Annotated in this window: 81 protein-coding genes, 2 rRNA genes and 4 pseudogenes; 64 read left to right on the top strand and 23 right to left on the bottom strand. The window is 70.9% G+C overall.

Annotation, left to right across the window (positions count from 1 at the left end; all coding sequences use genetic code 11):
- From IH68_RS0143155 to IH68_RS57435, 4 genes and pseudogenes are all read left to right on the top strand, one after another.
- Window positions 1-77, top strand: a 23S ribosomal RNA gene (locus IH68_RS0143155); the annotation flags it as partial.
- A 40-nt stretch (window positions 78-117) separates the two neighbouring features.
- Window positions 118-236: ribosomal RNA gene (rrf, locus tag IH68_RS0143150) — 5S ribosomal RNA — on the top strand.
- A 280-nt stretch (window positions 237-516) separates the two neighbouring features.
- Window positions 517-1,287: pseudogene (locus tag IH68_RS57440) on the top strand (tetratricopeptide repeat protein); the annotation flags it as partial.
- A gap of 156 nt (window positions 1,288-1,443) precedes the next feature.
- Complete coding sequence (locus tag IH68_RS57435; RefSeq protein ID WP_199931987.1) at window positions 1,444-2,202, top strand: tetratricopeptide repeat protein; 759 nt, start codon at window positions 1,444-1,446, stop codon at window positions 2,200-2,202.
- 53 nt (window positions 2,203-2,255) lie between these two features.
- Here the strand turns inward: IH68_RS57435 and IH68_RS0143135 are convergent, their stop codons facing one another.
- Window positions 2,256-3,548 carry a DUF1015 domain-containing protein gene (locus tag IH68_RS0143135; RefSeq protein ID WP_030947581.1) on the bottom strand — a complete coding sequence of 431 codons (1,293 nt, stop codon included), beginning with the start codon at window positions 3,546-3,548 and terminating at the stop codon, window positions 2,256-2,258.
- 72 nt (window positions 3,549-3,620) lie between these two features.
- Here IH68_RS0143135 and IH68_RS0143130 point away from each other — a divergent pair, with 72 nt between their 5' ends.
- The 4 genes from IH68_RS0143130 to IH68_RS0143115 all read left to right on the top strand — a co-directional run bounded on the left by IH68_RS0143130 (window position 3,621) and on the right by IH68_RS0143115 (window position 7,715).
- Window positions 3,621-4,649: an HAD hydrolase-like protein gene (locus tag IH68_RS0143130; protein WP_030947578.1), complete on the top strand. Its 1,029-nt coding sequence runs from the start codon at window positions 3,621-3,623 to the stop codon at window positions 4,647-4,649.
- Window positions 4,650-4,762: 113 nt separating this feature from the next.
- Window positions 4,763-5,806, top strand: coding sequence for a FecCD family ABC transporter permease (locus tag IH68_RS0143125; RefSeq protein ID WP_030947576.1), 1,044 nt, complete (start codon window positions 4,763-4,765; stop codon window positions 5,804-5,806).
- Window positions 5,803-6,840 (top strand): FecCD family ABC transporter permease, encoded by a 1,038-nt coding sequence (locus IH68_RS0143120; RefSeq protein ID WP_030947574.1) that lies wholly within the window; start codon window positions 5,803-5,805, stop codon window positions 6,838-6,840. Before IH68_RS0143125 ends, IH68_RS0143120 begins: the two co-directional genes overlap by 4 nt.
- Entirely contained in the window at window positions 6,837-7,715 is an 879-nt protein-coding gene (locus IH68_RS0143115; RefSeq protein ID WP_030947572.1) for an ABC transporter ATP-binding protein, read from the top strand. Before IH68_RS0143120 ends, IH68_RS0143115 begins: the two co-directional genes overlap by 4 nt.
- On the opposite strand, the gene IH68_RS0143110 is transcribed toward IH68_RS0143115, so the two are convergent.
- Window positions 7,699-8,046, bottom strand: coding sequence for an SCP2 sterol-binding domain-containing protein (locus IH68_RS0143110; protein ID WP_030947570.1), 348 nt, complete (start codon window positions 8,044-8,046; stop codon window positions 7,699-7,701). The genes IH68_RS0143115 and IH68_RS0143110 overlap by 17 nt on opposite strands.
- Before the next feature lie 42 nt (window positions 8,047-8,088).
- On the opposite strand from IH68_RS0143110, the gene IH68_RS0143105 reads away from it, so the two are divergent.
- From IH68_RS0143105 to IH68_RS0143080, 6 genes are all read left to right on the top strand, one after another.
- Window positions 8,089-8,385 (top strand): hypothetical protein, encoded by a 297-nt coding sequence (locus IH68_RS0143105; protein ID WP_030947568.1) that lies wholly within the window; start codon window positions 8,089-8,091, stop codon window positions 8,383-8,385.
- A gap of 7 nt (window positions 8,386-8,392) precedes the next feature.
- Window positions 8,393-9,208, top strand: a complete 816-nt coding sequence (locus IH68_RS0143100) for a TlyA family RNA methyltransferase (protein ID WP_030947566.1) — start codon at window positions 8,393-8,395, stop codon at window positions 9,206-9,208.
- The gene (locus tag IH68_RS0143095; RefSeq protein ID WP_030947564.1) at window positions 9,205-10,110 is read left to right on the top strand and encodes an NAD kinase; all 906 of its coding nucleotides are present in this window, start codon (window positions 9,205-9,207) and stop codon (window positions 10,108-10,110) included. Before IH68_RS0143100 ends, IH68_RS0143095 begins: the two co-directional genes overlap by 4 nt.
- Before the next feature lie 237 nt (window positions 10,111-10,347).
- Entirely contained in the window at window positions 10,348-12,066 is a 1,719-nt protein-coding gene (recN, locus tag IH68_RS0143090) for a DNA repair protein RecN (protein WP_030947560.1), read from the top strand.
- Window positions 12,067-12,133: 67 nt separating this feature from the next.
- Window positions 12,134-12,946: a hypothetical protein gene (locus IH68_RS0143085; protein WP_051834005.1), complete on the top strand. Its 813-nt coding sequence runs from the start codon at window positions 12,134-12,136 to the stop codon at window positions 12,944-12,946.
- Between the two features lie 186 nt (window positions 12,947-13,132).
- Entirely contained in the window at window positions 13,133-14,269 is a 1,137-nt protein-coding gene (locus IH68_RS0143080; RefSeq protein ID WP_030947556.1) for a glycosyltransferase family 4 protein, read from the top strand.
- A 10-nt stretch (window positions 14,270-14,279) separates the two neighbouring features.
- Here IH68_RS0143080 and IH68_RS0143075 read toward each other — a convergent pair whose 3' ends face one another.
- Window positions 14,280-15,935: a PucR family transcriptional regulator gene (locus IH68_RS0143075; RefSeq protein ID WP_030947553.1), complete on the bottom strand. Its 1,656-nt coding sequence runs from the start codon at window positions 15,933-15,935 to the stop codon at window positions 14,280-14,282.
- A gap of 206 nt (window positions 15,936-16,141) precedes the next feature.
- Between IH68_RS0143075 and IH68_RS59280 the strand changes: the two genes are divergently transcribed.
- On the top strand, window positions 16,142-16,264 hold the full coding sequence (locus IH68_RS59280) for a hypothetical protein (protein ID WP_267883785.1): 123 nt from the start codon (window positions 16,142-16,144) through the stop codon (window positions 16,262-16,264).
- A 215-nt stretch (window positions 16,265-16,479) separates the two neighbouring features.
- On the opposite strand, the gene IH68_RS0143065 is transcribed toward IH68_RS59280, so the two are convergent.
- A complete protein-coding gene (locus IH68_RS0143065) occupies window positions 16,480-17,862 on the bottom strand; it encodes an FAD-binding oxidoreductase (RefSeq protein WP_030947550.1) in 1,383 nt (460 codons plus the stop codon).
- Window positions 17,863-17,928: 66 nt separating this feature from the next.
- Window positions 17,929-19,731, bottom strand: coding sequence for a glycoside hydrolase family 15 protein (locus IH68_RS0143060; protein ID WP_030947548.1), 1,803 nt, complete (start codon window positions 19,729-19,731; stop codon window positions 17,929-17,931).
- 508 nt (window positions 19,732-20,239) lie between these two features.
- On the opposite strand from IH68_RS0143060, the gene IH68_RS0143055 reads away from it, so the two are divergent.
- The 15 genes from IH68_RS0143055 (at window position 20,240) to IH68_RS0142985 (ending at window position 37,256) form a co-directional block, all read left to right on the top strand.
- Window positions 20,240-21,907 carry a CTP synthase gene (locus tag IH68_RS0143055; RefSeq protein ID WP_030947545.1) on the top strand — a complete coding sequence of 556 codons (1,668 nt, stop codon included), beginning with the start codon at window positions 20,240-20,242 and terminating at the stop codon, window positions 21,905-21,907.
- 95 nt (window positions 21,908-22,002) lie between these two features.
- Entirely contained in the window at window positions 22,003-22,629 is a 627-nt protein-coding gene (locus tag IH68_RS0143050; protein ID WP_030947543.1) for an NUDIX domain-containing protein, read from the top strand.
- 162 nt (window positions 22,630-22,791) lie between these two features.
- Complete coding sequence (locus IH68_RS0143045) at window positions 22,792-24,864, top strand: tetratricopeptide repeat protein (RefSeq protein WP_030947541.1); 2,073 nt, start codon at window positions 22,792-22,794, stop codon at window positions 24,862-24,864.
- A gap of 135 nt (window positions 24,865-24,999) precedes the next feature.
- On the top strand, window positions 25,000-26,124 hold the full coding sequence (gene ald, locus IH68_RS0143040; RefSeq protein WP_030947540.1) for an alanine dehydrogenase: 1,125 nt from the start codon (window positions 25,000-25,002) through the stop codon (window positions 26,122-26,124).
- Window positions 26,125-26,504: 380 nt separating this feature from the next.
- Window positions 26,505-27,680, top strand: a complete 1,176-nt coding sequence (locus tag IH68_RS0143035; protein WP_078912869.1) for a ParA family protein — start codon at window positions 26,505-26,507, stop codon at window positions 27,678-27,680.
- Window positions 27,665-28,246, top strand: coding sequence for a hypothetical protein (locus IH68_RS0143030; protein WP_078912868.1), 582 nt, complete (start codon window positions 27,665-27,667; stop codon window positions 28,244-28,246). The genes IH68_RS0143035 and IH68_RS0143030 overlap by 16 nt, the downstream gene beginning before the upstream one ends.
- A 591-nt stretch (window positions 28,247-28,837) precedes the next feature.
- On the top strand, window positions 28,838-29,803 hold the full coding sequence (locus tag IH68_RS0143025) for a segregation and condensation protein A (RefSeq protein ID WP_420719035.1): 966 nt from the start codon (window positions 28,838-28,840) through the stop codon (window positions 29,801-29,803).
- Complete coding sequence (gene scpB, locus IH68_RS0143020) at window positions 29,800-30,453, top strand: SMC-Scp complex subunit ScpB (protein ID WP_030947529.1); 654 nt, start codon at window positions 29,800-29,802, stop codon at window positions 30,451-30,453. Before IH68_RS0143025 ends, scpB begins: the two co-directional genes overlap by 4 nt.
- The gene (locus IH68_RS0143015) at window positions 30,453-31,574 is read left to right on the top strand and encodes a pseudouridine synthase (protein WP_030947521.1); all 1,122 of its coding nucleotides are present in this window, start codon (window positions 30,453-30,455) and stop codon (window positions 31,572-31,574) included. Before scpB ends, IH68_RS0143015 begins: the two co-directional genes overlap by 1 nt.
- A 106-nt stretch (window positions 31,575-31,680) precedes the next feature.
- A complete protein-coding gene (locus IH68_RS0143010) occupies window positions 31,681-32,643 on the top strand; it encodes a sigma-70 family RNA polymerase sigma factor (RefSeq protein ID WP_030947518.1) in 963 nt (320 codons plus the stop codon).
- Window positions 32,640-33,194 carry a TIGR03086 family metal-binding protein gene (locus IH68_RS0143005; RefSeq protein ID WP_030947515.1) on the top strand — a complete coding sequence of 185 codons (555 nt, stop codon included), beginning with the start codon at window positions 32,640-32,642 and terminating at the stop codon, window positions 33,192-33,194. Before IH68_RS0143010 ends, IH68_RS0143005 begins: the two co-directional genes overlap by 4 nt.
- Before the next feature lie 54 nt (window positions 33,195-33,248).
- Window positions 33,249-34,685 (top strand): MFS transporter, encoded by a 1,437-nt coding sequence (locus tag IH68_RS0143000; protein ID WP_030947513.1) that lies wholly within the window; start codon window positions 33,249-33,251, stop codon window positions 34,683-34,685.
- A 67-nt stretch (window positions 34,686-34,752) separates the two neighbouring features.
- Window positions 34,753-35,484 carry an NUDIX hydrolase gene (locus tag IH68_RS0142995; protein ID WP_030947512.1) on the top strand — a complete coding sequence of 244 codons (732 nt, stop codon included), beginning with the start codon at window positions 34,753-34,755 and terminating at the stop codon, window positions 35,482-35,484.
- Window positions 35,481-36,503: an ADP-ribosylglycohydrolase family protein gene (locus IH68_RS0142990; protein ID WP_030947511.1), complete on the top strand. Its 1,023-nt coding sequence runs from the start codon at window positions 35,481-35,483 to the stop codon at window positions 36,501-36,503. The genes IH68_RS0142995 and IH68_RS0142990 overlap by 4 nt, the downstream gene beginning before the upstream one ends.
- 3 nt (window positions 36,504-36,506) lie before the next feature.
- Complete coding sequence (locus IH68_RS0142985) at window positions 36,507-37,256, top strand: DNA polymerase beta superfamily protein (protein ID WP_030947508.1); 750 nt, start codon at window positions 36,507-36,509, stop codon at window positions 37,254-37,256.
- On the opposite strand, the gene IH68_RS0142980 is transcribed toward IH68_RS0142985, so the two are convergent.
- From IH68_RS0142980 to IH68_RS0142965, 4 genes are read right to left on the bottom strand one after another with little or no spacing between them, the layout of a single operon-like run.
- Window positions 37,188-37,925, bottom strand: coding sequence for a DNA polymerase beta superfamily protein (locus IH68_RS0142980; RefSeq protein WP_030947506.1), 738 nt, complete (start codon window positions 37,923-37,925; stop codon window positions 37,188-37,190). The genes IH68_RS0142985 and IH68_RS0142980 overlap by 69 nt on opposite strands.
- Window positions 37,926-37,947: 22 nt before the next feature.
- Window positions 37,948-38,355, bottom strand: coding sequence for a Rieske (2Fe-2S) protein (locus IH68_RS0142975; RefSeq protein ID WP_030947503.1), 408 nt, complete (start codon window positions 38,353-38,355; stop codon window positions 37,948-37,950).
- The gene (locus tag IH68_RS0142970; RefSeq protein WP_030947501.1) at window positions 38,352-38,936 is read right to left on the bottom strand and encodes a DUF6529 family protein; all 585 of its coding nucleotides are present in this window, start codon (window positions 38,934-38,936) and stop codon (window positions 38,352-38,354) included. The genes IH68_RS0142975 and IH68_RS0142970 overlap by 4 nt, the downstream gene beginning before the upstream one ends.
- 25 nt (window positions 38,937-38,961) lie before the next feature.
- Window positions 38,962-39,618 carry a hypothetical protein gene (locus tag IH68_RS0142965; protein ID WP_030947498.1) on the bottom strand — a complete coding sequence of 219 codons (657 nt, stop codon included), beginning with the start codon at window positions 39,616-39,618 and terminating at the stop codon, window positions 38,962-38,964.
- 232 nt (window positions 39,619-39,850) lie between these two features.
- On the opposite strand from IH68_RS0142965, the gene aroH reads away from it, so the two are divergent.
- From aroH to der, 5 genes are all read left to right on the top strand, one after another.
- A complete protein-coding gene (aroH, locus tag IH68_RS0142960; protein ID WP_030947495.1) occupies window positions 39,851-40,213 on the top strand; it encodes a chorismate mutase in 363 nt (120 codons plus the stop codon).
- Window positions 40,210-41,295 (top strand): prephenate dehydrogenase, encoded by a 1,086-nt coding sequence (locus tag IH68_RS0142955; protein ID WP_030947493.1) that lies wholly within the window; start codon window positions 40,210-40,212, stop codon window positions 41,293-41,295. Before aroH ends, IH68_RS0142955 begins: the two co-directional genes overlap by 4 nt.
- 133 nt (window positions 41,296-41,428) lie before the next feature.
- Window positions 41,429-42,115, top strand: coding sequence for a (d)CMP kinase (cmk, locus tag IH68_RS0142950; RefSeq protein WP_030947492.1), 687 nt, complete (start codon window positions 41,429-41,431; stop codon window positions 42,113-42,115).
- Entirely contained in the window at window positions 42,073-42,795 is a 723-nt protein-coding gene (locus tag IH68_RS0142945; protein ID WP_199931984.1) for a lysophospholipid acyltransferase family protein, read from the top strand. Before cmk ends, IH68_RS0142945 begins: the two co-directional genes overlap by 43 nt.
- 67 nt (window positions 42,796-42,862) lie before the next feature.
- A complete protein-coding gene (gene der / locus IH68_RS0142940; RefSeq protein ID WP_030947488.1) occupies window positions 42,863-44,344 on the top strand; it encodes a ribosome biogenesis GTPase Der in 1,482 nt (493 codons plus the stop codon).
- A 68-nt stretch (window positions 44,345-44,412) separates the two neighbouring features.
- On the opposite strand, the gene IH68_RS0142935 is transcribed toward der, so the two are convergent.
- Entirely contained in the window at window positions 44,413-44,763 is a 351-nt protein-coding gene (locus tag IH68_RS0142935) for a hypothetical protein (RefSeq protein ID WP_030947484.1), read from the bottom strand.
- Window positions 44,764-44,824: 61 nt separating this feature from the next.
- A complete protein-coding gene (locus tag IH68_RS0142930) occupies window positions 44,825-45,607 on the bottom strand; it encodes a hypothetical protein (protein ID WP_030947481.1) in 783 nt (260 codons plus the stop codon).
- 511 nt (window positions 45,608-46,118) lie between these two features.
- Between IH68_RS0142930 and IH68_RS0142925 the strand changes: the two genes are divergently transcribed.
- The gene (locus tag IH68_RS0142925) at window positions 46,119-46,757 is read left to right on the top strand and encodes a transglycosylase family protein (RefSeq protein ID WP_030947478.1); all 639 of its coding nucleotides are present in this window, start codon (window positions 46,119-46,121) and stop codon (window positions 46,755-46,757) included.
- A gap of 112 nt (window positions 46,758-46,869) precedes the next feature.
- A complete protein-coding gene (locus tag IH68_RS0142920) occupies window positions 46,870-47,511 on the top strand; it encodes a transglycosylase family protein (RefSeq protein ID WP_037886205.1) in 642 nt (213 codons plus the stop codon).
- On the opposite strand, the gene IH68_RS0142915 is transcribed toward IH68_RS0142920, so the two are convergent.
- From IH68_RS0142915 to IH68_RS0142905, 3 genes are read right to left on the bottom strand one after another with little or no spacing between them, the layout of a single operon-like run.
- Window positions 47,408-48,121 (bottom strand): ATP-binding cassette domain-containing protein, encoded by a 714-nt coding sequence (locus tag IH68_RS0142915; RefSeq protein WP_030947469.1) that lies wholly within the window; start codon window positions 48,119-48,121, stop codon window positions 47,408-47,410. The two genes, IH68_RS0142920 and IH68_RS0142915, sit on opposite strands and share 104 nt — an antisense overlap.
- Window positions 48,118-50,874 carry an ABC transporter permease subunit gene (locus tag IH68_RS0142910; protein WP_030947467.1) on the bottom strand — a complete coding sequence of 919 codons (2,757 nt, stop codon included), beginning with the start codon at window positions 50,872-50,874 and terminating at the stop codon, window positions 48,118-48,120. The genes IH68_RS0142915 and IH68_RS0142910 overlap by 4 nt, the downstream gene beginning before the upstream one ends.
- Window positions 50,875-50,884: 10 nt before the next feature.
- On the bottom strand, window positions 50,885-51,361 hold the full coding sequence (locus tag IH68_RS0142905) for a hypothetical protein (protein ID WP_030947465.1): 477 nt from the start codon (window positions 51,359-51,361) through the stop codon (window positions 50,885-50,887).
- A gap of 142 nt (window positions 51,362-51,503) precedes the next feature.
- Between IH68_RS0142905 and IH68_RS0142900 the strand changes: the two genes are divergently transcribed.
- From IH68_RS0142900 to IH68_RS54375, 4 genes are all read left to right on the top strand, one after another.
- Window positions 51,504-52,079: a hypothetical protein gene (locus tag IH68_RS0142900; protein ID WP_030947462.1), complete on the top strand. Its 576-nt coding sequence runs from the start codon at window positions 51,504-51,506 to the stop codon at window positions 52,077-52,079.
- Complete coding sequence (locus IH68_RS0142895) at window positions 52,048-53,346, top strand: ABC transporter substrate-binding protein (protein ID WP_030947461.1); 1,299 nt, start codon at window positions 52,048-52,050, stop codon at window positions 53,344-53,346. The genes IH68_RS0142900 and IH68_RS0142895 overlap by 32 nt, the downstream gene beginning before the upstream one ends.
- A 93-nt stretch (window positions 53,347-53,439) precedes the next feature.
- Window positions 53,440-54,249 carry a hypothetical protein gene (locus IH68_RS0142890; protein WP_030947459.1) on the top strand — a complete coding sequence of 270 codons (810 nt, stop codon included), beginning with the start codon at window positions 53,440-53,442 and terminating at the stop codon, window positions 54,247-54,249.
- 54 nt (window positions 54,250-54,303) lie between these two features.
- Window positions 54,304-55,347 (top strand): helix-turn-helix transcriptional regulator, encoded by a 1,044-nt coding sequence (locus IH68_RS54375; protein WP_078912867.1) that lies wholly within the window; start codon window positions 54,304-54,306, stop codon window positions 55,345-55,347.
- Here IH68_RS54375 and ctaD read toward each other — a convergent pair.
- Window positions 55,247-56,914, bottom strand: a pseudogene (ctaD, locus tag IH68_RS0142880) (cytochrome c oxidase subunit I); the annotation flags it as partial. The gene IH68_RS54375 and the pseudogene ctaD sit on opposite strands and share 101 nt — an antisense overlap.
- A gap of 462 nt (window positions 56,915-57,376) precedes the next feature.
- On the opposite strand from ctaD, the gene IH68_RS0142875 reads away from it, so the two are divergent.
- Window positions 57,377-57,592 (top strand): I78 family peptidase inhibitor, encoded by a 216-nt coding sequence (locus IH68_RS0142875; protein WP_030947448.1) that lies wholly within the window; start codon window positions 57,377-57,379, stop codon window positions 57,590-57,592.
- An 86-nt stretch (window positions 57,593-57,678) separates the two neighbouring features.
- Here IH68_RS0142875 and IH68_RS0142870 read toward each other — a convergent pair whose 3' ends face one another.
- The gene (locus IH68_RS0142870) at window positions 57,679-58,701 is read right to left on the bottom strand and encodes a phosphatase PAP2 family protein (RefSeq protein ID WP_030947444.1); all 1,023 of its coding nucleotides are present in this window, start codon (window positions 58,699-58,701) and stop codon (window positions 57,679-57,681) included.
- 238 nt (window positions 58,702-58,939) lie between these two features.
- Complete coding sequence (locus IH68_RS0142865) at window positions 58,940-60,190, bottom strand: mannosyltransferase family protein (protein ID WP_030947441.1); 1,251 nt, start codon at window positions 60,188-60,190, stop codon at window positions 58,940-58,942.
- Window positions 60,191-60,452: 262 nt separating this feature from the next.
- Between IH68_RS0142865 and IH68_RS0142860 the strand changes: the two genes are divergently transcribed.
- Together IH68_RS0142860 and IH68_RS0142855 are read left to right on the top strand one after the other, a co-directional pair.
- Window positions 60,453-62,054 carry an MFS transporter gene (locus IH68_RS0142860; RefSeq protein ID WP_030947439.1) on the top strand — a complete coding sequence of 534 codons (1,602 nt, stop codon included), beginning with the start codon at window positions 60,453-60,455 and terminating at the stop codon, window positions 62,052-62,054.
- Between the two features lie 175 nt (window positions 62,055-62,229).
- Complete coding sequence (locus tag IH68_RS0142855; RefSeq protein WP_030947437.1) at window positions 62,230-63,420, top strand: acyl-CoA dehydrogenase family protein; 1,191 nt, start codon at window positions 62,230-62,232, stop codon at window positions 63,418-63,420.
- Window positions 63,421-63,469: 49 nt separating this feature from the next.
- Here the strand turns inward: IH68_RS0142855 and IH68_RS0142850 are convergent, their stop codons facing one another.
- The gene (locus IH68_RS0142850; RefSeq protein WP_030947434.1) at window positions 63,470-63,910 is read right to left on the bottom strand and encodes a cell division protein SepF; all 441 of its coding nucleotides are present in this window, start codon (window positions 63,908-63,910) and stop codon (window positions 63,470-63,472) included.
- A gap of 321 nt (window positions 63,911-64,231) precedes the next feature.
- Between IH68_RS0142850 and IH68_RS0142845 the strand changes: the two genes are divergently transcribed.
- From IH68_RS0142845 to IH68_RS0142825, 5 genes are all read left to right on the top strand, one after another.
- A complete protein-coding gene (locus IH68_RS0142845; RefSeq protein ID WP_051834004.1) occupies window positions 64,232-65,404 on the top strand; it encodes a DUF5685 family protein in 1,173 nt (390 codons plus the stop codon).
- A 187-nt stretch (window positions 65,405-65,591) separates the two neighbouring features.
- Entirely contained in the window at window positions 65,592-67,922 is a 2,331-nt protein-coding gene (locus IH68_RS0142840; RefSeq protein ID WP_051834003.1) for a nitrate- and nitrite sensing domain-containing protein, read from the top strand.
- Window positions 67,919-68,347 carry a roadblock/LC7 domain-containing protein gene (locus IH68_RS0142835; protein WP_030947426.1) on the top strand — a complete coding sequence of 143 codons (429 nt, stop codon included), beginning with the start codon at window positions 67,919-67,921 and terminating at the stop codon, window positions 68,345-68,347. Before IH68_RS0142840 ends, IH68_RS0142835 begins: the two co-directional genes overlap by 4 nt.
- Window positions 68,344-68,700: a DUF742 domain-containing protein gene (locus IH68_RS0142830; protein WP_037886202.1), complete on the top strand. Its 357-nt coding sequence runs from the start codon at window positions 68,344-68,346 to the stop codon at window positions 68,698-68,700. Before IH68_RS0142835 ends, IH68_RS0142830 begins: the two co-directional genes overlap by 4 nt.
- The gene (locus IH68_RS0142825; protein ID WP_030947420.1) at window positions 68,684-69,283 is read left to right on the top strand and encodes a GTP-binding protein; all 600 of its coding nucleotides are present in this window, start codon (window positions 68,684-68,686) and stop codon (window positions 69,281-69,283) included. Before IH68_RS0142830 ends, IH68_RS0142825 begins: the two co-directional genes overlap by 17 nt.
- Window positions 69,284-69,377: 94 nt before the next feature.
- Here the strand turns inward: IH68_RS0142825 and IH68_RS0142820 are convergent, their stop codons facing one another.
- On the bottom strand, window positions 69,378-70,328 hold the full coding sequence (locus IH68_RS0142820; protein WP_030947418.1) for an ABC transporter substrate-binding protein: 951 nt from the start codon (window positions 70,326-70,328) through the stop codon (window positions 69,378-69,380).
- Window positions 70,329-70,740: 412 nt separating this feature from the next.
- On the opposite strand from IH68_RS0142820, the gene IH68_RS0142815 reads away from it, so the two are divergent.
- The 8 genes from IH68_RS0142815 to IH68_RS0142780 all read left to right on the top strand — a co-directional run bounded on the left by IH68_RS0142815 (window position 70,741) and on the right by IH68_RS0142780 (window position 80,184).
- Complete coding sequence (locus IH68_RS0142815) at window positions 70,741-71,598, top strand: amino acid ABC transporter permease (RefSeq protein ID WP_030947416.1); 858 nt, start codon at window positions 70,741-70,743, stop codon at window positions 71,596-71,598.
- Complete coding sequence (locus IH68_RS0142810) at window positions 71,595-73,352, top strand: FAD/NAD(P)-binding protein (protein ID WP_030947414.1); 1,758 nt, start codon at window positions 71,595-71,597, stop codon at window positions 73,350-73,352. Before IH68_RS0142815 ends, IH68_RS0142810 begins: the two co-directional genes overlap by 4 nt.
- Before the next feature lie 34 nt (window positions 73,353-73,386).
- Entirely contained in the window at window positions 73,387-74,148 is a 762-nt protein-coding gene (locus tag IH68_RS0142805; protein ID WP_030947412.1) for an amino acid ABC transporter ATP-binding protein, read from the top strand.
- 14 nt (window positions 74,149-74,162) lie between these two features.
- Window positions 74,163-75,242 (top strand): LLM class flavin-dependent oxidoreductase, encoded by a 1,080-nt coding sequence (locus IH68_RS0142800; protein WP_030947409.1) that lies wholly within the window; start codon window positions 74,163-74,165, stop codon window positions 75,240-75,242.
- On the top strand, window positions 75,239-76,576 hold the full coding sequence (locus IH68_RS0142795) for an NtaA/DmoA family FMN-dependent monooxygenase (protein ID WP_030947405.1): 1,338 nt from the start codon (window positions 75,239-75,241) through the stop codon (window positions 76,574-76,576). The genes IH68_RS0142800 and IH68_RS0142795 overlap by 4 nt, the downstream gene beginning before the upstream one ends.
- A gap of 396 nt (window positions 76,577-76,972) precedes the next feature.
- Complete coding sequence (locus tag IH68_RS0142790) at window positions 76,973-77,872, top strand: S1 family peptidase (protein ID WP_030947402.1); 900 nt, start codon at window positions 76,973-76,975, stop codon at window positions 77,870-77,872.
- Window positions 77,873-77,983: 111 nt separating this feature from the next.
- Complete coding sequence (locus IH68_RS0142785; protein WP_030947401.1) at window positions 77,984-78,874, top strand: slipin family protein; 891 nt, start codon at window positions 77,984-77,986, stop codon at window positions 78,872-78,874.
- 230 nt (window positions 78,875-79,104) lie between these two features.
- Window positions 79,105-80,184 carry a S1 family peptidase gene (locus IH68_RS0142780; protein ID WP_030947398.1) on the top strand — a complete coding sequence of 360 codons (1,080 nt, stop codon included), beginning with the start codon at window positions 79,105-79,107 and terminating at the stop codon, window positions 80,182-80,184.
- A gap of 199 nt (window positions 80,185-80,383) precedes the next feature.
- Here IH68_RS0142780 and IH68_RS0142775 read toward each other — a convergent pair whose 3' ends face one another.
- Window positions 80,384-81,406, bottom strand: a complete 1,023-nt coding sequence (locus IH68_RS0142775) for a membrane protein (protein WP_030947386.1) — start codon at window positions 81,404-81,406, stop codon at window positions 80,384-80,386.
- Window positions 81,407-81,558: 152 nt separating this feature from the next.
- Here IH68_RS0142775 and IH68_RS0142770 point away from each other — a divergent pair, with 152 nt between their 5' ends.
- Together IH68_RS0142770 and IH68_RS0142765 are read left to right on the top strand one after the other, a co-directional pair.
- Window positions 81,559-84,999, top strand: a complete 3,441-nt coding sequence (locus IH68_RS0142770; RefSeq protein ID WP_030947382.1) for a DNA polymerase III subunit alpha — start codon at window positions 81,559-81,561, stop codon at window positions 84,997-84,999.
- Window positions 84,996-85,970 carry a DNA polymerase Y family protein gene (locus IH68_RS0142765; RefSeq protein ID WP_030947379.1) on the top strand — a complete coding sequence of 325 codons (975 nt, stop codon included), beginning with the start codon at window positions 84,996-84,998 and terminating at the stop codon, window positions 85,968-85,970. The genes IH68_RS0142770 and IH68_RS0142765 overlap by 4 nt, the downstream gene beginning before the upstream one ends.
- A 17-nt stretch (window positions 85,971-85,987) precedes the next feature.
- Here the strand turns inward: IH68_RS0142765 and IH68_RS0142760 are convergent, their stop codons facing one another.
- Complete coding sequence (locus IH68_RS0142760; RefSeq protein WP_030947376.1) at window positions 85,988-86,362, bottom strand: cupin domain-containing protein; 375 nt, start codon at window positions 86,360-86,362, stop codon at window positions 85,988-85,990.
- Window positions 86,363-86,455: 93 nt separating this feature from the next.
- Between IH68_RS0142760 and IH68_RS0142755 the strand changes: the two genes are divergently transcribed.
- Both IH68_RS0142755 and IH68_RS0142750 read left to right on the top strand, forming a co-directional pair.
- Entirely contained in the window at window positions 86,456-86,902 is a 447-nt protein-coding gene (locus tag IH68_RS0142755; RefSeq protein WP_030947373.1) for a MarR family winged helix-turn-helix transcriptional regulator, read from the top strand.
- A 172-nt stretch (window positions 86,903-87,074) separates the two neighbouring features.
- Entirely contained in the window at window positions 87,075-87,944 is an 870-nt protein-coding gene (locus IH68_RS0142750; protein WP_030947370.1) for an esterase/lipase family protein, read from the top strand.
- Between the two features lie 61 nt (window positions 87,945-88,005).
- On the opposite strand, the gene IH68_RS0142745 is transcribed toward IH68_RS0142750, so the two are convergent.
- A complete protein-coding gene (locus IH68_RS0142745) occupies window positions 88,006-88,989 on the bottom strand; it encodes a lytic polysaccharide monooxygenase auxiliary activity family 9 protein (RefSeq protein ID WP_030947368.1) in 984 nt (327 codons plus the stop codon).
- A gap of 325 nt (window positions 88,990-89,314) precedes the next feature.
- Between IH68_RS0142745 and IH68_RS52130 the strand changes: the two genes are divergently transcribed.
- The 3 genes and pseudogenes from IH68_RS52130 (at window position 89,315) to IH68_RS58695 (ending at window position 90,536) form a co-directional block, all read left to right on the top strand.
- Window positions 89,315-89,803, top strand: a complete 489-nt coding sequence (locus IH68_RS52130) for a hypothetical protein (protein WP_030947366.1) — start codon at window positions 89,315-89,317, stop codon at window positions 89,801-89,803.
- 140 nt (window positions 89,804-89,943) lie between these two features.
- Window positions 89,944-89,994 (top strand): annotated as a pseudogene (locus IH68_RS59585) (HNH endonuclease); the annotation flags it as partial.
- 137 nt (window positions 89,995-90,131) lie between these two features.
- Window positions 90,132-90,536 carry a hypothetical protein gene (locus IH68_RS58695; RefSeq protein WP_030947363.1) on the top strand — a complete coding sequence of 135 codons (405 nt, stop codon included), beginning with the start codon at window positions 90,132-90,134 and terminating at the stop codon, window positions 90,534-90,536.
- Between the two features lie 259 nt (window positions 90,537-90,795).
- Here IH68_RS58695 and IH68_RS55840 read toward each other — a convergent pair.
- Window positions 90,796-90,880, bottom strand: a pseudogene (locus IH68_RS55840) (IS5/IS1182 family transposase); the annotation flags it as partial.

Raw genomic sequence — 90,880 nt, 5'->3', positions numbered from 1 at the left:
CTGGGTTGATAGGCCGGATCTGGAAGCACCGCAAGGTGTGGAGGTGACCGGTACTAATAGGCCGAGGGCTTGTCCTCAGTTGCTCGCGTCCACTGTGTTAGTTCTGAGGCAACGACCGTTGCCGGCTTTGAGCAGAACGCGAAACGCCCGGTTACATTCCGAACCCGGAAGCTAAGCCTTACAGCGCCGATGGTACTGCAGGGGGGACCCTGTGGGAGAGTAGGACGCCGCCGAACAATCTTTGGAAGGACCCCTGGTCCCAGCGTTCAGCTGGGACCAGGGGTCCTTTTGTTTTTACTATGCTTGCAGTACCGAAGACAGGAGTCACCGATGTCCACCAACTCTCCCGACGACCGACCGGAGCGCGACCAGCGGCGACGGGACAGTGGGGACCGCGGCGACCGTGGCGGTTACCGCGGTGGTTTCCGTCGGGACGACCGGCGCGATGACAACCGCGGTGGTTCCGACCGCGGTGGCTACGGCCGCCGCGACGACAACCGCGGCGGACAGGGCCGGCGTGACGACCGCCCGCGTGACGACCGTGGGGACCGCGGTGGCTTCCGTCGGGACGACAACCGCGGTGGCGGGTACGGCCGTCGGGACGACCGGCGCGAGGGTGACCGTGGCCCCCGTCCGGCATTCCAGCGCGACGACCGCGACCGCGGGCCGCGTCGGGACGACCGCGGAGACCGTGGGGACCGTCCCTCCTTCCGGCGTGACGACCGCGGCGGCGAGCGGCGCGACAACGACCGCGGCGGCTTCCGTCGGGACGACAACCGCGGCGGTGGGTACGGCCGTCGGGACGACCGCCGGAGCGATGACCGCGGCGACCGCGGTGACCGTGGCGGTTTCCGTAGGGACGATCGTCGGGACGACCGACGTGACGACAACCGCGGTGGTGCCGACCGCGGTGGCTACGGTCGCCGCGACGACCGCAGGGATGACCGCGACCGTGGCTTCCGTGGCGACGACCGTGATCGTGGCTTCCGGCGCGACGACCGTGGGGAGCGCGGGGAACGTCCGTCCTTCCGGCGTGACGACCGCGGAGACCGTGGAGATCGTCCCTCGTTCCGCCGTGACGAGCGTGGAGATCGCGGAGAGCGCGGGGATCGTCCCTCGTTCCGGCGTGACGACCGAGGAGACCGCGGAGAGCGTCCGCCCTTCCGCCGTGACGACCGAGGAGACCGCGGAGAGCGTCCGCCCTTCCGGCGTGACGACCGTGGCGAGCGGCGCGAAGGCGACCGCGGCGGCTTCCGGCGGGACGACAGCCGAGGCGAGCGCGGTGGGTTCCGGGGCCGTGATGACCGTGGTGGACGCGGAGGTCCCCGTCGGGACGACCGTGGTGGCCGTCCCGGAGGCTTCCGCGGGCGGGACGACCGGGGTGGCAGTGGCGGCGGTCGGTTCCGTGACGAGCGGGACCGTGACCGCGAGCCGATCAAGCGGCTGCCCATCCCCGAGGACGTCACCGGCGACGAGATCGACAAGGATGTACGGCAGGAGCTGTTGAGCCTGCCGAAGACGCTCGCGGAGGACGTCGCCAAGAACCTGGTGATGGTCGCCCGGCTCATCGACGAGGACCCCGAGCGCGCCTACGCCTACTCCAAGATCGCGCTGCGGCTGGCGTCGCGCGTCGCCGCCGTGCGCGAGGCGGGCGGGTTCGCCGCGTACGCGAACCAGAAGTACGCCGAGGCGCTTGCCGAGTTCCGGGCCGCGCGGCGGATGACCGGCAGCGCGGAGCTGTGGCCCGTCATGGCCGACTGCGAGCGTGGGCTCGGGCGTCCGGAGAAGGCGCTGGACATGGCCGGTGCACCGGAGGTCCAGAAGCTCGACAAGGCCGGGCAGGTCGAGATGCGGCTCGTCGCGGCCGGCGCACGGCGTGACATGGGGCAGCTCGACGCGGCCATCGTGACGCTGCAGAGCCCCGAGCTGGCCTCCAGCTCAGTGCAGCCGTGGACCGCGCGGCTGCGGTACGCATACGCCGACGCGCTGCTCGCCGCCGGTCGCGAGGGTGAGGCGCGGGAGTGGTTCGCGAAGGCCGTCGAGGCCGACAAGGACGGCAGCACGGACGCCTCTGACCGGCTTGCCGAGCTGGACGGTGTGGAGTTCGTCGACGCCTTCGACGAGAGCGACGAAGGTGACGAGGGAGACGGCACGGAGGCCGAGGCCGAGGCCAAGGCCGAGGTCGAGGACGACAAGGACTGATCTGTGAGAAGGGCGGGACCGTGAGGTCCCGCCCTTTCGCATGTCAGAGGTCCTCAGAGGTCCAGCGCGCGCAGCACCAGTCCCGACGCCGGCTTCGGGCCGAACGACGTCGACTTGCGGGGCATCGTCACGCCCTGGCGTGCCAGGTCGCGGACGACCTCCTCGCGGACCGGGTGCATCAGCACGGCGGTACCGCCGTCGCGTTCCGCCTTTTCGACCGTGGCCGCCGTGTCGTGGATGTAGGCGATACGGGAAGGGTCGTCCTCGGGGATGTGCCAGACGTGGTCGAGGAGCGTGGCGTGCAGGACCGTGGCGTCCAGGGTGCGCCAGGCGGCGGGGCGGTCGGCGGGGATCGTACGGGCCAGGAGGTCCGGGGCCGGGCGGTCGATCAGGTGGAAGGAGCCGTCGCCGGCGAGCAGGAATGCGTTGCCGGCGCAGGCGGCGTCCGCCAGTGCGTCCAGGGCCTCCGGCAGGGGGACGGGCAGGTGCCGTATGCGGAACAGGCCGTCCAGGGCGGAGAGGGCGTCGGCGACCGGCAGGCCGTGCAGGAGGCGGTGGATGGCGCGGACGCGCAGCGGGTAGCGGGCCGTGTCGACCAGGAGGACGAGGCCGTAGTCCCAGGGGCTCGGCGAGGTGTGCTCGGTGCGGAGCCGGCGATAGGTCGCCCAGCGGTGGTGGCCGTCGGCGATCAGGGCCTGGTGCTGGGCCAGGTCGGACTGGATGCGGGCGAGGTCGGCCGGGTCGGTGATCGACCACAGGCGGTGGCTGAAGCCGTCCTCCGTGGTGGTGGCCAGGAGCGGAGGATGCCCCGCGACGCGTTCCACGACCTCGATCGCCGAAGACGTCGAGCCGTTGCCGCGGTAGGTCAGGAGCAGGGGCTCGAGGTTCGCTGAGGTGGCGCGCATCAGGGCCGCGCGGTCGGCGACCACGTGCGGCATGACGTCCTCGTGCGGCAGGACCACGCCCTCCGACGGATCCGAGACACGCAGGGCGCCGATGATCCCGCGCTGCAGCATTCCGTCGCCGTCGCGCTGCTCGTAGACGTACAGGCCGGGTTCGGCGTCGGTGGTCAGGACGCCCTCGGAGAGCCAGCGGCGCAGGGTGTCGGCGGCCTGTTCGTTGCGGGCCGTGGGGGTGGTGGCCTGCGGCAGGATCAGGCGGACGATGTTGTGCGGGTCGGCGGACTGGAGGTGGTGCAGGCCGTCGGGGCGTACGACGACGTCGTACGGCGGGGACGTCACGGCGGCGAGGCTGCCGACCCGGTCGGGGTCGTAGCGAAGGCCTCGGAACGGGGTGAGTTCCAGGCCTCGGCGCGCCGTTGCTTCCGAGTGACCTGCTGAGTTCATCCCGGCATCGTACGTGTGTCAGTGGCGTGAGGGATGATCGGGGGAAAGCCGTCGAACGAGGAGCGATGTGGAATGAGCCAGAGCGTCAGGACGAGGCCCGAGGGCAGTGGCCAGGCCCTGAGCGAGGCGTACGACACCGCGCTGCTCGACCTCGACGGTGTGGTGTATGCGGGGGGCAATGCCATTGCGTACGCGGTCGAGTCGCTGGCCACGGCTCGGGCGGGCGGGATGCATCTCGCCTACGTCACCAACAACGCGCTGCGGACGCCGGACACGGTGGCGGACCATCTGACCGAGCTGGGGATACCGACCGGGGCCGATGACGTGATCACCTCCGCACAGGCGGTCGCACGGCTGATCAGCGAGCAGGTGCCGGCGGGGGCTCGGGTGCTGGTGATCGGCGGGGAGGGGCTGCGGGTCGCGCTGCGGGAGCGGGGGCTCGTGCCCGTCGAGTCGGCGGAGGACGATCCGGCGGCGGTCGTGCAGGGGTACGGCGGGCCCGAGTTGCCCTGGGGGCGGTTCGCCGAGGCCTGTTACGCCATCGCGCGCGGGGTGCCCTGGTACGCGTCCAACACCGACCTGACGATTCCGAGTGCGCGAGGCATCGCACCGGGCAACGGCGCCGCGGTGGAGGTCGTGCGGATAGCGACCGGTGCCGAACCGCAGGTTGCGGGCAAGCCGTTGCCTCCCATGCACCGGGAGACAATCCTGCGGACCGGCGCCGAGCGGCCGTTGGTGGTCGGGGACCGGCTGGACACGGACATCGAGGGCGCGTTCAACGGGGAGGTCGACTCGCTGCTCGTGCTGACCGGCGTCACCGACGGCGCGCAGCTGCTCGCTGCGCCGCCGCAGCACCGCCCGACGTACGTCGACGCGGATCTGCGCGGGCTGCTCACGGGACAGCCGGAGGTCGTCGAGGCGGACGGCGGCTTCCGGTGCGGCGGTTGGACGGCGACGGCGGGTGTGGACCGGCTCGAACTGGACGGTGACGGCGAGGCCTTGGACGGACTGCGGGCGTTGTGTGCGGCGGCCTGGACGGCGGCCGGCGAGGGTGTGTGCGCGCTGGATGCGGGGAAGGCGCTGGCGCGGCTGGAGTTGTGAGGCGACGGGCGCGGCGGGTGGCGGACGGGGGAACCTGTGAATGGCTCCGCGACCGTGACCGCGGCCACGACCGGGAATCGAGAGGGTGAGCGAGGGTAGGCTAACCTAACTACGTGTTGGTCGACAGTCCTCCAGAACAGCGCGCGGAGACCGCCCCCGCGCCCCCAACCCGCCGGGCGATACGTGCCCTTGGGCTCGTTGTATCCCTCGCCGTCCTGGTGCTCGTCGCGCTGGCGAGCATCGCCATCGGTGCGAAGGAGCTGTCCCCGGAGCAGGTCTGGCACGGGCTGTTCCAGGACACGGGGACGTACGGCGACGTCGTGGTCGACGAGCGGCTGTCGAGGACCGTGCTCGGGCTGCTCGCCGGCGCGGCACTCGGCCTGTCCGGGGCGGTGCTGCAGGCGCTCACCCGCAATCCGCTGGCCGACCCCGGACTGCTCGGCATCAACGCGGGCGCATCGGCCGCCGTCGTCACCGCCATGACGTACTTCGGTGTCACGAGCCTGGGCGGGTATGTCTGGTTCGCCTTTTCCGGGGCGGCTGTCGTCGGGGCGCTGGTCTGGTTCCTCGGTGGCAGCCGGGGCGCCACGCCGGTGCGGCTCGCGCTCGCCGGTACCGCCATCAGCGCCGCGCTGTACGGCTATCTGCAGGCCGTGATGATCACGGACGACGCGGCGCTGAACAAGATGCGCTTCTGGACGGTCGGTTCGCTCTCCTCGGCGACCGACTCGACCATCCTGCAGGTGCTGCCGTTCCTCGCGGTCGGCACGGTCCTCGCACTCGCGCTCGCCCGGCCGCTCAACGCCGTGGCCATGGGCGACGACACCGCCAAGGCCCTCGGCGCCAACCTGAACCGCACCCGGGCGCTGTCGATGCTCGCCGCCGTCGTGCTGTGCGGCGCGGCGACCGCCGCCTGCGGGCCGATCGCGTTCGTGGGGCTGATGGTCCCGCACGTCGTACGGTCCTTCACCGGCCCCGACCTGCGCTGGATCCTGCCGTACGCCACGATCCTGTCGCCCGTGCTGCTGCTCGGTGCCGACGTCATCGGCCGGGTCGTCGCCCGTCCCTCGGAGCTCCAGGTCGGCATCATCACCGCGATCATCGGCGGGCCGGTCTTCATCTTTCTGGTACGACGACGGAGGACGGCACAGCTGTGAAGAGCAACCGTGTGCTGAGGACGCCGGGCGGACTTTCCCTGCGCCTGGACGTCCGGGCCGTCACCGTCGTCGCGCTGCTGCTGCTCGCCGCGCTCGCCGCGAGTGTCCTGCTGATCGGCACCGGCGACTTCCCGATCTCGGCCGGCGACGTGCTGAGGACACTGGCCGGCGGCGGGAACGCCGGGCAGGAGTTCATCGTCAATGAGCTGCGCCTGCCGCGTGTCCTGGTCGGGCTGCTGGTCGGGGCCTCGCTGGGGCTCGGTGGGGCGCTGTTCCAGGCCGTCACCCGCAATCCGCTGGGCAGCCCGGACGTGCTCGGCCTCGGACAGGGGGCGACGGCCGGGGCGCTCGTGATGATCGTGCTGTTCTCCGGGAGCGCGGCCCAGGTCACCATGGGTGCGCTCGTGGGCGGCCTTGCGACCGGGCTTGCCATTTATCTGCTCGCCTGGAAGCGGGGCGTGCACGGTTATCGACTGGTTCTGGTCGGTATCGGAGTGTCCGCGATCGTCACGGCGGTCAACAGCTATCTGCTCACGGTGTCCGACCTCGTCGACGCCGCCCGTGCGGTCGTCTGGATGACCGGGTCCCTCAGCGGCCGTGACTGGGACCAGGTCTGGCCGCTGCTCGGGCTGTGCGCCGTACTCGTACCGCTGGTCCTCGCCAACGCGCGCGGGCTGCGGATGATGGAGATGGGCGACGACATCTCGAACGCCCTCGGGGTGCGGGTGGAGCGCGTACGGGCACTGCTGATGGTGGCCGCCGTACTGCTCACCGCCACCGCCACGGCCGCCGCGGGACCCGTCAGTTTCGTGGCGCTCACCGCGCCCCAGCTCGCCCGCCGTCTGACCCGTTCGCCCGGCCCCAACCTGGTGTCGTCCCTGTGCATGGGCGCGGCTCTGCTGGTCAGCGCCGACTGGATCTCGCAGCGGGCCTTCGGCGCCGACCAGCTGCCCGTGGGCGTGGTCACCGGCGTCCTCGGCGGTGTCTATCTGCTGTGGCTGCTGATCACCGAGCGCAGGGCGGGCCGGATATGAGCGACCCCGCGAAGCCGGACACGAGCGGCTCGAAGAACACGTACACCCGAAGGAGCACCGTGAACCGGCTGTCCGCCGAGAACGTCACCCTCGCCTACGACCAGCGGGTCATCGCCGAGCAGCTCTCGGTGGAGATACCCGACAGCTCGTTCACCGTGATCGTCGGCCCGAACGCATGCGGCAAGTCCACCCTGCTGCGGGCCCTGTCGCGGATGCTGAAGCCGAGCCGGGGGCGGGTGCTGCTGGACGGGCAGGTCATCCAGTCGATGCCGGCGAAGAGGGTCGCGCGGACGCTGGGCCTGTTGCCGCAGTCGTCGATCGCGCCCGACGGCATCACCGTCGCCGACCTGGTGGGCCGCGGCCGGTACCCGCACCAGGGCATCCTGCGCCAGTGGTCGGCCGAGGACGAGCGGGTCGTACAGGAGTCGATGACACAGACCGGGGTCGCCGGGCTCGCCGATCGCCATGTCGACGAATTGTCCGGCGGTCAGCGGCAGCGCGTGTGGATCGCCATGGCGCTCGCCCAGCAGACCCCGCTGCTGCTGCTCGACGAACCGACGACATACCTGGACATCCAGCACCAGATCGACGTCCTTGACCTGTGTGCCCAGCTGCACGAGGAACAGGGCCGCACGCTCGTGGCCGTGCTGCACGACCTCAACCACGCCGCCCGGTACGCCACCCACCTGATCGCGCTCAAGAGCGGACGGATCGTCGCCGAGGGCGCCCCGAACGACATCGTCACGGCCGAACTGGTCGAGGAGGTCTTCGGGCTGCGCTGCCAGGTCATCGACGACCCGGAGACGGGGACGCCGCTGGTGGTGCCCGCGGCGCGGAAGGCACGCGCGCGCGTAGCGGCTACAGAAGCTTCCTGAGCTGGAACAGGTCGCGCAGGCCTGCCTCCAGCTTGACCCGGCCCGAGCCCCAGGCCTTGGCGAAGTTCAGCTCGCCGTTGACCATCGCCACCAGGTCGTCGCCCTTCAAGGCCAGTCTGATCTGGGCCTTCTCCCGTGGTGGGCCCTGGATCGTGTCCTGCACCACGATCCGGCCGCCCGTCATCCTGCCGACGAACGTGACGTCGAGGTCGGTGATCCAGCAGCTCACCGAGCGGTCCAGGGCCGCGGCCGTGCGGACGTCCCCTTCGGCGGTCTGCATGTTGTCCGAGAGCTTCTCGAGTGCGGCGCGGCACTCCTCGATCGTGGCCATCGCGATCGACGGTACCCCAGCGGTTCGGGGTAGCGTCTGGGCATGAGCGACTCTGTGCCCGAGGCCACGTCGGGGGACGAAGCGGTCGACGTCGAACCCGAGCAGGAAGCCGAGTACGACCCTGCCGCTCCCGCGCCGCTGAACGTGCCCCGCGCCACGACCGGCAACGCCGACGTGGACGCCCAGCTGGAGCGCCTCGGTGATGCCGACCACCTCGCCACCGACGGCCACCTCGAGGTGTACGAGGATGTACACCGGGGGCTGCGCGACGCGCTCACCGCGCTCGACGCCCGCCCGGGACCTCCGGCGCCCCCACGGCCGTACGAGCACAGGAGCTGAACCGAACGTGGCAGGAGTCGCACGCCGCCGTCTGGACGCGGAGCTGGTCCGCCGGAAGCTCGCGCGCTCGCGCGAGCATGCCAGCCAGCTGATCGCGGCCGGGCGGGTCACCGTCGGCAAGACCGTCGCGACCAAGCCCGCCACGCAGGTGGAGACCGCGGCGGCGATCCTCGTCACGGCCGACGACAGCGATCCCGAGTACGTCTCCCGGGGCGGGCACAAGCTCGCGGGCGCGCTGCAGGTGTTCGTGCCGCAGGGGCTCGCGGTGGAAGGGCGGCGGGCGCTGGACGCCGGCGCCTCGACCGGCGGGTTCACCGATGTGCTGCTGCGCTCGGGGGCCGCGCACGTCGTCGCCGTCGACGTCGGATACGGACAACTTGCCTGGACTCTTCAGAGCGATGAACGCGTCACCGTCAAGGACCGTACGAACGTACGCGAGTTGACGCTTGAAGAGATCGATGGTGAGCCTGTGGATCTTGTCGTGGGGGATCTGTCCTTCATCCCGCTCGGGCTGGTCCTGCCCGCCCTGGTGCGGTGTGTGAAACCGGACGCAGACCTGGTGATGATGGTCAAGCCGCAGTTCGAGGTGGGGAAGGAACGGCTGGGCAGTGGAGGAGTCGTACGGAGTTCGCAGCTGCGGGCGGAGGCCGTACGGGGTGTGGCCCACAAGGCGTGGGAACTCGGGCTCGGGGTGAAGGGTGTCACCGCCAGTCCGTTGCCCGGACCTTCCGGGAATGTCGAGTACTTTCTGTGGCTGCGGACCGGGGCACCCGAACTGGACCCGGCCGACGTTGACCGTGCAGTGGCGGAGGGGCCGCGTTGACCCAGAACCGAGCTCGTACAGTTTTCCTGCTCGCCCACACCGGGCGGCCCGCGGCCATTCGCAGCGCCGAACTCGTGGTCAAAGGGCTGCTGCGCGAGAACATCGGCGTGCGTGTTCTGGAGTACGAGGCCGCCGATCTGCCGCTTCCCGAGGAAGTGCAGCTGGTCAAGGAGGCCACCCCGCAGTGTCTCGACGGGTGCGAGCTGCTGATCGTGCTCGGGGGTGACGGGACGCTGCTGCGGGGCGCCGAGTTCGCCCGGGCGTCCGGAGTGCCGATGCTCGGCGTCAACCTCGGGCGGGTCGGATTCCTCGCCGAGGCCGAGCGGGATGATCTCGACAAGGTCGTCGACCGGGTGGTGACGAAGGCGTACGAGGTCGAGGAGCGGATGACCGTCGATGTCGTCGTTCACCAGAACGGCAACATCGTGCACACGGACTGGGCGCTGAACGAGGCGGCGGTGCAGAAGGCCGGCGCCGAGAAGCTGTTGGAAGTCGTGCTGGAGATCGACGGGCGCCCGGTGACCGGGTTCGGGTGTGACGGCATTGTCCTGTCCACTCCGACGGGGTCGACCGCGTATGCGTTCTCGGCAGGTGGGCCTGTGGTGTGGCCTGAGGTCGAGGCGCTGTTGATGGTGCCGATCTCGGCGCATGCGCTGTTTGCGAAGCCGTTGGTCACGTCGCCGGATTCCGTGCTGGCGGTGGAGGTGCTGCCCCATATCCCGCCCGGGGTTTTGTGGTGTGACGGGCGGCGGACTGTGGAGTTGCCGCCGGGGGCCAGGGTCGAGGTGCGGCGGGGGGCTGTGCCGGTGCGGCTGGCTCGGCTGCACCATGCGTCGTTCACCGACCGGCTTGTGGCGAAGTTTGCGTTGCCGGTTTCTGGGTGGCGAGGGGCGCCTCACTAGCCGGCTGTGGGGGGCTGGGGAGCTTCAGCGGCTGCGGGTTGTCTGTGGTTGCTCGCGCCCACGCGGCGGAGCCGCACATCGATCCGGCCCCGCGCCCCCAAAGCCAAAGCCGTGCACTCGCCCGGGTGACAATGTGCCGTCGATGGGCATTCGTCACCTGCACCTTCACACAACCGGGACGGGGGCCGTCGCACTTCCCGGTGCTGACCTCGTAAGGTCGTAGCCGTGCTGGAAGAGATGCGGATACGGTCGCTCGGAGTCATCGACGATGCGGTCGTCGAGCTGTCGCCCGGGTTCACTGCCGTCACCGGTGAGACGGGTGCGGGTAAGACCATGGTGGTCACCAGCCTCGGGTTGTTGCTCGGTGGGCGGGCGGATCCGGCGTTGGTGCGGATCGGGGCCGACAAGGCCGTGGTCGAGGGGCGGATCGCCGTTCCCGCAGGCGCCTCGGCCGTCGTACGCGCCGAGGAGGCCGGGGCCGAGCTCGACGACGGGGCGCTGCTGATCAGCCGTACCGTTTCCGCCGAAGGGCGGTCGCGGGCGCATGTGGGCGGGCGGAGCGTGCCCGTGGGGCTGCTCGCCGATCTTGCCGACGATCTCGTCGCCGTGCACGGGCAGACCGACCAGCAGGGGCTGCTGAAGCTGTCCCGGCAGCGGCAGGCGCTCGACCGGTACGCCGGGGATGCCGTCGCGGGGCCGCTCGCCAAGTACGGCGAGGCGTACCGGCGGCTGCGGGCCGTCTCCGTGGAGCTGGAAGAGATCACCACGCGCGCCCGTGAGCGGGCCCAGGAAGCCGACATGCTGCGGTACGGGCTCGACGAGATCGCGGGTGTGGAGCCGCGGGCCGGGGAGGACGTGGAACTGGCGGAGGAGGCCGAGCGGCTCGGGCACGCCGAGGCCCTGTCGTCCGCCGCCACGGCCGCGCATGCTGCCCTCGCCGGCAATCCGGAGGATCCCGAGGGCATCGACGCCGCGACGCTCGTGGCGGGCGCCCAGCGCGCACTGGACGCCGTGCGGTCGCACGATCCGGCGCTGGCCGCGCTCGCCGACCGGATCGGGGAGATCGGGATCCTGCTGGGTGACGTCGCCGGGGAGCTGGCGGGGTACGCCGACGACCTGGACGCGGACCCCCTGCGGCTGGCGGCGGTCGAGGAGCGGCGGGCTGCGCTCACCGGTCTGACCCGGAAGTACGGGGAGGACATCAACTCCGTGCTCGCGTGGGCCGAGCAGAGTGCCGCGCGGCTGACCGAGCTGGACGGCGACGACGAGCGGATCGACGAGCTGACCGCCGAGCGGGACGCGCTGAGGACCGAACTGGGCGGGCTGGCACAGGCGTTGACGGATGCGCGGGCGGAGGCGGCGGAGCGGTTCGCGGCCGCCGTGACGGCGGAGCTCGCCTCGCTCGCGATGCCGCACGCGCGTGTGTCCTTCGACATCCGGCAGGCCGAGGACCCGGAGGGCGTGGAGGTCGGCGGACGTGTGGTCGCCTACGGGCCGTCCGGCGTCGACGAGGTCGAGCTGTTGCTGGCCCCGCATCCGGGAGCACCGCCCCGGCCCATCGCCAAGGGCGCGTCCGGTGGTGAGCTCTCGCGCGTGATGCTCGCCGTCGAGGTCGTCTTCGCCGGGACGGATCCCGTGCCGACGTACCTCTTCGACGAGGTCGACGCCGGTGTCGGCGGCAAGGCGGCGGTCGAGATCGGGCGGCGGCTGGCGAAGCTCGCGAAGACCGCGCAGGTCGTGGTCGTGACCCACCTTCCGCAGGTGGCAGCCTTCGCCGACCGGCAGTTGCTGGTCGAGAAGACCAACGACGGGTCCGTGACACGGTCCGGCGTGAAGGTGCTCGAGGGCGAGGAGCGGGTGCGGGAGCTGTCCCGGATGCTCGCCGGCCAGGAGGACTCCGAGACCGCTCGGGCCCATGCGGAGGAACTGCTGGCGACCGCCAGGGCCGACGGGTAGCGACGGGGGCGGGGCGCTCGCCCTTTGCCCTGAAGGTGCGCTGACAACGGCCTCGTAGGGTGAAGCCATGATCAGTCGTACGAGCAGGAAGGCCGCGTTCGCCTCGGCGGCCGGCGTCACGCGCGCGGGAATGGCCGCTTTGCGGAAGGCGGCACCCGGTGACGCCGACCGGTGGCGGCGGAAGAACTACGCCGGTCGTACGGTCGAGTTGTACGCGGGACCGGCGGCCGCGGCGGGTGTCGCGCTCGCGGCCGGGAGGGTCCGGCCCGCCGCCGGGTTCGCCGTGCTGGCCGCCGGCGCCTGTGGGGCCTACGACGACGTCGCCGGTGCCGGTGACCCCCGGCGCGGGTTCAGGGCGCACCTCACCGCTCTCCGGGACGGCGAAGTCACCAGCGGCGCCGTCAAGTTGTTCGGGATCTCGGCGGCCGGGCTGGCCGCCGGGGCGGTGCTCAAGGAACGGCCGCTCGACAAGCTGCTCGCCGGAGTCGTGATCGCCGGGGCCGCGCACTTCGTCAACCTCGTGGACGTGGCTCCGGGGAGGGCTGCCGGAACAGTGATCGCGTTCGGGACGCCGGGACTGCTGCGCCCGGGGCCCGGTGCGGAACTGGCGGCCGCCGCGATGGGCGCCGCCGCGGCCGTCCTGCCCGACGACCTCGGTGAGCGCGCGATGCTCGGCGACACGGGCGCGCACGCCCTGGGTGCGGCCCTGGGGGCGGCCGTGGTCGCGGGCAACGGGCGCACCGGGCTGCTCGCCCATGCTGCGGCCCTGGTGGCTGCTGCGGTGTACGGCGACAGGGTGAGCGGGGCGGCGCGGTCGTGGCGCAGGGGTGTGCGTGTGCTGGGCGCCGGCTCCGGAACCACCGCTTCCTCACCCGTGTGAGTGACTCCTCACCCTGTTCCGGGGCGCTTCCTGTGGTTTCCCGCCATTTCCGCGTTGTCGGAACAGCCGTACGTCCTGGCATCCTTGGCGTAGTACGTGGAGGAAACCGCGCGGTACACCCCCTCCGCTGGATCCTTCTGTACTTTCTTCGTGACCGCCCGACGCCGAACCAGGAGCCCCGGCCACGTGAGCCCCGTGAGCAGCCACTCTCCGCACGGTCAGGCGCCGCTGCGCACCGTGCAGGTGCTCGGCGGCGGCAACGCCGGCAGCAGCGCGCATGTGCGTTCGCTGGCGGCTGGCCTTGTCGCGCGGGGCGTGCGGGTCACCGTGTGCGCCCCCGTCGAGGCCGATCGCGCCTACGACTTCACGGGGACCGGCGCCGAGCACGTGCATGTGCCGCGCAGCAGCGACCCGGGAGCCGTGACCGCGCTGCGGGAGGCGTGCAAGGACGCCGACCTGGTGCACGCGCATGGGCTGCACGCCTCCTTCCGTGCCGCGCTGGCCCTCAGCGGCCGGCGCACCCCCCTCGTCGTCACCTGGCACAACCGCGCGCACGCCGAAGGAGCCCGCGCCCATCTGCTGCGCCTCCTGGAGCGGCGGGTCGTGAAGGCCGCCACCGTGGTGCTCGGCACCTCCTCGGACCTCGTGGACCGGGCCCGCCGGACCGGGGCGCGGGACGCGCGGCTGGCCGCCGTGGCGCTGCCCGGTCCGCGTCCGGCCGCGGAGCCGGAGGATCCCGACCGCCCGAGCCCCAAGATCCGGGCCGAACTGGGCGCCACCGGCCGCCCGTTGCTGATGGCCGTCGGCTCCCTCGACCGTCACCGCGGTTACGACACTCTGCTGGACGCCACGCGCGCGTGGCGGCGACTCGACCCCGTGCCGCTCGTCGTGATCGCGGGGGAGGGGCCGTTGCGGGCCGTTCTGCAGCGCCGTATCGAGGACGAAGGGCTGCCCGTCCGGCTCATCGGGCGGCGCGACGACGTGCGGGCGCTGCTCGCCGCCGCCGATCTCGCGCTGCTGCCCAGCAGCTGGGAATCGCGTTCCGTGCTCGCCCAGGAGGCGCTGCACGCGCGCGTGCCGCTCGTCGCGACCCACGTCGGCGGCATCCCCGAACTCGTCGGCGACGCCGCCGAACTCGTCCCGTACGGGGACGCGGAGGCCCTCGCCGACGCCGTCACCGGGCTCCTCGGCGATCCGGAGCGCCGTGAGCTGCTCAGGGAGAAGGGCATCCGGCAGGCCGCCACCTGGCCGACCGAGGACGAGACCGTCGCCCAAGTGCTCAGCGTCTACGACGAGTTGACCCAGCACCGGCCGCTCGCCTGAGCGGCGGACCCTAGGAGGCGTGCCGGCGTGCTCGCAGTGCCAGGCTCAACGCCAGTACCGTCTGCGGGTCGTCGAGGTCCGTGCCGAGCAACTCGCCGATCCGGGCCAGGCGGTTGTAGAGGGTCTGCCGGTTGAGGTGGAGTTCGCGGGCCGTCTCCGCCTTGCGGCCCGCGTGCGCCAGGTACGTCTCCAGGGTGGGCAGAAGGGGCGGCCTGGAGCGGTTGTCGTGGTCGCGGAGCGGGCCGATCGCACGGTCCACGAAGGCCGCCAGGTCCGGGTGGTCGCGCAGCCGCCACAGGAGCAGGTCGATGTCGAGGCGGCGGGCGTCGTACCAGGGGCGGTCCGTCAGGCCCTGCGCCGCCGTCGCCGTCTCGGCCGCGTGCCTCAGGCCCGCCGACGCAGCCGCCCAGCCGCCCGCGACCCCGACGACCACCACGGGTGGCTGCGCTCCCGGCCGGTGCATCCCGGCCCGCTCCACGCCCGCCCGCAGCGCCGCCGCGACCCGGTCCGCGACCGCCGACCGTTCCGCCTCCGCACGCAGGCCGAGCAGCAACGGCACCCGGCCCTCGACAGGCCGTACACCCAACAGGACCGGAACCCCCACCGAGGCCAGCTCCTCGGCGACCGCGCGTGCCAGCACCGCCCAGCCCCCGCCCGGCGACAGCGTGTCGCCCAGCCGCATCACCACCGGCAGCAGCGGGCTGTTGCCGGGCTTGAAGCCCAGCACGCGCGCCTGCGCGGGCGCGTCCTCCGCGGCGATACGGCCCTCGGCGAGGTCGGTGAGGAAGTCCCCGCGGCCGCGCGCCGCCAGCTCCTCCTCCTGGCGGGCCTGCATCAGGACGACGGCAAGGATGCCCGCCGCCCGCTCGGCCGCGATGCGGTGCACCGGGGCCAGCGGGGCCCGTACGGGGAGGAGGACCAGGCGGGCCCGTACCGAACCCGTCCCCGGGCCGCCCCCGGGCACGTCCACGAGCACCGACCCCGACGGCGGCGGGGCGTCCTTGTGCTGGCTGCGCAGCCCCTCCCACACCTGGAGCGGGTCCGCGCCCTCGGGGCCGGCCCCGGCGGCGTACAGCAGCTGCCCGTCCGTCGTCTCCAGGAAGACCGGGTTGCCGCTGAAGCCGGCCAGGATGCCCAGCACCTGGGGCACCCCGCCGCCGCCCAGCAGGGCCTCGGTACAGCGGCGGTGCACCTCCTCCGCCCGCTGCAGCAGCGCGTAGTGGCCGTTGACGATCTCGGTGTGGACCTCCTCCGTGACCGTCACGAAGGGCACCTCGCGGTGCAGCTGGACCAGCGGGAGCCCGGCCGCGCGTGCCGTGTCGACGAGCGCGGCGGGCAGGCGGGTGAAGCGCGGGCCGAGCTCCACGACGAGGGCCGCGATACCGCGCTCGGCCAGGGTGCGGACGAACGCCCGCTGCTCGGCGGGCCGGGTGCCGAGGCCGTAGCCGGTGGTCAGCAGCAGCTCGCCGCCCTTCAGCAGCGAGGCGATGTGCGGCACCTCGCCCGCGTGCACCCAGCGCACGGTGCGCTGCAGCCGGTCGGCGCCCGCGAGGACCTCCGGCAGCCCGCTGCGCAGACCGGGCAGCTCCAGCGCCCGCTGCACGGTGATCCCGGCCCCGTGCGTGTCGAATCTGCTGCTCGTACCGCTGCCCGTACTGCTGTCCATGAGTCGGACGCTACCCGCGCGGGTGCCTCCGGGACATCTTCGGGCGGGGGTGGGGCCCCGAAGGCCGGGCCGATGGGGTCGGGCTGACCGCCGGGCTCGTCCCGTGTCCGTGCACGGCCCGTACACCCTCGCTCGCGGTGCCGCGGGCGTCGTCGCCGTCGCCGGACGGGCGGTCGCCCCCGCGGCCGTACTCGCACGCCGACCGCATGCTGCTCGACGTCGTCACCACCGAGCAGGTGCGCGAACTGCGTGCCAAGCTGCTCGCGGCGGTCGAGAAAGCGGGTCGTACGCAGCCGTCGACCCGGAGCCGGAGACCCACACTCAGGTAAGAGTGTGGCCGGGTATCTGACCGTGCCGGCCACGGTCGGGTCTGGTCGGCGATCCCGATGCCGTACGCGCCCGTATCGACGCCTGTGCCGAGGCCGGCCTGGACGAGATCGCGCTCGTACCGGCGTCGCTGCCTGGCGCGCGCCCGCCGCCGCATACGCTCCACGCTCGGCTTCGCGCGTCGGGGACTCCCACGACGGCGTTCGGCCGCGGGCCCTCAGGCCGGCCTGATGTTGTGGTTGAAGCGGAAGACGTTGTCCCGGTCGTAGCGCCGCTTCAGCTCGGCCAGCCGCCGGGTGTTCTCGGCACCCATACCGGCGACCACCCGCTCGGGGCCCTCGTCGCCGATGAAGTTGAGGTAGACGGCGCCGGTGCTCCACGGCCGGACGTCGTCGCGCACGTCCCGCACCCACCGCAGGCACCGCTCGTCGTCCGCCGGGTCCTGCCAGATGCCGAAGGGGTGCACCGCCCACGGCGCGTCCCGATAGGGCACGGGGTACTCGTGCGGACCGTCCGCGATCGCGCCGCCCTGCGGGAGCAGCACGTACTGGACGCCCGTCGGCACGGGTATCGCCTCGCCGCGGGCGCAGTAGACGTCCACCAGGTCGTCGGGCAGGCCCGTCAGGTAATCCGCGGACCAGTAGTTCCGCAGGCCCGGCGGATCGTCGAGCAGGCACTGAACCTCGGCGTACGGCATGGCGCCGACGACCTCGGCCTCGTGCGGCAGCGCCAGCAGCGGCTCGGCGAGCTTGCGCAGGTCCTCCTCGGGACCCGCGTACGTCAGCAGCGCGCCGCACATCAGACGGCCGACCAGCTGGGGCGGCACGAAATCGGCCGGCGGGCCGGTGACATACACGGCCATCCCGGACGCCTCGACCGGGGCGGCCGTGATGATCTCGCGGTACGTGCGCACCACCTCGCGGCCGAAGGCCGGCAGGTACATCACGAACGCGACGGAGAACACGGGCAGTTCGTGCAACTTCAGGGTCAGTGCGGTGACGACGCCGAAGTTGCCGCCTCCGCCGTGCAGGCCCCAGAACAGCTCCGGGTTCTCGTCGGCGCTCGCGTGGATCCGCTCGCCGTCGGCGGTGACCAGCTCGACGCCGAGCAGATTGTCGACCGCCAGTCCGCACCAGCGGTCCAGCCAGCCGGTGCCGCCGCCGAGGACGAAGCCGCCGACGCCGGTGGTGGAGGCCCGGCCGCCGGTGGTCGCCAGGCCGTACGGCTCGGTCGCGCGGTCCAGGTCGCTCATGGTGGCGCCGCCCGCGATGCGCACCGCCTCGGCCGCGGGGTCGACGCTGACGGCGCGCATATGGCGCAGGTCCACGACCAGCCCGCCGTCGTTCACCGCCATACCCGCCACGCTGTGCCCGCCGCCCCGCACGGCGATCTTCAGGTCCAGCTCCCGGCCGAAGCGCACGGCCCGCACGACGTCGGCCTCGTCCACGCACTGCGCGATCACCGCCGGCCGCCGGTCGATCAGCGCGTTGAAGACCGCCCGGGCCTCGTCGTAGCCGACATCCCCCGGGGCGAACACATCGCCGACCAGATCCTCACGCAGCGCGGCGAGGGCCGCGCCCGCCTTCGATGGGGAAGCCATGGGGCGCCCCCTTCCGTACAGGGGCTGATGGATCCAGCGTAGGCGGGCGCGGCTCGGCGGTCCTGTTCAGCCGCCGTACGCCCCGGAGGCCGTCAGGCGCAGTGCCGTGTCGATGAGCGGGACGTGGCTGAAGGCCTGCGGGAAGTTGCCGACCTGGCGCTGGCGGCGCGGGTCCCACTCCTCGGCGAGCAGCCCGAGGTCGTTGCGGAGCGCGAGCAGCTTCTCGAACAGCTTGCGGGCCTCGTCCACGCGGCCGATCATCGCCAGGTCGTCCGCCATCCAGAACGAACAGGCCAGGAACGCCCCTTCGTCACCGGGCAGGCCGTCGACGCCCTCGCTGGAACCCTCCGTCGGGTAGCGCAGGATGAAGCCGTCCGGCGTGGACAGCTCGCGCTGGATCGCCTCGATGGTGCCGATGACGCGCTTGTCGTCGGGGGGCAGGAAGCCCATCTGCGGGATCAGCAGCAGCGAGGCGTCCAGCTCCTTCGAGCCGTACGACTGCGTGAAGGTGTTGCGCTCCTTGTCGTAGCCCTTCTCGCACACGTCCCGGTGGATGTCGTCGCGCAGCTCGCGCCAGCGCTCCAGCGGGCCGTCCGCGTCGCCGGACTCGATCAGCTTGATCGTGCGGTCGACGGCGACCCAGGCCATGACCTTGGAGTGCACGAAGTGGCGGCGCGGACCGCGCACCTCCCAGATGCCCTCGTCCGGCTCGTCCCAGTGCTGCTCCAGGTAGCGGATCAGCTTGAGCTGCAGCAGGGAGGCGTAGTCGCTGCGGGCCAGGCCGGTCATGTGGCCCAGGTGCAGGGCCTCGGTGACCTCGCCGTACACGTCCAGCTGGAGCTGGTGGGCGGCGCCGTTGCCCACCCGCACCGGCGCGGAGTTCTCGTAACCCGGCAGCCAGTCCAGCTCCGCCTCGCCGAGCTCGCGCTCGCCCGCGATGCCGTACATGATCTGCAGGTTCTCGGGGTCGCCGGCGACCGCCCGCAGCAGCCACTCGCGCCAGGCGCGGGCCTCTTCGCGGTAGCCGGTGCGCAGCAGCGAGGACAGGGTGATCGCTGCGTCGCGCAGCCAGGTGTAGCGGTAGTCCCAGTTGCGGACGCCGCCGATGTCCTCGGGCAGGGAGGTCGTCGGGGCGGCGACGATGCCGCCGGTCGGGGCGTACGTCAGGGCCTTCAGCGTGATCAGCGAGCGGATCACCGCCTCGCGGTACGGGCCGTGGTACGTGCAGTGCTCGACCCACTCGCGCCAGAAGTCCTCGGTCGCCTCCAGCGAGGCCTCCGGTTCCGGCAGCGGCGGCGGCTGCTTGTGCGAGGGCTCCCACGAGATGGTGAACGCGATCCGGTCACCGGGAGCGACCGTGAAGTCCGAGTACGTGGTCAGCGACTTGCCGTAGGTCTCGCACTCGGTGTCGTACCAGACCGAGTCAGGGCCGGCCACGGCGACCGTGCGGCCGTCGTGCTTGTGCACCCACGGCACGACCCGGCCGTACGAGAAACGCATCCGCAGGGCCGAGCGCATCGGGACGCGGCCGGAGACACCCTCGACGATGCGGATCAGCTGGGGGGCGCCGTCACGAGGGGGCATGAAATCGGTCACCCTGACCGTGCCGCGCGGGGTGTCCCACTCGGATTCCAGGATCAGGGAGTCGCCCCGGTAGCTGCGCCGGGCCGCGGTGGGCGGCTGGGCGTCGGAGGCGTGGGCGGGGCCGAGCCGCCAGAAGCCGTGTTCCTCGGTGCCCAGCAGGCCGGCGAAGATGGCGTGCGAGTCGAAGCGGGGCAGGCACAGCCAGTCCACTGTGCCGTCCCGGCAGACCAAGGCGGCGGTCTGCATGTCTCCGATGAGTGCGTAGTCTTCGATGCGCCCGGCCACGTGCAACTCCAGTCGAACGGCCACGTCACCCCCGCGAAAAGGGGGCTGTCGCTAGTGCGGTCAAGGGGTCGTTGTAATGCGTCGTTGAGCGGTGAAGCAAAGCAGTCGTCCTGGCCGTGTGGCAAAACGACAATTGATACTCAACGAACTGACGAGCTCTCGTTGTTCCGGTCATCACGTGCGGGGGTGGTGACGTGTACCCGGCCGGGCTCGGCAGCGAGTGTCCGAGCAGGATACGACGCACGTAGATGATCTGCGTGCCGCTCCGGGCAACCCGAATAGGCCGAACGGGTGAGCAACGGGTGAGAAACGCGAAGGACCGTGCGGGTCTGTGGTGACTCGTGTGTGGTGCGTGGCCGGAAGCCATCTCCTCCGGGCGCTGATACCCTGGTAGCCCGTGGACCGGTGGGCACGAAACCCCCGAACCGCAGCGACGGCACCCCCGGAAATCTCCGGTCGGCAGCCGCACAGCACCCCAGACCGCGACCACGGGAGCCCCCCTTTGGCCATGCCGCCCGTTGCTTTCCGAAGCAGCACAGCCACGACGACCAAGCACATCTTCGTCACCGGGGGTGTCGCCTCCTCCTTGGGCAAGGGCCTCACCGCCTCCAGCCTGGGCATGCTCCTCAAGGCGCGGGGCCTGCGGGTCGTGATGCAGAAGCTCGACCCGTACCTGAACGTCGACCCGGGCACGATGAACCCCTTCCAGCACGGTGAGGTGTTCGTCACCAACGACGGCGCCGAGACCGATCTGGACATCGGACACTACGAGCGTTTCCTCGACCGTGACTTGGACGGCTCCGCCAATGTCACTACAGGCCAGGTCTACTCGACGGTGATCGCCAAGGAGCGGCGCGGCGAGTACCTGGGCGACACCGTGCAGGTCATCCCGCACATCACCAACGAGATCAAGCACCGCATCCGGCGTATGGCGACCGACGAGGTCGATGTCGTCATCACGGAGGTCGGCGGTACGGTCGGCGACATCGAGTCGCTGCCGTTCCTGGAGACGGTCCGCCAGGTCCGCCACGAGGTCGGCCGTGACAACGTCTTCGTCGTCCACATTTCCCTCCTGCCGTACATCGGCCCGTCGGGAGAGCTGAAGACGAAGCCGACCCAGCACTCGGTTGCGGCCCTGCGCAACATCGGTATCCAGCCGGACGCCATCGTGCTGCGCTGCGACCGCGAGGTCCCCACCGCGATCAAGCGCAAGATCTCCCTGATGTGCGACGTCGACGAGGCCGCCGTGGTCGCCTGCCCCGACGCCCGCTCGATCTACGACATCCCCAAGACCGTGCACGGCGAGGGCCTGGACGCCTATGTCGTCCGCAAGCTGGACCTGCCGTTCCGTGATGTGGACTGGCGGACCTGGGACGACCTGCTCGACCGCGTCCACAACCCCGACCACGAGATCACCCTCGCGCTGGTCGGCAAGTACATCGACCTGCCCGACGCCTACCTCTCGGTCACCGAGGCGCTGCGGGCGGGCGGCTTCGCCAACAAGGCCCGCGTCAAGATCAAGTGGGTCACGTCCGACGACTGCAAGACCCCGGCCGGCGCCGCGGCGCAGCTCGGCGACGTCGATGGCATCTGCATCCCGGGCGGCTTCGGCGACCGCGGTGTGCTCGGCAAGGTCGGCGCGATCAAGTACGCCCGCGAGCACAAGATCCCGCTGCTCGGCCTCTGCCTGGGCCTGCAGTGCATCGTGATCGAGGCCGCGCGCAACCTGGCCGGCATCACCGACGCCAACTCCACGGAGTTCGACTCCGCCACCGGCCACCCGGTCATCTCCACCATGGCCGAGCAGCTCGACATCGTCGCCGGCGAGGGCGACATGGGCGGCACGATGCGGCTGGGCATGTACCCGGCCAAGCTGGCCGAGGGCTCGATCGTGCGCGAGGTCTACGACGGCAAGGAGTACGTCGAGGAGCGCCACCGGCACCGCTACGAGGTGAACAACGCCTACCGCGGGGAGCTGGAGAAGAAGGCCGGCATCCTGTTCTCCGGCACTTCGCCCGACGGCAAGCTCGTCGAGTACGTGGAGTACCCGCGCGAGACGCACCCTTACCTGGTGGCGACCCAGGCGCACCCCGAGCTGCGCTCCCGCCCGACCCGGCCGCACCCGCTGTTCGCGGGTCTGGTGAAGGCCTCGGTCGAGCGGAAGAATTCCAAGTAACACACCAGTTGTACGGTGGCCGGGGCGCTCGCATTCAAAAGGTGAGCGCCCCGTTTCACTCGGCGTGTGTGGCAAAGCGTGCGGAAGGACAGGGCATGACGATCAAGGACACCTCCGAGGAGTGGGAGATCCGGGCGACGGAGACCCCCTTCGTGGGCAACAAGACCTCCGTGCGTACGGACGACGTGGTCATGCCCGACGGACATGTGGCCCGCCGCGACTACCAGGTCCACCCCGGCTCGGTCGCCGTCCTCGCCCTCGACGACGAAGGCCGGGTCCTGGTCATCCGCCAGTACCGCCACCCCGTGCGCCACAAGCTGTGGGAGATCCCGGCCGGCCTGCTCGACGTGCCCGGCGAGAACCCCCTGCACGCCGCCCAGCGCGAGCTGTACGAGGAGGCGCACGTCAAGGCCGAGGACTGGCGTGTGCTGACCGACGTCTACACCACCCCCGGCGGCTGCGACGAGGCCGTACGCATCTTCCTCGCCCGTGACCTGTCCGAGGCCGAGGGCGACCGCTTCGAGGTCGAGCACGAAGAGGCCGACATGGAACTCGAGCGGGTGCCCGTCGAGGAGCTCGTACGGGGCGTCCTGGCGGGCGAGCTGCACAACAACTGCCTTGTCGTGGGCGTCCTTTCGCTGATCGCCGCACAGCAGAGGGACGGGCTCGACGCACTGCGCCCCGCAGAGGCGCCGTGGCCCGCGCGTCCCTTCGAGTCCTGAACGCGACCCCTACCGCACCGGTGTGACGATCGGCTGATCCGATCGGGGGACGTGCCCGCCGCGCTCCGCCAGGATCGTTGCAGAGCGTGAACTAGGCTCTGTTGATGCCCGGTACCGGAGTCCCGGCGGGCTTGCGCGTGCGGTGGGACGGGAGTGTGGCCCGTGACGGATCAGACGGTCAACACAGACGGTGTACGGCTGTCGGGGCACGCTGCTGACGAGAGCCGGTTCCTGGGCCGTACAAGGGAGTTGAAGGAACTCCGCGCCGACATCGAGCGGGCGGGCCTGGACACCCTCTCCGGCCGCAAGGCCCCACGCGCGCGCGTACTGCTCATCGCGGGCAGGCCCGGTTCCGGACGCACCGCCCTCGCCGAGGAACTGGTGCGGCAGGTTGCGGACCGTTACGACGACGGGGTGCTCCGGGCGCGGCTGAGTGAGCCCGACGGCACGCCCGTCCCCCTCGGGCAGACCGCCCGCGGACTGCTCGCCGCGCTGAAGCTGCCCACCCCCGCCGGGGCCGCCGCCGACGACCTGGCCGAGGCGCTGCGCACCGCCCTCGCCGACCGCCGGGCCCTGGTACTGCTCGACGACGCGGCGGACGCCGAGCAGGTGGACGCCCTGCTGCCGGACACGCCGGACTGCCTGGTGGTGGCCGTGTCGAGCGGTCCCCTCACCGGTATCTCCGACGTGCGCCCGTGCACTCTCGGCGGTCTCGACACCAAGTCCGCCCTGGAGCTGCTCACCCGGCACACCGGCTCGGTCCGCATCACCGTCGACCCCCGTGCCGCCGAGGGCCTGGTCGAGGAGTGCCAGGGCCACCCGGCCGCGCTGACGCTGGCGGGCGGCTGGCTCGCCGCCCGCCCCAAGGCGGCCGTCGCCGACCTGGCCAAGCATCTGCACACGGAGGGTGAGGGCACACCCCTCAGCCGGGTCTTCGGGCTCGTCTACACCTCGCTGCCCGCGCCCTCCGCCCGGATGCTGCGACTGCTCGCCCTCGCCCCGGCCGGCCTGGTCGACCCGCACACCGCGGCCTCGCTCGCCGGCTGCTCGGTCGGCGACGCCCACGCCGCCCTGGACGAGTTCGTCGCCCTCGGCCTGCTGCGGGCCGCGGACTCGCCGTTGCCGCAGTACGAGGTGCCGGGCTGTCTGCACCCCCTTCTGAAGGCGCTCGCCCAGAGCCAGGACCGCCCCGGCGAGCTGCAGCTGGCCCGCGCCCGCATGCTGGAGCGGACGGTACGGCTGCTGCAGTCCTGCCGGGTGATCACCGAGACGGACAGCCCCGAGGCGCGCGAGAAGCTCCAGGGCATGCCGCGCGCCGTGCGCTTCCCGAGCCCCCGGGCCGCCGAGGAGTGGCTGCGCCTGCGAAGGCCCGCACTGCTGGCCGCGGCCCGGCTGGCCGTCGCGGACGGGGAACTGGACACCCTCGCCCGCCGTCTGATGTCCCAGCTGGTCAAGGCCATGGTCGCGCACTTCGGCACCCGGGCCGCCGCCCCCGACCTGTACGGCATCCACCGGCTCGTCCTGGATGTGGCCGAGCGGCGGGATCTGCCCCGCGAGAAGGCCGCGGCACTGCTGAACCTCGGCGACCTGGACGCCCAGACCGGCCGCACGACGGAGGCGCTGGCGCGCTATCGGGCCGCGCTGGATGCCGGACGGGAGGCAAATGACCCGTACGCGAGCGGCCGCGCAATGGAATCCGTAGGCGGTGCGCATCTGGAGCTCGGGGACTACGACCGGGCCGCCGACTGGTTCGGCCGCGCCCTCGCCGAGCGCCTGGCCCGGGGCGAGCGTGCGGCCGCCGCCCGGCTCTACGGCCGTATCGCCGCGGCCCACACCTATGCGGGCCGCTACGGCGAGGCCCAGCGGGGCTGGCGCACGGCGATCGCCCGGCACCGCAAGAACGGCGACATCGCCTCCCACGCCCGGGCGTTGAGCGAACTCGCGCGCGTCCAGGAGTACGCGGGACGGCCCGAGGAGTCGCTGCGCACCTGCCACGAGGCGGTGGAATGGGCGCGGCGCGCCGAGGACGTACGGCTGCAGGCGGCGCTGCAGCTGCGCCTCGCCGACACGCTGGAACGCCTGGGCGATTCCGCCTCCGCTCAGCTGCACCGGGGCACGGCCGAGCGGCTGCTGGGGGAGGAGCGCGAGGACGGTGAGCAGGAGCCGAAACCCCTTGAGTCCTTGAAACAGGAAGATGACACCTGCGAAATCCGTAGTACATCCGACGAAGATTGATGCAATGAAAGGCTAGACAGAGAGAACGCCTTCATTAGACTGGCTCTGCCGCACCTTCTCCTGCGGTGTCTCCCGGTGTGCTCATGCATGCCTGGGTATGTGTTGTATTGCCCCACATCCACTGAGCCAAGGACCGTGATCGACGTGAAGGTCGGCATCCCCCGCGAGGTCAAGAACAACGAGTTCCGGGTGGCCATCACCCCCGCCGGTGTGCATGAGCTCGTGCGCCACGGCCACCAGGTCGTCATCGAGCACGGCGCCGGTGTCGGATCGTCGATCCCGGACAGCGAGTACGTCGCCGCCGGTGCGCAGATCCTGCAGACCGCCGACGAGGTGTGGGCCGCCGCCGACCTGCTGCTGAAGGTCAAGGAGCCCATCGCCGAGGAGTACCACCGGCTGCGCAAGGGCCAGACGCTCTTCACCTACCTGCACCTGGCCGCCTCCAAGGAGTGCACCGACGCGCTCATCGAGTCCGGCACCACGGCGATCGCCTACGAGACCGTCGAGCTGCCGAACCGCGCGCTGCCGCTGCTCGCTCCCATGTCCGAGGTCGCGGGCCGCCTCGCCCCGCAGGTCGGCGCCTACCACCTGATGCGCTCGGCCGGCGGCCGTGGCGTGCTCCCCGGCGGTGTCCCCGGCACCCAGCCCGCGAAGGCCGTCGTCATCGGCGGTGGCGTCTCCGGCTGGAACGCGACGCAGATCGCGGTCGGCCTGGGCTTCCACGTCACGCTGCTCGACCGCGACATCAACAAGCTGCGCGAGGCGGACAAGGTCTTCGGCACCAAGGTCCGGGCGATCATGTCCAACTCCTTCGAGCTGGAGAAGGCCGTCCTGGACGCCGACCTGGTCGTCGGCGCGGTCCTCATCCCGGGCGCCAAGGCCCCGAAGCTCGTCACCAACGAGCTCGTGTCCCGCATGAAGCCCGGCAGTGTCCTTGTCGACATCGCGATCGACCAGGGCGGCTGCTTCGAGGACTCCCGTCCCACCACGCACGCCGAGCCGACCTTCAAGGTCCACGACTCGGTCTTCTACTGCGTCGCCAACATGCCGGGCGCGGTGCCCAACACCTCCACCTACGCGCTCACCAACGCGACGCTGCCCTACATCGTCGAACTCGCCGACCGCGGCTGGGTGGAGGCACTGCGCCGCGACCCCGCGCTCGCCAAGGGGCTCAACACCCATGAGGGCAAGGTCGTTTACCGCGAGGTCGCAGAGGCGCACGGCATGGAGCACGTGGAGCTCGAGAGCCTGCTCGGCTGAGCCTCGGCCGAGCGGCGAGTCGTCGAGCCGCTAAGTCACCATTCGGTAAAAGGCGATACGTCAACACAGGTCGTCAACAGCGCACATCCGGCCGGACCTTGCCCGACAAGGTCCGGCCGGATGTGTGTATGGTCACTTTGCGGCTCTAGGTCAACTCGCCTCGAACGTAACCCTTCGACCGATTCGCACACCCGCGAAACCTGCCGTGCGACGGCCGTACGCCCTTGACAGAGGGATGTTTCATTGCCGACACATCCTGCCGGGTCCGGCGGATTGTGTTGCTGCGGACGCCCGACACGCCATAGAGTCGCCAACCGTCGGCATGGTGTCACGCCGACCTGTCTAGAAGTTTCCTGGTCACCAAGGAGGTAAGACGACTTGTGAATGAGTCGACATTTTCTCCCGGGGGTGGTCAACCAGGAGCGCCTGTACGGGACCAGGGTCCCGCGGGGTTCGAGGCTGTCGGCTCCGTTGCTGTGCGCACTTTCGCAGCCCGACAGAGCCCGGGTCCCCAGGTGATCCGGACAGCACACAAGAGCATGGATGGCCATCACGTGAACGCCATGGCCGGCGACGGAAGTGGCGCGCCCCACAACCACCTCGCCGACTACGACGAACTGCCCGAAGGGCACTTCTACGACCCCGACGCGGAGTACGAGCCCGACCCCGAGTACGCGGCCACGCTCGCGCCCGACGCTGCCCGGCAGCGCCGTGAGCGCATCGGCCCGACCGGACGTCCGCTGCCGTACTTCCCGATCCCGGGCCCGCTGACCGACCACGGGCCCGCGAAGATCATCGCGATGTGCAACCAGAAGGGCGGCGTCGGCAAGACGACGTCGACCATCAACCTGGGTGCCGCGCTCGCGGAGTACGGACGCCGCGTGCTGCTCGTGGACTTCGACCCGCAGGGCGCGCTGTCGGTGGGCCTCGGCGTCAATCCGATGGAGCTCGACCTCACCGTCTACAACCTGCTCATGGAGCGGGGGATGGCGGCCGACGAGGTGCTCCTGAAGACGGCGGTCCCGAACATGGACCTGCTGCCCAGCAACATCGACCTGTCCGCCGCCGAGGTGCAGTTGGTCTCGGAGGTCGCGCGCGAGTCCACGCTCCAGCGCGCCCTCAAGCCCCTCATGGCCGACTACGACTACATCGTGATCGACTGTCAGCCCTCGCTGGGTCTTCTGACCGTGAACGCGCTGACGGCCGCCCACAAGGTGATCGTGCCCCTGGAATGCGAGTTCTTCGCACTGCGCGGTGTCGCGCTGCTGACGGAGACGATCGAGAAGGTCCAGGAGCGGCTCAACCCGGAGCTGGAGCTCGACGGGATCCTGGCCACGATGTACGACTCGCGCACGGTCCACAGCCGCGAGGTCCTGGCCCGTGTGGTCGAGGCGTTCGACGATCACGTCTACCACACGGTCATCGGACGCACGGTCCGCTTCCCGGAGACCACGGTCGCCGGTGAGCCGATCACCACGTACGCCTCCAACTCCGTCGGCGCCGCCGCCTACCGTCAGCTCGCCAGGGAGGTGCTCGCCCGGTGTCACGCCGAGTGAGTCTGCCGGGGGCCGACGAACTCTTCCGTACGACAGGGGGAACGGCGCTCCAGCCGTCCACTCCGCGGCGGGGGGCCAACGGCGAAGCCCGTGTGCCCGCGCCCGCGGGGGAGAGCGACCCGGCCGCGGCCGTGTCGCCCGAGGACGCACCGCAGTCGGTGCCCGCGCAGGGCGGCGACGGCGAGGGCCCGGAGCACGTGGCCGCGGAGCCGGAGCCGGCCGACGCCGGTGAGTCCCGCAGCCGTGCCGCGGGCCAGGAGCGCTCCGGGCGACGTCAGGGGGCGCAGGAAGGTTCTGCCGCCACCGGCGCCCAGCCCCGCAAGCGCGGCCGGTCCTCGCCCTCGCGCCGGCCCAGCGGGCGCGAGCGGCACGACGAGAAGATCACCGTGTACGTGTCCGCCGAGGAGCTCATGGACCTGGAGCACGCACGCCTGGTGCTCCGCGGTGAGCACGGCCTTGCGGTCGACCGCGGGCGGATCGTCCGCGAGGCGGTCGCCGTGGTGCTGGCCGACCTGGAGTCCCGCGGGGACGCGAGCATCCTCGTACGCCGGCTGCGCGGGCGGTAGCGGTAGCCTGCGGGGGCCATGACCTCGAACGACGCTCCCACCCCCGGCGCCCCCGCCGGCCGTCGTCGCGCGCTGGGGAGGGGCCCGGGCGCGGGCGCTCCGCGGGGCGAGCGGCCAACACCGCCCACGGAGGAGTCGCCCGCCGCGGAGCTTTCGGCGGCGGAGGCAGCCCCTGAGCAGGCCGCCGGGCGTGAGGCTGCGGGCCCGGCACCGACCCGTGAACCCGAGCCGCAGGCAGTGTCCCCGGAGCAGGCCCGTGCCCCTGAGCCGGGTGCCGTGGGACCGGAGCCGGTTACCACACGGGAGCTCCAGGCTTCGGGGCCGGATCGTGAGCCTGAGCCGGGTGCCGTGCCACTGGAGTCGAGTCCTGACCGGGAAGCCGTGGCCGCGGAGCCGCCGCGTGAGCCCGTGCGGGAGGCCGTGACGCCGGAGTCGGTTTCTGAACCGAAGACTGCGGGCCGGGCGTTGGTCTCCGAGCCCGTGCTGGAGGCCGTGGCCCGAGAACTGATCCCGGAGCCGGAGACCCTGGCCTCGGAATCGGTTCCCGTGCCGGATGCTGCGGGCCGGGAATGGGTCCCCGAGCCGGAGGCCGTGGCCCTGGAGTCGGCCCCCGCGTCGCAAGCTGCAGTCCCGGAATCCTTTGCCGATCAGCACGGCGTGGCCGTTGCCCCCGAGTCCTTCGCCGAGGCAGGCACCGTCGTCCCGGAAGCGGAAGCGGAAGCGGAAGCCGTGTCCGAGGACGCCCCCGGTGACGGTGTCTTCAAAGTCAGGCTCTCCAACTTCGAGGGGCCCTTCGATCTGCTGCTTCAGCTGATCTCCAAGCACAAGCTGGACGTCACCGAGGTCGCGCTGTCCAAGGTGACCGACGAGTTCATGGCGCACATCCGGGCGATGGGGCCGGACTGGGACCTGGATCAGACGACCGAGTTCCTCGTGGTCGCGGCCACCCTGCTCGACCTCAAGGCCGCCCGGCTGCTGCCCTCCGCCGAGGTCGAGGACGAGGCCGACCTCGCGCTCCTGGAGGCGCGGGACCTGCTGTTCGCGCGGCTGCTGCAGTATCGCGCCTACAAACAGATCGCCGACATCTTCAACCGGCGGCTGGACGAGGAGGCCCGGCGTTATCCGCGTACCGTCGGACTCGAGCCCCATCACGCCGAACTGCTGCCCGAGGTCGTCATCAGCATCGGGGCGGAGGGCTTCGCGAAGCTCGCCGTGAAGGCGATGCAGCCCAAGCGCAAGCCGCAGGTGTACGTGGACCACATCCACGCACCGCTGGTCAGCGTGCAGGAGCAGGCCGGGATCGTGGTCGCGCGGCTCAAGGAGCTCGGCGAGGCCAGCTTCCGGGCACTGGTCGAGGACACCGATGACACCCTCACCGTCGTGGCGCGATTCCTCGCCCTGCTGGAGCTGTACCGGGAGAAGGCCGTCGCGCTCGACCAGGAGACGGCGCTCGGCGAGCTGATCGTGCGTTGGACCGGCGGCGAGGGCGAAGACCGGCCGATGGTGACCGACGAATTCGACCGACCGCCCGAGCCGCCCAAGGAGGACAAGGCGTGAGCGAGGACACCACCGGCCTCCCGGCAGGCCTGCGCACCGTCGCCGACCTCGACCTCAAGCCCGCCCTGGAGGCCGTCCTCATGGTCGTGGACGAGCCCGCGACCGAGGAACATCTCGCGAAGATCCTCCAGCGGCCCAAGCGGCAGGTCGGGGACGCACTGCGGGAGCTGGCCGACGAGTACGCGGTGCAGGGCCGCGGATTCGAGCTGCGGCTGATCGCCGGCGGCTGGCGTTTCTACTCCCGGCCCGAGTACGCGGCGGCCGTCGAGGGCTTCGTCCTGGACGGCCAGCAGGCCCGGCTCACCCAGGCCGCCCTGGAGACCCTCGCTGTCGTCGCCTACCGGCAGCCGGTCAGCCGCAGCCGGGTCTCGGCCGTACGAGGAGTCAACTGCGACGGGGTCATGCGCACCCTGCTGCAGCGGGGTCTGGTCCAGGAGGCGGGCACGGAACCCGAAACAGGTGCGATCCTGTACACGACGACGAACTACTTCCTGGAGCGGATGGGCCTGCGTGGTCTGGACGAGCTCCCGGAGCTCGCGCCCTTCCTCCCGGAGGCGGAGGCGATCGAGGCCGAGACGCTGGAAGGGGTTCCGTCGTTCGATCCGGACGCTCCGGATTCGGAAGACGCAGACGACAAGACGGAAATTTGATGCGAAGCAGCAGCGGCAGGAACAGCAGCGGAAACAACGGCGGGAGCCGTGGTGGCAACAGCGGCGGCCGCGGCGGGAGCAGCGGGGGCCGCGGCAACCCCCGTGGCGCCGGCAAGAACCGCGACGACAAGCCGGGCGGGCGGCCGAGCAAGCCCCGCCCCGAGGAGCGCCGCTACGACGTGGGCCCCGGCGCCTCCCCGGAGGGCCCCAAGTCCGGGCGCGGCGCTTCGGCGCGCGGTGGGGCCAAGGGCGGCCCGAAGCAGTCCCCGGGCACCGGGCGGGGGCGTTGGGCGCCCGCGACCTCCCGTGAGTACGACGCCCGCGCCGAGGAGCGCAACCGGGAGCGGTACGCCGGCAAGAAGGACGTCAAGCTCCCCAAGACCTTCCCGGGCGCCGAGCAGGAGGGCGAGCGACTCCAGAAGATCCTCGCGCGCGCGGGCTACGGCTCCCGGCGTGCCTGCGAGGAGCTGATCGAGCAGGCCCGCGTCGAGGTCAACGGCGAGATCGTCCTGGAGCAGGGCAAGCGGGTCGACCCGGAGAAGGACGAGGTCAAGGTCGACGGCCTGACGGTCGCGACGCAGTCGTACCAGTTCTTCTCACTGAACAAGCCGGCCGGTGTCGTCTCCACCATGGAGGACAACGAGGGCCGGCAGTGCCTCGGTGACTACGTCACCAACCGTGAGACGCGGCTCTTCCACGTCGGGCGGCTGGACACCGAGACCGAGGGCGTGATCCTGCTCACCAACCACGGTGAGCTGGCGCACCGGCTGACCCACCCCAAGTACGGCGTGAAGAAGGTCTACCTCGCGCACATCGTGGGCCCGATCCCGCGCGACCTGGGCAAGAAGCTCAAGGACGGCATCCAGCTGGAGGACGGGTACGCGCGTGCGGACCACTTCCGGGTCGTCGAGCAGACCGGCAAGAACTACCTGGTCGAGGTGACCCTCCACGAGGGCCGCAAGCACATCGTGCGGCGCATGCTCGCCGAGGCCGGCTTCCCGGTCGACAAGCTGGTGCGGGTCGCCTTCGGGCCGATCACCCTGGGCGACCAGAAGTCGGGCTGGCTGCGGCGGCTGTCGAACACCGAGGTCGGCATGCTGATGCAGGAAGTCGACCTGTAGGCCCTGCGGGTGCTGTGAACGGCCGGTTCCGGATCTTCTCCGGGGCCGGCCGATTCGTTTTCGGCCCGCCGCCGGTCTGTACTCGTGACCGGCGAGAGGAATGGCCATGCCTGCTACGACGACGGACCGCGACGAGTTCGTCCGGCTGACGGACCCGTACCGGCGGGAGCTGCTCGCGCACTGCTACCGGATGCTGGGCTCGGTCGACGAGGCCGAGGACCTGGTGCAGGAGACGTATCTGCGGGCCTGGCGGTCCTACGAGGGCTACGAGGGCCGCGCGTCCCTGCGGACCTGGCTGCACCGGATCGCCACCAACACGTGTCTGACGGCTCTGGAGAGCCGCGCGAGGCGTCCGCTGCCCGCGGGGCTCGGCGGGCCGTCACAGGCGCCTGAGGAGCCGCTGAGGGCCCCTGCGACGGATGTTCCGTGGCTGCAGCCGCTGCCCGACTCGCTGGTCGACCCGGCGACCGTCGTTGCCGCCCGCGGCAGCCTGCGGCTCGCGCTGGTCGCCGCGCTGCAGCATTTGCCCGCCCGGCAGCGGGCCGTGCTCATCCTCCGGGACGTGCTCGCCTGGCGGGCGCCCGAGGTCGCCTCGCTGCTCGGGACCTCGACGGCCGCCGTCAAGAGCAGCCTCCAGCGCGCGCGTGCCCGGCTCGACGAGGTCGCCCCCGACGAGGACCTCGTCGTCGAGCCCGAGGGCGCCGCGGACCGCGAGGTGCTCGACCGGTACATGGCCGCCTTCGAACGCGCCGACATGGACGCGCTGCTCGACCTCCTCCAGGACGGCGTCGAGCTGGAGATGCCGCCCAACCTGGAGTGGTTCCGCGGCAAGAAGGACGTGCTGCGGTTCCTGCATGCCAGGGGTCACGGGGAGGGCAGCTACCGGATGCTGCCCACGCGCGCGAACGGACAGCCGGCCGTCGTCATGTACGTGCGCGGGGTGGACGGCGTGCTGCGGGCGCACTCCGTGCAGGTGCTCACCGTGCAGGGCGGCACACTGGCCCGCATCACGGCCTTCATCGACCTGGCGCAGGTCGCCCGCTTCGGGTTCCCGCGGGTGCTGTCGTGAACTGCGGTGAGCTGCTGGAGCGTTCGCTCGCCTACGCGCTGGGCAGCATCGCCGGGGTCGGGCCCGGGAGTCTGGAGCGGGGCACCCCGTGCGCGGAGTGGGACCTGGGGGAGCTGCTCGGGCACCTCGACGACTCGCTGGACGCTCTGCACGAGGGGCTGACCGGCGGGCGGATCGCGCTGACGCCGGGGCGCCCCGGGGGAGATCTCGCCTGCGCGTTCCGCACGCGCGCGTGTGCCGTGCTCGGCGCCTGGGCGGCCGGGCCGGGGGAGCGGGTGCTGGTGGGCGAACTGCCGCTGGACGTACGGGTGATGGCCGCCGTGGGGGCGGTGGAGATCGCCGTGCACGGATGGGACGTGGCGCAGGCCTGCGGGCGGCCCCGGCCCATACCGGGCCCGCTGGCGGCCGAGCTGCTGCCGGTGGCGCAGTGCGTGGTGGCGCCGGCGGACCGGGGCGTGCGGTTCGGCGCGCCCGTGGCCGTACCGCTGCACGCGGGGCCCGAGGCGCGCCTGCTGGCCTTTCTGGGGCGGTGCGATTCCTTTCCGGGGTGAGGGTGGTCTGCCTTCCGTGAGCGACCTCAAGAGCTCATGGAAGGAACCCCCGTCATGACCGACACACTGAGTGTCTCCGTACGCAAACCACCCGCCGAACCGGCCCCGCACCGACGCGTGTGGACCGTCCTTCTCGCCGGGCTCGGCGCCCTGCTGTGCTCCCTGGACGTCGTGGTCGTAGCGACCGCGCTGCCCGCCCTGCGGGCCGATTTCGGGGCGAGCCTGTCGGACCTGGAATGGACGATCAACGCCTACAACCTGGTCTTCGCCTGTCTGACCCTGACCGGCGCCGCGCTCGGCGACCGTTTCGGGCGGCGGCGGATGTACCTCGCCGGGCTCGCCGTCTTCACCCTCGGCTCGGCCGCCTCCGCCCTGGCGGGCGGCCCGGGCCAGCTCATCGGCGCCCGCGTGGTGCAGGGTGCCGGCGCGGCCGTACTCCTGCCGCTCACCCTGACCCTGATCAGCGAGGCGTTCCCGGCCGAGAAGCGGGGCGTCGCCATCGGTGTGTGGGGCGGGGTGACCGGGCTCGGGGTGGCCGCCGGGCCGGTGCTGGGCGGGGCCGTCACCGAGGGCCTGTCCTGGCAGTGGATCTTCTGGCTGAACGTACCCATCGGCCTTGCGATGCTGCCGTTCGCCGCCACCAGGCTCCGTGAGAGCTATGGCACCCGGCCCCAACTCGATCTCGTGGGACTGGTGTTGGCGGCCGTCGGCCTGACGGGGCTGGCCTGGGCGCCGGTCCGGGCGCCGCAGGCGGGCTGGGGAAGCGCCGAGGTGCTGACCGCGCTCGCCGCCGGGATCGTGTTCCTGACCGCCTTCCTCCTCTGGGAGCGCAGGGGAGCCCGCTATCCGATGCTGCCGCTCGCGCACTTCCGCAACCGCGGCTTCTCCGTCGCCAACGCGGCCGCCTTCCTGGTCTTCGGGTCCCTCCTCGGCGCCCTCTTCATGATCACGCAGCTCTTCCAGACCGGGCTCGGCTACTCCCCGCTGGAGGCGGGCGTGCGCGTCCTCGTCTGGAACGCGATGCCACTCCTGGTCGCCCCGGTCGCGGGCGCCCTCGCGGACCGCTTCGGCACCCGGCCCTTCATGTTCGGCGGACTGGCCCTGCAGGCGCTGGGCCTCGCCCTGCTGGCCTCGCAGGTCGAACCCGGTGTCGGCTACGGGCAGTTGGTCGTCCCGCTGATCATCGCCGGCATCGGCATCTCCATGGTCTTCCCGAGCGTCGCCAACGCCGTGACCTCCGCCGTCCCCCTCGGCGACGCGGGCGTCGCGGCCGGCGTCAACAACGCCCTGCGCGAACTGGGCGGCGTCTTCGGCATCGCCGTCGCCGCCCTGGTCTTCACCCGGTACGGCGGCTACGGCTCACCCGCCTCCTTCCTGGACGGCTGCGCACCGGCGCTGTGGGTGTCGGCCGGGGCGGCGGGAGTCGGAGCGGTGGTGGCGGCCTTCGCGCCGTCGCGGGCCCAGGAGGCAGCGCTCGCCCGGGAGCTGTGACGCGGGGCTTGTGCAAAGCACCCACCCTCTTTATAGTCGTACTGACTATTAATGGGGTGGGTTGCGCATGGCCTTCGACAAGGCGGGCTACGACAAGTACGCCTACGAGCCCTTCGCCGTCACCGTCGACCTCGCCGTCCTCACCATCCGCGCCGGCGCCCTGCATGTGCTGCTCGTCGAGCGCGGACAGGAGCCCTACGCCGGTCACTGGGCGCTGCCCGGCGGCTTCGTGGAGCCGCGGGAGTCGGCGGAGACGGCCGCCCGGCGCGAACTCGCAGAGGAGACCGGCCTCGCGGACGTCACCGGGCTGCATCTGGAGCAGCTGCGGACCTACAGCGAACCCGACCGCGACCCCCGGATGCGGGTCGTGTCCGTCGCCTTCACCGCGCTGCTGCCCGACGCGCCCGAGCCGCAGGCCGGCAGCGATGCGGCGCGGGCGAGCTGGCTGCCGTACGACTCGGCCCGGCCGCTCGCCTTCGACCACGACACGATCCTGGCCGACGCCCATGAACGGGTCGGCGCCCAGCTCGAGTACACCTGTCTCGCCACCGCCTTCTGCCCGCCCGAGTTCACGCTCGGCGAGCTGCAGCACGTCTACGAGACGGTGTGGGGCACCGCCCTCGACCGGCCCAACTTCCGCCGCAAGGTGCTCGCCACGCCCGGCTTCGTCGAGGCCGTGCCCGGCGCCGCCCGGCTGACCGGCGGCCGCGGCAAACCCGCCGCGCTGTATCGCGCCGGACCGGCCGGCGCACTACACCCGCCCCTCCTCCGACCGTCCCGGGAAGGACGTCCCGCATGACTGCCACCATCGTCGACAAGCAAGCAGCCACCGGGGCGCTGACCGGCCTCGCACTCGGGGACGCGCTCGGCTTCCCGACCGAGTTCGACGACGTGCCGTCGATCCTCGCCAAGCACGGGCCGTGGCGGCAGATGCGGCTGCCCACGCCCGCGATCGTCACCGACGACACGCAGATGACGCTGGCGCTGGGCCGGGGCCTGCGCACGGCCATGGACCGCGGGGTGCTCGCCCCGAAGCGGCTGGAGCGGCCGCTGCGCGAGGAGTTCGTCGACTGGTACCAGTCGCCGGAGAACAACCGGGCGCCGGGCAACACCTGCCTGCGGGCCTGCAGCCTGCTGAAGGACGAGAGCCGCCCCTGGCAGGACGCCAGCCAGATCGGCTCCAAGGGCTGCGGCGCCAACATGCGGGTCGCGCCCGTCGGACTCGTCCCCGGCCTGAGCGACGAACAGCGGGCGGGCGCCGCCCAGTTGCAGTCCGCCCTGACCCACGGGCACCCGACGGCGCTCGCCGCCTCCGACCTCACTGCCCGTGCGGTACGGCTGCTCGCCCAGGGCGCCGAGCCGACCGGACTCGTCGGCCTGCTGCGGTCGTACGCCATCGAGAACCGCAGCCGCTACCACCACACCTGGCTCGGCGACCTGTGGACCCATGCCGGCGACGCCACCCCCGAGGAGTACATCGCGCGCGGCTGGGACGAGTGCCTGGAGATCCTCGGCCGCCTTCAGGACGCCGTACGCACGGTCTCGACGGAGACCGACCCGTGCCTGGCCACCGGCGCGGGCTGGATCGCCGAAGAGGCCCTGGCCACCGGCCTGTTGTGCTTCCTTCTCCTCGTCGACGAACCGGTGACGGCCATCCGCCGGGCCGCCTGTACATCCGGCGACTCGGACTCCATCGCCTGCCTGACGGGCGCCTTCGCGGGCGCGTATCTGGGCGCGGACGCCTGGCCGACCGAGTGGGCCGACCGCATCGAATACCGGAGCGACCTGCTGACCCTCGGTGCCCTCTGGGACGCTTGAGCCATGATCGACGCACTGGACCTCGACCTGACGCCGGTGGTCGCCGAACAGCCCGACCCGGTGCTGTTCGCGACCGTCTCCGGCGCACACCTCTACGGCTTCCCGTCGCGCGACTCGGACGTGGACCTGCGGGGCGTGCACCTGCTGCCCACGGCGGACCTGCTGGGGTTGCGGGAGCCGGACGAGACCCGGTCCCGGATGTGGGACCGGGACGGCGTCGAACTGGACCTCGTCACGCACGACCTGCGCAAGTTCGTACGGCTGATGCTGCGCCGCAACGGCTATGTGCTGGAGCAGCTGCTCTCGCCCCTGGTCGTGCACACCACCGACGCGCACGGCGAGCTGGCCGCGCTCGCGCCCGGCGTGCTCACCGGTCATCACGCCCACCACTACAGGGGGTTCGCCAACACTCAGTGGCGGCTCTTCGAGAAGACCGGTGAGCTCAAGCCGCTGCTGTACACCTTCCGGGTCCTGCTCACCGGCATCCACCTGATGCGCAGCGGCGAGGTGCAGGCCCATCTGCCCACGCTGCTGGCGGAGTCGGACGCCCCCGCCTACCTGCCGGAGCTGATCGCGGCGAAGGCGGAGCAGGAACACGGGGGTGCCGATGTCGACCACGCGCGCGTGCAGGCGGACGTCGAGCATCTGCACGGCGTGCTCGACGCGGCGCAGGAGACCTCGGCGCTACCCGATGCCCCGACCGTGTACGACGCCCTGCACGACTTCGTCATACGCATCCGGCTGGAGCGCTGAGGCGCGGCGGACGCGGACGAGGAAGGCCTCGACGCGGGCCCGGTCCGGCTCCTCGGGGAGGGGACTGTGACGCGATGCCTCGTCGGCCTCCGCGGCCAGGCGGTTCATCCAGGACTCGACCTCCGGCCACGGGACCTCGCCGCGCTTCACGGCCAGGAGGGGCTCGCGCCGGTCGCCCACGTCGATGCTGAGGGCACCCGTGCGCAGCAGGTCGCGGGAGCTCATCAGCAGGCGCAGCAGGTGCATGGCGTGCTTCCAGCGCGGGGCGCCGTGCGTGCGGACATCCGCCTCCAGCTTCTTGCGCTGGCCCAGGGCATAGCGCGTGAACGTCTCGTGGGCCCGGCGGGAGAGGAACGCCCCGCGCAGCGCGAGGAGTTCGCGGCCGGTGTCGTCGACGTACTCCACGAGCGGGGAGTGCAGGCACTCCAGGATGTTCGGGTTGGCGCGCAGGGCGAGCTCGCAGAAGCGCTCCAGCTCCCAGCCGAACTGCTCCTCGGCCGGGCCCTCGACATGCGTCGGCGGCTTGTCGAAGCGCCAGAACAGGGGAGTGGGGGCCACGAACACGCCCCTGCGGTCGGTGTCGCTGCCGTCCGTCGCCAGACCGAAGGCGCGCGAACCCATCACGCAGGCGTAGACCGTGTGGTCGCGCACCAGGATCTCGGGAAGCATGTCCCGGAGCGTACGCGGCGCCTCACGCCAGGCGGATCGAATTTCCCTCCACCTTGATCTGCTCCGCGGGCAGCGGCTTCGGTGCCGGGCCGCCGGCCACCGAGCCGTCGGCGATGCGGTACTTGCTGTGGTGGCACGGGCATTCGATGATGCCGTTCGAGACCGTGCCGACGGTGCAGCCCTGGTGGGTGCAGATCGCCGAGAAGGCCTTGAACTCGTCCTTCTTCGGCTGGGTGACCACGACCTTCTCGTCCTTGAAGATCTTGCCGCCGCCGACGGGGATCTCGGAGGTCTTCGCCAGTTCCTGTCCGCCGGAGGCGTTCGCGGAGGATCCGGAGTCGCTGTTGTCGCCGTACTTGCTGCAGCCCGCGGCGAGCGTCGCCGCGCCCGTCGCGAGGAGAACCGTGCGCCGCGTCGAGCGGTGGGTCATGTCGTCACTCCGAACGTGCGGAAGAACCAGAGGGCGGACGTCAGCCAGATGAGGGTGAGAACGGTGAAGACCAGCCCGCCGACGAGCGGCAGCAGCCAGCCGGGGAGCCGCTGAGAGCGAAGCAGCAGCATCTTGGCACTGAAGGCACCGAAGAAGAAGCAACCCAGGGCAGAGTGCCACATCACGCGCGTTTCGTAGGTCTGGTAGCCCAGCGCGTACAGGCAGTGCACGGCGACCGGGACCGCCACCAGGAACGCGATCCGGCCCGACCAGCGGTGCAGCGCCGACGCCCAGCGCGGGCCCGGCAGCTTGCCGTACACCATGAACGCGCTGACCAGCTGTACGAGCGCGAAGAAGAACGCGGTCGACGCCAGCCACGACTTCACCGCGCCCGTGCTGCTGAACCCGGCCAGGTTGAAGGCCGTCCCGGTGGGGTCGTGGACCTTGCCGTACACGCCGAGGCCGACGGCCACCGCGGCGGCGACCAGGGCCGGGACGAGATAGCGGGCGGGGCCCGGGGCACGATGGGCGGGTCCGGAAGGCGGGAAGCTCTGGGTCGCGGCGTTCGGGTCGACGGTCATGGTGTCGTCTCCCAGGTCAGGAGGATTAAGGAGTTACGGGTTGTGCCGTCAGCCGCTGTCCGTCGACCGTCACCGCGCCCGTCTCGGGGTCGATGGCCGGCGCGGCCGAGGGCGCTCCGTCGCGGGTGACGATGCCGACCTGCTTGCCGCCCGGCAGGACGATCCAGCCGCCGGCGATCCTGGCGCCGGCGACCTGGCTGTTCGCCCGGTAGATCCCGGACGGCTTCTTCGCCTTGTCGATGGTGAAGGCGTAGTGCCCGCCGCCGACCTCGGCCGCGCCCCGGATCTGCTTGCCCCGCACCGCGCCGTTCAGCTTCGCTCCGTGGTCACCGGTCAGGCGCAGGCTGCCGTCGTCCTTCACCGTGCCCTTCAGCCACGACTCGATGTTGTGGCCGTCGCAGAAGTACGCGATCGCCTTGCCTCCGCGCAGCGAGACCGCCACGGCGGACGAGTCGTCGTCGGTACGGCCGGTGTAGACGCCCTGGGGCGCGGCCGCCCGCGACGGCGACGGACTGGGCGACGTGGTGGTCCTGGAGGGAGTCGGCGAGGCCGTGACGCCGGGCGACTTCTCCTTGTACGTGGACGAGGCGCTCTTCGTCCCCGTCGTCGCGTTCAGCGACAGCATGAACAGGCCGAGCAGCAGTCCCGCGAGCAGGGTGAGCAGCGGTCCAGGGCGCTTCATACGGGCCTCCCCCGAGGCGAGTGTCCTGCCATCAGAGCGGACCGGCGGCCCCGACGTAAAGAGGCGCACAGGGGCGAGCCATCCCAAGTAGCGAAATTGGGGCGATTCAGTGACATTGGCAGGGCATCGGAGCCGCCGTCTCAGCGGGCGGGCGTCGCGCACCCGCCCGCCGCGGGCTGACTAGGCTGGATGGTCGAGGAAACCGATCCGTACATCAGCGAGGAGCAGAGCCGTGGCGGTACGAGCGGTCCGGGGAGCCGTCCAACTGGAACGGGACGAGGCCGGGCATATGGACGAGCAGGTCGGGGCCCTGCTCACCGCCATCCTCGAGCGGAACGCCCTGACCGCCGACGACCTGATCAGCATCTGGTTCACGGCCACACCCGATCTGCACAGCGACTTCCCGGCGGCCGCCGCCCGCAAGCTCGGCATCGTCGACGTACCGCTGATCTGCGCCCAGGAACTGGACATCGCGGGCGCCATGCCGCGCGTCGTGCGCGTCCTGGCGCACATCGAGTCGGACCGCTCCCGCGCCGACATCGCCCATGTCTACCTCGGCGCCGCGGCCGCCCTGCGCAAGGACATCGCCCAGTGAGAACCGCGCTCGTCATCGGCACCGGGCTCATCGGTACGTCCGCCGCCATCGCCCTGTCCCAGCGGGGCGTCGTCGTCCACCTCGCCGACCACGACCCCGAGCAGGCCCGTACGGCCGCCGCGCTCGGCGCCGGCACCGACGAGGCCCCCGGCGGGCCGGTCGACCTCGCGATCGTCGCCGCGCCTCCCGCCCATGTGGCCGGGGTGCTGGCCGACGCCATGCGCCGGGGTGCGGCCCGCGGCTACCTCGACGTGGCCAGCGTCAAGGGCGGCCCGCGCCGCGAGCTGGAGGCGCTGGGCCTGGACCTGTCCGCGTACATCGGCACCCACCCCATGTCGGGCCGCGAGAAGTCCGGCCCGCTGGCGGCGACCGGTGACCTCTTCGAGGGCCGCCCCTGGGTGCTGACGCCGACCCGGGACACCGACACCGAGGTGCTGAACCTCGCCCTGGAGCTGGTCTCGCACTGCCGGGCCGTCCCGGTCGTCATGGACGCCGACGCCCACGACCGCGCGGTGGCGCTGGTCTCGCACATGCCGCACCTCGTCTCCAGCATGGTCGCCGCGCGCCTGGAGAACGCCGAGGAGGCGGCCGTACGACTGTGCGGTCAGGGCATCCGCGACGTGACCCGGATCGCCGCCTCCGACCCCCGGATGTGGATCGACATCCTCTCCGCGAACCCCGGCCCGGTCGCCGACCTGCTCTCCGACGTCGCCGCCGACCTGGACGAGACGGTGCAGGCACTGCGGTCCCTGCAGTCCTCCGACGAGGCCAAGCGCGGTGAGGGCGTCCTGGGCATCGAGGACGTCCTGCGGCGCGGGAACGCCGGCCAGGTGCGGGTCCCCGGCAAGCACGGGTCCGCTCCACGGGCGTACGAGGTCGTGGCCGTCCTCATCGACGACCAGCCGGGCCAGCTGGCGCGGATCTTCGCCGACGCGGGCCGGGCTGGGGTCAACATCGAGGACGTACGCATCGAGCATGCGACCGGCCAGCAGGCGGGTCTGGTCCAGCTGATGGTGGAGCCGCAGACGGCACCGGTCCTCACGGCGGCCCTGCGGGAGCGAGGGTGGGCGATCCGGCAGTGACCAACCGCACCCCTGCACAGTGATCCCCGGGATCATCCGCCTGTAAGAAGGGTTCCGGCGAGCCAGTAACCTTGTTCAGGGCACGATCGCGGCCCCACCTACCCACCACACCGCACCAGGAAGGTGTCCCCCCGTGGAAAACGGCGTCGCCAAGCCCGTGATTGTCGCCATCGACGGCCCGGCCGGCACGGGCAAGTCGAGCACGTCGAAGGCCGTCGCCGCGCAGCTCGGTCTGAGCTACTTGGACACCGGTGCCCAGTACCGGGCGATCACCTGGTGGATGGTGAACAACGGGATCGACATCGACGACGCCTCCGCGATCGCCGCCGTGGCGGGCAAGGCCGAGATCGTCTCCGGCACGGACCCGGCCAACCCGACCATCGAGGTCGACGGCACCGACGTGTCCGGCCCGATCCGCACCCAGGAGGTCAGCTCCAAGGTCAGCGCGGTCAGCGCGGTGCCCGAGGTGCGCGCCCGGATCACCGAGCTGCAGCGCTCGCTGGCCACCTCCGCGGAGCACGGCATCGTCGTCGAGGGCCGTGACATCGGTACGACCGTGCTGCCCGACGCCGACCTGAAGATCTTCCTCACCGCCTCGCCGGAGGCCCGCGCCGCCCGCCGCAGCGGTGAGCTCAAGGGTGCCGACGTGCACGCCACCCGTGAGGCGCTGATCAAGCGCGACGCCGCCGACTCCAGCCGTAAGACCTCGCCGCTCGCCAAGGCGGACGACGCCGTCGAGGTGGACACCACCGACCTCACCCTCGCGCAGGTCATCGAGTGCGTCGTCACCCTCGTCGAGGAGAAGCGGGCCGGGAAGTGACCGCACCCTCCGTCCCTTCCGGGAAAGCCGTCCCGTCCGAGAAAGGCGCCGAGGTCGGGCGGCGGATCGGCGTCGGCCTGATGTACGGGCTGTGGAAGCCGCGGGTGCTGGGCTCCTGGAAGGTACCCGCCACCGGCCCGGTGATCTTCGCCGTCAACCACTCCCACAACATCGACGGACCGATGGTCATGGGCGTGGCGCCCCGGCCGACGCACTTCCTGATCAAGAAAGAGGCGTTCATCGGCCCGCTCGACCCGTTCCTGCTGGGCATCGGCCAGCTGAAGGTGGACCGCTCGGTCGCCGACCGCGGGGCGATCACGCAGGCCCTGGACGTCCTGTCGGCCGGCGGAGTCCTCGGCATCTTCCCGGAGGGCACTCGCGGCGAGGGCGACTTCGCCTCGCTGCGCGCCGGCCTCGCCTACTTCGCCGTACGCAGTGGAGCACCGGTCGTCCCGGTCGCCGTACTGGGAAGTTCGGAGCGGCCGGGTCGGTTGATAAAGGGGCTGCCTCCGCTGCGCAGCCGTATAGACGTCGTCTTCGGCGACCCCTTCGAGGCGGGCGACGGCAGCGGACGGCGCACGCGCAAGGCGCTCGACGAGGCGACCGAACGCATCCAGAAGCAGCTCACCGCACACCTGGAAAACGCCAGGCGACTGACCGGTCGCCAGGCGACACTATGAGTAGTGGACCAGCCGGAAGAAGCCGGATGTTCCACCGCACCACGATGAACGACGAGGTACGGACTTCATGAACGACCACATCCACTCCGACGGCTCGGGCGAGGAGCACGACCACGGAGCACTTGGCGACGCCGAGTACGCGGACTTCATGGAGCTCGCCGCGGAAGAGGGCTTCGACCTCGAGGACGTCGAGGGTGCCATCGAAGAGGCCGGTCACGGCCCGCTGCCCGTCCTCGCCGTCGTCGGCCGCCCGAATGTCGGCAAATCGACTCTCGTGAACCGCATCATCGGGCGGCGCGAGGCAGTCGTGGAGGACAAGCCCGGCGTCACCCGCGACCGCGTCACCTACGAGGCCGAGTGGTCGGGCCGCCGCTTCAAGGTCGTCGACACCGGCGGCTGGGAGCAGGACGTCCTCGGTATCGACGCCTCCGTGGCCGCGCAGGCCGAGTACGCGATCGAGGCCGCCGACGCCGTCGTGTTCGTCGTGGACGCCAAGGTGGGCGCCACCGACACCGACGAGGCGGTCGTACGACTGCTGCGCAAGGCCGGAAAGCCCGTGGTGCTGGCCGCCAACAAGGTCGACGGCCTGAGCGGAGAGTCCGACGCGGCGTACCTGTGGTCCCTGGGCCTCGGCGAGCCGCACCCCGTCTCCGCGCTGCACGGCCGGGGCACCGGCGACATGCTGGACGCCGTCCTGGAGGCCCTGCCGGAGGCGCCCGAGCAGACCTTCGGCGGCGCCGGGATCGGCGGCCCCCGCCGGATCGCGCTGATCGGCCGCCCGAACGTCGGCAAGTCCTCGCTGCTGAACAAGGTGGCCGGCGAGGAGCGGGTCGTCGTCAACGAGATGGCCGGCACCACCCGTGACCCGGTCGACGAGCTGATCGAACTCGGCGGTGTCACCTGGAAGTTCGTCGACACCGCCGGTATCCGCAAGCGGGTCCACCTCCAGCAGGGCGCCGACTACTACGCCTCGCTGCGTACCGCCGCCGCCGTGGAGAAGGCCGAGGTCGCGGTCATCCTGATCGACGGCTCCGAGTCCATCTCGGTCCAGGACCAGCGGATCGTCACCATGGCCGTCGACGCGGGCCGCGCGATCGTCATCGCCTACAACAAGTGGGACACCCTCGACGAGGAGCGCCGCTACTACCTGGAGCGGGAGATCGAGACCGAGTTCGGTCAGGTCGCCTGGGCGCCCCGGGTGAACGTCTCCGCCCGCACCGGCCGCCACATGGAGAAGCTGGTCCCGGCGATCGAGACCGCGCTGGCGGGCTGGGAGACCCGCGTCCCGACGGGCCGTCTGAACGCCTTCCTGGGCGAGCTGGTCGCCGCCCACCCGCACCCGATCCGCGGCGGCAAGCAGCCCCGCATCCTCTTCGGTACCCAGGCCGGCACCAAGCCCCCGCGGTTCGTGCTGTTCGCCTCCGGGTTCATCGAGGCGGGCTACCGGCGCTTCATCGAGCGCCGGCTGCGCGAGGAGTTCGGCTTCGAGGGGACGCCGATCCATATCTCGGTGCGGGTGCGCGAGAAGCGCGGCAACAAGAAGAAGTAGGCGAGACATGGGGGAGGGCGGTCCCGATCGGGACCGCCCTCCCCCATGTGCCGGCTGTCTCAGCCGTCTCAGCGAACGCCGCGCGGACCGGGTGGCAGTGCGGCCGGCACGCGCTGCCACTGCGACTGCTGCCGGGCGCTGTACGCCCCGGCGCTGTAGGCGCTGTACGAGCTGCTGAACGACCCCGGCCGGTGACCTCCGTGCGGCTCCGCACTGGTCGGAATGTTCCCGAAGGCGGTGAACCCCAGGTTCTCCTCGCCACTGCGGTCACCCGGCAGCGTGCGGAAGGACTTGACGTACTCGGACCAGAGCGCGTCGTAGATGGGCGTGGCCGAGTGGCTGCCCGAAATGTCCTGGGCCGAGCGGGCGGAGGGAATCGGCTGGTAGGACTGGCGGCGGGGAATGTCGTATGCGTGCACGTATGTCCAAACGACCCCGAAGTTCAAGGGATGCGGTTGGTATCCGCCTCTTTGGGTGTTCTCACGTCCCCGCGAGCGGCATGGCGACGCCGACCAGCTGCCCGTTGGCCGCCGCCTTGTCCAGCGCGTCCCTCAGCAGGTCCTCCCGGGGCTGACGCCCGATGGACCCCACCGGTGCGGCGAACATGAGCACCTGCTGATGCTTGTTGGCGGCGGCCCGCCAGCCGTCGGTCACCTGCAGCGGCTGATGCGCCTGCCACCACGCCACCGGCTGCCCGCCGTTCGTGCCGGGCTGCAGTACGGCGTGCAGCTGGCCCATGGCGAGCAGCACCGACCAGCCGTGCAGCACGGGCGGCACCTCGGACAGCTCCATGAGCGGCATGAACCCCTGCTCGATCAGCAGCGGCAGGAAGTCGTCGCCGAGCCCGGTCGTGCCCGGCCGCACGATGGGCCCGGTCGGCTCGACGACCAGCGCCGGGTGCAACTCTCCGGCGATCAGGACGAGTCCGCTGGTCACACCGAGCACGGCCTGCTCGGGGACGACCTGGTCGGGGTCCAGGTCCACGGTGTCCCCGGAGATGGACCGCACGGCGCCCCGGAGCTGCTCCTCGGTGACCTGGACGACCTGCGAGGGCAGGCAGGTGGCGTGGGCGAAGGCGAGGACGGCGGTCTCCTCGCCGACGAACAGGACGGTGCTGGTGCGCTCCTGTTCGGAGTCGCCCGGGGTGCGGCAGGAGGTGCAGTCGTAGCTGCCGGGGGCGTTCTCTCCGGCGAGCAGCCGGTCGGCCTCTTCGTCGCCGATCTCGGCGCGTACCTCGTCGCTGACGTCGAGCATGCGCGGCACGGGTGGCTCCCCTCGGGAAGTGTGAACCGGGCGGGTCCCGGGCTCATGAAGGAGACAACGGGCGATCTGTGGCGGGAGTCACGCTCCAGGACGAACGGAATCGAACCATCCACCGCACAGGGTCACCGCAGGTGCGGAATCGGGCACTCACCGTCAATTCCTTGGAAACCCAAGGAAGTTGGTTGCGTGAAGTGAGTCACAGATCCTCGGGCCCCTTGGTCGACAAATCGTGAAATCGGCGAATTAAGTGGGTGGCCGGAAAATGCCGATACCCGCGGTAACGGCGAACTGGCCTGGAATGACAAGCAGTTGGTTGCTGACGCCTCGACAGGCTCCTTAGATTCCTCCGCCGTGTGCAACGAGCACCGCTCGGGAACGTCCGCCGACCGCACCAGCCAGCAGTACCAGCACGACGCGATCACCGGCGGACGGGGCGGAGCGCGGCGACCGGTCCATGTGCCGTGAGCGCGCCCCGCCTTGGGGGAGCCCGGGTGTTTCGAGAGGGAATTACATGTCCGAGTGTGCCGATACCACCCGTGACAACGTCCGCAGGACCCGTACGACGGCGCTCCTCGCCGGGGCGGCACTGCTCGCCCCGCTCGGGCTGCTGGCCGCGACCGGCAACGCCGCGGCGGCGGACGGCGGGGTGTGGGACCGCATCGCCCGGTGCGAGAGCGGCGGCAACTGGCACATCAACACCGGCAACGGCTACTACGGCGGGCTGCAGTTCTCCGCCGGCACCTGGCGCGCGTACGGCGGCACGGCCTATGCGCCGACGGCCGCCGGGGCCTCCAGGGAACAGCAGATCTCCGTGGCCACCAAGGTCCAGCACGCCCAGGGTTGGGGCGCCTGGCCGGTCTGTTCGGCACGGGCCGGAGCGTCCGGCAGCGCACCCGCTGCCTCCTCCGGTTCCGTCACCACCAAGTCCTCATCGGTCGTCAAGTCGAAGCCGTCGAAGACGCCGACACGTTCGACGGGCCACACTGCGCGCGGTGCCTCCCGCGGCGACTACACCGTCCGCGCGGGCGACACCCTGAGCAGGATCGCCGCCCGGCACGGGACCACCTGGCAGCGGCTGTACGCCGCCAACAAGGCCGTCATCGGCCCCGACCCCGATGTGATCGTGCCCGGGCAGCAGCTCGACCTCTGAGCAGCTCCCCCTCACCGAGTGGGCCCCGCCCGGTCGTCCGACCGGGTGGGGCCCTTCGGCCCACCGGACGCGCCGGAGCGGTCGCAGGCCGCCCACTGCTTACGGTGGCCCGATGTTCCGCATGCACCGTACGCAGCTCGCACTCGCGCTGGCCGCCGCCCTGTTCGGCGCCCTCGCCCCCGTCACGGCGCAGGCGGCACCGCCGCCCCCGCTGCCGGGAGCGCTTCCGGTGCGCGTGTCCTACAGCTGCGCCAAGGACCACTGGCCCTGGGGCTGCATCGCGGACTGCGAGAGCGGCGGGCGATGGGACATCAACACCGGGAACGGCTTCTACGGCGGGCTGCAGTTCCGGCAGTCCACCTGGAAGTACTTCGGCGGGCTGAAGTACGCCGCGCGCGCGGATCTCGCCACCCGCGAGGAGCAGATCGCCGTCGCCGAGAAGGTGCTGGCCTCCCAGGGGTGGGAGACCTGGCCGGCCTGCTCCCAGCGCTACCGGCTCCAGGGGCGTGTGCACGCCGTCCACGCCGGAGAGACGCTGGTGTCGATCGCGGACCGGTACGGCATCGACGGCGGCTGGCTGACGCTGTACCGGGCCAACAGGGACATGGTCGGCGAGCATCCGAAGCGGCTGAACGTCGGCACGCAGCTGCTCATCCCGCGGAACCCGGCCCGCGCCCAGGAGCCGTACCAGGACTTCGAGGAGGCCGGCCCGCCGCTGTCCGACGACGCTCCCGTTCGCCCGCCTCTCCGCTGAATACGACGGCGCCGCGGCGCAGTTCGTACACGATGACCCCCGTCCGGTCCTGGAGCCCGGGCGGCAGCCGCTGCTCGGCGATGACGACGCATGCGTCGACGGCGCCCAGCAGATCGTAGCTGCGGGCCGCGACCGCGGGCGACATGCCCTGCGCGGGCTCGTCGACGAGCAGCACGCGTGCGCGTGCCAGCAGGGCGCGGGAGAGGGCGAGCATGCGCTGCTCGCCGCCGGAGAGGGTGCCGGCGCGACGCGTGAGCAGGGGTTCCAGCTGCGGGTAGGCCTCCAGGGCGAAGCCGTAGTCCCTGGCCGCCAGTTCGAGGTTCTCGTGCACGGTGAGGGAGCCGAACACGGCCTGCCGCTCGGGAACCAGACACAGGCCCCGTCGGGCCCGCTCGTACGCAGGTGTCCGGCTCACGTCGACGCCGTCCCACACCACCGCGCCGCCGGACAGCGGTACGAGGCCGGCCAGCGCGCGCAGGGCGGTCGTACGGCCGGATCCGTTGCGGCCGAGCAGGACGGTGAGGCCCGGGCCGGGGGCGGCCAGGGTGACGCCGTGCAGGGCCTCCAGGGGGCCGTAACGCACGCGCGCGTGGCGCAGGGAGATGGTCATGCGCCCCCCTCCCCGGTGCCGAGGGCGTCGAGTACGTGCGCGGGTGGGCCGGAGGCGACGATGCGGCCCGCCGTCATGACGTGCACGACGTCCGCGAGGTCGGCGACCAGGTCGAGGTCGTGCTCGACCACGAGGAGGGCGGTGCCGTCGGCCGCCAGGGCCTTCAGCACCCGTGCCAGAGCGGCGACTTCGATGTTGTCGAGGCCGGCTGCGGGCTCGTCGAGCAGCAGCACCCGGGGGCTGCCCGCCAGGGCCCGGGCCAGTTCTACGCGGCGCAGTGTGCCGGTGGGGAGATCTGCGGCGGGCAGGGCCCGTACGGGACCGTCGAGCGCCAGCAGCCGAAGGGCGCGCTCCACGGCTCGGGGGTCGTGCACCCGGCCCTGCTCGGCGCCTACGCGGACGTTCTCGGCGACGGTCAATGACGCGAAGACGGCGAGCTGTTGGAAGGTGCGGGCGATGCCCAGGCGGGTGCGGGTGTGGGCGGCGAGCCGCGTGATGTTCTTTGTGCCCAGGCGCACTTGGCCGTGGGCGGGGTGCAGGGTGCCTGCCAGGCAGTGGAACAGGGTGCTCTTTCCTGCGCCGTTGGGGCCGACGATGGCGGTGATCTGTCCCGGGGGGACGTCCAGGTCGACGCCGTCGAGGGCGGTGAAGCCGCCGTAGCGGGCGTGGAGGTGGCGGGCATTGAGGGTGGGTGCAGGTGGGTTGTGGTGCACCCGGCCTTCGGCCGGGTTTGTGTTCCCACCCGCACGACCCGTATCCCTTTCGTCGTCGGGTGCGGGTGGCCCCTGTGGGGGTGGAGCGCCGTCGGCGGCTGCCGGTCGAATTCGCGCAGATGCAGCGCCACGCGGCGCCGTGGTCGCCCCCGCCAGGGCCGGGCGGGGCGATGCGAGCCCTTCCTGTGCGGGTCGTAGCCTCCTGCGCACCCGCGTCCCCAACGCCGTAAGGTGCGCCGTCCTCCGCAGTCGAAGTCGCGCCCCGGCCGCCCGCAGCGCCTCGTACGGGCCCCCGGGGAAGCGGCCGACGAGCAGCGCCAGTACGCCGATCAGTGCTGCCGCCACGCCGCCGCGGGCGCCCGCGTCGAGGCCCACCAGGAGGGCGGCCGCGGCCAGGGCGCCCAGAGTGCTGTCGGCGCCCAGTACCACGACGGCGGCGAACCACAGCAGGCCGCGCACCGGGTCGTAGGCGCCCGGGTCGAAGGCCCGCAGGCCCATGCCGAGCATGCCGCCGCCGAGCGCGGCCAGGGCAGCGCCCGAGACGAAGGCAAGCAGTTTCAGGGAGGGGACCTGGACGCCCGCCGCCGACGCGCCGGACTCGTGGTCCCGCATCGCCGCGAGAGCCCGGCCCGTGCGGCCTCGGCGCAGCGCCCGCGTGGCCAGCAACGCGACTGCCAGCAGGGCCAGTTCGAGGACGTAGTAGGCGCGGTCGCCGTCGAAGCCCGCCGGGCGGTCCAGGGAGAGGCCCGAGGTGGCGTACGGCTGCGCGAACACGAAGCGGCTCACGCCGACGCCCACCGCGAACGTCGCCAGCGCGAGGGCGAGGCCCTGGCGGCCGATCGCCGGCCAGCCCGTCAGCAGGCCCAGGGGAGCGACCAGGACGACCGCCACTGCCAGGGCGGCCAGTTCGGGCAGGTGCGGCAGCCCCGGGAAACGGCCCGCTGCGAGGAGGGCCGTGAACAGGGCACCCAGGCCCGCGTACGCGGCCTGTCCCAGGGAGATCTGACCGCCCCGGCCGGTGACCACCACCAGGGACAGCAGGACCACACCCAGCGCCGGCACCTGGACCGAGGTGTGCAGGTCCGAACCGGCGAAACCCAGGGGGAGCAGGAACAGGACGACGGCCACGATCCATGCCCCCGGCGGTGTCGGCACGCGCGCGGTGGCCGTGCGGGGGAGCGCGTCGCGGGTGCCGATGCGGGGCAGCACCAAGGACGCGACGAGCAGCGCCACCACGAACAGGTTCGCGCCCACCGCCTGCAGCAGCGGCTCGCCCCAGCCGGAGGGATGCAGCCGCGTCAGCTGGCTCTGCGCGATCCCGATGCCCAGCGCCACGACGACGGCCACCGGCAGGTTCCGCATCCGCGCCGCCACCGCGACCGCCATCACCTCCATGACGAGCAGTGGCAGCCCGTACGGGTCGAGGCGCACGTACGGCGCCAGCAGCGCGCCCGTCAGGCCCGCCGTGAACGCACCGAACGCCCAGCCCGCCGCCGCCACCCGGTCCGCGTCGATCCCGCCGAGCACCGCGAGCTGCCGGTCGTCGACCACGGCCCGCAGCTCCCGCCCGAACCGCGTCCAGCGAATCACGGCCCCGACGCCCACGGCCAGCACGAGCACCACGGCCAGCTGGCCCCACGGGTCCTCCGACACCAGTTCCGGGGCGTCGTCCCGCGCCCCCTGCCCCCACACCAGCGCGGCCCCGCCGACCAGCAGCACAAAGACACCGATGGACGCGACGAGCGTCTGCGCCGGGTCGCTGCCCAGGACGGCGAGCGGCCGGAAGACGAACCGTTCCAGGGCCACACCGATCGCCGGGGCCAGGACGACGAGTGTCACTGTCGCCGCCGGCCACAGCGGCCAGCCCCACTCGACCACGCACTGCCGCAGCACATACGCGCACACCATCGCGATCGCGCCGTGCGCGAAGTTGAGTACGCCGGTCGCGCGGTACGTCACGATCAGGCCGATTCCGGTGAGCGCGGCCGCGCTGCCGACGGAGAGGCCGGCGAGCGTGAGGTCGTACGTCAGGGAGGACATCGGGAGGACTTCAGTCGGTCTCGTCGGCGGGTTCGCAGATCGGGCACGGGCCCAGCTCGCCGCTCTGCAGCAGTTTCGCGTCGACCGGTACGGCCTCCACCTTCCCGGAGACCAGCGGGCAGTCCGCGCGGTGCCACAGCGTGCCGCCCGGCACCATCAGCAGGTCACCGCTGACCGCGAGAGGCAGGGCGGCCGCCTGCCGGGACTCGTCGGCGTCGGCGGACTCGGCGGCGACCAGGAGACCGTAGAGCTCCTCCACACGCGCGGCGGCGAGCGCGTTGCGCCCGTGGGTGAGCAGCACCGACCCGGCGATGATCAGCGCGGCGCCGGGGACCGTGCAGGAGGCCAGATAGGGCAGCTGACGCTCGGCGTAACGCTCACCGGAGATGCCGTACCAGCCGACGACGCACAGCACCGCACCCGCGGCGAGCGCGGCCCAGCCGGCCCACAGGACGGGGTGCACGGTCCGCAGTCGGCCTGTCCGCATCGCTGGCTCCCACAGTCGCGAGTCTGTGCATGTGCCTGGCGCTATTCCATGTAAGCCAATGGACTTGCACTATGCCTCCTGGAAGCTGACCCTGAAAGCACCGGGCGCACCTTGCCCGGACCGACACCCGGTGGTGAGCCAGATGGTTCTCGGGAGCGACCTCAGGCGGGGGAACGCGGGCAGGGGGCGCGGCCCAAGGGCGGCGGGACGGGGTACGGCGTTCGCGGCCGCCCTTGTTCTCATCTTCGCCCCGGTCCTCGTGGCGTGCAGTGACGACAACGGCGGCGGCAGCGCGAGCACACCCCCCACTCCGTCCGTGGAGAAGACGACGAGCGCGCCGGCCACCGCGCCTGCGGATCCGGCGGCCGCCACGAAGGAGATCAAGCAGAACTGGGCGAAGTTCTTCGACCCGAAGACGTCCGCCGAGGACAAGCTGGCCGTCCTGGAGAACGGGGACAGGATGGCGCTGGTCCTGCGGGCCTTCGGCGGTGACCAGCGCGGTGGGCAGGTGCAGGCCAAGGTGACGAAGGTCGAGTTCACCTCGCCGACCAAGGCGACCGTGCACTACGACCTGACCCTGAAGGGCGCCACCGCCCTGCCGAACGCCTCCGGGACGGCCGTCCAGCAGAACGGCACCTGGAAGGTCTCCGTCAACACCCTCTGCGCACTGGTCGCCATGAGCGGCAATGCCTCGGCGTCGGCTCTCCCCGGCTGCTGAGACGGCCGCCGCCGTGCTGCTGCTCCTGCTGGGCACGGCCTGCGGCAGCCGCCTGCCGGAGAGCGACTTCGAGCACGGCGGCCGGTCGAACGCGCCCGCGCCCAGCAGCGGCACGCCCGTCCGCGTCGGCATCATCACCAGCGCCACCAGCCCGGTCGGCGGCGACACCTTCACCGGCCCGCGCGACGGCGCCAAGGCCTACTTCGACCGGCTCAACGCGCGCGGGGGCATCGACGGGCACCCGGTCGAGGTGCGGGAGTGCGACGACGGAGGCAGCGGCGTCGGCAACAACACCTGTGTGCACCGGCTGATCGACGAGGACCAGGTCGTCGCTCTGGTCGCCACCACCGCCCTGGACTACGCGGGCGCCTCCCGCGTCTCCCACGCGCGCGTGCCCGACATCGGCGGCCAGCCCATCGGCGCCGCCTACGACACCTGGCCGCACCTCTACGGCATCTACGGCAGCCTCGCCCCGAGGAACGGCACCCCCGGCTGGGACGGCAAGCTCTACGGCGGCACGGAGGTCTACCGCTACTTCAAGCGTGAGAAGGGCGCCCGCACGGCCGCCGTCGTCTCCTACAACCAGGCCGCGTCCGCCGCCTACGCCCGCCTCGTCGAGCAGGGCCTGAAGGCCGAGGGCTACAAGGTGGTCACCGAGCAGGTCGACTTCGCGCTGCCCAACTTCCGTGCCGCCGCGGCCGACTTGAAGGAGCAGGGCGCCGACCTGGTCTTCGACGCCATCGACACCCACGGCAACGCCCAGCTGTGCAAGGCGATGGACGAGGTCGGAGCCAAGGTCACCGCGAAGGTCACCAACGTACAGAACTGGACGTCCACCGTCCCCGACGACTACAAGGACTCCCCGCGCTGCCGCAACGCCCTCTGGGCGACCGGCTCCAGCCGCAACTACGAGGACACGGGCAACGCGGCCGTACGCCGGTTCCGGGACGCCACCAAGGGCCTGAAGACGCACTCCCAGTGGCAGTTGGAGGGCTGGGCGGCGGCCATGTGGTTCACGGACGCGGCGAAGTCCTGTGCACGGACGGGTATCACGCGCGCGTGCGTCGACGCCTTCATGAACCGCAGCGAGGACTACACCGCGGGCGGGCTGCTGGTTCCCGTCGCCTTCGAGCGGCTGGCCGACCCGCCGAAGGACCGCAGAACCTGCCTGTCGGTGGCCCGTTGGCAGGACGGCCGCGGCTGGGTGTCCCAGGGCGACATGAGCAGCAACTGCTTCGACGTGCCGCAGCTCTCCTACCAGCCGTAGTCCGGTATCGGCCGTAGTCCGGGTAAAGGGCAACCAAAGCGCCTGTTCGCGGGTCTGACCGAGAAGCACAGGCCGAGAAGGGATCCGTACTGCATGACGACGGTGGCTCCGCAGTCCACACCGCTGCGCGCCGACTGCATCGCCGACTCCGCGGGCGGCCTGACCTTCGACGTCCGCGCGGTCGGCGAGACGGCCACGGCCCTGCTCGTGCTGCGCCGCCGCGACAGCCACGACGAGGTGTACCTGCCGCTGACCCCCGCCGCGGACGGCCGGCTGCGCGCCGCGCTGCCCAGCATCGTCGCCCTCCCCGAGGGCCGCTGGGACGCCTACGCGCGCGTGGACGCCGGCGATCCGCGCCGCCTGGCACCCGGCGTCACCGACCTGCGCTCGCTCGCCGCACGGACCCCCAGCGGCTCCCGCGGCCACGTCGCCGTCCGCATCCCGTACGCGACCCGGCAGGGCAACCTCACCGTCCGCAGCTGGCTGCGCGCCCCGCACGCCGAGGCGGGCGAACTGCGCATCAGACAAGGTGTGTTGACGGTGCCGGGGCGGGTCTACGGCATCGGGCTCGGCCCGGACGCCCATGCCGAGCTCCGCGGCCGGCACGCACCCGTCCCGGTGCGGCGGACCGAAGTCCTGGCCGACCGCACCGAGTTCCGCTTCAAGGTGGTCTACGGCGCCCTGGAGCCGGGCCTGTGGGACCTGTGGCTGCGGCCCGCGGGGGAGGCGGGACCGGCGGTGCGGGTCGCGCGGCTGCTCGACGACGTGGCCGACAAGAAGCCCGTGTTCACCTATCCACGCATGCGCGTGGACGCGCCGTACGGCCCGGTGGAGGCCGGGCCCTACTACACACGGGACAACGACCTGTCCGTGTCCGTCACCGCAGTGAGCGCTCGTCCCTAGGACAGGAGCTCTTGAGGACAGCAGCGGTCCGCAACGGCTGGCAGACTCGGATCCATGTTGGAGACCTCGGCACGACTGCTGCGTCTGCTCTCGCTCCTCCAGGCGCACCGCGAGTGGTCCGGCGCCGACCTCGCCGACCGTCTCGGTGTCACCCCGCGCACCGTGCGCCGGGACGTCGACCGGCTGCGTGAGCTGGGCTATCCCGTCAACGCCAGCCCCGGCACCGGCGGCGGATACCAGCTGGGCGCGGGCGCCGAGCTGCCGCCGCTGCTCCTCGACGACGACGAGGCGGTCGCCGTCGCCGTCGGGCTGCGCACGGCCGCCGGACAGGGCATCGAGGGCATCGGCGAGACCTCCGTACGGGCCCTCGCCAAGCTGGAGCAGGTGCTGCCGAACCGGCTGCGCCGCCGTGTGGGCGCCCTGAACGCCTTCACTGTGCCGATGCTGCGCGGCCCCCAGCCCTCCGCCGTCGACCCGGCCGTCCTGACCGAACTGGCCAACCTGTGCCGGGACTCCGAACGCCTGCGCTTCGAGTACAGCGACCACGGAGGTGCTCCGAGCCGCCGTACCGTCGAACCTCACCGCCTGGTGTGCTCCGAGCGCCGCTGGTATCTGGTCGCCTGGGACCTCGACCGCGTGGACTGGCGTACGTTCCGTGTCGACCGCATCACGCCGAAGCCGCCGCACGGCCCGCGCTTCGCGCCGCGCACCCCGCCCGCCGAGGACCTCGCCGCGTACGTCTCGAAGGGCGTCTCCACACGCGCGTACGCCACACATGCGGTCGTCCGGCTGCTGGCGCCCCTGGAGGAGGCCGCGGAGCGCATCTCGCCCTCGGCGGGGCAACTGGAGGCGGACGGCCCCGGCGCCTGCATTCTGCGCACCGGGGCCGCGAGCCTCGACGTCATGGTGATTCACGTGATGATGACGGGCTTCGACTTCGAGGTTCTGGAGCCCGCCGAGCTCACCGAGGCGATCAGGACGGCCCGGGACCGGCTGTCCCGCGCTCTTCTCCGAGAGGCTCCTCGGGCGTCGCCGCGAACTCGGGATGGTGCAGGTCGAACGCCGGGGACTCGGAGCGGATCTTCGGCAGGACAGTGAAGTTGTGCCGCGGCGGCGGGCACGAGGTCGCCCACTCCAGCGAGCGGCCGTAGCCCCAGGGGTCGTCGGTCTCGACCTTCTCGCCGTACTTGGCGGTCTTCCAGACGTTGTAGAGGAACGGCAGTGTCGACATGCCGAGCAGGAACGCGCCGATCGTCGAGATGGTGTTGAGGGCCGTGAAGCCGTCCGCCGCGAGATAGTCGGCGTACCGCCGTGGCATGCCCTCCGCGCCCAGCCAGTGCTGCACCAGGAACGTGGTGTGGAAGCCGACGAAGAGCGTCCAGAACTGGATCTTGCCCAGCCGCTCGTCGAGCATCTTGCCGGTGAACTTGGGCCACCAGAAGTAGAAGCCGCCGAAGATCGCGAAGACGACCGTGCCGAACACGACGTAGTGGAAGTGCGCCACGACGAAGTAGGTGTCCGAGACATGGAAGTCCAGCGGCGGCGAGGCCAGGATCACCCCGGTCAGACCGCCGAACAGGAACGTCACCAGGAAGCCGCACGCCCACAGCATCGGCGTCTCGAAGGACAGTGAGCCCTTGATCATCGTGCCGATCCAGTTGAAGAACTTCACGCCGGTGGGCACGGCGATGAGGAACGTCATGAAGGAGAAGAACGGCAGCAGCACGGCGCCGGTGACGAACATGTGGTGCGCCCACACCACCACCGACAGCCCGGTGATCGCCATCGTCGCGCCGACCAGCGTGAGATAGCCGAAGAGCGGCTTACGGCTGAAGACGGGGAGGATCTCCGTGACGATGCCGAAGAACGGCAGCGCGATGATGTACACCTCGGGATGGCCGAAGAACCAGAACAGGTGCTGCCACAGCAGCGCCCCGCCGTTGCCCGCGTCGAAGACCTGTGCGCCGAACCGCCGGTCCGCCTCCAGACACAGCAGCGCGGCCGCGAGCACCGGGAACGCCATCAGGATCAGGATCGACGTGAAGAGCGTGTTCCAGGTGAAGATCGGCATCCGGAACATCGTCATGCCGGGGCAGCGCATCCCGATGATGGTGGTGATGAAGTTGACCGCGCCGAGGATCGTGCCGAAGCCCGCCAGCGCGAGCCCCATGATCCACAGGTCGGGCCCGACACCGGGTGAGCGCACCGCGCTGTTGAGCGGCGCGTAGGCGAACCAGCCGAAGGCGGCGGGACCGCCCGGCACGAGCAGCGAGCCGAGCACGATCAGGCCGCCGAAGAGGAAGAACCAGTACGAGAGCATGTTCAGCCGCGGGAAGGCGACGTCGGGGGAGCCGATCTGCAGCGGCATCAGCTCGTTGGCGAAGCCCGCGAACATCGGGGTCGCGAAGAGCAGCAGCATGATCGTGCCGTGCATGGTGAACAGCTGGTTGAACTGGTTGTTGTCCATGATCTGCAGCCCCGGCCGGGCGAGTTCGGCGCGCATCAGCAGCGCCATCACCCCGCCGGTCAGGAAGAACAGGAACGAGGTGATCAGGTAGAGGTGCCCGATCTTCTTGTGGTCGGTGGTCGTCAGCCAGTCGACGATCACCCGCCCCTGACTGGTCCGCACGGGTCGCGCCGCCGCCTGCACGGTCTGGGTCCCCATTGCTCGCTCGCCCCTTCGCTCGTCGCGCCCCGGGTCCGCTGAAGCCCGCGCCTCCCCCCGTCCGCGAGCTCACGTCATGATGCGCGCGCCGTCGCACGCTCCGACAGGGGGCGTGCGGGGGTTCTGTGCTGGAACCGTGCATTTCCTACGCGGTGTCAGCTCTCACGAACCCGCCCGGAATCGGACCGAAATGAAGTCCGGGATCGGTTCTCACGGCACTTTCCGACGGGCTATTCGGAGATCGGCCGCGACACGCGGGAATTACGTTCGATTGCCTGCGGAAGGCCTACGGAACCGGTACGGAACCGCTCGTACGTGTGACGCCCGCAACGCAGTAGTTGATGTCGCGTGAGCCGAAACACGTGTCGTGATCCTGTGACAGAAGTGTGACCGGAGGGGGATACGGGCCGGGTGGGACCGCCCCGCCTTCCCTGGCCGCGGGACAGGGCCTAGCGTGGCGGCATGGCACCGATTCCCACTCCGCAGGCGGAACCCCAGGACAGTCCGGACGCGTATGTCGGCCTCGATGCGGCAGGCGCCGAGCGGCGCGCGCGGGAGCGCGGCTGGTCCACGGTGCGCTCGCTGCCGCCGGGGGCGATCATCACGATGGAGTACCGCACGGGCCGGCTGAACTTCGAGGTGGAGGACGGCCGGGTGCTGCGGGCCTGGAAGGGCTGATACGTGACGAAGGCCCCGGTTCCCGAACGGGAACCGGGGCCTTCGCTGTGCGGGGGTGGTTGTGCGTACCGACCCCGCTGTCCGTGTCAGCCGCCCGTCAGGGGGCGGGCCGTGGAGGCCGTCGCGCCGCGCGGGATGCGGTCCGAGTGCGGTGGGCGGCGGCTGCCGACCGGGGTGACCGGTGTGCGCTCCGAGCGGGCCGTGTGCGGGCCCGGGGCCAGGTAGGCGGGCGTCCGGGCCGAGCGGGCCCCGGAGCCGACCGTCTCGCGTGCGGCGGCCTCGTCCTGCGCGGCCGTACGCGGCTTGAGCAGCACGGGGGCGCCCACGGGAGCGGCCGGTGCAGTGGCACCCTTGCGGGCGCGCCAGCGGTCGCGCAGGTCGAAGAGGGCGACCTCGGCCTTGGCGATCCCCGGCTCGCACCAGGGCAGGGCCAGCAGGATCAGCAGGCCGGCGGCCCAGCCGAGGAGCACGTCGCTCAGCCAGTGCGTACCGAGGTACACGGTGGCGAGGCCCACGCCCAGCGCGGTCAGTGCGGAGAGGGCGGACAGCCAGCGGCGGGCCCTCGGGGTGGAGGCGAGGTAGGCCAGGATTCCCCACGTCACCACGGCGTTGGCGGTGTGGCCGCTGGGGAATATATCGCCGCCCAGGCCCATCTCGTTCGAGCCGATCGTGGTCGCGTAGTGCGGTCCGAGGCGGCCCATGCCGAGCTTGGCGGCGCCCACGGTGATGTTCAGCAGCAGCAGCGAGGCGCCCAGCGTCAGCAGCGGTCGCAACGTGTGCTGGCGCCAGGAGCGCCAGCCCAGCCAGGCCGCGACCATCACTGCCGTCGGGCCGCGCTGGCCGAGCACGACGTAGTAGTCGACGAACCAGTGGATGTTGTGCCACTGCTGGTAGGGCCGGAAGAACATGACCTGCCAGTCGAAGCGGACCAGCCACGACGTGGTCACGACGAGATACACGATCGCCAGGTAGAAGGCCAGGGTCCCGGTCAGCAACGCGACCCGGTGCCGGCTCATCCTCGGCACGTCGATGTGGGCCGGTCGTTCCGGCTCCCGGTCCAGTCTGGTGAACACCCGGTCCAGACGGGTGAGGTTTCGTTCGGTACGCACCCAATCGACGTTACAGCGAGTGAGGTAAGTTCTCCGTCTCTTCAGCTGCTTTGTGATGACGATGTGATGTGGGATTCCTCTCAGGGGCACGTTTATTTCCAAGGAATCCGCAATGTCCGGCGTCGGCTCCCTTCAATTCCTTTGATCATTCCGCGAATCAGTTTTATGGGACTTAGGAATTCGTTCACCGATTGCTGGGGCGGATTTCTCCGGGCGCTCACCGGTCCCCGCGAGACGATCATGGAGGACCGGAGCCGTTCAGCCAGAACGCTCCGTACACGGCCGATGCCACCGCGACACCGCCCACCACCAGCGCCGACGTGGAGGTACGCAGCCGGGACAGGGCCAGGGCGAGGGGCAGCAGCAGGGGGAAGGCGGGCAGCAGCAGGCGCGGTTTCGAGCCGAAGTAGCTCGACGCACACAGGGCGAGCGCGGTGACCACACCCGCGTAGACCAGCAGCGGGAGCGGCTGGCGCTGCCGTACGCAGACGACGTACAGCCAGACCACCAGTCCGACCCCGACGACGATGCCGGCGGCCGCGAGAGCCGAGGGGAACGACGTGAACTTGTCGGCGACGAAGCGGGCGAAGGCCAGGCCGCCGTCGAAGCCGTTGCGCCAGCCCGCCTGGACGTCCAGATAGCCCAGCGGGCCCCTGCCGGTGTGGTGGCCGACCCAGAGGACGTAGCCGGCGGCGCCCAGCGGGGCCAGGAGCATGGCCAGGGCGCGTCGTATGGAGGCGGGGGCGCGCGGTGTGTCCGGCACGCCGCCGGATGACCCGACGCGCCGCGTGGGACCGTCTCCGGGCGGCGCAGGAGCGCGTTCGCCCGCGCGCGCTTCCGCCGCGCTCCGCTCTCGCACGAACGAGACCGTCCCGGCCGCCCACACGGCCGCGACGACGGCGAGCCCGACCGGCCGGGTCAGCCCCGCCAGCGCGGCCAGCGCGCCGGCGGTCAGCCAGCGGCCGGTCAGGACCGCGTACAGCGACCAGGCGGCGAGCGCCGTGAACAGTGACTCGCTGTACGCCATCGACTGCACGATCCCGACGGGCAGCACGGCCCACAGCAGGACGGCGCAGACGCCCGCCCTGCGGCCGTACACATGGTCCGCGACCGCGAAGATCCCCCAGGCAGCCGCGAGCGAGGCGAGCAGGCTGACGGCGAAACCGGCGTCGGCGTACGACAGCGGGCTCACCGCCGCGAGGCCGCGCTCCAGCCAGGGCAGCAGTGGGAAGAAGGCCAGATTCGAGTGCACGTCGCCGTTCGGCAGCCGCACCTCGTAGCCGTAACCGAGCTCGGCGACCCTCGTGTACCAGAGCGCGTCCCAGCGGGCCGTCAGCAGCGTGTACGCGCTCTTGCCGCGCGCGGCGCTCCACAGGGCCAGCGCGAGCAGGCCCAGCGCGCGCACGGCCACGTACCCGAGGAGGGCCGGGGCCGCGCGGCGCAGGGCCGTCTCGCGAGGCGGCGCAACGCGTGTCACAAGGTCGGTCACGGGCTCGATTATCGACGGCCGCCGGAACCGGAAGGCCCGGCGGGGGCGTGGCCAGGAACGAGGGGGAGTGGCGTACGCCACACCGGTCTGTGCGAAGTCTGAGAGGTCCGACACGTGACCTTTACACGAACTCGCGTACGCTGACGTGTCACTCGCCTTCGTTGCGCGGGCCGGAGACCACCGCTCCTCTCCGGCCGAGATCACGGGGAGTCCCCACCCCGTGTGCCCGCCGACCGCGAGGGAACATCTGGGAGGTACGTACATGTCCGGGACGACCACGGCCGCCGCTGCGCTGCGCCGCCGGGCGGCCGGGGCCGGTGCCAACCGCTGGGTCGTCCTCTTCGTCCTCTGTACGAGCCTGCTGCTGGTCGCGGTCGACGCGACCGTGCTGCACGTGGCGGTCCCCGCCGTCAGCGAGGACCTCAGGCCCGGCGCGATAGAACTGCTCTGGATCGTCGACGTCTACCCCCTCGTCTGCGCCTCGCTGCTGATCCTCTTCGGCACGCTCGGCGACCGGGTCGGCCGCAGAAGGATCCTGCTGCTCGGCTATGGCCTCTTCGGCGTCGCCTCCGGCCTCGCGGCCCTCGCCCATGACCCTCAGGTACTGATCCTCGCGCGGGCGCTGCTCGGCGTCGGCGGCGCGATGATCATGCCCGCGACGCTCTCGATCCTCCGCCAGGTCTTCCCCGACCGGCGTGAACGGGCCCTCGCGATCGGCATCTGGAGCGCGGTCGCCGCGGTCGGCGCCGCGGTCGGTCCGCTCCTCGGCGGCTTTCTGCTGGAGCACTTCTGGTGGGGGTCGGTCTTCCTCGTCAACATCCCGCTGATGCTGGTCAGCCTGCCGGTGGGCCGGCTGCTGCTGCCCGAGTCGCGGGGCGCCGGTGACGGCCCCTGGGACGTGGTCGGTGCACTGATGGCGGCCGCCGGGCTGTTCGGCGTCGTACTGGGCGTCAAGCGACTGGGCGGCGGCGAGCTGGGTCTCGTCACCGTGGCGCCGCTCGTCGTGGGCGCCCTCCTGCTGGTCCTCTTCGTACGACGGCAGCGGCGCCGTGCGCATCCGCTGGTGGACCTCGGGATGTTCGCGCGGCCTGCCTTCAGCACCGCCGTGGGCTGCATCGTGCTGGCGATGCTCGCCCTGGTCGGTCTTGAGCTGATCGCGGCGCAGTATCTGCAGCTGGTGCTGGGGCTGTCGCCGCTGGAGACGGGGCTGCGCCTGCTGCCGCTGACGTTCGCGGCGATGGCGGCGGGGCTGGCGGGCGCGCGGATGCTGCGCCGCTTCGGCCCGCGCCGGATGGTGTCCTTCGGGTTCTTCCTCACCGCCGGGGCCGTGGTGCTGCTGACGGTGATGGGCGGGTCGGACAACGCGGGGCTGATGGTGGCCGCGTTCATGCTGCTGGGCTTCGGCCTGGAGACCACGCTCTTCGGGGCGTACGAGTCGATGCTGAGCGAGGCTCCGCCGGAGCAGGCCGGTGGGGCGGCGGCGATCGGCGAGACCTCGTACCAGCTGGGGGCCGGGATCGGAATCGCGCTCCTCGGGAGCGTGATGAACGCGGCGTACGCGCCCGGACTGGCGTCCGTTCCAGGGGTTCCTTCATCGGCCTCGGCCGCGGCGGGGCACTCGCTGGGCGAGGCGTATCAGGTCGCTGCGCAGCTGGGCGGGCCGGTCGGTGTTGCCCTGCGGCGGGCGGCGCGGGACTCGTTCGTGCACGGGCTGCATGTGACTTTGCTGGTCAGCGCGGGCTTGCTGCTGCTGGGTGCGGTGATGGCTCTGCGGTTGCCGCGGATCATGCACTGTGGGGAGCCTGCGGTGCCTGTGGAGTTGCCGGCGCCTCGGGAGGTTGCCGACTCCCGGGTCTCGGCTTGACCTTTTTCTGCGGCGCCGTTGTGGCTGGTCGCGCCCCGCGGCGGAGCCGCAAGCGGATGCAGCCCCGCGCCCCTTTGGGCGCGGCTGTACTGGACGTAGAGGACACTGCGCCGTAACGTCGGCCTCAAAGTCGTAACTAGCGGTGCTAGTTTTTCGTAGTGTGCCGGAGGGTCCTATGTCTGCGTCCTCGAAGTTGCCCCCCTTTGACCCGGCCGATCCCCTCGGCATCGACGACCTGCTGGAACCCGAGGACCTGGCCATCCGCGACACCGTGCGGACCTGGGCCGCGGACCGGGTCCTGCCGTATGTCGCCGACTGGTACGAGAAGGGGGAGCTCCCCGAGATCCGGGAGCTTGCGCGCGAGCTCGGTGGTATCGGCGCCCTCGGTATGTCGCTCAGCGGTTACGGGTGCGCGGGGGCCAGTGCCGTGCAGTACGGGCTGGCCTGTCTGGAGCTGGAGGCCGCCGACTCCGGGATCCGGTCGCTGGTCTCCGTGCAGGGGTCGCTCGCGATGTACGCCATCCACCGGTTCGGCAGCGAGGAGCAGAAGCAGCAGTGGCTGCCGCGGATGGCCGCCGGTGAGGCCATCGGCTGCTTCGGGCTGACCGAGCCCGACCACGGGTCCGACCCCGCCTCGATGCGCACGCACGCCAAGCGGGACGGCGGCGACTGGGTCCTCAACGGGCGGAAGATGTGGATCACCAACGGGTCCGTGGCGGCCGTCGCCGTGGTGTGGGCCCAGACGGAGGACGGGATCCGCGGGTTCGTCGTGCCCACCGGCAGCGCCGGGTTCTCCGCGCCGGAGATCAAGCACAAGTGGTCCCTGCGGGCCAGCGTCACCAGCGAACTCGTCCTCGACGACGTACGACTGCCCGCCGACGCCGTACTGCCGGAGGTCGTCGGCCTCAAGGGGCCGCTCAGCTGTCTCTCGCACGCCCGCTACGGGATCGTCTGGGGCGCCATGGGCGCGGCCCGCAGCTGTTTCGAGGCCGCCGTCGACTATGCGAAGTCACGGGAGCAGTTCGGGCGGCCCATCGGGGGGTTCCAGCTCACCCAGGCCAAACTCGCCGACATGGCGGTCGAACTGCACAAGGGGATTCTGCTCGCCCACCATCTGGGGCGGCGCATGGATGCCGGCCGCCTGCGTCCCGAGCAGGTCAGCTTCGGCAAACTCAACAACGTACGAGAGGCCATCGAGATCTGCCGTACGTCACGGACGATCCTCGGCGCCAACGGGATCTCGCTCGAATACCCCGTCATGCGGCACGCCACCAATCTCGAGTCGGTGCTGACGTACGAAGGCACCGTCGAGATGCACCAGCTCGTGCTGGGCAAGGCGCTCACCGGACTCGACGCGTTCCGGTAAAGCCTCCCGGTAACCCTGCGCGGGGGCAGGGCCGGTGAGCGGCCCTGCCTCAGCTCTGGTTGAAGAAACCGTCCGAACGGTGCTGCGCCGGCTCCCCGCTGACGATTTCCGTGTCGGCGGGCGTGAGCAGGAAGACCCGGTTGGAGACGCGGTCGATCGAACCGCGCAGACCGAAGATGAGCCCCGCCGCGAAGTCGACGACGCGCTTGGCGTCCGACGCCTCCATGGCGGTGAGGTTCACGATGACCGGCACACCCTCGCGGAACAGCTCGCCGATGGCGCGGGCGTCCCGGAAGCTGTCCGGGGTCACCGTGCCGATACGGCGGCCCTTGTCCTCGGCGGTGTCCGAGGCCACCTTGACCCGCGGGTCGGTGACCCAGGCATCCCCGGGCTGCTCGGTCCCTTCGGAGTAGTCGTCGTCGTAGTAACGCTCGTCATCGTTGTCGTCAACGAGGCCAAGCCAGGCACTCGCCTTGCGTACCGATCCCATGGACGCCTCCTCTCACAGCGGTCCTTCTTGCTTTCCGCATCCCTATCGTCATCCATGATGCGGTTGGCGCGCCAAGTGGATAGACGCCGCACGGGGGGTTTGTGACGGTACTGGTGCAGAGCGAATCCGTCGAGAGCCCGCGTTTCCCAAGGGTCGTGCTGTACACAGATGCTGACTGTGAGTGAAATATGATTCTTCACGGCGTACGGGTGACGATCAGTGCGTACGGGTGAACGCAGTGGTCGATACGATGCGGCAGCTCAACGCCGTATCAGAAGCAGCAGTAGTACCGGATGTCACACGAGCCACGGGGGGATCGTCGTGTTCGGAATCGTCAGGCCTTGTCGGCATCGGCTGGGTGAGAACCTCAAGTCCCAATGGGTTGCGCATTTGTGCGGACTGTGTCTCGCACTGCGCAAGGATCACGGTCAGTTCGCACGGGTCGTGACCAACTACGACGGGCTGCTCATATCCGTTCTGACGGAGGTTCAGGCCGAGAAGGCGGCCGGGTGGCGGCGTACGGCAGGGCCCTGTCCGTTGCGCGGGATGCGTACCGCGTCCGTCGCGCAGGGGGAAGGGGCGCGGCTCGCGGCCGCCGTATCGCTGGTGCTCGCCTCGGCCAAGGTGCGGGACCACCTCGCCGACGGGGACGGGCTGCTGAGGCGGAAACCGGTGGCGCTCGCCGCGCGCCGAGTGGCATCGAACTGGGATGCGGCGGGGGCCCGTACCGGATCCGCCGTCGGCTTCGACACCGCGGTGCTCGTGGACGCCGTGGACCGGCAGACGGGTATCGAGGCCCTCGCCGGGCCCGGGACGCCCGTTCTGACGGTCACCGAACCGACCGAGACGGCGACCGCCGCGGCCTTCGCGCACACCGCGGTCCTGGCCGGACGGCCGGGCAACGCGGAGCCGCTGGCCGAGGCGGGGCGGCTGTTCGGGCGGCTCGCACATCTCCTGGACGCCGTCGAGGACCGGGAAACTGACGCCGTGTCGGGTGCCTGGAATCCGCTCACCGCCACCGGAACCCCGCTCGCCGAGGCCCGGCGGCTCGCCGACGACGCCCTGCACGGGATCCGGCTCGCGCTGCGTGAGGTGGACTTCGTGGACAGCGGGCTCGCCCACCGGCTGCTCGTGCACGAACTGCGCACCTCCGTCGACCGCGCCTTCGGTACGGCCTCCTGTGCGCACGGGTCGGCACCGTCGCTGTCGGGGCCGTATGCACCGCCCGGTGGTCCCGGTGGGCCGTTCCTGCCGCCGGAGCCGCCCCGGCGCGACCGGCGTGGACTGCTGGCGGGCTGCGCGGTGTGGGCCGGGCTGGCCTGTACGTGCCAGATGTGCTGCGGCGAGTACGAGGACCCGTGGAGCCGTCAGCGCAAGGACGGCCTCTGCAAGGGCACCGACTGCGGCGACTGTTGCGATTGCTGTGACTGCGGCTGCGATTGCTGCGACTGCTGTGACGGGTGCGACTGCTGCGACTGCGGCTGCGACTGCTGATCGGGTACCGCAGATGTCGTATACGGAATGCGCCGCGCAAAGCGGCCACCTGGCGCTTCCCGAAGATCCTGTGTCCACAAAGTAAAAGAAGAAGATGATCTGGTGACCGGTGCCCCGTGAGGTCGTTGGGCGGAAGCAGAACCATTTCTGTCCCTTGCCCAACTCGCCACCCACATAAGGCATTTCAGTGGACGTCACAGCAAAAGCGACCACCACCATTCGCACCAGGCTGCTGAGGATCCTGATCCTCGCCCTCGCGGTCCTGCTGGCGCTGCTCGGCGTCGCGGCCGCCGAGCAGATCTCCGCCTACCGCAACGCATCCGCCACCGAAGGGAACGCACGGCTGGAGATCACCCTCCAGGGCCTGGTCCACGAGCTGCAGAAGGAGCGCGGACTCACCACCGGATACGTGGGCGGAGTCGGGCAGTTCAAGGCCAAGCTGCCCGCCCAGCGCAAGGCCACCGACACCGCCCGCGCAGCGCTCGACAAGGCGCTGAAGGGGCGTGACGACGCGGCCGCCGACTCCGTGCGCGAGTCACTCGGACGGCTCGACGGCCTCGCCGGCATCCGCCGGCACGCCGACGACAGGACCGGCGTCGTGAAGGACACCTTCAACTACTTCACCACCACGATCACCGTCCTCGACCGGCTCGACCTCGGCCTCGACGCGGTGCGCGACGGCACCCTGCGCGACGCCTACCAGGCGCTCCAGGTCCTCGGCAACGCCAAGGAGTTCACCGGCGAGGAGCGCGCCATCGTGCTCGGCTCGGTGCGCGCGTCCGGCGGCCGGTTCCGCGGCGACGACTACAGCCGCTTCATGCAGATCCGGGCCGGCCGGCAGGCCGCCCTCGCCGCCTTCCCGCGCTCGGCGACCACCGAGCAGGAACGGCGCCTGAACGAGGCCCTGACCACTCCGGACGCGGAGCGCATGCTGGCGTACGAGAGCGTCGCCGTGCACGGGGGCGGCAAGCTGAGCTCGTCCGACCTCCCGCCCATGGCCTGGTGGGACACCATGACCTCGACCATCAACGGGCTGCGGGCCGTGCAGATCTCGCTCGGCGCCGATGTCGAGAACCGCGCCGCCGGCCTGGAGAGCACCGCCCAGCGCGACCTGCTGCTGTTCCTCCTGCTCGCGCTCGGCACCGTCGCCGCCCTCGGCGCGCTCGCCCTCGACTGTGTACGGTCCGTCTCCGCGCCGCTCGCCGAACTCGCCCAGCAGGCACGGGAGGTGGCGGGGGAGCGACTTCCGCGCGCCGTCGCCGCCGTACAGGACGCGGACTCCGGGCAGAGCCCCGAGCCGCCCGCCCCACTCACGGTGACCCGCCGGGCGGGAGCCGAGGTCCGGGAGGTCGCCGAGGCGTTCGACCGCGTCCAGCGCGCCGCCTTCGACCTCGCCACCGAGCAGGCCGTGCTGCGCCGCAACGCCACCGACTCGCTGGTCAGCCTCGGCCGCCGCAACCAGAACCTGGTACGCCGCCAGATCAGCTTCATCAACAAGCTGGAGCACGAGGACGCCGACCCGGCCACCCTCGCCAACCTCTTCGAGCTGGACCATCTCGCCACCCGTATGCGCCGCAACGCCGAAAGCCTCCTCGTGCTCGCCGGGGAGTCCAGCCCCCGCCCCTGGGCCACCCCGCTGGCCGTCACCGACGTGCTGCGCGCCTCGCTCGCCGAGGTCGAGGAGTACCGCCGGGTCACCCTGCGCCGGATCGAAACCGCACACATCAGCGGCTCCGTCGTCGCCGAAGTCGCCCATCTGCTCGCCGAGCTGGTCGAGAACGCGCTGAGCTACTCGCCGCCGGACTCCGACGTGGAGATCGAGGGGCGCCGCACCAGCGCCGGCTATCTCGTCGCGATCGTCGACAACGGCCTCGGCATGGACACCCAGGCGCTCGCCGAGGCGAACGTACGGCTGTCCGGCACGGCCAGCTTCATGGCCGAACCCACCCGGTTCCTCGGTCACTTCGTGGTCGGCGCCCTCGCCCGCAAGTGCGGGATCGAGGTACGGCTCGGCGAGGCACCGGCGGCCGGAGTGGTCGCCCGGGTGCTGATTCCGGTGCAACTGCTGACGGAGGCTCCGCAGGGCAAGGCCGCGGACAAGCCGGTGCTTCCCGCTCCGCGGAAGGAGAAGCAAGTGGACGTTCCCCCCGAGGAGCTGGTGACCGTTCAGGCAGAGGCGAAACCTGCCGAGAACGCCGGTGCTGTGCTTTCCCGGGGGACAACCCCCGGACCCCCGGCGGCCGCAGGCGGCAAGGGCGCCTCCGCCGCACGGACCCGCAACGGGCTCATCAAGCGCCCGCAGCGCAGCGCCATTTCCGACGCCGTCAGCGAGACCGACCGCCCGGAGCGCCCCGCCCCCGCCGAGCCCACGCCCGACCGCAGCCCCGAGGAGATCTCCGGGATGCTCTCCACTCTGCGCAGCGCTCATATGCGGGGCGGCATCAGCGTCGAGAAGGAGAAGGCGAGCGAGAAGGAGAACCAGAAGGGCGCCGAGCAGAAAGAGGGTGAGGGCAAGTGACCGCCGTCGACGCCCACAAGGACTCGCAGACCTTCAACTGGCTGCTCGTCAACTTCGTCAAGAGCACCGACGGGGTACGGGACGCGGTCGCCGTCTCCTCCGACGGTCTGCTGATCGCCGTGTCCGACGGGCTCGGGCGGACCGAGGCCGACCATCTCTCCGCGATCGTCTCGGGGCTCAGCAGCCTGGCGCGCAGCGCGTCCAAGCGGTACGGCTTCGACGGGGTCAAACTCATCATGATCGAGATGGGGCGGGGTTTCCTGCTCGTCTCCGCGATCCGCGACGGCAGTTGTCTCGGCGTGCTTGCCGACAGCGGCGGTGAACTTGGGCTCGTCGGCTACGAGATGGCGGTCCTCGCGGAGCGTGCGGGCGATCTGCTCACGCCGACGCTCATCGCCGATCTGCGGCAGGCGTTGCCGCGGTGAACGGCGAAGAGCCCATGGACGTAGAGCCTGTTGAGGACGTGACGTTCGTCCGGCCGTTCATCATCACCGGTGGCCGGGCCGAGCCGCTCCAGGCCGACCTGAGGCTGGAGACGCTGGTCGTCGCCGTCGGCGTCCCCGACGAGTCGCTGACGTTCGAGCGGCGGCACATCGTCGCGGTGTGCGAGCAGCCGACGACGGTTGCCGAGGTGGCGTCGCGGGTCGGTGTCCCGCTGGGCGTCGCCAAGGTGCTCGTGTCCGACCTCGTCGTCGCCGGCCGGCTCGACTGCCGGGAACCCGAGGAGCTGCCGCTCCAGATGCTCGAAAGGATCAGGGATCATGTCCGGGCGCTCTGACAGGATCGTGCCGCTCGCTGTGAAGATCGTGGTGAGCGGCGGACTCGGCGTCGGCAAGACCACGTTCATCGGGGCGATTTCGGAGATCGAACCGCTGGACACGGAGGCTGCGATGACGCAGGTTTCCGTGGGGGTCGATTCGCTCGACGGGGTCGAGTCGAAGACGACCACGACCGTTGCGCTGGATTTCGGGCGGATCACTCTCGATCCGACGATCGCGCTCTATCTGTTCGGGACGCCCGGGCAGGACCGGTTCTCGTTCCTGTGGGACGACCTGGTGGAAGGGGCGCTGGGGACGGTTGTCCTCGCGGACACCCGGCGGATCGAGGAGTGTTTTCCGGCGGTTGACTACTTCGAGTCGCAGGGGGAGCCGTTTGTGCTGGCTGTGAATCGCTTCGATGGTGCGGAGCGGTTTGAGCTGGAGGAAGTGCGGGAGGCGCTTGGCCTGGGGGCCGACGTTCCGGTGTTGGAGTGTGATGCTCGGGAGCGGGGGTCTGTGCGGGATGTTCTGGGGGCGTTGATGGATCGGGTGATCGGGGTTCGGGCAGCTGCGCCCAAGAGGCGGGTGGCTATGGTGCGTTAGCGGGTGCGGGTTGGTTGTGGCTGGTCGCGCCCACGCGGCGCTGGCCGCAGATCCAGCACAGCCCCGCGCCCCTTCAGGCGCGGGGTACTTGCCGTCAGCTCTTCAGTTCCGGGGGTGAGATCTGGGACTTCGTGATCGCCGAGCCCGTCGTGCCCCACTTCTTGAGGATCTTCTCGTACGTGCCGTCTGCTATCAGCCTGTTCACCGCCGACTGGAAGGCGGGAGCAAGCTTCGTGCCCTTCTTGAAGGCGAAGCCCACGTCCAGGCGGTGGTACTCGTTGAGGAACTTCACGCCCTGCTGCTGGGCCACCGCGTAACGCAGGCCGTTGATGGTGGACATCACCACGTCGCTGCGGCCCTGCTGGAGGGAGGACCAGATGGCGCCGGTCTCGTTGTAGGTCTGCACCTTGTACGGTTTCTTGCCGGCGGTCGTGCAGATCTTCTTGTTCTCCTCCAGCGTCGCTTCGAAGGTCGTTCCCGCGCCCGTTGCGACGTTCAGGCCGCACAGCTGCTTCAGGTCCGTGACCTTGGAGAGCTTGCTGTCCTTGCGGGTGGCGAAGCCCTGGCCGTCGTTGATGTAGGTGACGAAGTCGATGGTCTTGCGGCGTTCGTCCGTGACGCCGAAGTTGCTCGCGCCGAAGTCGTACTTGCCGCTGTCGAGCGCCGGCAAAATCGCCTCGAAGCTCGCCTGTCCGGACTTGAGCCGGAGGCCGAGCACCTTGGCGACCGCGTTGGCGAAGTCGACGTCCTGGCCGGTCAGGGTTTTGCCGTCGTCCAGGTAGGTGGTGCCGGGCGGAGTGCCGCCGACGCTGTAGGCGACGGTGAGGCTTGTCGTGCCCGACGGGAGGAGCTCTGCCGACGCCTCGTCCTTGTGGACACCGGAGACCACGTCGATCGTGGGGATCTCGTCGGCCCTCGCCGAGGTGCCCGCGGTGCTGGTCGAGTCGTCCGAACCGGAGCCGCAAGCGGTGAGCACCAGAGTGGCCGACGTAATCAGGGTGAAAGCTGCAAAAAGCTGTCTACGGGTACGCGTGAGCATGCGCATCGTGTGCGGTCTCCTGGAAGCAGGGAGGAGTGAAGAGAGCGCGAGGGGAGGGGTGCGTGCGCGTGTGAAGGCGAAGAGGGAGAACGCTCAGAGCGCCCGGGTCAGGGCGCGCAGTGGGGTCGGCTCAACAGGAACAGGACCACACTCGACCGAAGTCGATGTGGGAGCGCGTGACCAGCCACTGCTGTGGATGCATGGGCCAAGTGGAACAGGCATCCGGTTCTGCGTCAACTGACTTGAGACGTGGCGCTCACATGCCGGACAGCCTTGACAGTGAGGGGAAACCGCCCCGTACAGTCGATGGACGGCCCTGCTGAGGGGCTCGGCCGTATCGCGCTGTCGCTGTGCGCAGCCCGGCGCGTCCGTGTGAAGGCATCCACCGTGTTCGACCTCTGCGTCACGGAGCCTTCCCATGTCTTCCGACACCCTCGCCAAAATCCCCGCCGCACCGGACATACCCGAGCGGGCGGACGCCCTGCGGATCGTTCCGCAGCGCCGGTTCGGCCAGTGGGCCGCCGCTGTCGTCGTCCTGGGCCTGCTCGGGCTCGTCGTCAACTCCGTACTGCGCAACAAGGCGTTCCAGTGGGACGTCGTCGCCGACTACTTCACCTCGGACTCGGTGCTGCGCGGGCTGTGGCTCACCCTGTGGCTGACCGCGGTCGTGATGGTGCTCGGCTTTGCGCTGGGCACGCTGCTCGCCGCGTTCCGACTGTCCGCCAACCCGGTGCTGCGGGCGGTGAGTTGGGGCTACGTCTGGCTCTTCCGGTCGATTCCGATCCTGGTGCAGCTGTTGTTGTGGTTCAACATCGGGGCCCTGTATCCCGAGCTGTTCGGGATCAAGACCGTCAATCTGCTGGGGCCCGTCGAGGTCGCCGTCGTCGGACTCACGCTGCACGAAGCCGCCTACGCCGCCGAGGTCGTGCGCGGCGGGCTCCTCTCCGTCGACCGCGGACAGATCGAGGCCGCCCAGGCGCTCGGGCTGAGCCGGTGGCGGCGCCGGTGGCGGATCGTGCTGCCGCAGGCGATGCGCTCCATCGTGCCGCCCGCCGGGAACATGCTGATCGGCACCCTCAAGGGCACCTCCATCGTCAGCGTCATCGCGGTGAACGACCTGCTCTTCTCGGCACAGCTGATCTACCACCGCACCTACCAGGTCATTCCGCTGCTGATGGTGGCCACCCTCTGGTACACCGTCGTCACCTCGGTGCTCGGCGTCGGCCAGTACTACGTGGAGAAGCACTACGCCCGCGGTTCGGAGCGCGCGCGATGAGGCCCTCCCTGGTGATCGTCGGGGCCGGGCCGCGGGGGACCGGTCTCATCGAGCGGATCGCCGCCAACGCGCCCGAGCTGTACGCCGGTTCGGGCTTCGACATCCATCTCGTCGACCCCCACCCGCCGGGCGCCGGACGCATCTGGCGCGCCGCGCAGTCGCCACTGCTGTGGATGAACTCCCACGCCGAGGACGTCACCATGTTCACCGACGAGACGGTGGCCATGGAGGGCCCGGTGCGAGAGGGGCCCACGCTGCACGAGTGGGCCGGCATCGACGGTCGTACCTTTGCGGAACGGCAGCTCCAGGGGGCCTATCTGCGCTGGGTGCATGAACAGGCCGTCGCCGACCTGCCCCCGGGCGTCGTCGTCCACCACCATCCCCGGCGGGCCCTGCGGGTCACCGGCCCGCGCGAGGGCCGCCAGCAGGTGTGGCTTCAGGGCCGCCCGCGCCCGCTCCTGGCCGACCTCGTCGTGCTCACGCTCGGCCACCTCGACGCCGAACTCGACGACCAACAGGCCGAGTTGGCCGAGTATGCACGTACTCATGGACTGGTCCACCTTCCGCCCGACTTCACCGCCGACAGTGACCTGTCCGCGCTGAAGGCCGGTGAGCCCGTCCTGGTGCGCGGGTTCGGGCTCGCCTTCGTCGACCTCATGGTGCTGCTGACCGAGGGGCGGGGCGGACGGTACGAGGGCAACACCTATGTGCCGTCGGGGCAGGAGCCGGTGCTGTACGTCGGCTCGCGGCGCGGAGTGCCGTACCACTCGAAGATCGGCTACGACTGGAGCGGTGAACGACCGCCGCTGCCGAGGTTCTTCGGGCCGCCCGAGGTCGAGGCGCTGCTCGCACGGCCCGAGGGGTTCGACTTCAGGGGGGATGTGTGGCCGCTGGTGGAGAAGGAACTGGGGTTCGCGCACTACCACCGGCTGTTCACCGTGCATCCGGAGCGGACGGCCGTCGAATGGAGTGCCTTCGAGGAGAAGTACGCGGCCGCGTCCGACGTGGCCGAGCGGGAGGCCCTCGTGGCGTCCGTCGTGCCCGACCCCGCCGACCGGCTGGACCTGCACGCACTCGACCACCCGCTGGACGGTGTGCGGTACGGCTCCTTCGAGGAGTTCCAGGAGGGGCTGCGCAGTTATGTGGAGCATGATCTGAGCAGACGTCATGATCCTTGCTACAGCCCCGACTTGGCCGTGTTTCTCGGTCTCCTCTCCGTCTACGGCCAGCTGGTCCGGCTCGGTGGCATCGGCCCCTGGTGGCACGGCTTCTTCAGCTATCTGGCCTCCGGGCCGCCCGGTCCGCGGCTGCGGCAGATGCTGGCGCTGTCCCGTGCCGGAGTCCTGAAGTTCGTCGGCGCCGACATGACCGTCAGCGCCGAGGGCGGCGTGTTCCGGGCGTCCGGTGCCACCGTTCCGGGCGCCTTTGTGGAGGCGCGGGCGCTGGTCGAGGCGCGGCTGCCCGAGCCCACCGTCGGACGGGCTCGCGACACCCTGCTGCGGGAACTGCACGCCGACGGCGCCGTCGAGACCCCCGACGGGCTGCTCCGGGTGGACCCCGCCGACGGGCGGCTCCTCGACGGGGCCGGGCGGCCTCATCCCCGGCGGTTCGCGCTCGGGCCCTACACCGACGGACGCACGCCCGGCGCCTTCACCCGGCCGCGTACCGGCGGTCCCGCCTTCCGGCAGAACGACGCCACCGCACGGGCGGCACTGCTCTTCCTGCGCGAGCCGGCCGACAGCGCAGCCACATGACCCGCCTCCCTCCCATTCCCAAGGAAGTGCCCCGATGAGCGTCATGGTCGACATCAGATCCGTCCACAAGAGCTTCGGCTCGCTCGAGGTCCTCAAGGGCATCGATCTGGAGGTGCGCACCGGCGAGGTCACGGTCGTTCTCGGTCCGTCCGGCTCCGGCAAGTCGACGCTGCTGCGCACCATCAACCACCTGGAGAAGGTGGACCACGGCGCGATCAGCGTGGACGGCACACTGGTCGGCTACCGGCGCTCCGGCGACAAGCTGCACGAACTGCCCGAGCGTGAGGTGCTCAAGCAGCGGACACGGATCGGGTTCGTCTTCCAGAACTTCAATCTGTTCCCACACCTCACCGTGGTCGACAACATCATCGAGGCGCCCGTCTCCGCGCTGAAACGACCGCGCAAGGAGGCCCTCGCGAATGCGCGCCGGCTGCTCGATCGTGTGGGGCTCGCGGACAAGGCCGACGCCTACCCGCGGCAGCTCTCCGGCGGACAGCAGCAACGAGTCGCCATCGCGCGGGCGCTCGCACTGGAGCCCAAGCTGCTGCTCTTCGACGAGCCGACCTCCGCGCTCGACCCCGAGCTGGTCGGTGAAGTCCTCGACGTCATAAGGGACTTGGCCCATCAGGGCACCACGATGATCGTCGTCACGCACGAGATCGGCTTCGCCCGCGAGGTCGCCGACTCGGTGGTGTTCATGGCCGACGGGAAGATCGTCGAGCAGGGCCCGCCCGGTGACGTGCTGGACGCTCCGCGCCATGAACGGACCCGGGCGTTTCTCTCCAAGGTTCTCTGAAAGGTTCCCCCCACATGACCTCATCGAACGGCCGGGGGCTGTTGCACCTGGCCGCCGCCCTGGACCAGCCGGCGGTGTTCGACGCCGGCTCCCACATCGAACTGGCGCGGCTCGCCGAGCGCGGCGGCCTGGACTTCGTCACGCTGGACGACACCTTCGCCCGCCCCGGCCCCGACGCGCTCGCCGTCCTGTCCCGGGTCGCCCCCGCCACCGCCCGCATCGGCCTGGTCCCCACCGTCACCGTCACGCACACCGAGCCCTTCCACGTCCAGGCCGCCGTCGCCACCCTCGACTGGGTCAGCCGCGGCCGGGCCGGCTGGCGGATCGACGTGTCCACCACCGAGGGCGAGGCCCGCCTCTTCGGCCGCCGGCACGCCGTACCCGCCGACGAGCTGTGGCGCGAGGCCGGCGAAGTCGCCGACGTGGCCGCCAGGTTGTGGGACAGCTGGGAGGACGACGCCGAGATACGGGACCTGACGACCGGCCGCTTCATCGACCGGGACAAGCTGCACCACGTCGACTTCACCGGCGCAGGCTTCTCGGTGAAGGGCCCCTCGATCGTGCCGCGGCCCCCGCAGGGCCATCCCGTCCGCGTGGTCGACGCCACCGAGGGGCACACCCGGCGCACCGCCGCCCGGTACGCCGACGTGGCCCTGGTGCGAGCCGCGAGCCCCGCGCAGGCCGCCGCCGTACGGGACCAACTCCGCCAGTCCGCCGCGGAGTTCGGACGCAACCCGGACACCCTGCGCGTGCTCGTGAGCCTCCTTGTCGACCTCGGAGACGGCGAGCACGCGGCCGAACCGGGCCACGGCGGGGGCGGCCCCCGGCAGACCGTGCAGGGGCCGCTGTACCGGGGCGGCCCCGTGGACCTCGCCGAACTGATCGCCGGCTGGCACGCGGACGGCATCGTCGACGGCTTCCACCTCACGCCCATCGAGCCGCGCCGTGACCTGGAGCGGCTCGTCAACGGCACGGTGGCGGTGCTCCAGCACCGCGGACTGTTCCGCACCTTCTACCCGGGCAGCACCCTCCGGGAGCACCTGGGCCTCGCCAGGCCCGCCAACCGGTACGCCGTGACAGGGGGAGCGTCATGACCGTACGGACTCGCGGGGCCCGCGGCCGGAGGCCGCTCAAAAAGCACTGCCATCTGGCCGCGCATTTTCCCGGCGTCAACAACACCACGGTGTGGTCCGATCCGCGGTCCCGATCGCAGATCGACTTCTCCTCCTTCGAGCACCTCGCCCGCACCGCGGAACGCGGCCTGTTCGACTTCTTCTTCCTCGCCGAGGGGCTGCGGCTGCGCGAGCACAAGGGCCGTATCCACGACCTGGACGTGGTGGGGCGGCCGGAGTCGCTCACCGTGCTGAACGCGCTGGCCGGCGTCACCGAACACCTCGGCCTCGCCGCCACCGTCAACGCGACCTTCAACGAGCCGTACGAACTCGCCCGCAGGCTGGCCACGTTGGACCACCTCAGCGGCGGCCGCGCGGCCTGGAACGTGGTGACCTCCTCCGACGCCTTCACCGGCGAGAACTTCCGGCGCGGCGGTTTCCTCGACCGTGCGGACCGGTACACCCGGGCAGCCGAATTCGTAGGCTTGGCAAGGAAGTTGTGGGACTCCTGGACCCCCGACGGCGTCCCCCGGCCGTTCGCGCACCGCGGGCAGCACTTCGACATCGCGGGCGAGTTCACCGTGCCGCGCTCACCGCAGGGGCACCCGGTCGTCATCCAGGCCGGGGACTCGGCCGAGGGACGGGAGTTCGCCGCCTCCACGGCCGACGTCGTCTTCACGCGGCACGGCACACTGGAGGCGGGGCGTTCCTTCTACGGCGATGTGAAGCGCCGCCTGGAGAAGTACGGCCGGAACCCGGACGACCTGAAGATCATGCCCGGTGTCACCGTCGTCCTCGGCGACACCGCCGCCGAGGCCCAGGAGAGGGCCGCCGAGATCCGGCGACAGCAGGTGTCCCCGCAGAACGCGATCCTCGCCCTGGAGCAGATCTGGGGTGTCGACCTGTCGGCGTACGACCCCGACGGCCCGCTCCCCGAGATCGACCCGGTGGCGGACTCCGCGATCACCCAGGGGCGGACCCGGCGCGGCGACACCGTCGCGATCGCGGAGAAATGGCGCGCCCTGTCCAAGGAGAAGGGGCTGTCCATCCGGCAGACCGTGATCGAGGCGGGCGGCCGGCAGTCCTTCATCGGCACACCCGAGGCCGTCGCAGCCGAACTCGACGAGTACGTGCAGAAGGACGCCGCCGACGGCTTCATCCTCCAGCCGCTGATCACGCCGGTCGGACTCGACGAGTTCGTGGACCGCGTGGTGCCGCTGCTGCAGGAGCGCGGCGCGTTCCGCACGGAATACCAGGGCCTGACTCTGCGCTCGCATCTCGGGCTGCCCGACCCGGTACCGTCCGTCAGTGCCTGACGGCCGGGGAACTCTCAGGGCCGAGGACCATCCGGACGGGCGACTTCCGGACATCCCCGGGAGTTGGGCGGCCGAAGGTGACTCGGCGGTGCCGGCAGCCTGCGAGGCGGACGGTCTGACTGCTTCTTCGTGTGATCAGCGACGAGGGAACACGCGGTCGAGGCGGGAGTCTGCAACCTGGTCTGAACCAGGGCAGAGATGGCCAAATCTCATGGTTGGTCGAGGGCTTGGCGGCCGAAAGGCGCCCTTGCGCCTACCGGCCGTTCGGCCGAATACTCCCCGCAAGCGCTTGTCAGGGGCACGGCGTGTCCGGAATCCGGACGAACTCGGTCCTGGCTGCGCCTCACGGGCCCCGACCCCACGCGGGCCCCCGACTTCCCCTTGGGAGGAACGAACGTGAGGATCAAGCGCACCATCCCCCGCAGCGGTATTGCGAGACGGACCCGGCTGATCGCCGTCACCACCGGTCTCGTGGCCGCCGCCGCGATCGCGGTCCCCAGCGCGAACGCGTCCACCGCCACCCCCTTCAGCACGGCCCAGCTGAAGAGCGCCGACGCCTCGGTGCTCAAGGCCGACGTCCCGGGCACCGCCTGGGCCGTCGACAGCAAGACCAACCGTGTCGTCGTCACCGTCGACAGCACGGTCTCCAAGGCCGAGATCGCCAAGATCAAGCGGCAGGCCGGCAGCAACGCCGGTGCCCTCACCATCAAGCACACCTCCGGGAAGTTCAAGCCGCTGATCAGCGGCGGCGACGCCATCTACGGCGGCCAGTACCGCTGCTCCCTCGGCTTCAACGTGCACAGCGGGAGCACCTACTACTTCCTGACCGCGGGCCACTGCGGTGAGGTCGCCTCCACCTGGTACTCCAACTCGGGTCACACCACGACCCTGGGCACCAACGTCGGCTACAGCTTCCCGACCAACGACTTCGCGCTGGTGCGCTACACCAACTCGTCGATCTCGCACCCGAGCACGGTCGGCAGCCAGACCATCACCAGTGCGGCCACCCCGAGCGTCGGCACCACGGTCTACCGCCGCGGCTCCACCACCGGCACGCACAGCGGCCGGGTCACCGCCCTGAACGCCACCGTCAACTACGGCAGCGGCGACGTCGTCTACGGCATGATCCAGACCACGGTCTGCGCCGAGGGCGGCGACAGCGGCGGCCCGCTGTACGGCGGCACCGTGGCGTACGGTCTGACCTCCGGCGGCAGCGGCGACTGCACCTCCGGCGGCACGACCTTCTTCCAGCCGGTCACCGAGGCGCTGAGCTACTACGGCGTGAGCATCGGCTGACATTTCCTGCGAGCGGCCCCCGTACGCAACTGGCGTGCGGGGGCTCCCTCTTGTCCGGGTGACGGAGTTACCTTCGAAGTACACATAGGGCTCAGTCCCCTGGGGGCCGGCATGGTCGAGGAGCTGGTGGCGGCGGGAGCGACCCTCGCGTCCGCCGGTGTGGTGTACGTGATGGCGGCCGCGCGGGTCGTCAAGCAGTACGAACGCGGTGTGGTGTTCCGGCTCGGCAGGCTCCGCGACGAGGTGCGCGGGCCGGGGTTCACGATGATCGTGCCGTTCGTGGACCGGCTCCAGAAGGTCAACATGCAGGTCGTGACGATGCCCGTGCCCGCGCAGGAGGGCATCACGCGGGACAACGTCACGGTGCGGGTGGACGCCGTCGTCTACTTCAAGGTGACCGGGCCGTCCGAGGCGATCGTCCGGGTCGAGGACTACCGGTTCGCGGTCGCGCAGATGGCGCAGACCTCGCTCAGGTCCATCATCGGCAAGAGCGAACTGGACGATTTGCTGTCCAATCGGGAAAAACTCAACCAGGGACTGGAGTTGATGATCGACAGCCCTGCCGTGGAGTGGGGCGTCACCATCGACCGCGTCGAGATCAAGGACGTGTCCCTGCCCGAGACCATGAAGCGTTCGATGGCCCGGCAGGCCGAGGCCGACCGGGAGCGCCGGGCCCGGGTCATCAACGCCGACGCCGAACTCCAGGCGTCGAAGAAGCTCGCCGAGGCCGCGCAGCAGATGGCGGACACTCCGGCCGCGCTGCAACTGCGGCTGCTGCAGACGGTGACGGCCGTCGCCGCCGAGAAGAACTCCACGCTCGTTCTGCCGTTCCCGGTGGAGTTGCTGCGGTTCCTGGAGAGGGCGCAGCAGCCGACCGGGGTGCCTCAGCAGGTCCCGCAGCAGCCGGTGCCGGCACAGCAGCAACCGGTGCAGGAGCAACTGCCGCCTCCCGTGCCGCGCTTGGAGCCCGGCTCCGAGGGGTCGAATTCCGGACAGGACTAGACCTCACGCACCGCACACAGGCTACTCGCTCGTAGTGTTTGCAGAGCGAAGACGTGGGGTGACCGTGGTCTGTCAAAAATACGGGGGCGCGCAAACCCCGTTCTACGCGCGTCCTGAAGACGCCCTTGTGTGCTCCCTGTTGACCTCGGGATAGTAGGCGCTGTTCAACGCCTTCCGGTTCGTGAGGTCCCCACAACCTCCCGGACCGACCCCCCACAGGAGGACGTGAGTTGAAGCACCGACGCATACCCAAGCGGCGTGCAGCCGTGGTAGGTGCGGGCATAGCCGCACTGGTAGCCGCGGGAGTCACCTTCCAGACTGCGAACGCCAGCGAGCCCTCGAAGACCTCCGCGCCCGAGACCCTGTCGGCCGTGGCGGCCGGAAAGCTCGCCTCGACCCTCGGCAAGAACCTCGGCGCCGACGCGGCGGGAACGTATTACGACGCGAAGGCCAAGAGCCTCGTCGTGAACGTCCTCGACCAGGCCGCCGCCAAGACCGTCGAGGCGGCCGGCGCCAAGGCCAGAGTCGTCGAGAACTCCCTCGCCGAACTCGACGCCGCCCGTACGACGCTGACCAAGGACGCCACCATCCCCGGCACCTCGTGGTCGACGGACCCGGTGAGCAACAAGGTCGTCGTCACCGCCGACAAGACCGTCTCCAAGGCCGAGTGGGCAAAGCTCTCCAAGGTCGTCGACGGGCTCGGCGCCAAGGCCGAACTCAAGCGCTCGAAGGGGGAGTTCAAGCCCTTCATCGCGGGCGGCGACGCCATCTCCGGCTCGGGCGGGCGCTGCTCGCTCGGCTTCAATGTGACCAAGGGCGGCGAGGCGTACTTCCTCACCGCAGGGCACTGCACCGACGCCATCAAGACCTGGTCGGACTCCAGCGGCAACCAGATCGGCGAGAACGCCGACTCCCAGTTCCCGGGCAACGACTTCGGCCTCGTCAAGTACACCGCCGACGTGGACCACCCGAGCGAGGTCGACCTCTACAACGGCTCGACCCAGAAGATCACCAAGGCCGCCGAGGCGACGGTCGGCGAGAAGGTGACCCGCAGCGGCTCCACCACTCAGGTGCACACCGGCACGGTCACCGGCCTGAACGCCACCGTGAACTACTCCGAGGGCTCGGTCAGCGGTCTCATCCAGACCGACGTCTGCGCCGAGCCCGGCGACAGCGGCGGCTCGCTCTTCGACGGCGAGTCGGCGATCGGCCTCACCTCCGGCGGCAGCGGCGACTGCAGCGCCGGCGGCGAGACCTTCTTCCAGCCGGTCACCGAGGCGCTGTCGGCCGAGGGCGCCTCGATCGGCTGATCGTCGGCTCCGCCGGTTGCGCGAAGTTGTGTGAAGTCCCGCCCCGCGCGCGAGGGGCGGGACTTTCGCATGCGAAGCGCTCCGCGGATGTGCGGTGGATTTGTCTGCGGGTGCGTCGTGGCTGGTCGCGCAGTACCCCGCGCCCTTTGGGACGCGGCCGGACCCGCGCGTCTCTCGCGCAGTACCGCCGCCGCCAGGTTCAGGGCGCGGCCGGACCCGCGCGCTTCTCGCGCAGTACCGCCGCCGCCAGCGTGATCGCGATCCCGGCCGCCGCCCAGGCCGACAGCACCAGCAGGGCGTCGGTCGTGTCGTTGCCGTCGAAGTACGCGATCGACCGCGCCGCCCAGGTCCCGGCGCCCGGCGGCAGCGCCGGCCCGATCGCCTTCCAGAACGGCGGCAGCATCGGCAGCGGGAAGGCACCGCCCGCACTCGGATTGCCCGCGATCACCACGAGCAGGATCGCCAGGCCGATGCCGACGATCCCGAAGACCCCCTGGAGCGCGAGCGTCGCCGCCCCGACCGCGAAGGTGATCAGCGCACCCAGCCCCCACAGGGCCGGCACGCTCCCCGGCAGGGCCCCCAGGATCGGGCCCACGATCACCGCCCCGCCGAGCCCGCCGACGATCGAGACCAGCGCCATCACGACCAGCCGGATCACCGCGCGGCGCAGGTTGGCGGGCCGGGCGCCCGTGCTGATCGCCAGGATCGAGGCGCACAGATAGCCGCCGACGCACCAGCCCACGACCACATAGAAGGAGGACAGCCCGTCGAAGTCCTGGGACGAGGCCGGGGCCACGTCCACCGTCCGGAGGGTCCGCTGCTGAGAGGCCTCCAGGAGGGCGAGGTACTGCTGGAGGGTGTTCGCGAGAACCGTGCCGCCGCCGCTGGCGACCAGGAGCGTGTCGGCGGTCCGGGCCGGGTCGATGATCAGCGCGCCGTCGATGTCGCGGTTCAGGATCTGCGCGCGCGCCGTCGCCTCGTCCGCCACCACACGCGGGTCGAAGGGTGAGCCGTGCAGCTTGTCCAGCCGGGCCACCGCCTGCTCGGCCGCGGCCTTGGGCGCGACGACTCCGAAGGGCACGTCCTTGGGCCGGGGATCGTGCAGCGCGCCCACATAGGAGGCGATGAACAGCAGCTGGAGGGCGATCACACCGACGACCAGCAGCGTGGCGCGCGGGGTGACCGCGTCCTTCACCTCGGTGAGAAAGCTCCTCTGTGCCATGTCCTCACGGTCCGGGGCTGCGGGCGTTTCCGCAGGTGGGGGAGGGCCGAACGGTTGTCGCACACTCGTTCGGTTTTTGGTCTATGGTGGGGGTGAGGCAGTCGGGAACTGATGTTCGATAACGGAGACGGCTCAGACAGCGGGAGGTGCGGATGCCTGGCTTCACACATCTGCACACCGTCTCCGGATTCTCCCTGCGCTACGGCGCCTCGCATCCGGAGCGGCTGGCGGAGCGCGCCTCGGAGCGGGGCATGGACGCCCTCGCCCTCACCGACCGCGACACCCTCGCCGGCACGGTCCGCTTCGCCAAGGCCTGCGCCAAGGCGGGTGTGCGCCCGCTGTTCGGCGCGGAACTGACGGTGGAGCAGCCCGCCCGGCTGCGGGAGGACGATCCCGTACGACGGGAAAGGCGCCGTACCCCCGTACGCGGCGGTGCCTTCATCGACGAGTCGACACCCCGCGTCACCTTCCTCGCCCGGGACGGCGCCCGCGGCTGGGCCGACCTGTGCCGCCTGGTCACCGCGGCGCACTCCGCCGACGGCCCGCCCCTGCTGCCCTGGACCCACAACCGGGCCGACGGCCTGACCGTCCTGCTCGGCCCCGCCTCCGACGTCGGCCGCGCCCTCGCTGCGGGCCGCCCCGACCGCGCGGCCAGGCTGCTCGCCCCCTGGCGTGAGATCTACGGCGACGCCCTGCGCCTGGAGACGGTCTGGCACGGCCGCAAGGGCACCGGCCCCGGCTCCCTGCGCCTGGCCGCCCGCACCGTCGGCTTCGCCGCCGAACAGCGCATCCGCCCGGTGCTCAGCAACGCCGTGCGCTACGCCGACCCCGGCCTCGGCCCGGTCGCCGACGTCCTGGACGCGGCCCGCCGCCTGGTCCCCGTCGACCCGACGAAGGAACTGGACTCGGGCGAGGCCTGGCTCAAGGACGCGGGCGCCATGCTGCACGCCGCCGAGCGGATCGTCGAGGCCGCGGGCTACCGGCGCGACACCGCCCACCGTCTGCTGGAGCAGACGCAGGCAACGGCCGCCGAGTGCCTGGTCGACCCCGAGGACGACCTCGGCATGGGCGCCGTCCACTTCCCCGAACCGCACCTCGTCGGCGCCGGCCGCCGCACCGCGCAGCGGGCACTGGCCTCGCGGGCGGCGGCCGGGATGGTGCTGAACGGCTACTCCGGCAGGCGCGCCTACTGGGAGCGGATGCACCGGGAGCTGGACATCATCGCCCACCACGGCTTTGCCTCCTACTTCCTGACGGTTGCTCAAGTGGTGGACGACGTAAGGGACATGGGTGTCCGGGTCGCCGCCCGCGGCTCCGGAGCGGGCTCCCTGGTCAACCACCTCCTCGGCATCGCGAACGCCGACCCGGTCGAGCACGGACTGCTGATGGAGCGCTTCCTGTCCAAGGAGCGGGTCGTGCTGCCCGACATCGACATCGACGTGGAGTCCGCACGCCGCCTTGAGGTCTACCGCGCGATCATCGCCCGGTTCGGCGAGGAGCGGGTCGCCACGGTTGCGATGCCGGAGACGTACCGCGTCCGCCACGCGATCCGTGACGTCGGCGCGGCCCTGTCCATGGATCCGGCCGACATCGACCGCATCGCCAAGTCCTTCCCGCACATCCGGGCCCGCGACGCCCGTGCGGCACTGGAGGAGCTGCCCGAACTGCGCGCACTGGCAGGGGAGAAGGAGCGGTACGGACGGCTCTGGGAGCTGGTCGAGGCCCTCGACGCCCTCCCGCGCGGAGTCGCCATGCACCCCTGCGGGGTCCTGCTCTCCGACGCCTCCCTGTTGAGTCGTACACCGGTCATGCCGACCAGCGGGGAGGGCTTCCCCATGTCGCAGTTCGACAAGGACGACGTCGAGGACCTCGGACTGCTCAAACTCGACGTGCTCGGGGTGCGGATGCAGTCGGCGATGGCCCACGCGGTCGCCGAGGTGGAGCGGGCCACGGGGGAGCGGATCGACCTGGACACGCTCGAGGGCGGCGATCCGGCGACGTATCAACTCATCCGTTCCACCGAGACCCTGGGCTGCTTCCAGATCGAGTCGCCGGGCCAGCGGGACCTGGTGGGGCGTCTGCAGCCGGCCACCTTCGACGACCTCGTCGTCGACATCTCCCTCTTCCGTCCCGGCCCGGTCGCCGCCGACATGGTGCGGCCGTTCATCGAGGCGCGGCACGGGCGGGCGCCGGTCCGCTATCCGCACCCGGACCTGGAGGAGCCGCTGAAGGGGACGTACGGGGTCGTCGTCTTCCACGAGCAGATCATCGACATCGTGGCCATCATGACCGGCTGCGGGCGCGGCGAGGCGGACCGGGTGCGGCGCGGGCTGTCGGACCCGGAGTCGCAGGGGCGGATCAAGGTGTGGTTCGCACAGCACGCGGCCGTCAACGGATACGACGCGGAAACGATTCGGCAGACCTGGGAGATCATCGAGGCCTTCGGGTCGTACGGCTTCTGCAAGGCGCACGCGGTCGCCTTCGCCGTGCCGACGTACCAGTCGGCGTGGCTGAAGGCACATCATCCGGCCGCCTTCTATGCCGGGCTGCTCACGCACGACCCCGGGATGTATCCGAAGCGGCTGCTGCTGGCGGACGCGCGGCGACGCGGGGTGCCGGTGCTGCCGTTGGATGTGAACAAGTCGGCGGTCGCACACCGTATCGAACTGGTGTCTGAATTCAAGGGGCCCAAGGGCGTCTGGGGGCTGCGGCTTGCCCTCTCCGATGTGTACGGCATCAGCGAGGCCGAGGCGGCGCGGATCGCGGAGGGGCAGCCGTACGCCTCGCTGCTGGACTTCTGGGAGCGGGCGCGGCCGAGCAGGCCGCTGGCTCAAAGGCTGGCCCAGGTCGGCGCGTTGGACTCCTTCGGCGCCAACCGCCGTGATCTGCAACTGCACTTGACCGAGCTGCAGCGGGGTGCCCGGGGTGCGGGCGGCGGCCAACTCCCCCTGGCAGGCGGGCGGAAGACGGCACCGGCCGGGCTGCCGGACCTGTCGGAGGCGGAGAAACTCAGTGCCGAGCTGGGAGTGCTGTCCATGGATGCCTCACGCAACCTGATGGACGATCACCGGGCCTTCCTCGACGAGTTGGGCGTGGTCTCAGCGCGCCGGCTGCGCGAGACGAGGCACGGCGAGACGGTCCTCGTGGCGGGCGCCAAGGCCGCGACGCAGACCCCGCCGATCCGCTCCGGCAAGCGTGTCATCTTCTCCACCCTGGACGACGGCACGGGCCTGGTCGACCTCGCCTTCTTCGACGACTCCCACGACGCCTGCGCCCACACGGTCTTCCACTCCTGGCTGCTGCTGGTGCGCGGAGTGGTGCAGCGGCGCGGCCCGCGCAGCCTCAGCGTGGTGGGCGCCGCCGCCTGGAACCTCGCCGAACTGGTCGAACTGCGCGCCGAGGGCGGCCTCGACGAGGTGGCGAAACGACTGGCGCAGCCGCTGCCGGAGGGCGGCGGGGATTCGGCCCACGGCAGGCGAATCCACATGCCCACCGGATACGAGATGAACCCGTGGGCCGATCTGCGGCCGGCGGGTCAAGAGCCCTCACAGGTACGGAAGTTGTGGCACCAGAGCCCGGGGAGTGCGGGATGACCATCGTGTGCGTACGTTTCCAGCTGCCTCCGACGGACGAGGCCGCCCTGTCGGGGCTGCTCGGGCTGCTGGAGGAGTTCACCCCGGTCGTGGAGGCGCTGCCGCCGGACGCGGCGCTGGCCGATCTGCGGGGCGCCGAGCGGTACTTCGGACGCAGCGCGGTCGAGCTGGCGGCGGTGATCCGGGTGCGTGCCCTCGCCCTGTACGGCGTCGACTGCGCGATCGGCGCCGGGCCGGGCCCGATGCTGGCCCGCGTGGCACTGGGTTCGGCCAGGCCCGGGCTGACCTGCGAGGTCCCCGGCGATCCGGACGGCATCGCGGAGTTCCTCGCGGACCGTCCGGTCACCGCGCTCCCCGGCGTCGGCACGGCCACCGCCCGCACCCTGGGCGAGTACGGCCTCGACACCCTGGGTCTGGTGGCCGCCGCACCGCTCTCCACACTCCAGCGCCTGATCGGTGCGAGGGCGGCCCGCGAACTGCACGAGAAGGCGAACGGCGTCGACCGCGGCCGGGTCGTCCCGAACGCCGTCTCCCGCTCCCTGGCCACCGAACGCCCCTTCACCCGCGACGAGTTGAGCCCGGACCGGCACCGCCGCGCCCTCCTCTCGGCCGCCGAGGAACTGGGCGCCCGGCTGCGCGCCCTGGACAAGGTCTGCGGCACGCTCACCCTCACCGCGCGCTACGCCGACCGCACCGCGACGACCCGCACCCGCACCCTCAAGGAACCCACCGCCCACTCGGCCGCCCTGACCAGGACGGCGTACGACATGTACGAGTCCCTGGGCCTCCAGCGCGCCCGCGTCCGCGCCCTCACTCTCCGCGCCGAGTCCCTCGGTCCCGCCGAACAGGCCGCCTACCAGCTCACCTTCGACCCGGTGGACCAGAAGGCCCGCCGTATCGAGGAGGTCGCGGACCGGGTCCGGGCGAAGTTCGGACCGGGAGCGGTGCGGCCGGGCGCGCTGGCGGCGTAACTCCTCGTGTCGGAAGGTCAGTTGGCCCATGGTGGTGTGATCCGCGTGCCGTCCTCCAGTACCGCCTCCAGGCCGATGGAAGTGGTGACCCAGGAGATCGCCGTCTGATCGGTGGGGTTCTCGACTCCGAGGGTCGCGCCGGGGTTGACGATGACCGTGTCGCCCGCCGTGATGCGGTCGGTGCGGCCGTCGAGGGTGATGAGCAGTTCGCCGATGAGGAGATGGAAGATCTCCTCGCGGCTGACGGTGTGGAGCGGTGCCTTGGTCCCGGCGGGGATCTCACCGCGCCAGGCGCACAGCTCCTTGCTTCCGGTGAGCGGGGCGGCGTACGAGATGAAACGGGCGCCGTGGATCTCGTGGGTGACGGCTTCGGATGTGCGGACGATGGGCATGGCTGACTCCGATCCATATGGTCAAGCAGCTTGACTATCCGGATCCATAGTCAAGCTGCTTGACCATTTCGTCAAGGGTGTTTCAATGCCTCCGTGCAGAACTCCGAGGCCATGGCCCTGTCCGCCGCCCTGCTCGCCGTCGCCGGTGAGCTCACGCAGCGCATCAACGAGGGCGTCGTCGCCCGCGGCTTCGAGGGGGTAAGGCCCGCGCACGGCTTTGCCTTCGCGCGGCTCGCACCGGACGGCGCGACGGTCACCGATCTCGCGGCCCACCTCGGTGTCACCAAGCAGGCCGCCAGTCAGCTCGTCGACGAGATCGTGCGGAAGGGTTATGCCGAGCGCCGGGCGCATCCTCTGGATGCCCGTGCCAGGTTGATCGTGCTGACCGAGCAGGGGTGGGCCTGTACGCGGGCCGCGGAGGAGGCTGCCGCGGAGGTGGTGCGGGAGTGGAGTGCCGTGCTCGGTGAGGGTGAAGTGCGGGCGCTGGGTGGGCACTTGGGGCGCATTGCGCCCTATGGGCCCATCCGGCCTGCCTGGTGAGGGTTCGGCGTCGGCTACTGGCGAGTCAGTTATCACTGGAAGTTTTTACTGACGCGTAACTTCACACTTGCGCTACTCACCCGTAACTTGACGAGTGAACAGCATCCTTCGTGATCCGGATCACAGGGCGTAAGGCCATCGCAACTCCCTTGAGCCGCAAGGAGATCACACGATGCTGCCCTGGAAACGAGTGCTCAGACCCCTCACCGCGCTGCTGCTGACCGCCGCGGTCGCAACCGTCCCCGCCACCGCCGCCCACGCCGCCGACACAGCCGTGGCCTCGTCGAGCGGCTGGAACGACTACTCCTGCAAGCCGTCCGCCGCCCACCCCCGGCCCGTCGTCCTGGTCCACGGCACCCTCGCCAACTCCATCGACAACTGGCTGGCACTCGCGCCGTATCTGGAGGATCGCGGCTACTGCGTCTTCGCCCTCGACTACGGTCAACTGACGGGCGTCCCCGTCTTCTACGGCCTCGGACCCATCGACAAGTCGGCAGAGCAACTGTCCGCCTACGTCGACAAGGTGCTCGCCGCGACCGGCGCCGCCAAGGTCGACCTCGTCGGCCACTCGCAGGGCGGCATGATGCCCCGCTACTACCTCAAGTTCCTCGGCGGAGCCGCCAAGGTGAACGCCCTCGTCGGCATCGCACCCAGCAACCACGGCACCGACCTCGACGGCTTCACCAACCTGCTGCCGTACTTCCCCGGCGCATCCGACCTGATCTCCGCCGCGACCCCCGCACTGGCCGACCAGGTCGTCGGATCCGCCTTCCTCACCAAGCTCAACGCGGGCGGGGACACCGTTCCCGGCGTCCACTACACGGTCCTCGCCACCAAGTACGACGAGGTGGTCACGCCGTACCGCAGTCAGTTCCTGAGCGGTTCCGACGTGCACAACGTGCTGCTGCAGAACCTGTGCTCGGTCGACCTCTCCGAGCACGCGCTGGTCGGGCTGACCGACCGGGTCGCCTTCCACGAGGTGGCCAACGCCCTCGACCCGGCGCACGCCACCGCCACCACCTGTGCGTCGGCACTGGGCTGACGCACCTCCCGGGGCCTGTCCGACCTGAGCCGCCGGACAGGCCCCGCGCTCTTCGGCCGGGTCAGCGGCCGCGCCGTCCGCCGTCGCCGGTCGCACGGCGGCGGACGGAGGCGAACAGGGCCGCCGCGCCGAGCGCCAGGGCTGCCGCGCCACCCATGGCGAGGTACGGGGTCCTGTCGTCGGCGCCCGTCTCGGCGAGGTTCTCCGAGGTCCCGGCCTCCTTGGGCTCGTTGGCCGCGGCAGCAGCGGTCGTCGGATCCGCCGAGGTGCTCGCGTCGGCGTCACCGTGACCGTGGTGCTCGACCGTCGACTTGTCGGCCCCCGCCTCGATCTGCTCGTCGGAGGGGGCGGAGGCACTCGGCGCCGGGGACGAGCCGCCCGCCGTCGTACCACCACTGCCGCTGCTTCCGCCGAAGGTGACGTCCGAGCAGGAGTAGAACGCCTCCGGGCTGTCCGAGCGCTGCCAGATCGCGTACAGGAGCTGCTTTCCGGAGCGCTCGGGGAGAGTGCCGGAGAACGTGTAGAAGCCGCCGCCGGCGACCGGGTCGGTGGCCGTCGCCACCGGGTGCTCCAGGTCCAGGTCGGACCAGGCGAGCGGGTGCGCCGGGTCGTAGCCGGCCTTGGTGACGTACACCTTGAAGGTGCCCTTGTGCGGTGCGGTCACGCGGTACTTGAAGGTGTACGAGCCGGCGCTCACTCTCGTCGCCGGCCAGTCGGCGCGGGCCAGGTCGAGCCCCTTGAACTCCTCGTTGTTCGCGCTGCACAGCTTGCCGTCCGGGATCAGCGTCCGGTGCTGCCCGTTCGCGTCGCCGATACGGATGCCGTTCCAGTCGTAGAGCGCCTGGGTGCCGCCGGCAGCGACCGCCGCCCTGCAGGCGTCCGACTTCGGGCTCTCCGGGCCCTCCGCATAGCACTGCGAGACCCGGCTGACCGGGTCGCCCATCGTGCCGTGCGCGGACGCCGGGGCGGCAGCGAGGGCGGTCAGGGCGAGCGGGGCGGCGCCGAGGGCAGTGAGAGCGGCGACCTTGCGGCGGCGTGCGGGCATGCGGAATCTCCTCGGAACGGTCCTGATTTGTGGGGCGATCGCCGGGGGCGAATCCCGTGGGGCGCGATCAGAAGCTAGCCCCAAGAAACCGTGAAATCGCCTGCTGGAGGCGGGTGGTGGAGATCCTTATGGTGCCGTTAAGGCAGGACTAACTGAGGGCTCAGGAAGGGGAGGGGGGACGCCCCGACTCACCTGCGTCCGAGCATCGCCACCGTCCGTGTCAGTCCGTGTCAGTCCGCACTCGGATGCCTCGGTTGGCTCCCGGTGGCGCCTACGTTCCTCCGAACTCGACGTCGACGCCGTCCGGGCCCTGCTCTTGGAGGTCATGGGGGACGGCAAGGCGTTGCACCTGCGGACTGTCCTCGCCCACCTCCAGCAGCACCCCACGACCGCGGCCCGCACGGCCGCCTGGACGGTGGGTGATCTGCGCGCCCGTTTGGAGGCCCTGGGCATCCCTGTTCAGCCCAAGGTGAAGGCGCACGGCGGGAGCCCGACGAGGGGTGTCCGCCGTGAAGATCTGGCCCCCTTCCCCGGTGCACGCCGGGGAGACGTCTACCGATCCGTCTACCGCTGCCTGACCTGCACGTCTACCGACTCGTCTACCGTCGTCTACTGGCCCATCTACGGTCGGATCTCCGCGCGTTCAGGGGACGCCATCGCCGCAGGCGACAACGCCACACCCGGCACCCGTCCCGACGCCTGCAACGGCGTCGACGACAAGACCGTCCAGAAGTACGCCGCTGAGATCATGCAGAAGGAGATCGGGGACGCAGTCGACAAGGGTCCCAAGGGCCTGGAGACCGCCCAGCCCTAAGGAGGTGGCGCCCGTGGCCAGCAACCCGCGCAACGGGCGCCCCTCCCGCCGCCTCGTCGCCGCACAGAAAGCCCTCGGCCTGCCCTGCTGGCGTTGCGGCCACGCCAGACGTCGACGGCCGCCGTCACCCGCTCGCCTTCATCCTCGACCACTACGTCCCACTGTCGAAGGGCGGCAGTCTCCTCGACCCCGAGAACGCCCGCTCGGCCCACCGGCGTTGCAACAGCGCCCGCGGCAACCACACCACGAGCAATCAGCCTCAGCCAGCTCACGGATCTGGTGAATGCGGATGCGGTGACTCCACGCCCGGGCCGGGTAGCACTACGCAATGGAGGAGACCGAGGAACATGAGCGCCAGGCGGCAGACAACAGGATCTGGGAGCACCTCCTTCACGAGGACAACATCCGCTACCAGCAGGGGAATCTCTTCCTGGTCGCGCTGTCACTCTTGGCGGTGGCCTACAGCACAATACTGACCGCTGGCGACAAGAATCTGGCTGCCGCACGCGTGATCGCTGCATTCGGAATCGCGTCCACGTTGATCTGGCTGTACATAGGGCACCGTCACCTGCTGTATTGGCGAGCCATACGACTTCGCACACGTCAGAGGCTCCCGGACTACGACGAAACGCTCAGGACATGCATGCCCCAGGGGCGCTCCCTGGTGCTCATCGTCTACGCACTACCGGGGCTTTCCGCCATTATGTGGCTGCTCCTGCTCTTGATCGCTTGAGGAACGTCGTGCTCTACGTGGTTACTGGTCCGCCGGCCGCAGGCAAGTCCAGCGGGATCGACACACGCGCCAAGCCCACCGATATCGTTAACTCGCGTTGTTCGCTGATCTGCTGTTGCTGGTGCGCAGGGTGCCGCGCGCGTAGTAGGCGGCCACTGCTGCGTATTGGCCGGCTATCCAGGTTGAGGCGTGTCCCCCAGTTGATCAGGCCGATGGGCCATCGCAGATCGCAGGAAGCAGAGCGATCAGTGAACCTCTTTCATCCTGAATAGTCGCAGGTCAAGAGGGTGTGGATGGCTTGGACGGCGGTGCCGATACGTCGGGTTGAACATCGGGCTCGCCGT

Origin of the sequence: Streptomyces sp. NRRL S-646, assembly GCF_000720765.1 — a bacterium.
Classification (GTDB): Bacteria; Actinomycetota; Actinomycetes; order Streptomycetales; family Streptomycetaceae; genus Streptomyces.
The sequence above is the reverse complement of the archived record's forward strand: the minus strand, read 5'-3'. Positions and strand labels throughout refer to the sequence as shown.

Bases quoted from the DNA above. Each gene is read 5' to 3' on its own strand.
- IH68_RS0143085 (WP_051834005.1), top strand. From the start codon at position 12,134: ATGATCAGTCGTACGAGCAGGAAGGCCGCGTTCGCCTCGGCGGCCGGC.
- IH68_RS0143065 (WP_030947550.1), bottom strand. From the start codon at position 17,862: ATGGCTTCCCCATCGAAGGCGGGCGCGGCCCTCGCCGCGCTGCGTGAG.
- IH68_RS0142920 (WP_037886205.1), top strand. From the start codon at position 46,870: ATGTTCCGCATGCACCGTACGCAGCTCGCACTCGCGCTGGCCGCCGCC.
- IH68_RS0143015 (WP_030947521.1), top strand. From the start codon at position 30,453: ATGCGAAGCAGCAGCGGCAGGAACAGCAGCGGAAACAACGGCGGGAGC.
- IH68_RS0142925 (WP_030947478.1), top strand. From the start codon at position 46,119: ATGTCCGAGTGTGCCGATACCACCCGTGACAACGTCCGCAGGACCCGT.
- recN (WP_030947560.1), top strand. From the start codon at position 10,348: ATGCGGATACGGTCGCTCGGAGTCATCGACGATGCGGTCGTCGAGCTG.
- IH68_RS59280 (WP_267883785.1), top strand. From the start codon at position 16,142: ATGCTGCTCGACGTCGTCACCACCGAGCAGGTGCGCGAACTGCGTGCC.
- IH68_RS0143110 (WP_030947570.1), bottom strand. From the start codon at position 8,046: ATGGCCACGATCGAGGAGTGCCGCGCCGCACTCGAGAAGCTCTCGGAC.
- IH68_RS0142895 (WP_030947461.1), top strand. From the start codon at position 52,048: ATGCCTCGGCGTCGGCTCTCCCCGGCTGCTGAGACGGCCGCCGCCGTG.
- IH68_RS0142765 (WP_030947379.1), top strand. From the start codon at position 84,996: ATGACCATCGTGTGCGTACGTTTCCAGCTGCCTCCGACGGACGAGGCC.
- IH68_RS0142860 (WP_030947439.1), top strand. From the start codon at position 60,453: ATGTCCGGGACGACCACGGCCGCCGCTGCGCTGCGCCGCCGGGCGGCC.
- IH68_RS0143130 (WP_030947578.1), top strand. From the start codon at position 3,621: ATGAGCCAGAGCGTCAGGACGAGGCCCGAGGGCAGTGGCCAGGCCCTG.
- IH68_RS52130 (WP_030947366.1), top strand. From the start codon at position 89,315: ATGGGGGACGGCAAGGCGTTGCACCTGCGGACTGTCCTCGCCCACCTC.
- IH68_RS0142760 (WP_030947376.1), bottom strand. From the start codon at position 86,362: ATGCCCATCGTCCGCACATCCGAAGCCGTCACCCACGAGATCCACGGC.
- IH68_RS0142785 (WP_030947401.1), top strand. From the start codon at position 77,984: ATGGTCGAGGAGCTGGTGGCGGCGGGAGCGACCCTCGCGTCCGCCGGT.
- IH68_RS0143050 (WP_030947543.1), top strand. From the start codon at position 22,003: ATGACGATCAAGGACACCTCCGAGGAGTGGGAGATCCGGGCGACGGAG.
- IH68_RS0142915 (WP_030947469.1), bottom strand. From the start codon at position 48,121: ATGACCATCTCCCTGCGCCACGCGCGCGTGCGTTACGGCCCCCTGGAG.
- IH68_RS0142875 (WP_030947448.1), top strand. From the start codon at position 57,377: ATGGCACCGATTCCCACTCCGCAGGCGGAACCCCAGGACAGTCCGGAC.
- IH68_RS0142815 (WP_030947416.1), top strand. From the start codon at position 70,741: ATGTCTTCCGACACCCTCGCCAAAATCCCCGCCGCACCGGACATACCC.
- IH68_RS0142975 (WP_030947503.1), bottom strand. From the start codon at position 38,355: ATGACCCACCGCTCGACGCGGCGCACGGTTCTCCTCGCGACGGGCGCG.
- der (WP_030947488.1), top strand. From the start codon at position 42,863: ATGAACGACCACATCCACTCCGACGGCTCGGGCGAGGAGCACGACCAC.
- IH68_RS0142985 (WP_030947508.1), top strand. From the start codon at position 36,507: ATGATCGACGCACTGGACCTCGACCTGACGCCGGTGGTCGCCGAACAG.
- IH68_RS0142990 (WP_030947511.1), top strand. From the start codon at position 35,481: ATGACTGCCACCATCGTCGACAAGCAAGCAGCCACCGGGGCGCTGACC.
- IH68_RS0142745 (WP_030947368.1), bottom strand. From the start codon at position 88,989: ATGCCCGCACGCCGCCGCAAGGTCGCCGCTCTCACTGCCCTCGGCGCC.
- IH68_RS0142855 (WP_030947437.1), top strand. From the start codon at position 62,230: ATGTCTGCGTCCTCGAAGTTGCCCCCCTTTGACCCGGCCGATCCCCTC.
- IH68_RS0143105 (WP_030947568.1), top strand. From the start codon at position 8,089: ATGAGCGACTCTGTGCCCGAGGCCACGTCGGGGGACGAAGCGGTCGAC.
- IH68_RS0142825 (WP_030947420.1), top strand. From the start codon at position 68,684: ATGTCCGGGCGCTCTGACAGGATCGTGCCGCTCGCTGTGAAGATCGTG.
- IH68_RS0142850 (WP_030947434.1), bottom strand. From the start codon at position 63,910: ATGGGATCGGTACGCAAGGCGAGTGCCTGGCTTGGCCTCGTTGACGAC.
- IH68_RS0143075 (WP_030947553.1), bottom strand. From the start codon at position 15,935: ATGGACAGCAGTACGGGCAGCGGTACGAGCAGCAGATTCGACACGCAC.
- IH68_RS0142905 (WP_030947465.1), bottom strand. From the start codon at position 51,361: ATGCGGACAGGCCGACTGCGGACCGTGCACCCCGTCCTGTGGGCCGGC.
- IH68_RS0142805 (WP_030947412.1), top strand. From the start codon at position 73,387: ATGAGCGTCATGGTCGACATCAGATCCGTCCACAAGAGCTTCGGCTCG.
- IH68_RS0143115 (WP_030947572.1), top strand. From the start codon at position 6,837: ATGAGCGACCCCGCGAAGCCGGACACGAGCGGCTCGAAGAACACGTAC.
- IH68_RS0143135 (WP_030947581.1), bottom strand. From the start codon at position 3,548: ATGAACTCAGCAGGTCACTCGGAAGCAACGGCGCGCCGAGGCCTGGAA.
- IH68_RS0142995 (WP_030947512.1), top strand. From the start codon at position 34,753: ATGGCCTTCGACAAGGCGGGCTACGACAAGTACGCCTACGAGCCCTTC.
- IH68_RS0142820 (WP_030947418.1), bottom strand. From the start codon at position 70,328: ATGCGCATGCTCACGCGTACCCGTAGACAGCTTTTTGCAGCTTTCACC.
- IH68_RS0142980 (WP_030947506.1), bottom strand. From the start codon at position 37,925: ATGCTTCCCGAGATCCTGGTGCGCGACCACACGGTCTACGCCTGCGTG.
- IH68_RS0143055 (WP_030947545.1), top strand. From the start codon at position 20,240: ATGCCGCCCGTTGCTTTCCGAAGCAGCACAGCCACGACGACCAAGCAC.
- IH68_RS0142750 (WP_030947370.1), top strand. From the start codon at position 87,075: ATGCTGCCCTGGAAACGAGTGCTCAGACCCCTCACCGCGCTGCTGCTG.
- IH68_RS0142775 (WP_030947386.1), bottom strand. From the start codon at position 81,406: ATGGCACAGAGGAGCTTTCTCACCGAGGTGAAGGACGCGGTCACCCCG.
- IH68_RS0142800 (WP_030947409.1), top strand. From the start codon at position 74,163: ATGACCTCATCGAACGGCCGGGGGCTGTTGCACCTGGCCGCCGCCCTG.
- IH68_RS0142810 (WP_030947414.1), top strand. From the start codon at position 71,595: ATGAGGCCCTCCCTGGTGATCGTCGGGGCCGGGCCGCGGGGGACCGGT.
- IH68_RS0142910 (WP_030947467.1), bottom strand. From the start codon at position 50,874: ATGTCCTCCCTGACGTACGACCTCACGCTCGCCGGCCTCTCCGTCGGC.
- IH68_RS54375 (WP_078912867.1), top strand. From the start codon at position 54,304: ATGTTGGAGACCTCGGCACGACTGCTGCGTCTGCTCTCGCTCCTCCAG.
- IH68_RS0142770 (WP_030947382.1), top strand. From the start codon at position 81,559: ATGCCTGGCTTCACACATCTGCACACCGTCTCCGGATTCTCCCTGCGC.
- IH68_RS58695 (WP_030947363.1), top strand. From the start codon at position 90,132: ATGGAGGAGACCGAGGAACATGAGCGCCAGGCGGCAGACAACAGGATC.
- IH68_RS0142795 (WP_030947405.1), top strand. From the start codon at position 75,239: ATGACCGTACGGACTCGCGGGGCCCGCGGCCGGAGGCCGCTCAAAAAG.
- IH68_RS0142900 (WP_030947462.1), top strand. From the start codon at position 51,504: ATGGTTCTCGGGAGCGACCTCAGGCGGGGGAACGCGGGCAGGGGGCGC.
- IH68_RS0142965 (WP_030947498.1), bottom strand. From the start codon at position 39,618: ATGAAGCGCCCTGGACCGCTGCTCACCCTGCTCGCGGGACTGCTGCTC.
- IH68_RS0142970 (WP_030947501.1), bottom strand. From the start codon at position 38,936: ATGACCGTCGACCCGAACGCCGCGACCCAGAGCTTCCCGCCTTCCGGA.
- IH68_RS0143000 (WP_030947513.1), top strand. From the start codon at position 33,249: ATGACCGACACACTGAGTGTCTCCGTACGCAAACCACCCGCCGAACCG.
- IH68_RS0142890 (WP_030947459.1), top strand. From the start codon at position 53,440: ATGACGACGGTGGCTCCGCAGTCCACACCGCTGCGCGCCGACTGCATC.
- IH68_RS0143010 (WP_030947518.1), top strand. From the start codon at position 31,681: ATGCCTGCTACGACGACGGACCGCGACGAGTTCGTCCGGCTGACGGAC.